The sequence below is a fragment of the Variovorax nitratireducens genome (genome assembly GCF_051216545.1).
Classification (GTDB): Bacteria; Pseudomonadota; Gammaproteobacteria; order Burkholderiales; family Burkholderiaceae_C; genus Variovorax.
Map to the genome: position 1 here is coordinate 168,241 of NZ_JBPJZO010000003.1, position 113,410 is coordinate 281,650.

Sequence of the window (113,410 nt, forward strand, 5' to 3'; positions counted from 1 at the left end):
CCGAACACGGCCGCGAGGAAGGCGCCCGTCACCATGCCGCCTGCAAAGCCGAGCCAGCTGCTGCCGGTTTGCACCGTGACCGCGAAGCCGGCGATCGCGGCGCACAGCATGAGCCCCTCGGCGCCGAGGTTGACGATGCCGGCCTTCTCGTTGATCAGGAGGCCGAGCGAAGCGATCGCCAGCACGGTGCCGGCGCTGAGCATCGAGCCCAGCAGGAGTGCGTACCCGTCCATCAGAGAGCTCCTTCGGTGGCGTGCGCGACAGGCTGCGCGGTGAGAGGGGTACTGGCCTGCAGGGAGGCCGTGCCCGGCGACCCGGACGAGACGGGCGCCGGCTTCGGTGCAGCCTTGAGCCGCACGCGGTAGGCGATCAGCGTGTCGCAGGCCAGCAGCGTGAACAGCAGCAGCCCCTGGAATACGCCGGTCAGCGACTTGGGCAGCCCGAGGCGCGACTGGGCCAGCTCGCCGCCGATGTAGAACATGCTCATGAGGATGGCCGAGAACACCATGCCGACCGGATGCAGCCGCCCGACGAAGGCCACGATGATGGCGGCGAAGCCGTAGCCGGCCGGCACGTAGGGCGTGAGTTGGCCGATCGGGCCGGCGACTTCGAGCGCACCGGCAAGGCCAGCTGCGCCGCCCGAGGTCAGCAGCGCGATCCACACCGCGCGCCGGGCCGAGAAGCCCGCGTAGCGCGCTGCTGCCGGCGCGAGGCCGCCGACCTGCTGCGCAAAGCCGGCCCGCGTGCGGAACAGGAAGATCCAGAGCGCCGCCACGCCGCCGAGCGCGATAACGAGCCCGATGCTGACGCGAGAGCCCTTCACGAGCCGCGGGATCTGCGTCACCGCCTCGAAGTTCTTGCTCTGCGGAAAGTTGAAGCCCATCGGATCCTTCAGCGGGCCCGCGACCACGTAGCCGAGCACCAGCGTCGCCACGTACACCAGCATGAGGCTGACCAGGATTTCGTTGGCGTTGAACCGGTCGCGCAGCAGCGCAACGATCGCGGCCCAGAACATACCGCCCAGCACGCCGGCCGCGATGATGGCCGCCACGATCCAGGGGCCGGTGCTCTTGTCGGCCAGCAGCGCGACATAGCCGGCCGCGATCGCACCGATCACGAACTGCCCCTCCGCGCCGATGTTCCACACGTTGGAGCGGAAGCAGACGGCAAGGCCCAGGGCGATGATCAGCAGCGGCGTCGCCTTGACCATCAATTCGCCCAGCGCATAGCCGCTCCTGATGGGCTCCCAGAAGAAAACGAGCAGGCCCTTGACCGGGTCCTTGCCCAACGCTGCGAACAGCGCCATGCCGATCACCACCGTGATCAGCAGCGCCAGGATCGGCGAGCCGTAGCTCCAGAATCGCGAGAGCTGCGGGCGGGCTTCGAGCTTAAACATGGGTAGCCTCCCGTGCAGCGGTGGCGCCTTGCCACAAGCCGCTCATCCATTCGCCGATCTGCGGCACGGTGGCCGCGGCCCGATCGACCGAGGGCGAGAGCTGCCCCTTGGCGATCACGTACAGCCGGTCGCTGATCTCGAACAGCTCATCAAGCTCTTCGCTCACCACCAGCACCGCGCAGCCGGCGTCGCGCAGCGCCAGGATCTCGCCGCGAATCAGCGCTGCTGCGCCGACGTCGACGCCCCAGGTCGGCTGCGCCACGATGAAGAGCTTGGGGTTGGCATCGATCTCGCGCCCGACGATGAACTTCTGCAGGTTGCCGCCCGAGAGCGAACGCGCCGCCGCGCCCGGCCCGCCCGCCTTGACGTTGAAGCGCGCGATGATTTTTTCGGCATGCGTCTGCAGCGCGCCGATGCGGATCCAGCCGCTCTTGCCGATCGCGTTGTCGCGTGTCAGCAGCATGTTCTGTGCGAGGCTCAGCGTCGGCACCGCGCCGCGGCCGAGCCGCTCCTCGGGCACGAAATGCACGCCGAGCTTGCGCCGCCCGCGCGGCCGCAGGCGCGCGGCGGGATGGCCGAACATCTCGATCATGGCCGGCTCGGCCCGCGTGTCTTCACCCGACAGCGCATAGAGCAGCTCTTTCTGTCCGTTGCCGGAAACGCCGGCGATGCCGACCACCTCGCCGGCCCGCACATCGAGCGAGACGCCGTCGAGGTCGACGCCGAACTGGTCGTCGCGCGCCAGCGTCAGGCCTTTCACGCGCAGCGCGACCGCGCCGGTCTTGAGTTCGCGGTGCTGCAGCGGCGGCGGCTCGGCACCGATCATCAGGCGCGAGAGCGACTCGTTGGTTTCGTTCTGCGGATTGCACACGCCCGTGACCTTGCCGCCGCGCAACACGGTGCACGCGGTGCACAGCTCGCGGATCTCGTGCAGCTTGTGGCTGATGTAGAGGATGCTGCAACCCTCGGACGACAACTGCTTGAGCACGACGAAGAGCTTGTGCACCGCCTGCGGCGTCAGAACCGAAGTCGGCTCGTCGAGGATCAGCAGCTTGGGGTTGGTCAGCAGCGCGCGGATGATCTCGACGCGCTGCATCTCCCCGACCGAGAGCGTGTGCACCGGGCGCGAGGGATCGATGTCGAGCCCGTACTCGCGGGCCTTGGCCGTGATGCGCTGCGTCACCTCCATCAGCGCCAGGCTCTTGTCGAGCCCGAGCCAGACGTTCTCGGCCACCGTGAGCGTGTCGAACAGGCTGAAGTGCTGGAACACCATGCTGATGCCGAGCGCCCTCGCCTCCTGCGGGTTGCGGATGTTCACCGGCTGGCCATTGAAGCTCACCGTGCCCTCGTCGGGCTTCACTGAGCCGTAGATGATCTTCATCAGGGTCGATTTGCCGGCGCCGTTTTCGCCCAGCACCGCATGCGTTTCGCCGGGTTGCACGGTCAGCGAGACATCGCTGTTGGCCACCACGGCCGGATAGCGCTTGGTGATGTTTGCAAGCTGGAGTCTGAAGGGTGTCATGCCCGATCCCGTTGTTTGTCTTCAATAGCCGAAAGTGCCGCGGCACCGGCACCCTGCACCGGACGCAACGACGCCGCCACCGACTTGATGCGGTCGCGCAGCCAGCGCGCCGAACTCGACGAATGGGTTCGCTCGTGCCACAGCTGGTAGTACATGAGGCGCGGAAAGGCGACTGGGCACTCGACAATCTTCACCGGCAGCCGCGCGGTGAAACGCTCGCAGTACTGGCGTCCGGTGGTCAGCACCAGCAGGCTCGACGCCACCATGTCGGGGATCAGGCCGAAATGCGCGCAGCGGGCCGTGATGTTGCGCTGCAGATTCAGCCCGTCGAGCATCTGGTCGATGATGCCGCGCGCGCCCGGATGCGTCGGCGTCGGCGCGATGTGCTCGGCGGCGAGCCAGGTGCCCGTGTCCCAGCCGCGCCGCGCGGCGGGATGGTCGAGACTGATCAGCGAGACGATCTCGTCGCCGAACAGGCGTGCCATGTGCAGGTCTTCCGGCGGCTTGAGCCAGTTGCCGATCACCAGATCGACATGGCCGAGCGACAGGTGGCCGTGATAGTCCGAATCGGGCGAGAGCGGATGGATCTCGATCTTGCACATCGGCGCCTGGCTCTTGATCTGCGCCACCAGCGTCGGCAGGAAGATCGGATCGAGGTAGTCGCTCGCGGCGATGCGGAAGGTGCTTTCGGCCGTTTGCGGGTCGAAGCCGCGCGCATCGCTGAACAGCACCTCGGCCGCCCGCAGGATGCTGGCGCTCGGTTCGATCATGCGCAGCCCGGCGTCGGTCGGCACCATGCCCGAGCCCGAGCGCACCAGCAGCGGGTCGCCCGAGAGCTCGCGCAGGCGCTTCAACGCGGCCGACACGGCCGGCTGGTACATGCCCAGGCGAATGGCCGCGCGCGACACGCTGCGGTCGGTCAAGACGGTGTGCAGAACCCGGATCAAGTGAAGATCGATCTTGTCGAAGAGCGCTTGGTCACGCATCTAGAGCTCCCCCCCAGGCTGCGCGCACTGCGTGTCGCTGCGCCAACCCCCTGCCGGGGGCGACACCAGCGGCCCGGCGAAGCCGGTTCCGCGGTGTCCCGCGAAGGGGGGAGCGATCTCGGGCATGTCGGTAAAGATAAAAGCGGCTCAGGCCTGCACGGCCGTGATGGCCGCCAGGATCGCTTCGCTGGTCGCGGGCGCCCGCAGCGGGGGGTCGACCTTGTGGTCGCCTGCCGACGAAATGGCGTCGCGAATGGCATAGAACACCGAGAACGGCAGCAGCAGCGGCGGCTCGCCAACCGCCTTGCTGCGGTGGATCGAGTCTTCGAAGTTGTCGCCTTCGTACAGCTTGACGTTGAACACCGGCGGGCAGTCGTTGGCCGTCGGGATCTTGTAGGTGCTCGGTGCGTGCGTCGTGAGCTTGCCGCTCTGTGGATGCCACATCAGCTCTTCGGTGGTGAGCCAACCCATGCCCTGGATGAAGGCGCCCTCGACCTGGCCGATGTCGACCGCCGGGTTGAGCGAGCGACCGGCGTCGTGCAGGATGTCGGCGCGCAGCAGCTTCCATTCGCCGGTGAGCGTGTCCACCACCACCTCGCTCACGGCCGCACCATAGGCGAAGTAGTAGAAGGGCCGCCCCTTCATGGTTTCCTTGTTCCAGCTCAGGCCCGGCGTCGCATAGAAGCCGTCGGACCAGAGCTGCACGCGGTCCATGTAGGCCTCGGCCACCAGCGTGCAGAAGTCGAGCGTTCGGCCATTGACGACGACCTTGTCGTTGGCAAATCGCACCGCAGCCGCGTCGCCGCCATGCCGCTCGGCCGCGCACGCGGCCAGCCGTTCGCGGATTTGCCGCGCCGCGTCCTGCGCGGCCTTGCCGTTCAGGTCGGCACCCGTGGAGGCCGCCGTCGCTGAAGTGTTGGCAACCTTGGTGGTGTCGGTGGCGGTGACGCGCACGCTCTCGAAACTCACGCCGAGTTCGTGCGCCACCACCTGCGCGACCTTGGTGTTGACGCCCTGGCCCATCTCGGTGGCGCCGTGGTTCACCAGGATCGAGCCGTCGGTGTACACATGCACCAGCGCGCCGGCCTGGTTGAAGTGCTTGACGTTGAACGAAATGCCGAACTTCAGCGGCGCCAGTGCCAGACCGCGCTTGAGCACCGGGCTCGCGGCGTTGAACGCGGCAGCGGCTGCGCGCCGCGCGCGGTAGTCACTGCTCGTTTCGAGCTGGGTCACCAGCTCGTCGATGATGTTGTCGGTCACGACCTGGTCGTAGGGCGTGACATTGCGCTCGGTCTTGCCGTAGAAGTTGAGGCGCCGCACGTCCAGCGGATCGCGTCCCAGTTCGCGCGCCACCGTATCGAGGATGTTCTCGATCGCGATGGCGCCCTGCGGCCCGCCGAAGCCGCGAAACGCAGTGTTGCTCTGCGTGTTGGTCTTGCCCGAGTAGCCGTGCATCGACACGTCGGGCAGCCAGTAGGCGTTGTCGAAATGGCACATCGCACGCGTCATCACGGGGCCTGACAGGTCGGCCGAATGCCCGGCGCGCGACACCATCGAGATCTCCGCGCCGAGGATGCGGCCCTCGTCGTCGTAGCCGACTTCGTATTCGTACCAGAAGCAGTGGCGCCGCCCGGTGATCAGGAAGTCGTCGTCGCGGTCCAGCCGCAATTTCACCGGGCGCTGCAGCGTGTGCGCCGCGATCGCCGCCACGCAGGCGAACAGGCCCGACTGCGATTCCTTGCCGCCGAAGCCGCCGCCCATGCGGCGGCATTCGACATGAACCTCGTTGGCATGCAGGCGCAGCGCATGCGCCACCAGGTGCTGCATCTCGCTCGGGTGCTGGGTCGAGCAGTGCACATGCATGGCTCCACCCTCTTTGGGGATCGCGTAGCTGATCTGCCCTTCCAGATAGAACTGCTCCTGGCCGCCGACCTCGAAGGTCGACTGGAGGCGGTGCGGCGCTTTTGCGATGGCCGCCTTGGCCCCGCCTTCGTGCGTGGCGCGCTCGAGGTGCATCGGCGGCAGCACGTACTGGCCTTTGGCATGGGCCTGCTGCGGCGTGAGCACCGGCGGCGCAGCCTCGATGGTGAGCACGTCTTTCGCCCTGGCCGCGACGCGGCGCGCGATATCGCGCGTTTCGGCGATCACCGCGAACACCGGCTGGCCCAGGTGGCGGATGTCGCCGCTGCAGAGGATCGGGTCGTCGTGAACGATCGAGCCGCAGTCGTTGGTGCCGGGGATATCGGCCGCGGACAGCACGGCAACCACGCCGGGCAGCGCGCGCAGCGCGTCGAGCGACATGCCGGTGAGCCGGCCGTTGGCCACCGGCGACAGGCCGAGCGCGCAATGCAGCGTCCCTGCCAGTTCGGGGATGTCGTCGATGTAGGTCGCTTCGCCGGCCACATGCAGTTGCGCCGACTCGTGCGGCCGGCTGATGCCGACGCGTGCGCCGTCGTCGTGGGCCCTGGCTTCGGCACCGACGTCGATGCGCGCGGCCGCATTCTTCAGGTAATCGGCAAATGCCTCAGCGGGCTGCATCAGGCGGGCATCGATTGGTTTGTTCATTTCAATTGCTCCTTTGCGCTCGACCCGCCTGGCCGCACATCAACGCCCCTGCCAGAAACACCGTGGAACCGGCTTCGCCGGGCCACTGGTGTTGCCCCCTGCAAGGGGGTTGGCGCAGCGACACGAAGTGCGCGAAGACTGGGGGTGTTCTCATACCACATGGGGCATCACACTCCAGACGCTGGTCGCTTCCAGCGGCAGGGCGTCGGTGGAGCGCGTCTCGAGCCACAGGCGCTGAATCAGATTCTGCGCCACCTGCAGCCGGTAAGCCGCCGAAGCGCGCATGTCCGACAGCGGCTTGAAATCCTGCGCCAATGCGAGCTTGGCAGCGTTCACGCTGGCCTGCGTCCAGGGCTTGCCGAGCAGCGCGGCCTCGGCCTGCGCCGCGCGTTTGACCACGGCCGCCATGCCGCCGAATGCAAGCCGTACCTCCTTGACCGTGTCGCCGTCGAGCGCGATCGAGAAGCCGGCGCACAGCGCCGAGATGTCGCAGTCGAAGCGCTTGCTGATCTTGTAGGCCCGTACGCGGCGCGTTGCCACCGAGAGCGGCACGGCCATGCCCTGCACGAACTCGCCCGGCTCGAGCTGGTTCGTCATGTAGTCGACGTAGAACCCGGTCAGCGGCATGCGGCGCACGCGCTCGCCCTGCCGCAGCTCGATCTGCGCGTCGAGCGCCATCAGCACCGGCGCCGAGTCGCCGATCGGCGAACCGTTGGCGACATTGCCGCCCATGGTGCCGGCATTGCGGATCGGCGGCGACGCAAAGCGCAGCCACACGTCGGTGAGGCCCTCGAAGCGCTGCGCGAGTGCGCGCCAGGCCGTTTCGAGCGAGGCGCCGGCACCGATGTAGAGCTCGCCGCCCTGCTCCCGAACGGTCTTCATTTCCGCGACGTCGCCGACATAGATGATGTCGCCGAGATCGCGGAACTGCTTGTTGACCCAGAGGCCGACGTCGGTCGAGCCGGCCAAGAGCTGCGCATCCGGCTTCTGCAGGCGCAAGGCCGCCAGCTCGGCCAGCGTGGTCGGCGCCTGGAAGCGATCGGTGCGCCCGCCGGAGACGGTGCTGTAGTCGAAGGTGCCTTCGCGCTGCAGGGCGGTGAGCGCCCGCACCACGGGCTGCGTGTCGAGCCGCACGGCGGGCAGGTCGAATATGCGCTGGCCCGCATCGAGGATCGGGCGGTAGCCGGTGCAACGGCACAGGTTGCCCGAGAGTTCGTCGGCCAGCTGCTGGCGCGTGGGCTGGGTGCCGGCTGCGCTGTGGTGTTCGTAGCTCGACCACAGCGACATCACGAAGCCTGGCGTGCAGAAGCCGCACTGCGAGCCGTGGCACTCGACCATGGCTTGCTGCACCGGGTGCAGCTGCCGCACGGCGTGCTTGTCGTGCTGCCGGGTGTCGAGCGACTTGCCGCACTGCCGCTTGAGATCCTCGACCGTGAACAGCGCCTTGCCGTGCAGCGTCGGCAGGAACTGGATGCACGCGTTGACCGTTTGCAGCTGCAACCCGCCAACCGCGCCAGGCGCGCCCGGCTCGGCCAGCTCGCCGATGACGACGGTGCAGGCGCCGCAATCGCCTTCGTTGCAGCCCTCCTTGGTGCCGGTGCAGCGCGCGTCTTCGCGCAGCCAGTCGAGCACGGTGCGGGTGGGATGCACGCCGCTTACGTCGACGATCCGGTCGCGATGGAAGAAGCGAAGGGGCTGGCTGCTTGTGTTGCTGCTCATGGATTGAATGCTGTCGTGGATGCGAAAACCGGCGCTACCGAACTTAGGGCTTCGAGGCCGCGGACGCATACAGCCCTCACCATAGTTCGTATGTCCGGCTCCGTATGCACCTTATTCGGGTTTACACGGGTACCCGCCGCACTCGGACAGCAATTGTCGGGCCCGATCGGGCCGGGCCGCGTGGCGTTTTGGGGCTGGCCGCTGGCGGCGGGTGGCCCCTTCCGCGAATGTCCCCCGGCCTGCGGCCTCCTCCTTTATTTCGCTGCAGGGGCCACCCACCACCAGCGGCCTGGGCACGCTCTTGGTGTTCAGCGCGAACCGGTCACGCCGCGGACAGCATCATGAGGATGGTGGATCCTGCGCGATCAGCCGATCCGCGTAGGCTTGCCAGGGGCTTTGCCCGTCCAGTCCGTCGAACAGGCCGGCCCGCGCCTGCCGCGCCACCCCGTCCTGCTTGTCTGCAATCGCCGTCGCCATGACCGGCTCGAAGCCCGCTTCGCGCACCGTCCGGGCAGCCTCGCGCATTTCTTCCGCACGCCGCTTTCCATGATGCACCACGCGGCTGAAGAAATAGGCGCCCTGCTGCTGCCAGTCGATCTGCGGAAAGGTCTCCTGCAGCGTGGGCAGCACGTGCGCCTCCACGCCGTAGCGCCGTGCCGTGGTGTAGCTCTCGATCACGAGCGCCTCCAGGCCCTTGATCATGATGCTGCGGCTCATCTTGATGGCGGACGCCACGCCGAGCTGCGGGCTCACCGCGCGCGCGTCCATGCCCCATGCGCAAAGCGTCGCGGCCAGCGCCTCGGCCTGGGCGCCGCCCAGCAGCATCGGCACGCGGATGCCGTAGGGCGGGACGGAGGTCATCACACCCGCTTCGACGTAGGACACGCCGACGCCCTCGAGCGCGGCGCCGGCTTGCTGCTTGGTGCCCGGAGAGGCCGAATTGAGATCGAGGAAGCGGGTGCCTGCACGCGCATGCAGCGCGGCCGCCTCGGCTACGGCGAGCGTATTGGAGGCCGTGACCGCGGAGATCGTCAAACCGGCAGCGGCGCACAAGCCCCGCATGCCCGTTGCGACCTGCATGCCGTCGGCCTCCGCCGCAGCCCGCGCGGCGGGGCCGCCCGCCGCGTCGGCGAACTTGAGATCCCAGACCCAGACCGCGTCGATGCCGGCCTGGTGCAGCAGGCCGCGCCCGAAGATCCCGCCCACTTCCCCGTAGCCGACGATGCCCAACGTGATACCCATGGTGTGTGTCTCCTTTTCAATCGGCCTTGAAACCCTGGGTGCCCGCGACGCCGGATGCCCTGTCTCAATCCGGCTTGATGTTGGCTTCGCGTATCAGCCTCCCATAGCGGGCCGCTTCACCCTTGAGCAGCTTCTCGAATTGCGCCGTCGGCCCCGGCAGGGCGACGCCACCCGCCGCTGCGAGCTGGTCGCGCACCTCGGTGGATTCGAGCGCCTTCTGCACCGCCTCGTACAGCTTGGCCTGGATCGGCTTGGGCAGCCCGGCCGGTGCGACGAAGCCATACCAGACGCTCGCTTCGAAGCCGGGATAGCCCGACTCCGCAACTGTCGGCACCCCGGGCAGCACCGCCGCGCGCTCGGGGCTCATCAGCGCCAGCACCCGCAGCTTGCCTGCCTTGGCGAGTGGCGCCGCCTCGAGCGCGTTGACCGCCACAACATCCACGTGGCCACCCATCACGTCGGTGAGCGCCTGCGAGCCACCCTTGTACGGCACGTGGCGCAGCGAAAGCCCGGCGGTGTGCTGAAAAAGCTCCATTGCCAGATGCGGTGTCGAGCCGTTGCCTGGCGTTGCCACGCCGATCACGCCCGGCTTCGCCTTGGCCGCGGCCACCAGCTGCGGCAAGGTCTTGAACTCCGAACCCTCGCGCACCGCAGCCACCACCGGCACGCGTCCGACCAGGGACACCGGTGTCAGGTCGCGTTCCAGGTCGTAGGGCGCCGGCTGGAACAGTGCGGGGTTCACCGCCAGGGCGTTGGCCGCCAGCATCAGGGTGTAGCCGTCGGGCGGGCTGGTGATGAGCGCCTTGACTGCGATGTTGGTGCCCGCGCCGGGCTTGTTCTCGACAATGACGGGCTGGCCGAGGACGGAGGCCATCCGCTGGCCGACCGAGCGCGCAATCAGATCCACCGCGCCGCCGGCGCCGTAGCCGACGATGATCCTGATCGGCTTCGAAGGGTAAGCATCCGCTGCGCCGGCCTTCGATGACACGGCGAGCGCCGACAGCCCGGCCAGGGCGAGCGAGGCGAGCAGGGGGCGGCGAGAAAGCATCTTCATGATTTGTTCCAGGTCTGCGGGGCCGCGTCCTTGCCGGCCACCGAATACAGCGCGCCGGGCGCGTTGCGCGTTTGCTGGAATTCCTCCAGCGACTGCCCGCGCATGGCGGCATAGATATGCAGGTTGGAGACGCCGACCACCGCGCCCAGCTTCTCCAGCATGAAGAAGATGACGCCGTAGTGGATAAGGCCGCGCCAGTCACGCCGGCGCACCAGGTCGCGTTCCGGCGCAGTCAGGCCGGCAGCCTCGAACGCCGCCTCCTGGTCGACGACAAAGCGGGCGCGATGATCCGGGCGCGTCATGCCGTGCAGGAACTTGTTCAGGCGGTAAGCGCGTACGCTGGTCTCGAGCGTGAACGGGTGCGTGCCCGCCAGCGCCTCGACGCCCGCGAGCTGCGCGTCGATGTGACGGCGGTGCCGCTCGACCTCGCCGGCGACCGGCGGGCTGGCCAGGTTTTCGTAGACGGCGGTGGCGATGCCGGTCATCGACGGCAGGTAGTAGCTCTGGTGCGTCTTGCGCACGTTGGAAGAGAGCGCGCCGCGCATCACCAGCCACATGATCACTTCCGCGCCTTCCATGCCACCGAGGGTGGCGAGCTCGGCCTGCGTCATCTCGGTGAGCCGTACCGGGTCGTTCTCGATCAGGTCGAGGAACTGCGCATCCCACGCGGTGTTGTTGAAGCCCGCGCGCTCACCATGCACCTGGTGCGACAGCCCGCCGGTGGCGACGATGGCCACTTTCAGGTCTTCCGGATAGCTCTCGATGGCGCGCCGCAATGCCTGCCCGAGCCGGTAGCAGCGCCGGGCCGACGGCACGGGCGATTGCAGCACGCCGACCTGCAGCGGCACCACGGGGAACGGCCAGGCTGGCGTATTGGATGACCTCCGCCCTGACGGGCTGCGGTGCGAGCCCTCTTCGGAGCGGCCGGGCAAGGGCTCCTGCGGACAGAGCAGCGACAGCGGCGAGAACACGCCGTGGTCCAGCGCCCGATCCTGGAAGAAGGACATGTCGAACTCGTCTGCCACCAGCGAGCGGCCGATGTGCTGCGCGAGCGCCGCGTGCCCGGCCAGCGAAGGCAGGTCGCGCGCGCCACCGCCTTCATCGGCCACCTCGTGCCGCTCGCCGACACCGAGCGAGAAGGCCGAATAGTGGTCGAAGAAGAACGAGCTGACGTGGTCGTTGTAGATGAAGAACAGCACGTCGGGCTGGTTGTCCGCGAGCCAGCGCTGCACGGGCCCGAAGGCCTCGAAGATGGGCGCCCACACTGGATCCTGCTGCTTCTTCTTGTCGAAAGCGAAGCCGATGGTGGGCGTGTGGGAACACGCGACAGCGCCGATGATGCGAGCCATGGGGTGTGGGCTCCGGTCGCCGTCAGTCGATGTAGCGCAGGCCGGCCTTGGCCAGCGACTCGCGCATGGCGTACATGTCCAGGCCCAGCTCTCCGGCGGCGAAGCGCGCACGCTTGCTGGTCTCGCTGGCCTCGCGGGCCTCGGCCGCATCGGCCACCTGCTGCGCACGCGCAGCCGGCACCACCACAACGCCGTCGATGTCGGCCACCACCACGTCGCCCGGCTGCACCAGCGCGCCGGCACACACTACCGGCACGTTGACCGAACCGAGCGTCGACTTGATGCAGCCCTTCGAATGGATGGCGCGGCTGAACACCGGGAAGTTCATCGCGGTGAGGTCGCGCACGTCGCGCACCCCGCCGTCGATCACCAGGCCCTTGCAGCCGCGCGCCTGGAACGAGGTGGCCAGCAGGTCGCCGAAGAAGCCATCGGTGCTGTCAGAGGTGCAGGCGGCGACCACCACGTCGCCGGGCTGGATCTCCTCGGCCGCGACATGCATCATCCAGTTGTCGCCGGGCTGCAGCAGCACGGTAATGGCTGTTCCGCAAATGCGCGCCTCGGTGTAGATCGGGCGAATGCGCGGCTGCATCAGTCCAAGCCGACCGAGCGCCTCATGCACGGTCGAGACACCGAAACGCGAGAGCTTCTCGACCGCGGCCGGGTCGGCACGGGTGATGTTGCGATGGACGACGCCGAGTTGTTGAAGCGCGGAGGAGGTGGACATGATGGTCAAAGGCCTTTGGCAGTGAGGGCGCGGTCGAGGCGCGGGTAAACGCGGCGGGCGTTGGCTTCGAACACCTTGTGCCGCGTGTCGGCGTCGAGCATCGGCGTCGCGTCGATGTAGCGCCGCGTGTCGTCGTAGAAGAATCCGGTTTCCGGATCGATGCCGCGCACGGCGCCGATCATCTCGCTCGCGAACAGGATGTTGTCGACCGGGATCACGCGCGTCAGCAGATCGATGCCGGGCTGGTGGTAGACGCAGGTGTCGAAGAAGATGTTGTTCAGCAGATGATCCTTCAGCAACGGCTTCTTCAGCTCCTGCGCGAGGCCACGAAAGCGCCCCCAGTGGTAGGGCACCGCGCCGCCGCCATGCGGGATCACGAAGCGCAGCGTCGGGAAGTCCTTGAACAGGTCGGAAGTCAGGCACTGCATGAAGGCAGTGGTGTCGGCATTCAGGTAGTGCGCGCCGGTGGTGTGAAAGCAGGCGTTGCAGCTCGTGCTCACATGCACCATCGCCGGAATGTCGTGCTCGACCATCTTCTCGTAGATCGGATACCAGTGGCGATCCGACAGCGGCGGCGAGGTCCAGTGGCCGCCCGATGGATCCGGGTTGAGGTTGATGCCGACGAAGCCGTACTCGCGAACGCAGCGCTCCAGCTCGGGGATGCAGCTGCGCGGATCCACGCCGGGCGACTGCGGCAGCATGGCCGCGCCGATGAAGTGATCCGGGAACAGCTGCGCCACGCGGTGGCAGAGCTCGTTGCAGATCGCGGCCCAGGTGGCGCTGGTCTCGAAGTCGCCGATGTGATGCGCCATGAAGCTGGCACGCGGGCTGAAAACCGTCAGGTCGCTGCCGCGTTCCTTCATCAGGCGCAGCTGGTTGCTCTCGATCGATTCGCGCAGCTCGTCGTCGCTGATCTTCAGATCCGAAACACGGGGCTTCAGCGCGGAATCCTTCAGACCCGCAATCTGTTGGTTGCGCCAGTTTTCCAGCGCCTTGGGCGCCGTGGTGTAGTGGCCGTGGCAGTCGATGATCATCTGCAATCCAATGGGTTGATGGCTTGCGTCGAGTGTGATGGCCGACGCCGGCGCGTGGGCTGAATTCGCGTTACCCTCCCATCAGACTTTTTTATCGAATGGGGTTTACCCGCAGCACCATCGAACCCATTTGCAAGAGGACACAGGCGACCGTGACGCACAGGGAACAACAAGACAAAGTTATCGACAGGACGCAGGGAGGCGCCCTTGCCATCAATCTGCGGCACCTGCGCGCGTTCTCAGCGGTGGCCGCGGCCGGCAGCATTGCCGCAGCCTCCGAGGATCTGTACCGCGTCGCCTCGGGCGTCACGCGTTCCATCTCCGAACTCGAGCAAACGCTGGGCCGCCCGCTGTTCGATCGCCGGTCGCGCGGCATGACGCTCAACTCGTACGGCGAACTGGTGCTGGTGAGGGCGCGCCGCATCGAGCGCGAGTTCGAAGACGCACGCGGCCAGCTCGTCCTGCGCGACGGCAACAGGGCCTCCGCCGGGGTCAGCTCGCTGTTCACCTCGATCCTCAACGGACGACGCCTCGCGGTGATCGCGAGCCTGGTGGAAAACCGCAACATGCCCATGGTCGCGCGCGAATTCGGAATTACGCAGCCGGCCATCAGCAGTGCGCTGAAGGCGCTGGAGCGCGGGCTCGGCATCGCGCTTTTCGATCGCAAGACGCGCGGGCTGGCGCCCACGGCGGCGGGCGAAGTGGTGGCGTTCTACTTCAAGCGGGTGCTTGCGGAACTGCGGCACATCGGGCCGGACATTGCGGCCAGCGAAGGGACGTTGCAGGGGAGCGTCAACGTCGGGGCGCTACCGCTCGGCCGCACGCGGATCCTGCCGCTCGCGATCGCTTCGCTGCTCGCACGCCATCCGCAACTGCATGTCGCGACGGTCGAAAGCCCGTACGACGCGTTGGCAGCATCGCTGCGCAGCGGTGACATCGACTTCATCCTGGGCGCACTGCGCAGCGCCGACGAGGCAAAGGATTTGCAGCAGGAAGCGCTGTTCGAGGATCGCATTTCGGTGATCGCACGCGCCGGCCATCCGCTCACGCGCGCTGCGCGCATCGACTTCGATGCCTTGCGCCAGGCGACGTGGGCGCTCTCGCGCCACGGCGCACCGTCGCGCGAACTCCTCGAGCGCTTTTTCTCGCAAGCGCGGCAGGCGCCGCCGGTGCCCGCGGTCGAGACCGGCGACCTCGCCGTGCTGCGCGGCCTGCTGCTCGAAAGCGACATGTTGACCGCGATCTCGGCCCACCAGCTGCGCTACGAGATCCGGGACGGCAGCCTGGTCGTGCTGGATTTTCCGCTCGACCAGACGCGCCGCGAAATCGGGATCACCCAGCGGCTGGGCGCATTCCCCTCGCCCGGAGCGCGGGCCCTGATGCAGGAGATCGGCACGGTCGTGGCCCGATCGCCCGATTTCCGGGTGGCGGGAGGGCCGCACCCAGAACATCCTCGCACGGCTAAAGCCGGGCTCAGGTCACCGGTGAAATGAATGAGATCAGCCGCCCCATGCGGGCAATAAAGTTCGACGTGATGATGAACTGTGGCTTCTCGCGCTTCACATACGGTGCGATGTCGGGCGGCACATCGGCCGGATAGGGCGAGGTGTCGTAGACATCGCCGACGTGGCGGCTGCGATAGGCTGTGCCGGTGTACGGCGTCGTCGGGCCGTTGCCGCGATACGGGTTCACGATCTCGGGCACGGGCGCGGTCCAGTACTTGCCATCCACCAGCGCGGCCACGATCGTCTGCACCTCCGCTTCCGGCACCACCGGCGTCTTCAGCACGGCGCCTTCGAACAGATCCGGGAAATCCACTTCGCGAACGGCAGTGAAGTATTTCGGCAGGGCACGGGCCGAGGCGGCCCGCAACGGCGACTTGGCGACCATCGCGTCGATCTGCGCCTGCGTCATCGCATTGAGCTCGTCCAGGCGCTTCTGCAGCGCGCCGGTATCCACCGAGCGGCCCGACGAATAGTGGCTGATCGTGTTGGTGATGTCCTTGTCGAAGAAGTACGCACCGTTATGGATGTTGGAGCCGTAGCGGTGGATATAGAGCGGCTCGTTCGTATCGAGTTCGATGAACGTGGCTACATTGCGGCCCGCGAGCAGCGGATTGATGGTCGCGACGTTGGCGGGAAGCTGGATCAAGGGTGACTTCAGCCAATCGATCGCCTTCTGCAACTGCGACAGGTACTTCTTGTCCCCGGTCAGCGTGAAGTAGCCGAACAACTGCTGAATGTTGGTCTGCGTCGTGTGAGTGGCGAGCGAGCGCGGCTCGTAAGAACGCGCACCGGCCGGAGCGCCTGCAGGGCGGCCATTCGTTATGCGCGACAGGTGCTGAAGGCTCCAACCCGACTGCAGAGGTTGCACCGCTGAGGTCCACTGCAGCCGCTGCATGCAATCCATTGCCCGCGTGATGCTGGTCACCAAGTCCGTGCGGCCCAGCGTCATCACGCACATGGTCAGGAACTTGATGTTCTCGCCCATGACGTCGTCGTTGAAAGTCACATGCAGCGTGTAGTCGCTGTCTTCCATGCCCGCACGCGCGCCCACAGGCAACTGCTGCGGGTTGGGCAAGGGCATCGAGCTGATCGCGTTCGGGTTGTGCGGAAAGCGCTGCGGCCAGCCGCCGTCGGCCACGCCGAACTGAGGGCCGAACTGCGCATCGGTGATGAACTTGATGGCCTTGTCGGTCGCGGCCTGGTAGACCGGATCCTTTTTCTCCAGGTACATGCGCAGCATCAACTGCGAAGCCACGGCGGTGGTGGCGTCGTCGAAGGTCGCATTGCCGTAGTAGTGCTGGAACTCCTCCAGGCGCCAGCCGTTCATGCCCACCGTCTCGTACCAGTGCTGCAGCGACGCCTCGCCGGCGAAGTCATAGATGTAGTTCCATCCGCCCGAGCTGTGCTGGGCAGCGGCGACTGCCTTGGCTGTGCGGTCGGCCGCATCGTAGAAGCGCTCATCCCCGGTCGCGTGATAGGCATCCAGATAGAGATGGCCGATGGAAGAGGTGCCCGGCGGCTGCAGCCAAAGCATGGTGCGCTTGGCTTCCATTTCGCCAAAAGTCTGTGTGAGGTCGGGTGAATACGACCAGACATAGCCGCCCCGGTAGGAGACGACTTCGTCCATATAGGTGGCGGCGCGCTTGAGTGCCGCCGCGGCGGTGGCCCGCGATGTCGGGGCGGGCGCGGGGCCCGGCGCGGGGGCCGGCGCGGGAGCTGGAGCCGGCGCGGGGATCGGGAAGTTGGGCCCGTCGCTGCCGCCACCACAGGCGGCCAGCGCCACGGGTGACAGGACCGAAATTGCAAACTGTCTGCGTTTCATGGCATTTCCCTCTATTGATTGATGGGGTAAGCGCGCTCCGGTCGTCAGATGTCGTACAACACCAGTTGTCTACGCCGCAGCGGGCGAATTATTGGAGGCGCCCCTTCGGGGAGTCAATGGGAGAATCCAAGGAATATTTGATTCAAAAGGTAAGCAGTCGGCGGCTAGTTGTAGGACAACGTACGATCTCGCCGCGGAGGGGCGGCTGAGGCTGCGCACTGGGCGTCACGACACGGTCACCCACGACCGCGAAAGTCAGCGCCAGCGCGGACCCCGCGCCCTTCGAAGCCGATGGATCAACCAGGAATCCGCCATGCCGACGAACCGCTTCATGCTCGCCTGTGCATTGACCGCCGCTGCTGCCGGCGTCGGCGCCCTTCCAGCGCACGCCCAGCCTGGCGCCGCCGGGCCGCGGCAGATCGTCGCAGCCAACGACGACCACCGCGAGAGGGACCGCGACGATGCGCGTGGACGGAACCGAGACCGCGATGACGACCGCCGCGGCCGTTGGCGCGAACCGATCAAGATCAAGATCATCGGTTTCAACGACTACCACGGCAACCTGCAATCGCCTGGCACCTTCGGCGTCAACACCCTGGTTCCGGCGGCCCAGCGGCCCGCCGTGGGCGGCGCCGAATACCTCGCGGCCTATGTGGCCCGATTGAAATCGCAGAACGTAATGAATGTGGTGGTTGGCGCAGGCGATTTCATCGGTGCGTCGCCGCTGATCTCTGCCTTGTTCTTCGACGAGCCTGCGATCGAAACACTCAACAAGATCGGCCTCGACTTCAACGCTGTCGGCAACCATGAGTTCGACAAGGGTTCTGCGGAGCTCAAGCGCCTGCAGAACGGTGGCTGCAAGCTCACCGATGGCGTGCCGGATCCCAACAGCTGCAAAGGCTTGGGTTCGAATGCGCCTGGCACCTTCGACGGAGCGAAGTTCAAGTGGTTGTCCGCCAATGTCGTCGAGACGGCCACGGGTCGCACCCTGTTCCCGCCTTACGGCATCAAGACTTTCCATGGTGCGAAGGTCGCCTTCATCGGCATGACCCTGAAGGGCACGCCGAGCATCGTCACGCCGACCGGCGTAGCCGGCCTCGAGTTCCGCGACGAGGCGCAGACAGTCAACGCCCTGGTGCCGCGCCTGCGTGCAGAGGGCGTGCAAGCGATCGTCGTGCTGGTGCACCAGGGCGGGTTTCAGACCAGCCCCAACGTCGGCGACATCAACGGCTGTGATGGTGACCTGAAGAACGCCGACGGCAGCGACTCCGAGATCGCGAAGATCGTCAAGGGCCTCGGGAACGGCGTCGACCTGGTGATCAGCGGGCACACGCATGCCGCGTACAACTGTTCGTCCAACACTGTCGACGTGAAGAGCGTGAACGGCGCGACTGTGAGCACGCCGCGCCCGACCGGATTGCCGAACAGGCACGGTCGGCTGATTCCAGTCACGAGCGCAAGCGCTTTTGGCCGCGTCTTGACCGACATCGATCTGACGCTGCATCCGCGCTCACACGAGGTGATCGCCGTTTCAGCGACGAACCGGCTGGTGGATCGCACGGACGTGGCGATCAACCAGGCGATCGTCACCGACCCCAGCGTGAAGAACGTGGTCGACGGGTACAGCGCACTGGTGTCGCCGCTCGCCAACCAGGTGATCGGCACCATCGCCACGCCGCTGCCCAATGCAGCAAATGGCGCAGGCGAGATGCCGGCCGCCAGCCTGATCGCCGACGCTCAGTTGCAAGCCACTCAGCCGGCGGCGCTCGGCGGGGCCGTGATGGCGTTCATGAACGCCGGCGGCGTGAGAAATCCTGGCTTCGCGGTCGCTGGTGCCAGCTATCCCGCCAACGTCACCTATGGCAACGCCTTCACGGTGCAGCCCTTCGGCAACAGTCTGGTGACCTTGACGCTGACCGCGCAACAGCTCAAGGACGTGCTGGAGCAGCAGTTCACCGGATGCCGGGGCCAGACCGCGCAGCGCGTCATGCAGGTGTCGAACGGCGTCAAATACGCATGGAGCGCGTCGGCCGCGCCTTGCTCGAAGATCGTCAGCATGGTGCTGACACCGACCGACGTCACTGTCACACCGCCCGTGGCGACAGGCGCCCCGGAGACGATCGTGGCCAACGGCGTCGTGCTGAACCCGACCAAAACCTACCGGGTCACCGTCAACAATTTCATGGCCACCGGCGGCGACGGCTTCACGGTGCTATTGGGCGGCACCAACGTGCTCGGCGGCGCACAGGACATCGATGCACTCACCGCCTATCTCAACGCCGGCTACAAGGCGCCGAAGCCCGCCTATGACCCGACGCTGCCGGCGCTGGCGATCCCCCGCATCACGCAGGTACCTTGACGGGCTCGAGAGTTGAAGGCGAGCCTTCGTGATGTGTCCCTGGTCGCGCTCGCGTGGGTCGCATTGGGCGTGCCCGCCGCGCCCGTCAACGCACAGCCCGCGGCGAGCGGTGTCGCGCCACGCTCTGCCGCAGCGATCACGGACATGCGCGTGCTCGACCCAACTGTGGTGGCCGCCCGTCTGGCGCTGCTGAGGCGCGCAGAAGCAGAACTCGCGCGCGGCGATACGGTGGCCGCCACGGATACATTCGATCGCGCCGCGATGATGCTGCACGCCCCCGACACCGAGATGGGGCTGGTGCGGGCCTACATGCAGGCTGGGCAGTACCGGCGCGCACTGGCGTTCTGCGCCCACGTTGCCGGCGCCCACCTGGAATCCGCGCCGGCGGGTGCCCTGTATGCATGGTTGTTGCGCGCGGGCGGGCAAGCGGCGGTCGCCGAGCGCACGCTGCATGCCACCCTCGAGCGCTCGCCGCACGACCCCGTGGCGTTCGAGGTGCGCCGGGCTTTCTCGGCGCCGAGGCGACTGGCGACCGGTCTGCTGCTGCAGGTCCCACACCGGATGGCGCCGCAGGCGTTGATGGAAGGTAGGCAGGCCGCGGTGCCGGAGGCGGCGCGAGTCGTGTCCAGCGGCGTGCTGATCAACGAAGGAACGATGGCCCTGATACCCAGCGCAGTCGCGCGCCTCGCCCCATCCGGCGAACTCTGGGTACGCAACGGGCTCGGGCGAACCACGCGGGCGCGGGTCGATCCAGTGAAGCAAGGCTTCGAAGCCCTGGGCTTGAGCTTGCTGCGCCTGGATGCCGCGCTCGATGGCAATGGAACGCAGCCCGTGCCGGGTCGTGCTCCGTTCGCCGGGAGCGTCGGCTTTGCCGTGGAATACGCGCCATCCGACACCGCGGTGCCCGCGTGGCCGTCGCTGAGCCAAGGCTTCTTCGGCCTCGTCGAGGGCAACGCCAAGCTTCGGCGATTGGGTATCGAGGTCGCCGACGGGCCGCACGGGGGACCGGTTCTCGATGCCAGTGGTCGTCTCGCAGGCATCGTCCTGCGAGGGGCCGGCGGCGAGGCCTTGATGCTGCCCGCTTCGCGATGGCATGACCTGGTGGCAGTCACACCCGACAGTTCGACGCGCGATGCACTCGACGCGAACCAGCCAGGACGGGCCGCTCGTGCGATATCGGTCGATGAGGCGTACGAGCATGGACTGCGACTGGCTTTGCAGGTCATGGTGCTGCCCTGAGTCACACCACGACCGAAAGCGGCGATCCCACCTGGCGCGCGCGGGCCAAGACGGACGCTTGTTGTAGAGACGGTCGAGGACATCGGGAACCTCAGGATTCGAGGCGCAAATTGCATTCCCTACCAGCGTCCACGACCGTCACTGCAAATCCTCGCATTGCAATCTGACGTGCATGTGACTTCAGCCACCCGGCAGCACGAAAGCCTGCCTCCGGATTCCCGTCGTCGCTGACGATGATGAATCGGACCACGCCGTGGATGACGGCCGGGCACACTCCTTCTGCGCGCTCCAAACCCTGAAGACCTGGAACCGCGACACGGCGCGCTCGGTCGAGAGGCTCGCGCCAAACTTTGTTACGCCTTCGCCAGGGCCATTGGAGTATGTTCCCAGCCTTTCCCCTCTGGGCTTCGCATACCTTTTCATCTTGAGGAGCGATAAAGATGTCCCGATATCTCTGCGAATTGAAGAATCTTCTGACGGATCTGAAGGATCGCTACGGGGAAGGCGATGATTCGGTGCAGCAGGTAAAGCACGAGCTCGAGGCCGTTGAGGCCACGGAGTCCGTGCATCAGAACCTGTTCGCTCATGGCCGCGACCGCCTTCTCCGCAGGAGCGGCAGGCACAGTTGGGAAGGCTATTCAAGCCTCTTGCACTCAACCCAGCGCCCGCCCCCTCTTGGCTAGGCCTCCCTGCGCAGGCAGGCATCGCCAATGACCTGAGGTTGCCCCGCGGGCTTCAGTTGGCCTACTTCTTCGGACGCCCAGCCTTCAGCGGCGCCAGCGAATCCAGCGCACCGCGCAGTTGGGTATCGGTGAGTCGTTGAAGCGCGTGCAGCCCGGCGCGCAGAAGCTCGCTCTTCTTGGCGGGGCGTTTGAAACCTAGCGCGCGGTCCTTGAGGACGGCAATCAGACCGAAGTCCTGCTGGGGCATCGTGAAACTGTCGCGCACGAGTTTGGCTTTGGTTTTGGCTGCACCGCGGACGGATTCGGGGACAGTGGCCTGGACAGACGTCGCCAGTACCGTACGGGGAGCAGCAGGCCTTGAGACCTGAGCAGGCGCGACCACAGCCTTCACCGCCTTGGCCTTCAGTGGCCCCTTCTTCGCAGATATCTTCTTGGCAGATGCCTTTTTAGCTGGTGTCAGCTTCTTGGACGCGGCGGTTTTGACGCCGACTTTGGCTGATACCGCTTTCTTGACCACCGTTTTCTTTTTCGCCGAGGACGTCGTGGTCAGAGGTTTTGCCGGCTTGGCCTTCCGAGGCGAGACCTTCTTGGCGGCCGCCTTCTTCGTCGCGGCTACTTTGGGCTTGCGCACCGGCGCCTTCTTGAGCGCCGACGTTTTGCGTGCAACAGGCGCCTCGCTTGGCGGGTTCGATGGCCGCTGCGTTGTGTCGGGAGTTGTCGCCTCTGCCGGTGCCTGGATCGCGGAGTCGATCGCTGCCGGGTCGGTCGCGTCGCTGGGCTCGAAAGCCATTTCGTTGTGGGTCAGATCGAAGTCAGTCATTGAGGATTTTCAAATATGGTGTAAATGATTTACACCATTATTTTGAACGAAATGAAAGTCTTCATCAAGAGCCTCCCCTCGCCGGCAACCCAGTGAGGCCCGTGTCATTCGCATCGAATGGGTGCCGCATGCGGCAGTGCATCAAGGGTTCGGCAAACATCTTGCGCGACACGTCGAAGCGGGCAGCGTCAGCACCCGCATCTTTCCCCTTGCCTTTCTTTACGCGCATCTGCACTCTCCACCAAGCGACAGCGACTTATGAGCAATTTGGATCCTTCGTCCCCCCTCCCGGAACCGGGCCGTATTGCGCGGCGGGCGAAGGCCGCCGATCAGACCGGGTGGAGCCGCTGGCTGCCGGGACTCCGCACACTGCGCGGGTACCAAGTGGCCTGGTTGCGGCACGACATCGTTGCCGGACTGGTGCTGACCACGATGCTGGTGCCCGTCGGCATCGCCTACGCGGAGGCGTCGGGCTTACCCGGCATTTATGGCCTCTACGCGACCATCGTTCCGTTGCTCGCGTACGCCGTGTTCGGACCCAGTCGGATTCTGGTGCTGGGCCCGGATTCTTCATTGGCTGCCGTCATTCTCGCCGTCGTCCTTCCGCTGTCCGGCGGCGACCCGCTTCGCGCGGTCGCCCTTGCGGGCCTGATGGCGATCGTGTCGGGGACGGTGTGCATCCTCGCCGGAGTCGCGCGCCTGGGCTTCGTCACCGAGCTTCTCTCCAAGCCGATTCGCTACGGCTACATGAATGGCATCGCGCTGACGGTATTGATCAGCCAACTGCCCAAGCTTTTCGGCTTTTCGATCGAGGGTGACGGACCGTTGAAAGACCTACGGGCAATCGCTACAGCGGTGATGGATGGAAAGACCAACAGGACCACGTTCATGGTCGGCGCAGGCACCCTGGCGGTCATCCTGCTGCTCAAGGGCAGCAAGCGCTTGCCGGGCATCCTGATCGCCGTGGTCGGAGCGACCCTCGTCGTTGGCGTGCTGGGCCTTGCGGCACGTGCTGGGGTGTCGGTTCTCGGCGCCCTCCCCCAAGGTCTGCCTGCGTTCACCATCCCGTGGCTCACTGCCGCCGACATCGTCCCCGTCCTGATCGGCGGTTGCGCCGTCGCTCTCGTCTCGTTCGCCGACACCAGCGTGCTCTCTCGTGTCTATGCGGCGAGGACCCGCACCTATGCCGACCCGAACCAGGAGATGGTGGCGCTCGGCGCCGCCAACCTGGCGGCCGGACTTTTTCAGGGCTTTCCTGTCAGCAGCAGTTCGTCACGCACTCCCGTGGCCGAGGCCGCAGGCGCCAAGACCCAGCTGACCGGAGTCGTCGGCGCGCTGGCTGTTGCCCTGCTGCTTGTGGTGGCGCCGGATCTGCTGAAAAACTTGCCCACCAGCGCACTGGCCGCTGTCGTGATCGCATCGGCCATCGGCCTGATCGAGGTCACCGATCTGCGGCGAATCTATCGCATCCAGCGCTGGGAGTTCTGGCTATCGATCGCCTGCACCGTCGGCGTGGCCGTGCTGGGCGCGATTGAGGGTATTGGCCTGGCCATCGTGATTGCGGTCATCGAATTCCTGTGGGATGCCTGGCGCCCCCATTTTGCGGTTCTGGGACGCGTCGACGGCGTCAAGGGCTACCACGACATCACACGCTATCCCGGTGCGCGTCTCGTCCCCGGCCTGGTTCTGTTTCGGTGGGATGCTCCGCTGTTTTTCGCCAACGCCGAGTTGTTCCAGGACCGGGCGCTCGACGCTGTGGCTTCATCGCCTACGCCTGTGCGCTGGCTGGTCGTTGCGGCGGAACCAGTCACCAGCGTGGACGTGACCTCCGCCGACATGCTGGCCGAGTTGATCGAAACCTTGCGGGCGGCTGGCATTCAGTTGTGCTTTGCCGAGATGAAGGATCCCGTCAAGGACAAGCTGAAGCGGTTCGGGCTTTTCGATCGGCTTGGGGAAGCGGCGTTCTTTCCGACCATCGGTGCCACCGTCAGCCGATATCTCGAGACCCATCCGGTGGATTGGGTGGACTGGGAGGACGTGGGGCGCTGAGTAGGTCTTCACGGACAGCCACCGCTCAACCTCCTGCGGCGACAATGAAATGCTCCTCAGGTCAACCAGCAGTGCAGGCAAGTTGGTGAGTAACTTCCCGGGCAAACCTTGGAACTCACGCTGCAACTTTCGGTCGGCCGCGAAGCAGACGCCGCAACAGCGGCGCCACCCAGACCAGCACAGACACCACCGCGAGTCCTGCTGCGATAGGCCGGGAGACAAAGCCCATGAGATTGCCGTCGGACTTGATCATGGAGGTGATGAAGTTCTCCTCCAGCATGCCGCCCAGCACCACACCGAGGATCGCGGGTGCGATCGGAAACTTGTTCTCTTCGAGGATGTACGCGATGAAGCCGGCGACCAGCATGACGCCGATGTCGAACAGTGAGTTGTTGATCGCAAAAGCGCCAACGATGCAAAACAGCATGATCAGTGGCATCAGCACGTTGCGCGGAACCAGAAGGATGCGCTTGGACACCTTGATGCACAGGATGCCGAGCGGAATCATGATGATGTTCGCGATGATGAACAGCATGAACACCGCGTAGATGTTCTGCGGGTTCGTGGTGAACAGCGTCGGCCCGGGGTTCAGGTTCTTCATGTAGAGCACGCCGATCACGATGGCCGTGATGGAGTCGCCCGGAATGCCGAATACAAGCGCAGGAATCCACGCACCCGCCAGCGCGCTGTTGTTCGCGGATCCCGACTCCACGATGCCTTCGACGTGGCCGGTGCCGAACTTCTCGGGTTCCTTCGAGAACTTCTTGCTCATGGCATAGGACATCCACGCCGCAATGTCGGCACCCGCGCCCGGCAATGCGCCGACCGCCGTACCCAGGACGCTGCCGCGCAGGATCTGCACCGGGTATTTTTTTGCGAGGGCCCACTGCCCCTTCAGCACGCCACCGACCTTGTCGACGACAAGTTCAGCAGGAGGCAGCGTGTCGACCGCGAAGCGGATCACCTCGGACACCGCGAACATGCCGATCATCAGCGGGATCATGCCGATGCCGCCGGTCATCTCGGTGTTGCCGAAAGTGAAGCGCGGGAAGCCGGCGGGGTTACCGAGCCCCACGCATGCAACCAGCAAGCCGAGCAGCAACGTGACGAGTCCTTTCAGCGGCCGGTCAGAGGAGATGAACACGGCACAGGTCAGCCCGAGCAGTACCAGCCAGAAGTATTCGAAAGAGCTGAAGTTGAGCGCGAAGTCGGCCAGCGCCGGCGCAGCGACGATCAGCACCGCGGTACCGAACAACCCGCCAACGGCCGAGAACACCAGCCCTGCGCCAAGCGCGGTCTCGGCCATGCCCTTGCGAGTCATGGCGAAGGCTTCGTCGGTGTAGGCAGCAGATGCCGGTGTGCCCGGGATGCGCAACAGGCAACCCGGAATATCGCCCGAAAAGATCGCCATGGCGGTGGCGGTCACCATCGCCGCGATGGCCGGAATCGGGGCCATGAAAAAGGTCACCGGCACCAGCAGCGCCACGGCCATCGTGGCCGAGAGGCCCGGCACCGCGCCGACGAACAAGCCGTAGAGCGATGCGATCACCATCACCATCAGCGTGTAGGGATCGAACACCATCGAAAAGGCTTGCGCCAAGGCTGAAGACATGGTCTTACCAGGGTTACCAGGCGTACGGCGTGAGCACGCCCCAGGGCAGCGGCACCCGCAGCAGCTTGTAGAAGGCCGCGTGAATCAGCAGCGTCGCGATCACGGCGATTGCCACCGAGCGTCCGGCCGGCACTCGCAATGACCACATCAGCGCCAGCAGGATCAGGACCGAGGTCAGCACGAAGCCGAGCCGTTCCGACACGAGGATGTAGAACACCACGCTCAGCAGCGTGATGGCGAAAGCGAGCGCGTGGCGGGGCGAACGGATCCACTCGTCGAAGTGAAACCATTGCACGGTCGCGCGCTCGCGCAAGCCCTTCAGCAGCAGCATGGCACCGCAGACGCAGAGGCCGGTGGCGATCAGGCCCGGAAACAGCGCCGGGCCGACCTGCTGGCCCGGAATCTTCGGGTAGCCCTGCACCACCGCGAGCACGGCAGCGCCGAGCACCAGCAGGATCAACCCGAAGACCGCATCGTTGAACTTCACTTGGCGATGCCCACGGCCTTCATCGTGGCACCGAGCTCGGTGTCGGATTTGGCCATGTACTTGCCGAAGTCGTCCGGCCCTGCATAGATGACGCCGAAGCCGCGCGAGGCCATGAAGTCGGTGTACTCCTTGCTGGCGGCAATTTTCCTGATTGCCGCGGCCAGCTTGTCGCGTGCATCGGCCGGGATGCCCTTGGGCGCGACGATGCCGCGCCATGCGGCCATGGTCCAGTCGCTGCCGATTGCGGATTTCAGCGTCGGGACGTTGGGATACAGCGCCGACGGCTTGTCGCTCATGATGGCAAGGCTCTTGACCTTGCCGGCGTCGATCAGCGAGCGCGCTTCGGGCAGCGACACGGGAGCGACATCGACACCGCCTGCCACCATGTCCTGCAGGCCGGGTGCGGCGCCGTTGCTGGGCACCCATGGCACTGCCGCCGGGTCGATCTTCTGGTCGCGCAGCAGGCCGGCGATGGCCAGGTGCCAGATGCCGCCCTGTCCGGTGCCGGATGCCTTCAACTTGCCCGGATTGGCCTTGATGGCGGCGAGCAGGTCATTGACGGTCTTGTACGGAGCGTCAGCGCGCACCTGCACACCTGCCGGATCGGCGTTGACCAGCCCGATCGGCGTGTACGAGGCGCCTGTGAGTTCGGTCAGGCCTTGCCAGTGCATCATGCCGATCTCGACCGTGGCGAGCCCGATGGTGTAGCCGTCGGGCGCTGCCGATGCGATGGCCGCATGACCGACCACGCCACTGCCGCCGGTGCGGTTGACCACCGTCACCGGCTGGTTGATCTCTTTCTCGAGCAGGCTGGCGACGATCCGCGCCGTGGCATCGGTGCCGCCGCCCGCACCCCAGGGAACAATCAGCGTGACCGGGCGTGAAGGATAGTTCTGGGCGGCGGCTGGCAGGCTGCCGGCGAGCAGCGCCATACCGGCGAGCGTGCCGCCCAAAATTGCGACAAAGGTACGGCGAGAGCGGGCAGCGCGCATGGGTGATGTCTCCTGGGGGATGTCGTTGTGCGACGACTGTTTGGGAACGGCATGTTGTCGCACGGTTCGCACTGCCAAGACACTAGGGCGAACCATCGCTTCTGCCCGCCCCTGCGTCTCATCGAACCACTGTCTGCGCGACGAGCGGCTCTGTCGTTGTGAATGCAGGAACCGTCAGGCGGGTCACGCTTGACATGCAGGCATTTACCTGCATATCATTTCCGCACACACAAACACAACGGATGGACGCTGACAAGATTTTCAAGGCGCTGGGCGACCCGACACGCAGAAAGCTGCTCGACCTGCTTTGCGAGCGGAACGGGCAGACGCTGGGCGAGCTCTGCGAGCACCTGGGCATGGCGCGGCAATCGGCCACCCAGCACATCGGGATCCTCGAGGCGGCCAATCTGGTGAGCACGGTCTGGCGGGGCCGGGAGAAGCTGCATTTCATCAACCCGGTGCCGCTGCACGAGGTCTACGAGCGGTGGGTGCGGAAATTCGAACGCCAGCGGCTCAGCCTGCTGCACGACCTGAAGAAGGAACTCGAAGGAGAGTAAGCAATGAACAACGAGAAGACCAGCTTCGTTTATGTGACCTACATCCGCTCGACGCCGGAAAAGGTGTTCGAGGCCATCACGAAACCGGAAATCGCGCGGCGCTACTGGGGCCACGAGAACGTCTCCGACTGGAAACCCGGATCGACCTGGGAGCACGTGCGCGCCAACGAGCAGCGCACTGTCAATGTGGTCGGCAAGGTGATCGAGGCCGTGCCGCCGACGCGCCTGGTCATCACGTGGGCGAGCCCCTCGCAGGCCGCCGATCCCGCCAGCTACAGCCGCGTGAGCTTCGACGTTGCGGCGTACGACGAGATGGTGCGGCTGACCGTCACACACGACGAACTCGAAGCCGGCAGCGGGATGGCCAAGGGCATCCAGCAGGGCTGGCCGATCGTACTTTCCAGCCTGAAGTCCCTGCTTGAAACGGGGCAGGGCATCGACGTCTTCGCCAAGCCCAGGAGTTTTTCATGACCCAGCCCTACACCGGCGGATGCGCGTGCGGCGCGATCCGCTACGCAACCACCCACGCGCCCGTCTTCCAGAACCACTGCCAGTGCCGCGACTGCCAGCGACGCAGCGGCACCGGGCACGGCTCCTGGCTGACCTTTCCCGCGCGCGCCGAGATGACGCTCACCGGCGAGGCGACGCACTGGCAGGTCGCTGGCGACAGCGGCAACATGAAGGATCACGCCTTCTGCCCGGTCTGCGGAACGCCGGTCTACCTGAGCTTCGCCGCGATGCCGGATCTGATCGCGGTTCCTGCGGCCAGCCTGGACGAGCCGGGCCGCTTCGCGCCGCAGGTTCTCACCTACAGCGTCCGCGGGTTGTCGTGGGACGCCATCGATCCTTCGTTGCAGGCATTCGAGCGGATGCCGTCCGTCTAGCCCAATGCCGCTTTCGCCGCACGCACGATGCTCGCCGCATCCACGCCGAAGAAGTCGCGCAGCGCAGCACGCGTGTCGCTGCGGCCGAAGCCGTCGGTGCCCAGCGTGACATAGCGCCGGCCCCCGGGCAGGAACGCACGAACGCTCTCCGGTACGGCGCGCACATAGTCGGTGGCAGCCACGATCGGGCCTGTTCCGCCGGCCAGTTGCTGCGCGATGAAGGGCCTGGCGGCCACCGCTTCGCAGGCCACGCCGTCGCGCGCGAGTTCGCTCCAGCTTGTCACGCTGAACACCTCGGCCCCGATGCCTTCGGCAGCCAGTTGCTGCGCCGCCTTCACCACCTCGGTGAGGATCGCGCCCGAGCCCAGCAGCGTGACCCGGGCCTTCAACGCCGCGGCCGAATCGCCGCCGAGGCGCCAGCAGCCGCGCAGCACGTCGGCATGCGCCTCGGGCGGCAGGCTGGGCTGCGCGTAGTTCTCGTTCATGAGCGTGACGTAGTAGAAAACGTCTTTCTGCTCGACCAGCATCTCGCGGATGCCGGCGTCCACGATCACGGCCATCTCGCCGGCATAGGCCGGGTCGTACGCCTTGCAGTTCGGAATGGTCGCGGCGATCAGGTGGCTGGTGCCGTCCTGGTGTTGCAGTCCCTCGCCGCCGAGCGTGGTGCGCCCCGAGGTGGCGCCAAGCAAGAAGCCGCGTGCACGCTGGTCGGCCGCGGCCCAGATCTGGTCGCCCACGCGCTGGAAGCCGAACATCGAGTAGTAGATGTAGAACGGCAGCATCGCCATGCCGTGAACGCTGTAGCTGGTGGCCGCCGCCGTCCAGCTTGCGATGGCGCCGGCCTCGCTGATGCCTTCTTCCAGGATCTGGCCGTCGGTGGCTTCGCGGTAGCTCAGGATCGAATCGATGTCTTCCGGCGCATAGCGCTGGCCCACGCTGGAATAGATGCCGACCTGCTTGAACAGGTTGGCCATGCCGAAGGTGCGGGCCTCGTCGGCCACGATCGGCACCACGCGCGGGCCCAGTGCAGGGTCTTTCAGAAGCGCGCCGAGCATGCGCACGAAGGCCATCGTGGTGCTCATCTCCTTGCCGTCGGCCGCGACCGCGAACTGCGCATAGGCGGCGAGTTCGGGCTTGGGCACGATGTCGCAAGCCGTTTCGCGCCGCGGCATGGCGCCGCCGAGCGCCGCGCGGTGCGACTGCAGGTACTGCATCTCGGGGCTGTCGTCGGCGGGCCTGTAGAACGCCAGCGAGGTCGCCTGTTCGTCGCTCAGCGGCAGGTGGAAGCGGTTGCGAAAACCGATCAGGTCGGCGCTTTCGAACTTCTTCTGCGAGTGGGTGGTCATGCGGCCCTGCCCTGCACTGCCCATGCCATAGCCCTTCTTGGTGTGGGCGAGGATCACGGTCGGCTGGCCGCGGTGTGCGGCCGCCGCCGCATAGGCCGCATGGATCTTCACCAGGTCGTGGCCGCCGCGCTTCAGGCGGTCGATCTGCTCGTCGGTCATGCCCTGCGCGAGCTGTTTCAACGCGTCGTTCTGGCCGAAGAAGGTGTCGCGGTTGAAGCGGCCGTCTTTCGCGGCAAAGGTCTGCATCTGCCCGTCGACCGTATGGGCGAAGGCGCGGGCCAGCGCACCGGTGGTGTCCCGCGCGAACAGGCCGTCCCAGTCGCTGCCCCAGACCAGCTTGATGACGTTCCAGCCAGCGCCGGCAAACAGCTTTTCGAGCTCGTCGATGATGCGGCCGTTGCCGCGCACCGGGCCATCGAGGCGCTGCAGGTTGCAGTTGACCACCCACACCAGGTTGTCGAGCTTTTCGCGCGCGGCCAGCGTCAGCGCGCTCATCGATTCGGGCTCGTCCATCTCGCCGTCGCCGAACACGCCCCACACCTTGCGACCCTCGCAATCGAGCAGCCCGCGGTGCGTGAGGTAGCGCATGAAGCGCGCGTGGTAGATCGAGCTGATCGGCCCGATGCCCATCGAGCCGGTCGGGAACTGCCAGAAGTCCGGCATCAGGTACGGGTGCGGGTAGCTGCTGAGGCCGCGCGCGCCGCTGCCCTGCGTGAAGGCCGGCGCGGTGAGTTCCTGGCGGTAGTGCAGGAGGTCGCCTTCGCTGAGGCGCCCTTCGAGGTAGGCCCGTGCGTAGACACCCGGCGCGCTGTGCGGCTGGAAGAACACCAGGTCGCCGCCGTGCGCTCCATTGCGTGCGTGGAAGAAGTGGTTGAAGCCTGTTTCGAACAGGTCGGCCGCGCTCGCGTAGCTGGCAATGTGGCCGCCGAGCTCGCCGTACGAATGGTTGGCGCGCACCACCATCGCGAGCGCGTTCCAGCGCATCAGCGAAGCGAGGCGTTCCTCGATGGCGAGGTCGCCCGGAAATGCGGGTTGCGCATCGACCGCGATGGTGTTGATGTACGGGGTCGACAGTTCGGGCTGCCAGCCGATGCGCTGCTGGCGCGCGAGCTGCGCCAGCCCGTCGAGGATCTGGCGCGCGCGCTGCGGGCCATGCGCCGCGAGCAGTGCGGTGAAGGCTTCACGCCACTCGGCGCTCTCCTGCGGATCGGGGTCGACGGCGCCGGCGGGGACATCGGCAGACAATTTTGTAGGGGCATTCATGCGCAGCATTCTGAGGCGCGATGCGCGATTTGTGGTGCGGTAACGGATGGCCCTCGCAGCAGTTCTTTGAACCGCAGCACCCACTACCTGGTACGGGTAACCGTGACGGAATACGCCGCGTTGCAAATGTAAAAGACCGCGATCACGCAAGGTTTGCGAACGTCTCTAAAATCCGCATCGACGGCAATTGCCCCCGACCTCTGCGCTTCGCCTAACCCGGATCCCCATGATTGAGATAGATTTGCCCGCGCAGATTGACACGGTGCGCAGCGTGCTTGCCACCCACGGAATTCGTCCTGCGTTGGCATTGCTCAACGATCGGACACCCTACCGGTATACGGCCATCTACAAGTTGAACGGCGACGTGCTGCGCGCAGAGCATGTGTTCGACCGGCTGTCCGAGTACCGCACCTGGTTGAAGGCGGTTCCGCTCGAAAAGAGCTTCTGCCGGCACGCGATCGAACAGGGCGAATTCACGACCGACCACGTCTCGGAAGACAAGATCCTGATCAACTACCGCCCCTACGTGGGTCTGGTCGAGTCGTACTACGGCCGGCTGCTCACGCGCGCTGGCGGAACGCCCTACGGGACCTTTATTCATTTCGATCTCGAACCCCGAACCATCGACGAGGCCGAAATGGCGTTTCTCCGCGAAGTGACGCCACTGTTCCTCGATCACCTCGAGCAAGTCAACTGACCGCGACGCGGGTCGCGCGGGTTACTTGCGATTCGAAGGCGCGGCGCTGAGCCGGTCGTATCCGCTCAGTTCCAGAAATCCCTCGCCGGTGGTGCTCCCGGTCACCTTCACAGGCCCCTCCCAATAGACGTTTGCCGTCGTTGCACTCGAATCGAATTCGCTGTCGGCAAAAAAAGGTTTGACGTCCAGTACCCCCGAGGGCAGCTTGATGCGCCATCCGACCGCATAGTTGATCCGGGTGCGCGGGCTGGTCCAGTGGGTGACTGGCAGCAGTTCGACCTCGCCGGGGTTGATCGGCGTTGATCCGCTCGCCGTCGATATCGTCCCGGCGGTCGTGACCTTGCGGCCGTCCCTGTCGAAAAGCTCATAGAGCATCAGGTCGGAGCCATCGGCCAGGTGCAATGCAAACCAGTTCCAGCCGAGGCTCAGCACATCGAAATCGCCCCATTGGTGGTCAAACCAGGCCTGACCGCTCACCTCGACGGGTGCTCCGCCGACGGAAACCCGGCCTTGCGCCGCCATGCGCGGGCGCGAGTAGTAGTAGCTGATCCCGCTCTGGCCGAAATCGAGCAGGCCCGGCGTTTTCGACCCTGCCGCGCGGTGGGCGACGACCGGGGCTGAATCGCTCAGGTCGAGCGCGATCGACGCCCCTTCAAAGGAAGCGGTCAACACGTGCGAAGCGCCGGACGCGGCGACCCGCCAGCCCTCCTGCCGGAAGTCATAGCCGTTGGCGACACGTTGCGCCGGAACACCGCCGGTTCGGCTTTGGCTGGAAAAGCGCTTGCCGGTTTGCAGGTCGGTCAGCGCGACATGCATGACCGTGTGCTTGACCAGCGTGTTGGCAACAAAGACCGCGACGTGGAACGCATAGCGCTCGCCGGTCTTGGCGTCGAGGATCCCGTTGTAGTACCACCATTCCATGCCGGAGCCATGCGGTGCGTGGTCGGCCGGCAGGTTCAGCGGCGCCAGCGCGGCGGTTCGCTCCACCGCTTCACCGCGCGCCGCTGCCGGCCGATCAGACGCTGCGGCGGCAGGAATCGGCTCAGACGTCCACAGGTAGAGCAGGCACGCACCGACCACCGCGATCATCGCGATCACCAGCAGCCCCGCATAGGCCCTGAACCCCCGGCGGCGCCGCGTCCGCCGGGTTCGATAGCCGCGCGAACCATCCGGGCTGGCGCGTTGGCGATGCTTGCTGGCCTGGTCGTCGGCGTTCTTCATTGGGGCACCCGGGGTGAACGGCAGAAGCGCAGCCTAGCATTGCGCTAGAGAATCAGCAGCGCCCGGAAGTCGTTGACGTTGGTGTGGGTGGGCCCTGTCACCAGCAGGTCACCGATGGCGTCGAAGTAGCCGTAGGCATCGTTGCGATCCAGAAAGCCCGAAAGCTTGTGGCCCGCCGCCTCGGCGCGCGCCAGCGTGTCGGGCGTGACGAAAGCGCCTGCGTTGTCCTCCACGCCGTCGATGCCGTCGGTGTCGGCCGCCAGCGCCCACACGGCGGGCGCGCCCATCAACGCACCCGCCAGGCCCAGGCAGAACTCTCCGGCGCGCCCGCCGCGCCCCTTGGCCTGGCCGGGCTGGCGCGGCCGGATCGTGACCGTGGTTTCGCCACCCGAAAGAAGGACGCAGGGCCGCGCGAACGGCGCGCCGCGGTGCGCGACCGAGCGGGCCAGCGCCGCATGCACCTTGCCGACCTCGCGCGATTCGCCTTCGATCTCGTCGCTGAGGATGTGCGCGTCGATGCCCGCTGCGCGTGCCGCGGCGGCAGCGGCTTCGAGCGACTGCTGAGGTGTCGCGATCAGATGCACCTCGTTGCCGGCGAACGCAGCGTCTTGCGGATCGGGCGTTTCGAGCGCACCACTTTCGAGGTCGGCCCGCACGGCGGCCGGCAGCTCGATGCGGTAGCGGTCCAGGATGGCGAGCGCGTCGGCACAGGTCGTGAGATCGGGCACGGTCGGGCCGCTCGCGATGATCGCGGCCTCGTCGCCCGGCACATCGCTGATCGTGAGCGTGACCACCTTCGCCGGTGCGCAGGCCGCGGCCAGCCGTCCGCCCTTGATGCGCGACAGATGCTTGCGCACGCAGTTCATCTCGCCGATGTTGGCGCCGCTTTCGAGCAGTTCCTTGTTGATACGCTGCTTGTCGGCCAGCGTCAGGCCTTCGGCCGGCAGCACCAGCAAGGACGAGCCACCGCCCGAGATCAGGCATAGCACCAGGTCGTCGGCCGTGAGCCCTTCGGTGAGCGCCAGGATGCGCTGCGCGGCCTGCTCACCCGCGGTGTCGGGCACCGGGTGCGCCGCCTCGACCAGTTCGATGCGCGGCGCCAACCCCGCGGGCCGTGGCGGGATGTGGCCATAGCGCGTGACGACCAGACCGGAGAGCGGTGCTTCGGCCGGCCACAGCGCCTCGAGCGCCTGCGCCATCGAACCGCCGGCCTTGCCGGCGCCGAGCACAAGCGTACGGCCCTTCGGCGGATTGGGCAGGTGCGCGCCGAGCGTGGACAGCGGCAGTGCGCGATCCACCGCCACGCGATAGAGGTATTCGAGAAAGGCGCGGGGCGCCATCACGGGATCGGGGGTCGCGCCCGCGTCGTTCGATGCGATCATGTCAGTGTCTCCATTCACCTTCTGTTGATTGTCGCGCGCCATGACCACCCTGCTCATCCGCCATGCCGACTGCGTCGCGACCTTCGACGATGCGCGCACCGAACTGAAGAACGCATCGGTCTTCGTGCGCGACAACCTGATCGAAGCCATCGGCCCGGCGGCCGAGCTGCCGCAGGATGCCGACGAGGTGATCGACGCACGCGGCCATCTGGTGATTCCGGGCCTGGTCAACACCCATCACCACATGTACCAGTCGCTGACGCGCGCGATCCCGGGCGTGCAGGACGCCGAGCTGTTTGCGTGGCTGCGCGGGCTCTACCCGATCTGGGCCGGACTGACGCCGGAGATGGTGCAGGTGTCGACTCAGACTGCGATGGCCGAGCTGCTGCTGTCGGGCTGCACCACCAGCAGCGACCATCTCTACATCTACCCCAACGGCGTGCGGCTGGAGGACAGCATCGAGGCGGCGCAGGAAATCGGCATGCGCTTCGTCGCGTCGCGCGGCAGCATGAGCGTGGGCGCATCGGCCGGTGGCCTGCCGCCCGACAGCGTGGTCGAGCGCGAAGACGCGATCCTTGCCGACACGCAGCGCCTGATCGAGCGCTGGCACGATGCCTCGCACGGCGCGATGCTCAACATCGCGGTGTCGCCCTGCTCGCCCTTCAGCGTGAGTCGCGACCTGATGCGCGAGTCGGCCCGGCTGGCGCGTGCCTTTGGCGTGCGCCTGCACACACACCTGGCCGAGAACGACCACGACATCGCCTACACACGCGAGAAGTTCAACGCGACGCCGGCCGAATACGCACAGGATCTGGGCTGGGTTGGCCGCGACGTTTGGCACGCCCACTGCGTGAAACTCGACGCGGAAGGCATCGCGCTGTTCGCGAAAACGAAGACCGGCGTCGCGCATTGCCCGTGCAGCAACATGCGGCTGGCTTCCGGGATCGCGCCAATCCGCCGCATGCTCGACGCCGGCGTGCCGGTCGGATTGGGCGTGGACGGCAGCGCGAGCAACGACGGCGCTCACATCGTGAACGAGGCGCGCCAGGCGCTGCTGCTGGCCCGCGTGGGCCGATCGCTCGAACCTTTCGGCTGCGACCACGGCCCTTCGGAGATGACGGCGCGCGATGCGCTGTCGATCGCCACCCGCGGCGGCGCCGAAGTGCTCGGCCGCACGGACATCGGCCACCTGGCGCCAGGCATGTGCGCCGACCTGGCGCTGTTCAACTTGAAGACGGTCGCCTTCGCAGGCGGGGCGGTGCACGACCCACTGGCGAGTCTGTCCCTGTGCGCAAGTCCGCAGGCGGCCTATACGGTGGTCAACGGGCGTGTCGTTGTGCGAGAGGGGCAGTTGGCGACGCTGGAGGTCGGCCCGCTGATCGAACGCCACAACCGCTTGGCAAGGGTTCTGGCTGCTGGTTGATGGGGTGCTCAAGCGCCGGGCTATTGTGTCTTCGCGCCCGCCTCGAACCAGCGCCCGATCAGCGCACGCTCGGCATCGGTGATGCCGGTGGTGTTGTTCATCGGCATGATCTTGGTGACCACCACCTGCTGGTAGATGCCCTGGGCATGCGCCGTTACCTGATCGGGTGAATCGACCCGCACGTTCTTCATCTGCAATGCCGCGCCGTGGCACTGGTAGCAACGCTGCTCCAGCACCTTTTGCACATCGCCGAAAACCACCTTGGGCGCCACGGCACCGGCCACAGGCGCCGCCGCTGGCTCGGGCTTCATCCAGACGATCGTGAGGCCCAGCACCGCGATGCCGAACAACGCATAGGGCAGCGGGTTGCCCGCGTTGCCGAGCTTGAAGCGATGCCGCACCACGAAGAACTGGCGGATCGCCGCGCCGCCGAGCATGATCAGCAGCAACACGATCCAGTTGTACTTGTGCGTGTAGGTGAAGCTGTAGTGGTTGCTCAGCATCGCGAACAGCACCGGCAACGTGAAGTAGGTGTTGTGCACGCTGCGCTGCTTGCCGCGCTGGCCGTGCACCGGGTCGACCGGCTTGCCTTCGCGCAGTGCCGCCACGTTCTTGCGCTGGCCGGGGATGATCCAGAAGAACACGTTGCCGCTCATGGTGGTGGCCATCATGGCGCCGACCAGCAAAAAGGCAGCGCGACCCGCGAACCACTGGCAGGCCAGCCAGGTCGCGAACACGATGAACAGCGCGATCAGCACGCCGACGATGGTGTCGCCGTTCTTGCGCTTGCCGAAGACCTGGCAGATGCCGTCGTAGACCATCCAGAACACGACGAAGAACGCCAGCGCCACGCCGATGGCGGCGCCGGGCTGCCAGTCCATCCTGCTCTTGTCGATGAGGTAGGTGCTCGCGTTCCAGAGGTAGGACATCGTGAAGAGCGCGAACCCGGTGATCCAGGTGGTGTAGCTCTCCCAGTACGACCAGTGCAGGTGATCCGGCACCTTCTTCGGTGCCAGCAGGTACTTCTGCATGTTGTAGAAGCCGCCACCGTGCACCGCCCACTGCTCGCCGCCCACGCCCTTGTCGAGCGATTCGGGGTCTTGGGGCTTCTCGAGGCTGTTGTCCAGCATCACGAAATAGAAGGAGGCGCCGATCCAGGCGACCGCGGTGATGACGTGCACCCAGCGCAGCAGCAGATTGGCCCAGTCGAGGTAGTAGCTTTCCATGTGCTCTCAACCTTGTCGGCGCATGCAGGCGCCGAGGTAGCTTTGGCGTCTGCTTACCACGGCGGGCACTGCAAGCAGAAAGAAAGCCGCGAACACAGACGCGGGACGCCTGGCTCCGCTGCGGCGGATTGCTGTGAACCGAAGTGTATACACGTTTCTTCCGTCGTGGCCTTATTTCTCGGGGCTAGCTCAATCCAGCAACAACTGTGCCGCTACGGCAACCGCGATCACTTCCGGCTCCTTGCCGCCGATGCCGGGCACCCCGATCGGGCAGGTCACGCGATCCATTTCTGCGGCAGAGAAGCCCCGTGCCTCGAGCCGATGCCGGAAGGTCGCCCACTTGGTCTTGCTGCCGATCAGGCCGACATAGGGCAGGTCATCGCGCTCGCGCATGCGCTTGAGACAGGCGATCACGATGTCGAGGTCTTCGGCATGGCTGAAGCTCATGATCAGCACGCGCGAGCCGGGTGCGAGTTGGACCACCGCACCCTGCACCGGCTCGGAGTGCTCGCATTCGACCTGCACCGGCAGCGCGGCGGGAAACACCCCGTCGCGGCTGTCGATCCAGCGCACCGAAAACGGCAGCGTCGCCAGCAGGCGGGCGAGCGCGGCGCCCACATGGCCGCCACCGAACAGCGCGACCGGCCGCAGCTTCGCCACCAGCTCGCTGCGCAAGGCTGGCGCATCGCCGGCCCTCACCTGCTGGTACGAAAGGAACACGACCCCGCCGCAGCACTGGCCAAGGCTCGGCCCGAGCGGGTAGCGTTGAACCCCGTCGATCGCCGGCGCGCCGGCCAGCATGTCGCGCGCCACCTGGGTGACCTGGAACTCGAGCTGGCCGCCGCCGATGGTGCCCGTCAGCCCCTCGGCCCAGACCGCCATCCAGGTGCCGGCCTCGCGCGGCGCCGAGCCCTGGGTGGACGTGATGCGCACGAGCACCGCGTCCTCATGCGCGAGCCGCTCCAGCATTTCGTCGACGGCGCCGTTCATCATGTAACGCTCCGGCCGCTCCGCGCGCGGCGCGGCACGGTATAAACCTGTCGATGACTTGCCTGCCCACACCCCGCCACATTGGCCGCATGGCCGCCCTGCTCGCCCCGCTGTGGCTTGCCGGCTGCGGAAGCACCAGCCCGACCGCACCGATCACCTCGCCGGTGCCCGGCCAGCTGAGCGATGCAACGCCGCAACCCGGCCCGGCCGGCAAGCCGGTGCCCCGCGCCTCCGCCGCGGGCAATCCGCGCGACTACCGGCGCGATGCGGCGCGTCATGTGTACGAGGCCAACCGCGAACGCATCTACGCCGGCAAGCTGCCGCCGCTCCTCTACGCGGTCGGCACGTTGCAAGTAAACCTGGATACCAACGGGAAAGTGCTGTCGATGCACTGGATGCGTGCACCGAAGCACGCGCCCGAAGTCATCGCCGAGATCGAACGCACGGTACTTGCAGCCTCGCCGTTTCCGCCCGCGACGCAACTCGGCAAGGTCACCTGGACCGACACCTGGTTGTGGGACAAAGGGGGACATTTCCAATTGGACACCCTCACCGAAGGCCAGCTCTAGGTTCATCGCTCGCCCCCAGTCTGCGCGCACTTCGTGTCGCTTCGCCAACCCCCTTCCGGGGCGGGCCGGCCGCTTCAGGCGGCCGTGCGCGGCGGCCCCACGAAAAGTCGGGGTCATGATCCCCTGTACGTCGAATAGCTCCAGGGGCTTACGAGCAGCGGCACGTGATAGTGCTGGTCGGTGTGCGCCACGCCGAAATCCAGCGCCACCCTGTTCAGGAAATTCGGCTCGGGCAGCTTCACGCCGCGCTTCCGGAAATAGCCCGCCACATCGAACACCAGCCGGTAGGTGCCGACCTTGATCGTGTTGTTGTCATAGAGCGGGCCATCGCTGCGGCCATCCGCGTTGAGCGTGAAGCGACGCACCAGCGTCGCCTGTTCGCCTTCGGTGGTGTACAGCGCCACCTCCATGCCGGCCGCGGGGCCGCCGTGCATCGTGTCCAGTACGTGGGTGCTCAGGCCCATGGATCGCTCCTTGAATGTCTGCCGGAAATTCCAGTGGACAAAAGTGTATACAGTTATTGGCTTTGGGGCTATCATGAATTGCATGGAGTCCTCCACCGCCACCCGCTCGATCGTCGATGCGTTGACCCGGGCCATCGTCGATCACCGCCTGCAGCCCGGCACCAAGCTGGCCGAGCAGAAGCTGGCCGACCACTTCGGCGTGTCGCGCACGTTGGTGAGGCAAGCCTTGTTCCAGCTCTCGCAGAACCGCCTGATCCGGCTCGAGCCGGCCCGTGGTGCCTTCGTGGCCGCACCGGCGGTCGACGAGGCGCGCCAGGTGTTCGCGGTGCGCCGCATGCTCGAAGCCGCGATGACGCGGGAGTTCGTGCGCACCGTCACCCCGGCCAAGATCAAGGCACTGAAGGAGCACGTCGCACTCGAAAAGTCGGCCGTGGCTGGCGCCGACGTGTCGGGCCGCACCGAACTGCTCGGCGACTTCCATGTGCGCATGGCCGAGCTCATGGGCAACACCGTCCTGGCGCAGATCCTCGGTGAACTGATTTCGCGCTGCGCACTCATCACGCTGATGTACCAGAGCGCCACGGCCGCCGAACACTCGAACGACGAGCATGCCGACATCGTGAAGGCGCTGGCCGCCCGCGACGAAGAGCGCGCCGTTCGCCTCATGACCGAACACCTCGAGCACGTCGAAGCCAACCTGACCTTCGACCGCAAAGTCCCCACCAACGACATCTCACTTGCATTGTCATGACCGACGACACCCAACACTCCGTCTACCCGCGCGACATGGTCGGCTACGGCCGCGATGTGCCGCATGCCCAGTGGCCGAACCAGGCGAAGATCGCTGTGCAGTTCGTCCTCAACTACGAGGAAGGCGGCGAGAACAACCCGCTGCACGGCGACCCGACCTCCGAGACCTTCCTGTCCGAACTCGTGACGGCGCAGGCCTACGAAAACCGCCACATGACGATGGAGTCGATGTACGAGTACGGCTCGCGCGCCGGCGTCTGGCGCATCCTGCGCGAGTTCGAATCGCGCGGCCTGCAGATGACGATCTTCGCGGTCGGCATGGCGCTGCAGCGCTACCCCGAACTGCTCGACACGTTCATGAAGAACGGCTACGAGATCGCCAACCACGGCCTGCGCTGGATCCACTACCAGAACCTGCCCGAGTCGAACGAACGTCGCCACATGGATCTGGCCACGCATGTGCTGAAGGACATGACCGGTGGTCAGTGGCCGCTCGGCTGGTACACCGGCCGCGACAGCCCCAACACGCGCCGCCTGCTGGTCGACCAGGGCGGCTACGAATACGACAGCGACTACTACGGCGACGACCTGCCGTTCTGGATGCAGGTCGCCAGAACCGACAGCACCGTGGTGCCGCACCTGGTGGTGCCCTACTCGCTCGACTGCAACGACATGCGCTTCGTGCAGGCGCAGGGCTTCAACACCGGCGACCACTTCTTCAACTACCTGAAGGACAGCTTCGACGCGCTCTACGCCGAAGGCGAAACCGCACCGAAGATGATGAGCATCGGCATGCACTGCCGCCTGCTCGGCAAGCCCGGCCGCATCGGTGCGCTCCAGCGTTTTCTCGACCATGTGCAAAAGCACGACCGGGTCTGGGTCTGCCGCCGCATCGACATCGCGCAGCACTGGAAGAAGGTGCACCCGTTCATTGCGCCCGCAGGAGCCTGACATGCCGCTCACCCTCCAACAACTGAATGCCGCCCCGGCGGCCGAAGCGGTGGCCCTGCTCGAGGGCGTGTACGAGCATTCACCCTGGGTGGCCGAGCGCGCGCTGGCTGCACGGCCGTTTCGCTCGCTCGCGCACTTGAAGCTGGCGATGGTGCAGGTGCTGCAGCGTGCGGACAGCGACGAGCAGATCGGCCTGATCCGCGTCCACCCCGAGCTGGCCGGCAAGGCGATGGAAAGCAACACGCTGACGGCCGAATCGACCAACGAACAGGGCAAGGCCGGCCTCACGAACTGCACTCCCGCCGAGCTCGCCCACATCCGCGGGCTCAACCAGGCATATGGCGAGAAATTCGGCTTTCCGTTCATCCTGGCGGTGCGCGGGCCGCGCGGCACCGGGCTTGCGAAGAGCGAGATCATCGCGACCTTCGAGCGCCGGCTGCATCACCATCCGTCGTTCGAACTCGGCGAGGCGCTGCGCAACATCCATCGCATCGCCGAGATCCGACTGGACGACAAGTTCGGCCGCGATCTCACGCTCGGCAACGACGTGTGGGACTGGCAGGAGCAGCTCTCGGTGCACACCGATCCCGGCTATGCCGAGCTGGGCCAGCTCACCGTCACCTACCTGACCGACGCGCACCGCGCGTGCGCCTCGCAGATCTCGGTCTGGATGCGCGAATGCGGCTTCGACACGGTGCACATCGACGCGGTCGGTAACGTGGTCGGGCGCTACGAAGGCAGCACGCCCGATGCGAAGACGCTGCTGACCGGTTCGCACTACGACACGGTGCGCAACGGCGGCAAGTACGACGGGCGGCTCGGCATCTTCGTGCCGATGGCCTGCGTGCGCGAACTCAAGAAGCAGAACCGGCGCCTCCCGTTCGCCTTCGAAGTCGTGGGCTTTGCCGAAGAGGAAGGCCAGCGCTACAAGGCCACCTTTCTCGGTTCGGGCGCGCTGATCGGCCACTTCAACAACGCCTGGCTCGACCAGCAGGATGCCGACGGCATCACGATGCGCGATGCCATGGCACGTGCCGGCCTGAAGCCCGAAGACATTCCGAAGATCCGGCGTGACCCGTCCAAATACCTCGGCTTCGTCGAGGTGCACATCGAGCAGGGCCCGGTGCTCACCGAGCTCGACTACCCGCTCGGCATCGTGACCTCGATCAACGGCAGCGTGCGCTACGTGGGCGAGGTGATCGGCATGGCCAGCCATGCCGGCACCACGCCAATGGATCGGCGGCGCGACGCCGCCGCGGCGATGGCGGAGCTGATCCTGTTCGCCGAGCAGCGCGCTGCGAAGGACGGAGACTCGGTTGCCACCGTCGGCATGCTGCAGGTGCCCAACGGCTCGATCAACGTGGTGCCGGGCGCATGCAGGTTCAGCCTGGACATCCGCGCGCCGAACAACGCGCAGCGCGACCGCCTGGTCGATGACATCCTGGCCGCGCTGAAGGAAATCTGCGAGCGCCGCAGCGTGCGCTACACGCTCGAAGAAACCATGCGCGCCGCCGCGGCGCCCAGCGATGCGGCTTGGCAGCAGCGCTGGGAGAAGGCAGTCGACGCGCTCGGCATTCCGCTGTTCCGCATGCCCAGCGGTGCCGGCCACGACGCGATGAAGCTGCACGAGGTGATGCCGCAGGCGATGCTGTTCGTACGCGGCATCAATTCGGGCATCAGCCACAACCCGCTCGAATCGAGCACCAACGACGACATCCAGTTGGCAGTCGAGGCGTTCCAGCTTCTGCTCGACGGGATAGGCCCACCCCCGTTTCTCGCTCACTTCGTGTAGCGCGATTCCCCCCTCAAGGGGGCGACACCGGCGGACCGGCAAAGCCGGTTCCGCGGTGTCTCCCGAAAGAACAGCCCAACGCCCGCCTTATGAACGACTACAACGCTCTCGACGACTGGATCGACGCCCACTTCGACGATGAAGTGAAGTTCCTGCAGCAACTGATCCAGGTGCCGACCGACACGCCGCCCGGCAACAACGCGCCGCACGCCGAGCGCACGGCCGAACTGCTGAAGGACTTCGGCTTCGAGGCCGAAAAGCATGCCGTGCCAGCGCAGGAGGTCAAGGATTACGGCCTCGAATCGATCACCAATCTGATCGTGCGGCGCAAGTACGGCGCCGCCGGATTGACGGTCGCACTCAACGCCCATGGCGACGTGGTGCCGCCGGGCGAAGGCTGGTCGCACGACCCGTATGGCGGCGAGATCGACAACGGCGCCATCTACGGCCGCGCCACGGCGGTCAGCAAGAGCGACTTCGCGAGCTTCACCTTTGCGCTGCGCGCGCTCGAAGCCGTCGCCAGGCCGGCCAAGGGCAGCGTCGAATTGCACTTCACCTACGACGAAGAGTTCGGCGGCATTCTCGGCCCCGGTTGGCTGCTCAAGAACGGCCTGACCCAACCCGACCTGATGATCGCAGCCGGCTTCAGCTACGAGGTCGTCACCGCGCACAACGGCTGTCTGCAGATGGAAGTGACGGTGCACGGCAAGATGGCGCACGCCGCCATCCCCACCACCGGCGTCGACGCGCTGCAGGGCGCAATAAAGATCCTGAACGCGCTCTACGCGCAGAACGCGCTCTACCAGCAGGTCACGTCGAAGGTCGAGGGCATCACCCACCCCTACCTGAACGTCGGCCGCATTGAAGGCGGCACCAACACAAACGTGGTGCCCGGCAAGGTCGTGTTCAAGCTGGATCGCCGCATGATCCCGGAAGAGAACCCGGTCGAGGTCGAAGCGAACATCCGCCAGGTGATCGCCGACGCGGCCGCGCAGAGCCCCGGCATCACGGTCGACATCAAGCGCCTGCTGCTCGCCAACGCGATGCAGCCGCTGGCCGGCAACAAGCCACTGGTCGACGCCATCCAGAAGCACGGCCAGCAACTGTTCGGTGAGCCGATCAAGGCCATGGGCACGCCGCTCTACACCGACGTGCGGCTGTACAGCGAGGCCGGCATTCCCGGCGTGATCTACGGCGCCGGCCCGCGCACCGTGCTCGAATCGCATGCCAAGCGCAGCGACGAACGCCTGCAACTGGAAGACCTGCGCCGCGCCACCAAGGTGATTGCGCGCACGCTGGCCGACCTGTTGGGCTGATCAACGGGGCGCGTTGCCGGCACCGGCGACTCATCGCGTGGTGCTGGCCGCCACTCTGTACCGGTCGAAGGCGTGGCCGCGCCCGACGCCGGCCCGCCTGCGCGCGACCCTCATGCCGGTGGCACGCCCGGTGCGACGCGCCGAGCCTCGGCTACAGTGCAATCACCTATGAATTCTCCCCAACTCCAGCGCGGCGTCTTCCTTGCCCTACTGGCCGCTGTCACGGCCGCTTTCATCTGGGTGTTGCTGCCGTTTTTCGGCGCGGTTCTCTGGGGCGTGGCGTTCGCGATCCTGTTCACGCCGCTTTACAAACGGCTGCTCAAGAAGATGCCGGGCCGGCGCAACGCCGCCGCGCTCGCCACGCTGACGATCTGCTTGGTGATCGTGATTCTTCCGCTCGCGATGATCGGGGTCTCGCTGGTGCAGGAGGTGGCGCTGGTCACGCAGAACATCCGCTCGGGCCAGATCAATTTCGCGGCGTACTTCCAGCAGATCCTGGATGCCACGCCGCGCTGGCTGCTAAACCTGCTCGAGCGCTTCAACCTCGGCGACATGGCCGCCTGGCAAAAACGCATCTCCGAAGGTGCGGCGCAGGGCAGCCAGGTGGTGGCCAGCCAGGCGCTGACCATAGGGCAAAACACTTTCGACTTCGTCGTCAGCTTCTTCGTGATGCTGTACCTGCTGTATTTCGTGCTGCGCGACGGCGCCGCGCTCTCGAAGACGATCCGCGATGCACTGCCGATGGCCAAGCCGCACACGCATTACCTGCTGAACAAGTTCACCACCGTGATCCGGGCCACCATCAAGGGCAACGTGGCCGTCGCCATCGCGCAGGGCACCATCGGCGGCCTGGCCTTCTGGTTTCTCGGTGTGCAGGGCGCGTTGCTGTGGGCGGTCCTGATGGCCTTCCTCTCGCTGCTGCCGGCGGTGGGTGCGGCGCTGATCTGGGCGCCGGTGGCCATCTACTTCCTGGCCACGAGCCACTTCTGGCAGGGCGGCGTGCTGATCTTCGTCGGCGTGTTCGTGATCGGCCTGGTCGACAACATCCTGCGCCCGGTGCTGGTCGGCAAGGACACGCAGATGCCCGACTACATCGTGCTGATGTCGACCATCGGCGGCATGTCGATCTTCGGCATCAACGGCTTCGTGGTCGGGCCGGTGATTGCCGCGCTTTTCATGGCGGCATGGGACCTGTTTGCGATTTCGAACAACCAGGACGACGACGCGCCCGGGGTCTGAGTGCTCGAACCATCGTTCGTTCGGAGTTGCTGGACGGTGGAGATCAGCCCACAAGGTGGGCAGTCTCCTGAAGTTCAGCGCGGCGCATCGCCGTCGGGCCGCACCCGGCGAACGCCTACAAGACTGATGCAACCCCGATGACTTGGGGCCGCCCCGCGCTGTCCATAGTGGGAACCAGCCTCTTCACCAAGAGGCACGCAGGATCCCTCACCGCACACTTCAGGAGACAGCAACATGGCAACAGACGACGGACAACTCGGCAACGGCGAACCGAACCGCGACCCCATCACCGGCACCCCCGGTGCGCACCCGATCGGCACCGGCATCGGCGCCACCGGCGGCGCACTCGCCGGTGCCGCAGCGGGTTCCCTGGCGGGCCCGGTCGGCACCGTCGTGGGCCTGGTGGCCGGCGCCGTGGCCGGCGGCCTGGGCGGCAAGGCCGCGGCCGAGGGCGTGAACCCAACGGCCGAAGATGCCTACTGGCGCGAGAACCATCGCAGCGCAAGCTACTACGACGCCCGGCGCAGCTACGACGACTACCGGCCTGCCTACGAGCTGGGCTGGTCGGGCCGCGCGCGGCACGGCGCTGATTTCGATCAGGTCGAGCCCGCCTTGGCGAACGAATGGGAAAGCCGACGTGGTTCCTCCGGCCTCGACTGGGCTGCGGCAAAGCCCGCCACCCGGGCAGCCTGGGAACGCGCCGATGACACCTACTACGGCAAGCAGGCCAACGGCAGTGACATCGTGAACCGCGAAGACCTGTCGGACGACGATGTGGTGGACGTCCTCAACGACCTGCTCGAGAACGCCAGAGACGGCGAGTACGGTTTTCGCGCCTGCGCCGAGCAGGTGAAAACCGCAGGTGCGAAGCAGCTGTTCGCGAGCCGCGCCGACGGCTGCCGACAGGCCGCCGGCGAGCTGGAAGCACTCGTCGAGCAGTACGGCGGCGAACCGGCATCAGGTGGCACGACCGCCGGCGCGCTGCATCGCGGCTGGGTTCAGCTCAAGGGCAGCGTCGGCGCCGACAGCGAGCTTTCCATCCTGGAGTCGTGCGAGCGTGGCGAGGATGCCGCCATCGCGCGCTACCGCAAGGCGCTCAAGCAGAGCCTTCCCGCCGACGTTCGGGCGCTGGTGCAAAGGCAGGCCGATGGCGCCCAGCGCAACCATGACCAGATCCGCGATCTGAGGAATGCGGCGCGAGAGCGCCGCTGACGTGCTGATCGAACAAGGGCCCTTCGGGGCCTTTGTTCATGATGGAAACGCGGCGCGCGCAGCGAAGAGCGTCCGCGAAGTGGCACAACCAGAGGTGACAACTTCATCGCTGCGAGCTTTTGTCTTACACCGAGACGTGGCCCGATGCGAGAAAAAGCAGGCATATGGGAATATTTCACATCCCCCCTCAATCCTTCTGAGACCCATCATGCGCCCGGATCATTTCTCCCCTTTCGCCGTGCAGCCCCACCTGCCGGGCTGGTCGTACCCGGGCGGCGACGCTGAGCCGGTCGTTCCTGTTACGCCGTACTGCCTTACGCCTGTCCAGCGTGCGCTCAAACGCGCAATGGACATCGTCGGAGCGTTGGCCTTTTTCGTGCTCTTTGGGCCGCTGTACCTGGCGGTCGCCGTGGCTGTTCGGATCGGATTGGGCGGGCCGGTGTACTACGGGCAGACCCGCCTGGGTCAGGGCGGCCGCGCCTTTCGTTTCTACAAGTTCCGCTCGATGGTCAATGGCTCGGACGAAATCCTGGCGCGACATCTGGAGGGGGACGCCGCGGCGCGGGCGCAGTGGAAAAGGTTCCAGAAACTTGAAAACGACCCGCGCATTACGCCCGTCGGGCGCGTGATCAGAAAACTAAGCCTCGACGAACTACCGCAGTTCTTCAACGTGTTGAAGGGCGACATGAGCCTGGTCGGGCCTCGTCCCTGCATGGTTCGACAACGCAGCCTGTACGGCCGGAGCTGGGAACACTACTGCCACATGCGGCCCGGTATCACCGGCCTCTGGCAGGTGAGCGGCCGAAACCGCCTCTCTTACGCTGACCGCGTCGCGCTTGACGCCCGCTATGCGGCGGAGTGGTCGCTGTGGCTCGATGTGAAGATTCTCGCGCGCACCGTTTGGGTTGTTCTGAGTGGAGACGGATCGTCGTGACAGCCGCGCGCTTGCCTCGCTCCAAGGAGACTGCACCATGTTTGAACGGTACCGAGCGCAAATTGAGGAGTACTGCAGGAACGTCGGGATCGAGGTTCCAATCGGGTTTCATCGGCACGCCGCCGGTCGCTATGTAGCCATTGATCTGGAATCGAGTCCGCCGAAGCTGGTCGCGGCGACTTGGTCCCATCAGAGAGATGCGGTCAGCTATCTGGGCAACCTGGCCGCCGGGCAAAAGACAAGGATGCTGGACTTCAAGGAACGTCGCGAACTTAACTTCAATGGCAAGAGGAGCCTTCTACCGGGTGCATCCTTCTAGGCACCGTCGCGGCTGGCAGCCGGGTCGGGGCGGCCTGACGCCCCGGGGTGTGCCAGCTCGCATTCGGCAGTTCCTCACCGGATGCGTTCAGCGGGCGCCGAAGGCGATCTGGTGAATCGAAGGGTTGGGCGTTATCGCGTTGACTCCGCAAGGGACGGACGGCTTTTGCGATAGGAGTTCTTCAGGAGAATCTTGCCGGCTCGAAAAGTAAACAGATCACAACCGTGAACTTCAACGCGAGTTCCGTCCGCCCGTGTTCCCGTAAACGTCCACTCCGATACTCCCCGGTCTCCGTGGACAAAATGGCGCGCGTTCCCCCAATGGGCATCAGGAAAGACTGCCCAGACCTCCGCGAAAGCAGCTCGTACGGCCTCGCCGCCGACGTATCGGGTGCCGCAGGCATCCGCGCCGGCAGACGATTCGAAGACGCAATCGTCTGTCATGAACGACATGAGAGCATCGACATCGTGGCGATTCCACGCGTCGGCAAATGCGTGCAACACGTCCGTGGTCATTTCGGGAATCACCGTTTGCATGATCAGGCACCTCTGTAGAGCCTTCGAGCTGGTGGCCAGTGTACTGATAGACATGCGCCCTGACACGGTCAGTTGTTGTCCTGGCAAGCTATATTGTTCGCTCCGCAACTGAAGAGAAATCACCATGGCAAAAGCCTATTGGGTCAGCGCGTACCGTGCCGTCAGGGACGCTGACAAACTTGCGGCGTACGCGAAACTGGCCGGCCCTGCGATCACTGCCGGCGGCGGCCGCTTTCTCGCGCGCGGCCTGCCCGCCAAGGTCTACGAGCACGGTTTGCTCCAACGCACCGTGTTGATCGAGTTCGACAGCGTCGAGCAGGCTCTGGCCGTGCATGACAGCCCCGACTACCAGGCCGCGCTTGCCGCGCTGGGCGACGGGGCCGAACGGGATCTACGGATCGTCGAAGGGGCCTGAGCAACCCCTGGGTCAGCCTTTGCAGACCACAAGCCATGACCGATGCGGTTTCTTCAGCCCTGCAGGCTTATGAATCGTCTGCGCACTTTGAAGCGCTGAAGCTGGCGTTTGCCTGCGAATGCGCCGAGCGCGTCCGTCACTTGCTTGAGGATGAGACTGTCGCGCGCTGCCTCGACACGCTGGATGGCTACGTCAAGGGGCAAATAGATCGAGGTACTTTCGATCTGGCAGTGTCCGAGGCCGCCGCCCTGGCCAATCGGCACCAAGGCTCCCGATCGTTGGACGGCGTCGGTCACGCAGCCGTATCGGCAAGCTATGCCATCGCAAACGCCTTGGCCGGCCGGGCAGTACAGGCGGCAGATTACGCCGCCTACGCGGTGGTTTACAGCGGCGGCGGCTATGGCGCAGTCTGCGATCCCGAGTCATTTATCCCCGAGAAGGCTTGGCAACTCTCAACACTGGAGCAACTTGCAGACGCTCTCGCAGCGCGATGAGCTGCCAACGCTGCTCTTTCATGGGCGGCCTCGCAATGGAATGACGTCAATCATGGCGTGACGACGGCGCTCAACAACTGCCCGGGGCTGGCGAGTCACGGCCCACCCCCCACAATGCCGTGCGCGCCGCGCCTCAACTTGTTAAAGTTTGCGCCCCTTTGCGACGTCGTCCATCTCGTGACATTGCGTTGTTGTTGTTCAGCCAGCCGAAAGCCGCCATGACCGCCGGAAACTCCCAAATCATCTACACCCTCACCGACGAGGCGCCGCGCTTGGCCACGGCCTCGCTGCTTCCCATCATCCAAGCCTTCGCCGCGCCGGCGGGCATCGACGTCGCCACCAGCGACATCTCGGTGGCCGCCCGCATCCTGGGGCAGTTTCCTGAGGTGCTGACCGAAACGCAACGGGTGCCGGACAACCTGGCAGAGCTGGGCCAGCTGACGCTGCGGCCCGCAGTCAACATCATCAAGCTTCCCAACATCAGTGCCTCGGTGGCCCAGCTGAAGGCCGCCATCAAGGAGCTGCAGGACAAGGGCTACAAGATTCCCGACTACCCGGAGAGCCCGAAGACGGACGAGGAGAAGGACATCCGCGCGCGCTACAACAAGTGCATCGGCAGCGCGGTGAACCCGGTGCTGCGGGAGGGCAACTCCGATCGCCGTGCGCCCAAGGCAGTGAAGGAGTTCGCGCGCAAGAACCCGCACAGCATGGCCGAGTGGAGTCAGGCGTCGCGCTCGCACGTCTCGCACATGCACCACGGCGATTTCTACTACGGCGAAAAATCGATGACGCTGAACAAGGCGCGCGACGTGAAGATGGAACTGATCACCACGAGCGGCAAGGCCATCGTGCTCAAGCCGAAGGTTTCGCTGCTCGAGCGCGAGGTGATCGACTCGATGTTCATGAGCAAGAAGGCCCTGCTCGATTTCTACGAGCAGCAGATCCAGGACGCGCACAAGACGGGCGTCATGTTCTCGCTGCACGTGAAGGCCACGATGATGAAGGTGTCGCACCCCATCGTGTTCGGCCACTGCGTCAAGATCTTCTATCGCGAGGCCTTCGAAAAGCACGCCAAGCTGTTCGAGGAGCTGGGCGTGAACGTCAACAACGGCATGGTCGACCTGTACAACAAGATCGCCACCCTGCCTCAAAGCACGCAGGACGAGATCAGGCGCGACCTGCACGCCTGCCACGAGCATCGCCCCGAACTGGCGATGGTGGATTCCACCAAGGGCATCACGAACTTCCATTCGCCCAACGACGTGATCGTGGACGCCTCGATGCCCGCCATGATCCGCAACGGCGGCAAGATGTACGGCGCCGACGGCCGGTTGAAGGACGTGAAGGCCGTGATGCCCGAGAGCACCTTTGCCCGCATTTACCAGGAGATCATCAACTTCTGCAAGTGGCACGGCGCCTTCGACCCGAAGACCATGGGCACCGTGCCCAACGTCGGCCTGATGGCGCAGCAGGCCGAGGAATACGGCTCACACGACAAGACCTTCGAGATCCCCGAGGACGGTGTGGCCAACATCACCGATCTCGATACGGGTGAGGTGCTGCTCAGCCAGAACGTGGAAGCGGGCGACATCTGGCGCATGTGCCAGGTCAAGGACGCCGCCATCCGCGACTGGGTCAAGCTCGCCGTCACGCGCGCGCGCAACTCGGGCATGCCGGTGGTGTTCTGGCTCGACGCCTACCGGCCACATGAGGCGCAGCTCATCACCAAGGTCCGGATGTACCTGCACGAGCACGACACCACCGGACTGGACATCCAGATCATGAGCCAGGTGCGCGCCATGCGCTACACGCTGGAGCGCGTGATCCGCGGGCTGGACACTATCAGCGCCACCGGCAACATCCTTCGCGATTACCTGACCGACCTGTTCCCCATCATGGAGCTGGGCACCTCGGCCAAGATGCTGTCCATCGTCCCTCTGATGGCTGGCGGAGGCCTGTACGAAACGGGCGCCGGCGGCTCGGCCCCCAAGCACGTGCAGCAGCTGGTGGAGGAGAACCACCTGCGCTGGGATTCGCTGGGCGAGTTCCTCGCGCTGGCCGTGAGCCTGGAGGAACTGGGCATCAAGACCGGCAATGCCAAGGCCAAGGTGCTGGCCAAGGCGCTCGACACCGCCACCGGCAAGCTGCTGGACAACAACAAGGGCCCTTCGCCCAAGACCGGTCAGCTCGACAATCGCGGCAGCCACTTCTACCTGGCGCTCTACTGGGCCCAGGCCATGACCGAGCAGACCGAAGACAAGGAACTGGCCGCCTATTTCAAGCGGCTCGCCGATGCCCTGGCCGCCAATGAACAGAAGGTCGTGGACGAGCTCGCCGCCGTGCAAGGCAAGCCGGCCGACATCGGCGGCTACTACCTGCCGGACGTGGGCAAGACGGATGCGGTGATGCGGCCGAGCGCAACGTTCAACGCGGCGCTGGCCGCCGTAGCGGGCTGAGGGCAAGGCTCACTTGCCGGAAGGCGCCTGCCACCAGCCTTCGGCAAAGCGCCCCTGCAGGAAAGCGACGAACGCCGACACCTTGCCCGGCACCAGCTTCGGCGACGGAAACACTGCGTGAATCTCCTGCTCGGCCAGCGTGTGGTCGGCCAGCACTTCGAGCACCTTGCCGAGCAGCAGTGAATCGCTGGCAACGTAGCGCGGCATCATCGCAATGCCAAGCCCGTCGCGCGCAGCCGCCAGCACCGCCGACACATTGTTCGAGCGGAAGCGGCCCGACACCGCCACGTTGACCGCCTCGCCCTTGGGCGTGCGCATGCGCCAGACCTCGTCGCCCACCACGCTGCTGTAGATGAGCGCGACGTGCGCGCTCAAGTCCTGCGCGCGTTTGGGCACGCCGTGCTTCTTGAGGTAGGCCGGCGACGCAACCATGACCCACGGGTTCATGCCCAGGAAGCGCGCGCCGAGCGACGAATCGGCCAGCTTGCCCATGCGGATGGCGACATCGATGCCCTGCGCGATCAGGTCGACGTACCGGTCTTCGAAGCTCAGGTCGAGCTGCACCTGCGGATGGCGGCGCATGTACTCCAACGCCAGCGGCACGACCACGCGGCGCCCAAAGGCCACCGAGGTGCCGATGCGCAGCAGCCCCTGCGCCTGGCCCTGCTTCAGCTGCACGATGTTGTCGGCTTCCGCGGCATCGCGCACGATGGTCTTGCACTTCTCGTAGTAGAGCGCGCCCGATTCCGTGAGGCTGACGCCGCGGGTGTTGCGGTTGAGCAGGCGCACCTTGAGTCGCGCCTCGGCGGCCGCGATCTGCTTGGTCACGGTGGGCTGCGTGGTGTTGAACTCGCGCGCCGCTTTCGAGAAGCTGCCGGTCTCGACCACGCGCACGAACATCTCCATTGCCAACAGTCTGTCCATGGCCGGATGGTAGCCAGTTATTCCATTCCGGAATAGGTTTTATGGTTCGGCGCCCCCTTCTGCCGAACCGCACGCCTTCCTACAGTCGGATCAGTCCAGCAGATCAAGGAGATCACCCCATGGCCAAGATGACCGCAGCGCAGGCTGCCGTGCTCGTGATGGAGAAAGAAGGCGTCACGCAGGCCTTCGGCGTGCCCGGCGCCGCCATCAACCCGCTCTACGCGGCACTGCGCAAGCAGGGCAGCATCGCGCACATCCTCGCGCGCCACGTCGAGGGCGCCTCGCACATGGCCGAGGGCTACACACGGGCCGTTGCCGGCAACATTGGCGTGTGCATCGGCACTTCGGGGCCAGCCGGCACCGACATGATCACGGGCCTCTACTCGGCCTGGGCCGACTCGATTCCGATCCTCTGCATCACCGGGCAGGCGCCGCGTGCGAGGCTCTACAAGGAAGACTTCCAGGCGGTCGACATCGAGTCGATCTCCAAGCCGGTCACCAAGTGGTCGGTCACGGTGCGCGAGCCCGGGCAGGTGCCGCAGGTGTTTCAGCAGGCTTTTCATTTGATGCGCTCGGGACGCCCGGGGCCGGTGCTGATCGACCTGCCGTTCGACGTGCAGATGGCGCAGATCGAGTTCGACATCGACACCTACCAGCCGCTGGTGCCGTACAAGCCCGCCGCCACGCGCGCCCAGATCGAGAAGGCCATCGCCATGCTCAACGCGGCCGAGCGGCCGTTGATCGTGGCGGGCGGCGGCATCATCAACGCCGATGCAGCCGACCTGCTCATTCGCTTCGCCGAGGCGACCGGCGTGCCGGTGATCCCGACCCTGATGGCCTGGGGCGCGATCCCCGACGACCATCCGTTGATGGCTGGCATGTGCGGCCTGCAAACCAGCCACCGCTACGGTAACGCCACGATGCTGGCGAGCGACTTCGTGCTCGGCATCGGCAACCGCTGGGCCAATCGCCACACCGGTTCGGTCGAGGTCTACACCAAGGGCCGCACCTTCGTGCACGTCGACATCGAGCCGACCCAGATCGGCCGCGTGTTCACGCCCGACTTCGGCATCGTGTCGGATGCGAAGCTCGCGCTCCTGCAGTTCGTTGCGGTGGCCGAGCAGATGAAGTCCGAGGGCCGCCTGCCCGACCGCGCGAAGTGGGCCGGCGAATGCCGCGACCGCAAGAAGACCCTGCTGCGCAAGACCAACTTTGCCGACGTGCCGATGAAGCCGCAGCGCGTGTACCAGTGCATGAACAACAACTTCAGCCATGACACGTGCTACGTGAGCACCATCGGCTTGTCGCAGATCGCGGCCGCGCAGTTCCTGCACGTCTACAACCCGCGCCACTGGATCAACTGCGGCCAGGCCGGCCCGCTGGGCTGGACAATCCCGGCCGCCCTCGGCGTGCGCGCGGCCGACCCTAGCCGCAAGATCGTCGCGCTCTCGGGCGACTACGACTTCCAGTTCATGATCGAAGAACTCGCCGTGGGCGCGCAGTTCAAGCTGCCCTACATCCACATCGTGGTGAACAACAGCTACCTGGGCCTGATCCGCCAGAGCCAGCGCGGCTTCGAGATGGACTACTGCGTGCAGCTCGCGTTCGACAACATCAACGCGGCGCCTGACGCCGGCATCGAGGCTGGCTACGGTGTCGATCACATGAAGGTGGTCGAAGGGCTCGGCTGCAAGGGCATCCGCGTGCGCAAGCAGGAAGAGATGACACCCGCGATCCAGCGCGCAGAAGCGCTGATGGCCGAGTTTGGCGTGCCGGTGGTGATCGAGGTGATGCTGGAGCGCATGACCAACATCGCGATGGGCACCGAGATCGACGCCATCAACGAGTTCGAACCCCTGGCCGAGCGCAGCGAGGACGCGCCCACTTCCATCGCCGCCATGGCGCTGCTCGACTGAAGACGCACGATGCCGCGATTCGCCGCCAACCTCACGATGCTCTTCACCGAGCTGCCGTTCATGCAACGCTTCGAGGCTGCCGCCCGGGCCGGCTTCGACGCGGTCGAATACCTGTTTCCCTATGCGGTGCCGAAGCAGGAGCTGGTCGCCGCGCTGCGCGACAACGCACTGGAACAGGTGCTGCACAACCTGCCGGCCGGCAACTGGGAAGCCGGCGAGCGCGGCATCGCCTGCCATCCGGACCGCGTTGCCGAGTTCCGCGAAGGCGTGGCGCGCGCCATCGACTACGCCACCGCGCTGGGCTGCCCGCAGCTCAATTGCCTGGCCGGAAAGATGCCGGTGGGCGCGGCCCTGCGCCAGGTGCAGCCCACGCTGGTGGAGAACCTGCGCTTTGCAGCGCGCGAGCTGCAGGCCGCCGGCATCCGCCTGCTGATCGAGCCGATCAACAGCTTCGACATTCCGGGCTTCATGCTCACGCGCACCGACCAGGCGCTGGCTTTGATGGACGAGGTGGGGTCGTCCAATCTGAAGCTGCAGTACGACATCTATCACGCGCAGCGCATGGAAGGCGAGCTCGGCGCCACGCTGGGCAACCACCTCGCGCGCATCGGCCACATCCAGCTCGCCGACAACCCGGGCCGCGGCGAACCCGGCACTGGCGAGATCAACTACCCGTGGCTGTTCAGGCACATCGACGCGATCGGCTACACGGGCTGGATCGGCTGCGAGTACCGGCCGCGCACCGACACCGCCGCAGGCCTCGGCTGGCGCACCGCCCTCGCCCACTAACCAGGTAACCGCAACGACATGTCCAACGCATCGCAGAAGATCGGCTTCATCGGCCTCGGCATCATGGGCGCACCCATGGCGGGGCATCTGCTCGACGCCGGCCATGCGCTCTTCGTCCACACGCGCAGCGCGTCACCCGAGCCCTTCGCCTCGCGCGCCTCGGTGTGCGCCTCTGCGACCGAGGTGGCGCAGCAGGCCGACATCGTCTTCCTCATGGTGCCGGACACGCCCGATGTGGAGAAGGTGCTGTTCGGCGAAGGCGGCGTTGCGGCCGGCCTCGGCAAGGGCAAGCTGGTGGTCGATTGCAGCTCGATCGACCCGATCGCCACGCGGGCGTTTGCGCAACGCATCGCCGGTCTCGGCTGCGGCTATGTCGATGCGCCGGTCTCCGGCGGCGAGGTGGGCGCGAAGGCCGCGAGCCTCACGATCATGTGCGGCGGCGCACAAGCCGACTTCGACCGCGTGAAGCCGCTGCTCGAGAAGATGGGCCAGAACATCACGCTGGTCGGCGATGTCGGCGCCGGGCAGATCACCAAGGTTGCCAACCAGATCATCGTGGCGCTGAACATCGCGGCGGTTTCCGAAGCGCTGGTGTTCGCATCGAAGGCCGGCGCCGACCCGGCGAGGGTGCGGCAGGCGCTGATGGGCGGCTTCGCGTCGTCGCGCATCCTCGAAGTGCATGGCGAGCGCATGATCAAGCGCACCTTTGCGCCGGGCTTTCGCATTGCCCTGCACCAGAAGGACTTGAACCTGGCGATGCAGAGTGCGCGCGCGCTCGGCGTCGCACTGCCGCAGACGGCGGGCGCAGCGCAGCTCATGAACGCCTGCACCGCGCTGGGCCATGGACAGGCCGATCACTCGGCGCTGGTCAGGGCGCTCGAAGCGCTGGCGCAGCATCCGGTGCAGCCGGACTGATGCGGTCCTGCATTCGCAGAGTCCTGCGTTGATCTGAGCGCTGAGGTTCCGGGGCGCTGAGGTTTCGGGGCGGGATCAGGGCGGCGGGGCACGCTGCTCCGCGAATGTCCCCCGGCCTGCGGCCTCCTCCTTTATTTCGCTGCGCAGCGTGCCCCACCGCCCTGATCCTGGAAGCGATGTGACCGTTTCGCTCTGGTCACCACGAGCGTGCCCTGGCCGCTGGTGGTGGGTGGCCCCTGCAGCGAAATAAAGGAGGAGGCCGCAGGCCGGGGGACATTCGCGGAAGGGGCCACCCGCCGCCAGCGGCCCACCCCGGAACGTCAAACACGAGACGCCCGCTCAGCCCTTGACGCTCACACTTTCGCGAACCGGCAATGGCCCGGAGGCCTCCAGCGACGCTTTCAGGTTCTTGCGGCGCCACGCCCAGGTCTTGAAAGCCTGCGGCATGATCGTGACGCACGAGACGTAGTAGACCAGCTTGAACCCCAGGAAGCGCGGCCCCACCGGCGTATCGCGGAACAGGTCGCCCGCCAGTATCGACAGCAGCGCCTCCTGCATGCGCCACACGTTCTGCGGCTGCATGAAGATCCTGCGGATCGCCGGCGACGTGATGCGGTAGATGAACCACGAGAACATCTTCGGCCCGTGCTTCATCACCTTCTCGAAGCGGCGGAAAGCCTTCTCGGCCTCCTTCGCTTCGCCCTTGAGCCAGTGGTTCACTGCGGTCGCGCTTTCGAAGGCACTGTTCATCGCCAGGAACACACCCGACGAGAACATCGGATCGACGAAGGCGTAGGCGTCGCCGATCATCATGAAGCGGTCGCCGCGGCAGAACTTCGAGTCGTAGGCGTAGTTGCCTGTCGAGGTGGCGCCTTCGAGCAGCGTCGCGTCCTTGAGCCGCTCGGCCAGCTTGGGCGCGAGCGCGATGGTTTCCATCAGGAACTCGGTCAGGCTGCCCTTGCGCTGCTTGAAGTAGGCTGGCGACGCCACGGCGCCGACGCTGGTCGTGCCATCGCGCAGCGGGATGAACCAGAACCAGCCGTGGTCGAACCAGAACAGCGTGATGTTGCCCTCGTAGCGCCCCGGATTGCGCTGCGCGCCGGCGAAGTGGCCGTACAACGCCGCGCTGGCATGCTTGCGGCTGCGCTGCTTGGCGTCGAACTGGTTCGACAGCAGCGTGTCGCGACCGCTGGCGTCGATCACGAAACGCGGGCGCCAGCTGGTTTCCGTGCCGTCGTCGGACTTGACCTTGACCAGCGAGCGGTCGTCGCCGCCCTTGCCGGCCTCGGTGTCGACCTCGGTGACCTTGTGGCCTTCGAAGGTGCGCGCACCGCGCTTCGCGGCCAGGCGGAACAGCAACTCGTCGAGCTCGGCACGGCGCACGTGCACGGCATAGGGAAACGACTTGTCCATCGCCTCGCCGAAGAAGAAATGGCTGGTGTGGTCGTGCCAGGGCGAGACGAACTCGGCGCCGTACTTGGCGATGCCGATGGCCTCGACCTCGGTGCGGATCCCCAGCCGGTCGAACAGCGGCATGTTCATCGGCAGCAGCGATTCGCCGATGTGGAAACGCGGATGCTGCGCCTTCTCGATCAGCACCACGTCGTGGCCCTTGTCCGCGAGCAGCGCAGCAACCGTGGAGCCGGCGGGCCCGCCACCGATGACCACGACGTCCGGGCTCGATCCTGTGAATTCTTGAAGTGCCATGGCCCGCAGGCCCTCCGGGGTTGTCTTGTATCCGGCTGAAACTGCCGCGGGCCAGAGTTTAGCGACCCGGCGCGAGGCGCCCGCGCGGCGCCATCGTGGTTGTCACTACCGGGGCGGCTTGCGCTTTTGGAGTAGCCTCTTTGGTCGTTAGAAAAAGGAGATTTCCATGGCCGCCCCCCTGTCACCGGCAGAAGAAGCGCTGCGCGAAGCCGCACGCGAATACCACCGCAGTCCCGTTCGCGGCAAGATTTCCATCACGCCGACCAAACCGCTGATGAACCAGCGCGACCTGTCGCTGGCCTACTCGCCCGGCGTCGCCTACCCCTGCCTCGACATCCAGCGCGACCCGTCGCTCGCGGCCGAGTACACCTCGCGCGGCAACCTGGTCGGCGTGGTTACCAATGGCACGGCGGTGCTGGGCCTGGGCAACATCGGCCCGCTGGCCAGCAAGCCGGTGATGGAGGGCAAGGGCTGCCTGTTCAAGAAGTTCGCCGGCATCGACGTGTTCGACATCGAACTGGCCGAGAACGACCCCGACAAGCTGGTCGACATCATCGCGGCGCTCGAGCCCACGCTGGGCGGCATCAACCTTGAGGACATCAAGGCGCCCGAGTGCTTCTACATCGAGAAGAAGCTGCGCGAGCGCATGAACATCCCGGTGTTCCACGACGACCAGCACGGCACGGCCATCATCTCGGCAGCGGCGCTCCTCAACGGCCTCGAACTGGTCGGCAAGAAGATCGAAGACGTCAAGATCGCCGTGTCCGGCGCCGGCGCCGCGGCACTGGCCTGCCTCGACGTGATGGTGGGCATGGGCGCCCAGCCGAAGAACATCTATGCGGTCGATTCCAAAGGCCTGATCTACGAAGGCCGCGCCGGCGGCTTCGACGAATCGAAGGCGCGCTTCTCGCAAAAGGACACGGGCGCCCGCACGCTGGCCGACGTGGTGAACGGTGCCGACGTGTTCCTCGGCTGCTCGGCGCCGGGCGTACTGACGGCCGATATGGTGAAGACCATGGGCTCGCAGCCGATCATCCTGGCGTTGGCCAACCCCGAGCCCGAGATCCGGCCGGAGCTGGCCAAGGCCGTGCGGCCCGACTGCATCATCGCCACCGGCCGCTCGGACTACCCGAACCAGGTCAACAACGTGCTGTGCTTCCCCTACATCTTCCGAGGCGCGCTCGATTGCGGCGCCAGCAAGATCACGGAGGAAATGAAGCTGGCCTGCGTGCGCGAGATTGCCGACCTCACCAAGGCCGACATCAGCGAAGAAGTGGCCACTGCCTACGAAGGCCAGGAGCTCGCCTTCGGCCCCGACTACATCATTCCGAAGCCGTTCGATTCGCGCCTGATCCTGCGCATCGCGCCGGCCGTGGCCAGGGCCGCCGCAGCCTCGGGCGTGGCGGCCCGGCCGATCGAAGACCTGGAGGCCTATCGCCAGCACCTGACCCGTTTCGTCTACCAGACCGGCATGTTCATGCGCCCGGTGTTCAACGCCGCCAAGCTGGCCACCGCCAAGCGCGTGGCCTATGCCGAGGGCGAGGACGACCGCGTGCTGCGCGCGGCCCAGCTCGCGGTGGACGAAGGCCTGGCCATGCCGATCCTGATCGGCCGCCCGGCCGTGATCGAGGCCCGCGTGAAGAAGGCCGGCCTGCATCTGCGCCTGGGCACCGACGTCGAAATCGTCGACCCCGAGAACGATCCGCGCTTTCGCACCTACTGGGACGCGTACCACAAGCTCATGGGCCGCCGCGGCATCACGCCGGAAGCCTCGAAGGCGATGGTGCGGCGTTCCAACACCACCATCGCTTCGCTGATGGTGCACCTGGGCGATGCCGACGCGATGCTGTGCGGGCTGGTCGGCCGCTTCGACAGCCACCTGAAGATCCTGCGCGAGGTGCTGGGCGTGAAGCGGGGTGCGCCGGGCTTCGCCACGCTGAACGCGCTGACGCTCGAGAAGTACACGCTGTTCGTGGCCGACACCAATGTGCACGAAGACCCGAGCGCCGAAACGCTGGCCAGCATCGCGGTGATGGCGGCGGAGGAAGTGCGCCGCTTCGGCCTGCCGCCCAAGGTGGCGTTTCTTTCGCACTCCAACTTCGGCTCGTCGGAGCGCCCGTCGGCCCGCAAGATGCGGCTCGCGCGCGAGCTGTTCGCGCGCATGGCACCCGACGTCGAATGCGACGGCGAGATGCACGGCGACGCGGCCCTGTCGGAAGAAGTGCGGCGCAAGGCGCTGCCCGACAGCACGCTCACCGGCGAGGCCAACCTGCTGATCTGCCCGAACCTCGATGCCGCGAACATTCTGTTCAATGTGCTGAAGATGACTGGCGGCAACGGCGTCACGGTCGGCCCGATTCTGCTCGGCGCCGCAGGCTCGGCCCACATCCTGACCGCTTCGGCCACGGTGCGGCGCGTGGTCAACATGACGGCGCTGGCCGTCGCCAACGCCAGCATTCACAAATAGGGCATCTGCGGCTTACGGGGCAGCGAAGGGTTCGCACCAATCGCGTGCGGGCACCTTTTTTGCTTGAATCCTGTGCATTGCACTCACACCGGAATCAAGAATGAACAAGCGCCAGTTGCTCCAGTCCTTCCTCGCCGCATCGGCACTCAGCTTCGGACTGGTCGCCCAGGCCCAGACGACGCCGATCAAGTTCCAGCTCGACTGGCGCTTCGAAGGCCCGGCCGCGCTGTTCCTGCACCCTGCCGCCAAGGGCTATTTCAAGAACGCGGGCCTGGACGTGACCATCGACGCCGGCAACGGCTCGGGCGGCACCGTCACCCGCGTGGCTTCGGGTGCCTACGAAATGGGCTTTGCCGACCTGGCCGCGCTGATGGAGTTCCACGCCAACAACCCCGACAGCCCGAACAAGCCGGTGGCGGTGATGATGGTCTACAACAACACGCCGGCCTCGGTGATGGCACTCAAGAAAAGCGGCATCGCCAAGCCCGCCGACCTCGCCGGCAAGAAGCTCGGCGCGCCGGTGTTCGACGCCGGCCGCCGCGCGTTCCCGATCTTCGCCAAGGCCAACAACATCGGCGCCGTCAACTGGACGGCGATGGATCCGACGCTGCGCGAAACCATGCTGCTGCGCGGCGACATCGACGCCATCACCGGCTTCACCTTCACCTCGCTGCTCAATCTGGAAGCACGCGGCGCCAAGGCGGCCGACATCGTTGTGCTGCCCTACCCCGACTATGGCGTGAAGCTGTACGGCAATGTGATCATCGCGTCGCCCAAGCTCATCAAGGAGAACCCGGCGGCCATCAAGGCCTTCCTCTCGGCCTTCGCCAAGGGCGCCAGGGAAGTCATCGCCAACCCGCCGGTGGCAATCGAATCGGTAAAGGCGCGCGACGGCATCATCGACAGCAAGCTCGAAACCCGCCGCCTGCAACTGGCCATCGACACCGTGATCAACAGCCCCGACGCCCGCGCCGAAGGCTTCGGCACCGTGAACGCCGGCCGGCTCGCGCTGATGGCCTCGCAGGTTTCCGACGCCTTCAACACCAAGACCCGCGTGAGCCCCGACGCGGTGTGGAACGGCACGCTGCTGCCGCCGGCGGCCGAACTCGCGATCCTGCGCAAGTGATGACGGGCACCGGCGCGGCGCCCTTCGTCGATTTCCAGGACGTCTGGCTCGCGTACAACGAAGAGCTGCTCGCGCAGAACCACTTCGCCGTCGAGGCGATCGACCTGCAGGTTCAGCGCGGGGAGTTCATCGCCATCGTCGGGCCTTCGGGCTGCGGCAAGTCGACCTTCATGAAGCTCACGACCGGGCTCAAGATGCCGTCGGTGGGCAAGATCCGCATCGACGGGCAGCCCGTGACCGGCCCGCTCAAGATCTCGGGCATGGCCTTCCAGGCGCCCTCGCTGCTGCCCTGGCGCACCACCGTCGACAACGTGCTGCTGCCGCTCGAGATCGTCGAGCCCTACCGCTCCAGCTTCAAGGCCAAGCGCCGCGAGTACGTCGAGCGTGCGCGCAAGCTGCTGCAGAAGGTCGGCCTGGCCGGCTACGAGGACAAGTTCCCCTGGCAGCTCTCGGGCGGCATGCAGCAGCGCGCCAGCATCTGCCGCGCGCTGATCCACGAGCCCAAGATGCTGCTGCTCGACGAGCCGTTCGGCGCGCTCGACGCGTTCACGCGCGAAGAGCTCTGGTGCATCCTGCGCGACCTCTGGACCGAACAGAAATTCAATGTGATCCTGGTCACGCACGACCTGCGCGAGTCGGTGTTCCTGGCCGACACGGTGTATGTGATGAGCAAGAGCCCGGGCCGCTTCGTGGTCAAGCGCGAGATCGCGCTGCCGCGCCCGCGCGACCTCGAACTCACCTACACCAAGGAGTTCACCGACATCGTGCTGGAGCTGCGTGGGCACATCGGAGCCATCCGCAACACCGGCATCAGCGCGGCGGCAACCGCAGCGGCGGTGGCGCCATGACGAAGAATTCGAGGCAGATCGAAACCTGGTCGCCCTGGATCCTGCTGGTCGCGGTGCTGCTGCTGTGGGAGATCGTCTGCCGCGGCTTCGGTGTGTCGGACTTCATCTTCCCCAGCCCCTCGCGCATCTGGACGCAGTTCTGGGAGTTCAAGGAAATCATCGCGGGCCACGCGTGGCGCACCTTCTGGGTCACGATGGCCGGCTTCGGCCTGGCGATTGTCGTGGGGGTGCTGCTCGGCTTCGTGATCGGAAGCTCGCGCCTCGCGTACGCGGCGATGTACCCGCTCATGACGGCCTTCAACGCCCTGCCCAAGGCGGCCTTCGTGCCGATCCTCGTGGTGTGGTTCGGTATCGGCGTGGGGCCGGCGATCCTCACGGCCTTCCTGATCAGCTTCTTCCCCATCATGGTCAACATCGCGACCGGCCTGGCCACGCTGGAGCCCGAGCTGGAAGACGTGCTGCGCGTGCTCGGTGCCAAACGCTGGGACGTGCTGGTGAAGATCGGCCTGCCGCGCTCGATGCCGTATTTCTATGCCTCGCTGAAGGTCGCGATCACGCTGGCTTTCGTCGGCACCACGGTGAGCGAGATGACCGCCGCCAACGAGGGCATCGGCTACCTGCTGATCTCCGCCGGCTCCGCCATGCAGATGGGCCTGGCCTTTGCCGGGCTGATGGTGGTGGGTGCGATGGCGATGGCGATGTACGAACTCTTCAGCGTGATCGAGAAGCACACCACGGGCTGGGCCCACCGCGGCTCCCAGGCATGAGGCTCTCCCCCAGTGTTCGCGCACTTCGTGTCGCTTCGCCAACCCCCTCGCCGGGGGCAACACCAGCGGCCCGGCAAAGCCGGTTCCGCGGTGTTTCCCGAAGGGGCTGCGGAGCATGACGCCGGCGCAAGCTATCAAGGCGCTGCGCCGGGCCGACGCGGTTGCGCGGCGCGCCATGGCGATGGGCCGGCACCCGTTCGGCGCGGTGCTGATCGCGCCCGATGGCGATACGGTGCTGGCCGAGCAGGGCAACATCGACACGGTGAACCACGCCGAGGCCACGCTGGCGCGGCACGCGGCCGGCAACTGGCCGGCCGACTATTTGTGGCAATGCACGCTGGTCACGACCTTTGAGCCCTGCGCGATGTGCGCCGGCACGAGCTACTGGGCGAACATCGGCCGCGTGGTCTATGGTGCCGACGAGTCGGCGCTGCTCGCGCTGACCGGCGACCACCCGGAGAACCCGACACTGAGCCTGCCCTGCCGCGAAGTCTTTGCGCGCGGACAGAAGGCGGTCGAAGTGATCGGGCCGGTGCCGGCGCTGGCCGACGAGATGATCGCGACCCACCGCGGGTTCTGGGAACAACGCGGCGGCTGAACGCGCGCGGCACTCCTAGGGAGTCGTCACCCGGTCGCGCCCTGCATCCTTCGAACGCTGGAGCATGGCTTCGACGCGCTGCATGAAGACCTCTGCCGTTTCTTCCGGCAGCACCTGTAGCGCACCGATGCTCACGGTCAGCTGGGCCGCCGGGTCGTTCGAATTTGCGTGCGCCATGCCGACATCACGCAGCCGCTCGCGCAATTGCTCGGCATGCAGCCGAGCCCGTTCGAGGTTGCAGTCGTACAGCAGCAGGCCGAAGCGCTTGCCGCCTTCGCGGCTCGCCAGGTCGAGGGGGCGGCGCGCAAAGGTCGCGACAACCTGGGTGATTTCGATCAGGGCGCGGTCGCCCGCCTCCCGCCCGTAGCGTTCGTTGTAGGCGCGGAAACGGTCGACATCGATCAGCACGAAGCTCAGCGTCACGCCATCCCGCACCGCCTGCAGGCGTGCGATCTGGGTCAGCTTGTGCGTGCCGCGACGGGTGTAGAGGCCGGTCAGGGGATCGACGAAGGCCTGCCGCGAGAGCAGGCCATGCAGCAGGAACTGCTCGCGGTACAGGCGTTCGACGAGGTAGCCGCCGATGGCTGACAAACCGAGCGCTCCCCAGAGGGCCATCAACGCGAGGTGGCCATCGGTGCGCAGGGCCGGCGGAGACAGGCCGAATACCAGCACGGTGCCGCCGACGGCCATTGCAAGCGCCAGCACGAGGGCGTGGCGGAACACCAGCCCGAGCGGAAAAAATACCACCACCATCAGCCCGAGCGCTGCCAGCAACACTGGCGGCCTCGCGCCCGTTCCGGCGCGAAGCGCCAGCAGGCCGAGGGCCGCGGCCGTCAACACCAGCACGGCCGCCGACACGAAGTCGGTGCGGGCGGCCCCGCCGCGCGCCGTCAGCAGCAACAGGCTTGCGCAGAGCACCAGCACCATGGCCCACTGGACGAACGAAGCGATGCCGTCCGCCGGCGGCGATCCGGTCGAGAGCGCGATCAGGCCCGCCTGGCCGAACACGGCCCAACCGAACAGGGCCACGCCGACGCAGATCGAAGCGGGTCGCCGCTGGACATCCCGCAGGTGCTCCATGTACTCCTGCTCCAGATCGGGCTGGAACCGGAGCGATCCGACACCGGTCGCCAGGTGCCGGGCATAAGGGCCGGCGGCAGCGTCGTCCTGCAGCACGCGCTGGTCAAACCGGAGGCGGGGGTCGGCGCTCGGCTGGCGAACCTCCCGCTCTTCGACCCAGTGCGAACGTGGCCCGTAGAGCTCGTTGGCGGTCTTGGCGATGATGGCCAGGTCGTGGCGCACCTCGGGAGAGGCGGTTGTCCAGTCGCGGTGGGCATGGATCTCATGATCGGCATGCTGGACATGCTCGTTCCAGCACAAACGGATTTGGCGCATCGTTTCTTGAACCTTCAGCGGGGCGTGCCGTAATGCCGCGCCTTGTCGTCGTACATCGATCGATCCGCGTGCAGCAGGGCTTCGTCCAGCGATCCGCCCACGCCACAGGTTGCCAACCCGATCGAGAGGCTGAGATTGTGTCCGCTCGGGCCGGCATAGAACTGGTTGTTGAGTTCGAGCAGCGAGAGGATCCGGTCGCGCATCGCTTCGGCGCCGCGCTCGTCCGTGGTCGGCAGCAGAACCGCGAACTCGTCGCCTCCCACGCGCGCGGGCCACCCGGGCGAGTCGACCGCCTTGGACAGCACTTCGCCCGCCCGACGCAGCAAGGCGTCGCCGGCGGCATGGCCATCGTCGTCGTTGACACGCTTGAGCCCGTTAAGGTCGATCGAGAGGACGGAGACCGGCCATGGCCCCTTGCGCGCAAGTCGGTTGAGCTCCTCGGTGTAGAAGGTGCGGTTGCACAGCTGGGTGAGCACGTCGTGCTTGCCGAGGTACTCCAGGTAGGCCTCGGCCTTCTTGCGCGCCGTGATGTCGACCAGCGAAACCAGCACCAGATCCCAGGTGGCCAGGTGCTCTTCGAGCACCGTGAACTGCATGTGGATGTTGACCAGCTCGCCGTTCAGCGTGTAGTTGATCACCTCCCGCTGCTGGGACGTCTTCTGGTTCCACAGATCCTGCAGCTGCTCGGCAAACGAGTCGTGCATCTCGTCGCGAAACACTTTCTGGATGTTGCGCAGCAGTTCGGGCTTGCTGGCCGCACCGAACATCCTGAGCGTTTCCTGGTTGACATCGATCACGCGGATTTCCTGCATGCACCGCGTGACGAATTCCGAATGCACCTTGATGAACGTCGCGAAATCGGTGATGCCGCGACGCCGGACCTCGTCCAGCAGACGCTTGACGGCGCTGAAGTCCTCGACCCACAACGAGACGGGCGAGTTGTCGAACAGGCCGCGTGCATAGCGCTCGCTCTCTGCCCGCTCGCGGTCCGCAGCCTTCCGTTCGCTGACGTCTTCCAGCGACACCAGCACGCGATCCCACGTCGACTCGTGCCCCGGCAGGACGCGCACCCGCACCTGCACGTCGAGCCGTCGCCCGTCGAGGGTGTAGTTGACCGTCTCGTTGGAAAAGCTGAGCTGCCCCTGCCACAACTGCGACAGCTCGTACTTGACCGACACCCCCATGTCGTCGCGAAAGACGGTGCCCAGCCCGGCCAGCAGGACGTCCTGACTTTCGGCGGCAAAAAGCGCGAGCGTGTGCTGGTTGACCTGCAGAACCTTGAGGCGGGCCATGCACTGGCGAACCCGCTCCAGGTCGTCATCGAGGTACGCTGCCAGATCGGTGACCCCCTCTTCGCGCCACTGGTCGAACAGTTGCTTCAGCGCGCTGTAGTCCTCCAGCCAGAGCGATACCGGCGCCAGGTCGAACATGGACTCAAGGTCTGCAGAAAGCGGAGTGGCTGCGGCGTTCATCATTTCATTGTCTACCGGTTGGCGCGTTTGGCGGGGCCAACCGAACGCGGCCGCCACGACCAGGGCATCAGCGCGCGCTCGCCTTGCGCCGGAATTCGCTCGGGCTACCGCCCGTGTGATCCCGGAAGACGCGGCTGAAATGCGAAAGATTTCCAAAACCCGCCGCGAGCGCGATGTCGGTGATCGGTCGGACCGCATTCGCGGGGTCGACCAGGTCGCGGATGGCGCATGCCAGGCGCTGGTGGAGGATGTAGCTGGTAAGGGACTCGTCGTCACCGGCGAACGCATTGTGCAAGTGGCGCTTGCTGCACCGCAGCGCCTGCGCAATGCCGTCTATCGACAGCGCGCTGTCGCGCAGATGCTGGGCCACGTGCTGGCAGATCCGATCCTTCAGCGCCTCGCGCTGGGTACGCGGGGTCTCCTGTCCGGCCATTTCCATGAGCGACAGCCGCACCAGCTGGATGATGAGGTCGCCGGCGCCGCGCGCCGCGGCCTCGCTCATGTAGGGCAACTCCTGGTAGGTGTTGCGCATGGTCTCGAGCGCCACGCGCGAGATGCCGCTGCTGCCGCCCACGCGGCGCGCCACCAGATCGCCCAGGGGAAGGCCCGGCGCGGCCAGCTGCGCCTTGGGCAGCATCACGATCAGATGGTCGCTGCGCTCCGGATTGGCCACCGTGTAGTCGGCCGTCGTGTCGTAGAGCGTCCAGCCTCCAGCGCGCACCGACGCTTCGCGCCCGCGCTGGGCGACCTCGGCCGAGCCCTGCCATGGCGCCACGATCTTCAGGTAGGGGGTTTCGCTGCTGCGCGCCATCTGCGGGGTGCGCAGCACGCGGTGGCGATTGGCTTCGAGCCGGGTCAGGATCACCTCGCCGGCATGCGACACGGCGAGATGGCCGTCGAATTCGGTGTCGCCGTACAGGTCGGATTCCAGCCCCCCGAAGTGGCGCCACACCCACTCGCGCCAGATCGGCGCGCGCTCGCGCGAGGGAACTTGGTCGGTCGACAGAACCATGGACGCTGTCATAGATCAGGCGCGTTGGGAGGGCTCCATTGTCCGGCGCGTTTTCCCGCCGCAAGCTTGGGGGTTAACCATTAGCGGCGTGCGCGCAGCGTCAAGCCGTTTGTGCGCAGCCGGCACAGCGCCAGACGCATCCAGTGCCTAGCATGACGACATCGGGCACAGCCACACGCCCGCAAGGAGACCTCATGTTTCAAGCCAACCGCCGCCGCTGGATCCAGCAAGCCGGCACCGTCGTGGGCGCAGCGGCCGTCGCGCCGCGCCTGTTCGCACAAGGCGCACCCGTGAAGATCGGCTACGCCATCGCCCGCACCGGCCCATGGGCGGCCGGCGCCCAGGTGAGCCAGGAGCCCAACTACCTCTTGTGGGCCGAGCAGGTCAACGCCGGGGGCGGGCTCTCGGTGAAGGGCGTCAAGCGCCCGATCGAGCTGATCGGCTACGACGATCGCAGCGAAACCGAGACCTGCGTGCGCACGTTCGAGAAGCTGATGGGCAGCGACAAGGTCGACCTGGTGCTACCGCCCTGGGGCTCGGGCGCCAACTTCGCGGTGGCGCCGCTTGCCAACCGCTTCGGCTACCCGCTGCTCGCGCCAACGGCACTGTCGCGCAAGCTGATCGACATGCAACTGCCCTACTTCTTCTCGCTGCTGCAGCAGCCCGACAAGATGATGGGCGCGCTGGTGGACATGCTGGTGGCCAACAACGTCAGGAGCATCGCCATCGTCTACATGGACGACCTGTTCGGCCTCGAGAACTTCGCCGCGCTCAACACCGCGCTCAAGAAGACCAGCATCCAGGTGCTCGAGCGCAAGAGCTATCCGCTCGGCGTAAAAGACCTCGCGCCGGTGCTGCGCGCCATGAAGGACCAGAACCCGGATGCCTTCATCGGCATCACCTACCCGCCGGACACCATCCTCGCGAGCCGGCAGGCGCGTGAGGTGGGCTTCAACCCGAAATTTTTCTACGCCTCGGTCGGCACCGCGTTCCAGCTGTACAAGAACGTGATGGCCGCCAACACCGAAGGCGTGATCGGCATGGGCTCCTGGAACGTCAAGACCAGCGCCGAAGCCCGGGCCTACTTCGAGGCGCACACCAAGAAGTTCGGCAAGGAGCCCGATCGCTGGGCCAGCGGCCACGCCTGGGCCGGCCTGGAGATCCTCCAGCAGGCAGTGGCCCGGGTCGGCCTCGACCGCAAGGCGCTGCGCGAGCAGATCGCGAAGAACGAGTTCAAGACCATCCTCGGGCCGATCCGTTTCGAGGGCAGCGAAAACGCCTCGATCCCCGGCACGGTGGCCCAGTGGCAAGGCGGCGAATTCGAGGTGGTCTGGCCGCGCGGCCGCGCCACCGCCGCGTTGATACCGAAACCGGCCTGGAAGTAGCGGCATGTCGCCAAGCGGATGGGCCGAGCTGTTGGCCGGCGGCCTGATCACGGGCAGCATCTACGCGCTGGTGGCGATCGGGCTGAACCTGCAGTACGGCCTGATGCGCATCATGAACATCTCGCACGGCGAGTTCCTGATGCTCGGTGCCTTCCTGACCTGGTGGGCGCACACGGCCTGGGGCATCTCGCCGCTGCTGTTCCTGCCGGCCGCCTTCGCGCTGCTGATGCTGGTCGGCATGGCGGTGCACTGGCTCTGTTTCCGCCAGGTCGCGGCCCGCGCACCCAATGTCGAGGTGTTCGAGGCGCGCAGCCTCATGGTCGGTTTCGGCCTCATGTTCTTCGTGCAGAACACCGCGCTGCTGGCCTGGGGTGGCGACCTGCGCGGCTACGACTACCTGGCCGAGCCGGTGCAGTTCGCGGACATGCGCTTCACGGTCAACAAGCTGGTGCTGTTCGGCGTCACGCTGGCGCTGAGCCTGGCGCTGATCGCGCTGCTCAAGCTCACGCTGCTGGGCAAGGCGGTGCGTGCGCTGATGCAATCGCCGGTCGGCGCGCAACTGGTGGGCATCAACACCCGGCGTCTGCATCCCCTGATGTTCGGCATCGGCCTCGGGCTGTCGGGCGTGGCGGGGGCGCTGCTGTCGATGACCTACGAGATCTCGCCCTCGATGGGCGAGCCCTATACCGTGACGGCGCTGATCGTCATCACGCTCGGCGGCTTCGGCAGCCTCGCGGGCAGCCTGGTCGGCGGCCTGCTGCTGGGCGTGGTCGAGGCGCTTGGCACGCACTTCACGAGCCCCTCGCTCAAGATGCTGCTGTCCTATTCGGTCTTCATCGGCGTGCTGATCTGGCGCCCCAACGGATTGTTCTCGCGATGAGTTCCTCCCTCATGCGCCGCCCCTGGCTCTGGCTGGGCCTCGGCCTGCTGCTCGCGGCCGCCGTGCCGTGGGTGGCGTCGGAATTCGCGAGCTCGGTGGCGTTGAGCTGCCTCATGTACGTGGCGCTCGCCACCAGCTGGTCGCTGTTCTGCGGTGCCACGCGCTACCTGTCGCTCGCGACCTCGGCCTTTTTCGGCCTCGGTGCCTACACCTGCGCCACCCTGCTCGGCGTGCTGCCCTGGCCGCTCGTGATCCTGTGCGGCGCCGCGCTGGCCAGCGTTGTCGCGGTGGTCATGGGCGCCGCAGTGCTGCATCTGCGCGGCACCTATTTCGCGGTGCTCACCTTCGGCATGACGGAACTGATCCGCCACGCGGTGACGTTCGTCGAGAAGCAGGTGTCGGGCACGGTGGGCCGCGTGCTCACGGTCGTGCCGTCGAACGAAACGGTGTATCTCACGGTGCTGGCGATCGCCGGCACTTCGATCGCCGCCGCCATCGCCGTCCGCCGCAGCCGCTTCGGACTGGCCCTGTCGGGCATCGGCGCGGACGAGCAGCGTGCGCAAACGCTGGGCGTCGACACGCGCCGCGTCAAGATCGCCGGCTTCGCGATCACGGCCGCCTTTGCCGGCGCGGTCGGCGCGGCGATGGCAGTGCGCTGGACCTACATCGACCCACCGGCGGTATTCAGCCCCTTCATCGGTTTCCAGACGGTGTTGATCGCGCTGATCGGCGGCGCGGCGAGCATCGGCGGGCCGATCGCGGCGGCGATCGTCTTCAGCCTGCTGGCCGAGACGCTGCGGCTGCAACTGCCCTACGGCTACATGATGGTGCTCGGGCTGCTGCTGATCCTGTGCGTGATGTACCTGCCCGACGGGCTGGCATCGCTGTGGCAGCGCCGGTCGGCCACCGCGCGGGAGCACGGCCATGAATGAGACCTCCATGCCGCTGCTGGAAGCGCGCGAACTCACGGTGCGCTTCGGCGGGCTCACCGCGGTCGATGCGGTCAGCGCGCGCCTGCATGCGGGCGAGCTGGTTGGCATCATCGGCCCCAACGGCGCGGGCAAGACCACGTTCTTCAACGCGATCTCGGGCGTGGTCGCGCCGACCGCCGGCCGGCTGCTGGTGGAGGGCACGATCGACCTGACCGGGCGCGGCCCGCACCACTACGCGCTGCACGGCATCGCGCGCACCTTCCAGACGCCGCGAGTCATGGCCGGGATGACGCTCGCCGACAACGTGCGCTTCGGCACGCAGTTCGCGGGGCGCCGCCGCACGCCGATCGCCGGGCTCGAAACGGAAGGCGCGATCCTCGACATGCTGGGGCTCGGCGCACTGGCCGGCCAGCTCGCCGCCGACGTCACGCCGTCGCAACAGCGCCTGCTGGAGATCGGCATGGCGCTCGGCACCCGCCCGCGGCTGCTGCTGCTCGACGAGGTGGCCGCCGGGTTGACCGAGATCGAGGTCGATGCGATGGCGCGGCGCATCCGCCGCCTGCGCGACGAGCACGGCCTCACGGTGGTCTGGATCGAGCATGCCGTGACCACGCTGCTCAGGTATGTGGAGCGCGTGCTCGTTCTGCACCAGGGCCGCAAGATCGCCGACGGGCCGCCGGCCGAAGTCGTGCGCAATCCGGAAGTGGTCGAGGCCTATCTCGGCGACGAAATGGAGGCGGCGGCATGAGCGGCAGCCAGATGCGCGTGCGGGGCCTGGCAGCCGGCTACCACGGCTTCGAGGTGATCAAGGGCCTGGACCTCGACGTGCTGCCGGGCATCACGGTCGTGCTGGGGCCCAACGGCGCCGGCAAGACCACGCTGCTCAAGTCGCTCGCCGGGCTGCTGCCGCGTGCGGGAGAGGCATCGCTCGACGGCGTGGCGCTGCCGTCCGGGCAAGCCACCGCTTGCGTGCGCAGCGGGCTCGCGCTCGTGGCCGAAGGGCGCCAGCTGTTCCCGCAGATGAGCGTGACCGAGAACCTCGAGCTCGGCGCCTGGCTGGCGCCGGCGCGGCTGCGCGGTGAACGGCTGGCGCGGGCCTTCGACGACTTTCCGCGCCTGAAGGAGCGCGCCGGGCAACTGGCCGGCACCATGAGCGGCGGCGAGCAGCAGATGGTCGCGGTGGCCCGTGCCATGATGAGCGGGCCGCGCTTTCTCATGCTCGACGAACCCTCGCTGGGCCTGGCGCCGCGGATGGTCGACGAACTGCTGGCCATCGTGCGCCGCATCGCGGGCCAGGGCGTCACGGTGCTGATGGTCGAGCAGAACGTGCGCAAGGCGCTGCAGACGGCAGACCGCGGCTACGTGCTCGAACGCGGGCGCATCGTCGCGGCGGGAGATGCGCGCACGCTGCTTCACTCCGACGTGATTCGCCAGGCCTATCTCGGCGTGGCCTGAGCTGCGGCATGGTTGCGCAGGCAACCGAACAAGATGCCGACGCGGCACCGACAACGAAATCCTGTGCCGTGGCCCGGCACCAGTTCGGTTTCCGCGCAGGGTGGGCAGGACATAAGCTTTCGCTGCGATTGCATTTTGTCCACCCCGGAGCGCTCACATGTCTTTGCAGGATTTCAAGGTTCTCACGTTCGACGTCGTCGGCACACTGATCGATTTCGAAGGCGGCATGCTTGCCTACCTGCGTGCCGCCGTGCCCGGCGCCCCGGTGACCGACGACGCGTTTCTCGCGGCTTACCGGAAGGCGCGCGCCGACGGCAACACCGGTTGGTACCCGGACGACCTCGCGCGCTGCTGGCATGTCATCGCGCCGGGCCTGGGCCTGCCTGACACCGATGCGCTCGCGCAGGGCCTGCGTGATTCGGTCGCGGACTGGCCGGCATTCCCGGACTCGGTGGAAGCGCTCAAGCGGCTGCGCAAGCGCTTCAAGCTGGTCACCATGACCAATGCCCAGACCTGGGCGCTGGCCCATTTCGCAAAGACGCTGGAGCAGCCTTTCGACCTGCTGCTGAGCTGCGACGACGCGATGTGCGAGAAGCCCGATCCGCGCTACTTCGCCTATGCCCGCGGCCGCTTCGAGGGCGCCTGGGGCTACAGGCAGGCCGACAACCTGCACGTTGCGCAGAGCCAGTACCACGACATCGGCGTGTCCCGCCGCCTGGGCATCACCACCTGCTGGATCGAGCGCCGCCATGGCCTGAAGGATTCGGGCGGCACGATCGAGTCGGAGCGCACCGAACCCGACTACCACTTCCACACGCTGGCCGAACTGGCCGACGCGGTCGAGGCCGGGCGTTGACCCCCGGTGCGATCGCCGCGCCGGTCGCCGACCTGCTGCCCGGGCTGATCGCGCTGCGCCGCGATCTGCACGCACATCCCGAACTCGCGTTCGAGGAACGCCGCACGGCCGGCGTCGTTGCACAGGCGCTGCGCCTGCTCGGCCTGGACGTGCATGAAGGACTGGGCGGCACCGGCGTGGTCGGCACGCTGCGCTGCGGCGACGGCGAGCGCAGCGTCGGCCTGCGCGCCGATATGGACGCATTGCCGATGGTCGAACTCGGACGTGCAGCGCACGCGAGCCGCACACCCGGGGTGCACCACGGCTGCGGCCACGACGGCCATACCAGCATGCTGATCGGCGCGGCGCGCCAGCTGGTGCGCACGCGCCGCTTCAACGGCACGGTGCACTTCATCTTCCAGCCGGCCGAGGAAGGCAAAGGCGGCGCACGCGCGATGATCGAGGACGGCCTGTTCGAGCGCTTTCCCTGCGACAGCGTCTATGCGTTGCACAACTGGCCGGATCTGCCGCTGGGCCGGGCGCAGACACGCGCGGGGCCCATCATGGCAGCGGCCGACCGCTTCGACATCGTGCTGCGCGGGCGCGGCGGCCATGCCGCGCAACCGCACCACACGCCCGACGCCATCCTTGCGGCGAGCCAGCTGGTCGCGCAGTTGCACACCATCGTCTCGCGCCGCATCGACCCGGGCGAATCGGCGGTGCTGTCGGTGACGCGCATCGAGGGCGGCCACAGCCACAACGTGTTGCCGGCGGAGGTGTCGATCACCGGCACCGTGCGCAGCTTCGATGCCGCGTCGCAGGATCGCATCGAGGCCGCGCTGCGTGCCACCGTCGACGGCGTGGCACTGGCCAGCGGCACCCAGGCCGAAGTGCGCTACGTGCGCTACTACCCTGCCACCGTCAACACGCCGGCCGAGGCCGCGCTCGCACTCGATGCAGCCCGAGCCATCGGCCTGCAGGCCGACATGGCGCCGCGTGCGGCCTTCACCTCGGAAGACTTCGCCTTCATGCTGCAGCGCCGCCCCGGCGCCTACCTGTGGCTGGGCCAGGGGCGTGCCGATCCGGGGCCGGACGGCGAGCACGCGTTGCACCACCCCTGCTACGACTTCAACGACGACGCGTTGCCGCTGGGCGTGCGCTGGTTCTGCGAAGTGGCCGAAAGCGCATTGCGGTGACTCACTCCCTTGATTCCACCTTTCAGTCACTTCACAACGTGAGCATCACCGTTCTGCACCAATCGGCCACGCTTGGCGGCCTGCAAGACCAGGGCACGCCCGCGCGTCCACTGAGCCAGCCGCCCAGCCGCCTGCGCGGCATCGACGTCGAGCTGGCGGGCGACGCGGCCTAGAAATCAGCGACCTTGCCCCATGCTGAGCCGCTGAACCGCTCTGGCCGGTAGGGGACGGGATCGACGATCGGTTCGCCGCCGCTGGCCAGGTCCGCGATCAGGTGGCCCGCGCCGGGCCCGATGCCGAAGCCGTGTCCGGAAAAGCCTGCGGCCAGAATGAAGCCAGGCAGTCCCGGCACCTCGCCGATGCCGGGAACCCCGTCCGGCGTGCTGTCGATATAGCCAGCCCAGGCGTGCGTGATCTTTGCGTCGCGAAGCTGGGGCAGCAGTTCGACCGCGCGGCGGTAGGTCTCCTTGATGCTCACGGGATCGGGCTTCGGATCGAGGATGCGCATGCGTTCCATGGGCGTTGGCGCATCGAGCCGCCACCGCGCCAGCGTTTCATGGCCACTCCGAATGGCTTCCAGGCCACCCGGGCGAAGGTTGCGCCAGCGCTTGGCGAACATGGGCACGAACTGCGGCGCGAAGCGCAGGAACTGCCCTGTCGGATCCACGCGCGCGCGGCCGCTGATAGCCAGTGCGTAGCGTCCGTCGTTGCGGCGCGTGGCGGACACGCCCGCGCTCACCACGGCAGGCGGCAAGCGCTGTTCCACAGGGGACACACTGAGGATGGATTGGCGTATCGAGGCCTGCGGAAAACGGATGCCCAGCTGGCGGCAGAACGAGGAGGCCCAGGCGCCACCCGCCATTACAACCGTCCGGGTCTTGATGACGCCGGCTTCGGTCACGACTGCGCTGACCCGACCGCCTTCGGTCTCGATGCCGCGGGCGGCGCAATTCTGATGGACGCTGCCCCCGAGCTTGATGAGCGCAGCGGCCACCGCCGGCGCGGCCTTGCCAGGATCGGCGGTGCCGTCGCTGGGCGAGAAGACGCCGCCTTTCCAGGCGCGGCCGGTCGCCTGCCCGCGCTCGGTGGCCTCGCGGCTGCTCAGCATGTGAGTCGTCACGCCAGCGGTCTTGGCAAAGTCGCGCCAGCTGGCCCAGCCGGAAATCTCGGCCTCGTCGTTGCTGAGATACAAAAGCCCGCAGCGATGAAAACCGGTGTCTTCACCGCTTTCGGCGGCAAATTGTTCCCACAGATCGAGGCTCTTGGTCACCAACGGCAGTTCGCGGGCGTCGCGGTTCTGCTGCCGGCACCAGCCCCAGTTGCGGCTCGATTGCTCGGCGCCAATCCTGCCCTTTTCCACCAACGCGACCGACACGCCGCGCTTGGCCAGGTAGTAGGCGGTAAAGACGCCGATGATGCCGCCGCCGATCACGACGACGTCGGCCGAAGCCGGCAGCGTGGCCGAAGTTTGGATGTGGTTCAGCGGAGGGGACATGATGAATCTCGCTCGCCTGTTCAAGCCGGGACGCTTTGGCACACGTAGAACTTCGCCACGCGATCGCTGCTTTCCCATCCGATCGGCGCGCCCTGGGGCACGAACAACGCGTCACCCGTGCCCACCGACAGCACGCTGCCGTCCGGGGCTGCAAACCGCACACTGCCGGCCAGCAAATGCATGAACTCGTTCATGCGATGGGGGCGAACGATCCGGTGGTAGGGGGTCGAGTCCCAGGTGCCGGCGCTGAACTGCGCGCCGTCGTCGGCGAAGACGTTCTCGCTGCGGCATTCCGGCGAGGGGCCCAGCAGCACTTCTGCGGGTAGCGTGGCAGATGGCTTGAAGTTTGCGTCGGCGTGCAGGGCAATGAGCCCACTCTTGGTGGGCTTGTCGCAAGCGGCCGCGCAGAACGAAAATCGCACGTGGGATCCGGCCTGGATGCGAAGCGCCGTACCGCAGCCGATGACAGCACCCGCTTGTGGACCGACCACCAGCGGGGCTTGCCCGGCCGCCGTCAGCGTCAGCTCTCCCTCGACCACGACGATGGTTTCGATGTGGGGATAGCTTGCGACTTCGAGCTCGCCGATGAAGCTGGTTCGGCCCGCGATCATCGAGCCCGGTCCTTCCCACGCGATCTCGCGTTGCTGCGCAAAGGGGTCGTCCTTGCCGAACGCCGCCATGCGGAAGGAGGTTGAAACGGGTGCGCCGTCGGCGCGATGCAGCACTAGGGCCACGGTCATGATTGCTCCTGCGCGTTGCGCGATGGTTTCAATGAAAGCGTGTCAGTCGGTACCGGGTGCCGAGGCATCCTGGAAGCCAAGAATGGCTTTGGTTTCCAGGTACTCCTCGAGACCTTCTATTCCGTATTCGCGGCCATTCCCCGAGCGCTTGTAGCCACCGAAGGGGGCGTTGGGGTTCCAGGCCGGATAGTTGAGGTGCACCTGCCCGGAGCGGATGCGCGCCGCGACCGCGCGCGCCGCGCCGAGGTCCTGGCCTTGCACATGGGCGCCCAGGCCGTAGACGGTGTCGTTGGCGATCTCAACAGCTTCGTCCACGCTGTCATAGGGAATGATCGCGAGCACGGGCCCGAAGATCTCCTCCTGCGCGATCTGCATTTGAGGCTGCACCGCGGTGAAGATGGTCGGACGGCAGTAGAAGCCGCGGTCCAAGCCCTCCGGCCGGCCCGGGCCGCCGCACAGCAGCCGCGCGCCTTCGGCGATTCCGATGCCGATCATTTCCTGCACCCGATTGAACTGCGCGCGATTGGCCACCGGGCCGTGCGTGGTCTGCTGCGAGCGCGGATCGCCCACGACGATGCTGGCTGACGCTTCGAGCGCGAGCCGCTCAACCTCCTGGAGGCGCTCGCGGGGCACGATCATGCGAGTCGGGGCGCTGCAGGACTGGCCGACGTTGCGGAAGGCGGCCGCTACGCCTGCTGGAACGGCACGCGCGAGATCCGCGTCCGGCAGGATGAGGTTGGGCGATTTCCCGCCGAGTTCCTGGGCGACGCGCTTCACCGTCGGGGCGGCCGCTTGGGCAACCAGCACGCCGGCCCTTGTCGAACCGGTGATCGAGATCATGTCCACGTCGGGATGCGCAGCCAAGGCGGCGCCGACCTCCGGCCCATTGCCGTTCAGAAGGTTGAACACACCCGGCGGGATGCCCGCGTCGTGCATCACCTCGGCGAAAAGCAAGGCGCTCAGGGGCGACAGCTCGCTGGGCTTCAGGACGACCGTACATCCCGCTGCCAGGGCGGATCCGACCTTGGCTGTGATCTGGTAGAGCGGCCAGTTCCATGGAGTGATCAGGCCGCATACGCCGATGGCCTCGCGCATGATGGCCATGTCCCCCCGATGGGTGACAAACGCATAACTGCGCGCATTGTCGCGGGCCACGCGGATGTGCTCGGTCGCAGACGGCACCTGCGTGCTGCGCGCAAAGCCGATGGCAGCGCCCATCTCCAACGAGATCGCTTGCGCGAACAGTTCTGCGCGCTCGAGGATCAGGGTGTGGACGCGATCGAGAAGCAAGGCCCTGTCCTGTGCGGAAGTCACGGACCAAGTCGCGAAGGCGCACCGCGCCGCAGCCACAGCTGCAGCGACATCTCTCGCACTGCCCAGCGCGATCTCTGCGACAGGCTCCTCCGTCGACGGATCGATGACAGAGGCTTTATCTTGCCCCCCAGGCACGACCCACTCACCGCCAATGAACATGCGATCCAGGCGGCCAGCGCTCCTGAGGTGCTCGATGACGGAGTCGGCCCTCTGGAAAAGACGTGAGGGTTGCTCATTGCCATCCACAAGGGCGTGGCCACGGAGGTTTGGTAATGCGGTGGTGTGCGTCATGATGGGGCTGAGGTCGGGCCTTCGGATGTCCAAAAGTTTAGGCTGCGCACCCTTCGCGGCGGTGCTTCAATGAGGGTCTTGCATAAAGCAGGCTGCGGTTGTGCGACTCGCTACAGCAGATCCTGCCGTCGTGCATATGGCAGAGGCCTTCACTCGGACGCACCCGACCGTTGCGCCCGCGCCGGCCGGTCAGCGCGGGTGGGGAAACAGCCGCTCGATCGGGCAGTGCGTCTTGATGAACGGCGACTTGATGACGATGTAGCTGAAGTATTTCGCGATGCCGATGTTGCGTTCGAGCAGTTCCTCGATCACTTCCTGGTAGTGGTTCACGCCGCGCGTGAGGAAGCGAAGCAGGTAGTCGTAGCCGCCGCTGACCAGATGGCATTCGAGCACCTCGTCGACCTCGCGGATGGCGGTTTCGAAACGGACGAAATCCTCGCGGTGGTGGTCGGACAGCGTGACCTCGGTGAAGACGGTCAGCGTGTCGCCGAGCTTCTCGAGCCGCAGGTGTGCGCCGTAGCCGGCGATGTAGCCGGCCTGCTCCAGGCGCTTGACGCGGATCAGGCAGGGGCTGGGCGAGAGGCCCACCGCGTCCGCCAGATCCACATTGGTCATGCGCCCGTTGCGCTGCAGCTGAGCCAGGATGCGCAGGTCGAGCCGGTCGATCTTGAAAACTTCTGACATGACGTTGCCCCAAACGAAGAGAGGTCGATTCTGCGTCGCCGGAGAAGGCGGCTCGGCGCTTTCGTTCAGGCTGCAAGCGCAGCCCGCACATCGGGCGCGTCAAGCACTTCGTCCAGCGTCTTCTTCAGGCGCGAGAACATCTGGGCGAACTCGTCTTCCGTGAACGTGAGCGCGGGCGCAAAACCGAGGATGTGATCGCCGAAAGAGCGGAACACCAGGCCGTTCTTGTAGCCGGTCGCGAAGATCCTGTCCGACAGGCCGAGCGCTGCGTCGAAGCCGCGCTTGCTGGCCTTGTCGCTGACCAGCTCCAGCGCGCCCAGCAAGCCGCGATGCCGCGCATCGCCCACCAGCGGATGCGAGCGCAGCGCATCGAGGCCGGCCGCGAAATGGGCCGCACCGTGCTGGCCGTTGGCGAGTACCCCGCCCTCCTGGTAGAGCCGCAGCACCTCGAGCGCAACGGCAGCGCCGACCGGGTGCGCCGAGTAGGTGGCGCCATGGCCGATCGGCGCGCCGGGCGGGGCGCCGTCGGCGATGCCGGCATAGACCTTGTCGCTCATCATCGTCGCGCCCATCGGCACGTAGCCGGAGGTCAGGCCCTTGGCCAGGGTCATCAGGTCGGGTTCCACGCCTTCGGCCTCGCACGCGAACATCGGGCCGGTGCGGCCGAAGCCGGTGATGACCTCGTCCACGACGAACAGGATGTCGAGCTCGCGCGTGGCGTCGCGCATGGCCTTCAGCCAGCCCTTGGGCGGCACGATGACGCCGCCCGAGCCCTGGATCGGCTCGCAGAAGAATGCGGCCACGTTGTCGGCGCCCAACTCGGCCACCTTGGCACGCAGCGACGCGACCGACGCGGCGATCAGCGCCTGCGGATCGGCGCCGTCCGCATGGCGGTAGGGATTGGGCGAGGGAATGTAGTGCTGCGTCGGCAGCGGCAGATCGAAGCCGCGATGGAAAACCGGCAGCGCGGTCAGCCCGGCGCCGGTGGACGACGAGCCGTGGTAGCCGCGCTCCAGTGCGATGAAGTGCTTCTTCGACGGTTTGCCGATCGCGTTGTAGTACTGCACGATGAAGCGCACGGCGGCGTCAACGGCGTCAGAGCCGCCGAGCGTCAGGTAGACGCGGGTGAGAGAGGCCGGCGCGATCTGCACCAGCTTTTCGGCGAGGCGGATGGCCGGCTCGCTGCTGAAGTGAAAGTAGCCGGTGGCGTAGGGCAGGCGCCGCATCTGCTCGGTGGCCGCCTGCACTACGCTCTCCTGGCCGTAGCCCACGTTCACACACCAGAGGCCGGCGAAGGCATCCAGCAGCTCGTGGCCGTTGGCATCGGTCAGCCAGGCGCCGCGCGCGGAGGCCAGCACGGTCGGGCCGCGCTGCTCGTGCACACGCCATGGCGAGACGGGATGGATCAGGTGGGCGCGGTCGATCGCGTCGAGTGCGGCTTGGTCGGGCAATGCGGAGGGATGCGTCATGGCGGTGTCGGGTGGGGTGAGAGCGAAGGAAGCTTTCAATGCCCTTAGCGTAGGTCGCGCGGCACGCGGCGTGGTGCTGCTTTGGGGCCATCGCACAAACCAGCCTGCGGTTATGCGCCCTGCCACAGCACATCCTGCTGGCGCTCAGTAACCCCGGCTGCGGTCGACCAGGCCGACCATCGGCTCGCCGGCTTCGAAGCGGCGCAGGTTGTCGAGCACCGCCTCGGCTGCGCTCAGCGGCTGCGTCATGCTCGCGATATGCGGTGTGAGCTGGATGCGCGGATGGCGCCAGAACGGGTGGGCCGCAGGCAGTGGCTCCGGGTCGGTCACATCGAGCACGGCCTCGCTGATCTGCCCGCTGTCCAATGCGGACAACAGGTCGGTATCGACCAGCTGCGGCCCGCGGCCGACCTGCACCAGCCCGGCGCCAGCCGGCAGCATCGAGAACAGCCTTGCGTCGAGAAAAGCGCGGGTCGAATCAGTCAGGGGCAACAGGCACACCAGGATGTCGGTGCGCTCAAGAAAGCCGGGCAGGCCATCCGCGCCGGCATGGCATGCCACGCCGTCGACGGCGTGCCGCGAACGGCTCCATCCCGCGCAGTCGAAACCCAGCCCGACCAGTTGTGCCAGCACCGCCTGGCCAAGCGACCCGAGGCCGAGCACGCCAACGCGCCGTTGCCCGGCGGGCCGCACCGGCAGCGGCTGCCACAAGCCCTCGGCCTGCTGGCGGCGGTAGCGCGGCATGTCGCGGTGCAGGCCGAGCACCGCGTGTGTCACGTACTCGACCATGCCGCCGACGATGCCGGGCTCGACCATGCGTACCACCGGCAGCGCAGGCGGTAGCGCGGCGAAGTCGAACTGGTCGACCCCCGCGCCGGAAGAGAACAGTACCTCGAGCCGCGGAAACCGGCTGGACAGGTCCGCCGGCGGCTCCCAAGCCGCGAGAAAGCGCACCTGCGCCGGGTCGCCGATGTCGGGCCAGATGCGGAAGTCGATCGCGGGTGCGCGGCGCCGGAACACTTCGGCCCACTGGCGGCCGCGCTCCGGATCGGATTTATAGAGAAAAGTGGTGTGCATGGTGTGAGGGACTCAGTCCGGGAACACCGCGGAACCGGCTTTGCCGGGCCGCCGGTGTTGCCCCCGGCAGGGGGTTGGCGAAGCGACACGAAGTGCGCGAAGACTGGGGGAGAGCTTCACCTCATCCCATCGCCTGGGTCACGATCGCGAACAGGAAGGGGCCGTCCGGCGCCACGGCGAGCGGGGTGCCGCGCACCATCGTCGTCGGCGCATCCACGCGCCGCAGGCCGACGTCCTCGAGCCATTCCGCCAGTCCGCTGGCGAAATCGATGTCGATGCGCGTGAAGTTGCCCGAACTCAAACCGACCAGATGCGCGATCAACGCCTTGGCGCCCGTGGCGTCGGGCGCCGCCACCGGGCCGATCACATGCCCGCGCCCGAAGCGGCGCAGCATCGCGAAGCCCCGCGCTGCGTTGTCGTGGTCGAGCACGACACAGGCCTCGGCGGTGGCCAACAGGTCGGCCATGAGCGCATCGCGCGGCATGCCACGCGCCGCGGCGTCCAGTGCGCACAGCGCCGGGGTCTCGTTCAGGCCGGCCGGCCGCAGGCGCCATCCCTGCGGGAGTTCGACCAGTGGCGCCGACAGCGCAATGCCCTGGTGCTGCCGCACTTCGCCGACGCGCACGAAGCCCAGTCGCTCATAGAGGCCCTGCCCCGCGGCGGTGGCATGCAGCAGCACGGTGTGCGCATCAAGGCCCTCGAGCAGCGCGCTCATCAACCGGTGCCCGACGCGCCGGCCCTGGCAGGCCGGCGTAACGATCACGAGGCCGATGGTCGCGTGGCTCTCACCCCAGCGCCAGCGCTGGGCGGTGGCGACGATCTCGCCGTCGCGCTCGGCGACGAAGCCTTCGGCATGCGCGAATGCCTGCTCCCAATCGGCCGGGCGATGCGGCCAGCGCAGTTCGGCCGACAGTGCGTGCGCTTGTGGCAGGTCGGCGGGGGTCATCGGTCTTAGCAACACACCGTCGGCGACGGCGACATCCTGGGTTTGATCGGGCATCGGCAAGCTCTCCTAACGAACGGAAATGCGGCCCATCTTGGACGACATCGGGCCTCGGCACCAGACCGAAATCGCCTTGCGCCGCAACTCGCAAGCTTCGTCTGCCGCACGCCGGGGTTTTGCAATTCGCTGCCGTGCCGCACCCGCATACGCACACAAATGCCGCAGCAACCTGCCTAGCATCGACCGCACCGCGCCGGCCACTCCTGCATCCCTTCACCAGCCCCTACTTCATGCACGCCTTCGATCCTCTCGACATCCCGTCAGACCGTCGCGGCCGACCTGCGCTTCAAAAGCGTGCTGGTCGACGTTGCCGCGACGCATTGAGGTGCATGCGAGCACGCGCGGATGCATACCGCACGCCATGCCGCCAGGCCACCTCGAAACCGCAGCTTCGATGCGCCAGCCGCCCGATTTCCCAACGACGCCGGCACGGCTGCATGCTGCAATCACTTCGTAATGAGTTTGTCGCAAATGCCGTATATGGCAGCGGCCCGCACCGGTCGGAAACCGATTTGATAAAGGCTTGGAAACCATGACAATTCGCCCGAAGTACGTGACCTTCGACTGTTACGGCACCCTGACGCGCTTTCGCATGAGCGAGATGACGCGCGAGATCTTTGCCGACCGCATCCCCGCCGAACGCATGGAGCAGTTCGCCGCTGACTTCACGTCCTACCGCTTCGACGAGGTGCTCGGCGCCTGGCAGCCCTACGAAGTGGTGCTGAAGAACGCTGTGCGGCGCCTGTGCAAAAAGTGGAAGATCCAGTACATCGACGCCGACGCGCAGAAATACTATGACGCGGTGCCGACCTGGGGCCCGCACGACGACGTGGCGGCCGGTCTTGCCATCGTGGCCAAGGAGATTCCGCTGGTGATCTTGTCAAACGCCTCGGACGACCAGATCCAGAAGAACGTGGCAATGCTCGGTGCGCCCTTCCATCGCGTCTACACGGCCCAGCAGGCCCAGGCGTACAAGCCGCGGCTGCAGGCTTTCGAATACATGATCGACTCGCTCGGCTGCAACCCCGAGGACGTGCTGCACGTGTCCTCCAGCCTGCGCTACGACCTGATGTCGGCGGACGACATGGGCATCGTCAACAAGGTCTTCGTGAACCGCGGCCACGGCCCGGGCAATCCGGCCTACCGTTATGTAGAGATCAAGGACATCGGCGGCCTGCCGGGCGTCGTCGGCCTCTGATCCCCCACGACTTGCCAAGTCTCACCACGCCATGAAGCTCGACTCCTACTGGACCGATTCGGCGCCGGCCTTCGTACCGGCGGCGGCCGAGCTGCCGGCGCAGGTCGATGTCGCCATCGTCGGCGGCGGCTTCACCGGGCTCTCGGCGGCACTGGCGTTCGCCAAGCGCGGTGCGCGCGTCGCGGTGCTCGAAGCCGGCAGCCGCGTCGCGGCCGAGGCGTCGGGGCGCAACGGAGGGCATGTCAACAACGGCCTGGCGGTCGACTACGCCGAGGTCGCGGCCAGGGTGGGGGTGGCGCGCGCCCGGGCCTGGTACCACGCCTACGACGACGCGGTCGACACGGTGGAACGGCTGGTGCGCGCAGAAGCCATCGACTGCGACTTCATGCGGCACGGCAAGCTCAAGCTCGCGACGCGCGCTCACCAGATGGAAACCCTGCAGCGCAGCGCGCAGCGCCTCATCGACGATGGCGTCGATACCGACGTCGAGATCCTCGACGCGGCGCGCGTTCATGCCGAAGTACAGAGCGAGCGTTTCGAGGGCGGCCTGCTCTACAAGCGCAGCGGCCAGATGCACATGGGCCGCTTCGCGCAGGGGCTGGCGGCCGCCGCGCAGCGCAGCGGGGCGCAGATCCACCTCGGCACCGCCGTAGGGCGCATCGAGCGCGTGGGCCGGTCTTTTGCGCACCGGCTCTACACCGCGCGAGGCACGGTCAGCGCGCAGCAGGTGCTGCTGGCCACCGGCGCTTCGCGCCATGGCGGCTACGGCAGCTTCGGCTGGCTGCGCCGGCGCATCGTGCCGATAGGCAGCTTCATCGTGGTCACCGAGCCGTTGGGCGCCGAGCGCGCGCAGGCCCTGCTGGCCGCGCGGCGTACCTACACAACGGTGGCCAACATCCACCACTACTTCCGGCTTACCACGGACCACCGGCTGGTGTTCGGCGGGCGTGCGCGCTTCGCGATCTCCAGCCCGCAATCGGATGCCGCCAGCGGCGAGATCCTGCGCGCCGGGCTGGCCCAGATCTTCCCGCAGCTCGGCGCCGTGCGGCTGGACTACTGCTGGGGCGGCCTGGTCGACATGACGCAGGATCGCCTGCCCCACGCCGGCGAACGCGACGGCCTCTACTACGCGATGGGCTACAGCGGCCATGGCACGCAGATGTCGGTGCATATGGGCGAGCGCATGGCCGCCGTGATGGCCGGCGATGCGAACGCCAACCCCTGGGAGGGCCGCAAGTGGCCGGCAATCCCGGGGCACTTCGGCCCGCCCTGGTTCCTGCCGGCAGTCGGCCTCTACTACACGCTCAAGGATCGGCTGGCCTGAGCGCCATCCGCATCACCCTGCTTTCTGTCCCCGAGTTCTTCAACTACAGGCTTCATCAGGAGTACCCCACCATGAACGACAGCAACGGCAACAAGCGCTTCGAAACCCTCGTCGGCCCCGACGAGAGCCTTCGCATGATGGAGTCGCTCCGGCGCGGCGCCACGCGGCGCGACATCCTCGCAATGCTGATGGCCGGCGGCATGCAGGCAACGCTGGCCGGCGGCATCGCGGGCGCTGCGATGTCGGCCCATGCGCAGACGCCGAGGAAGGGCGGGCGCATCCGCGTCGCCGGCGCCACTGCCGCCGCGACCGACACGCTCGATCCGGCCAAGCAGTCGAACCAGACCGACTACTCGCGCTGCAACATGATCTTCAACGGCCTGACCTCGCTGGACTCCAGCCTCACGCCGCAGCCCGCGCTGGCAGAATCGTTTACCACCAAGGACGCCAAGACTTGGGTCTTTACGCTGCGCAAGGGCGTGACCTTCCACGACGGCAAGGCGCTCGCGCCGGCCGACGTCGTGTTCTCGGTGATGCGCCACAAGGACCCGGCCACCGCTTCCAAGGCCAAGGTGCTCGCCGACCAGATCGAAAGCGCCAAGGCCACCGGCGCCAACGAAGTGACCTTTGTGCTCAGCGCGCCGAACGCCGACCTGCCGGTGATCCTGGGCACCTTCCACTTCCAGATCGTCAAGGAAGGCACCACCGACTTCAACGCCGGCATCGGCACAGGGCCCTACAAGCTCAAGGAATTCAAGCCCGGCGTGCGCTCGCTGATGGTGCGCAACGACGCCTATTGGAAGCCCGGCAAGCCCTACCTCGACGAGATCGAGTTCGTGGGCATCGGCGACGAGAGTGCGCGCGTCAACGCGCTGCTGTCGGGCGGCATGGACCTGGTGGGCTCGGTCAATCCGCGCTCGGTGGAGCGCGTGAAGGGTACGCCCGGCTTCGGCATTCTGGTCACCCAGTCCGGCCAGTACTCCGACCTCATCATGCGCAAGGACGTGGGCCCCGGTGCCAACCCTGACTTCGTGCTCGGCATGAAGCACCTGTTCGACCGCGAGCAGATGAAGAAGACCATCGCGCTCGACTACGCGGTGGTCGCCAACGACCAGCCGATCGATCCGACCAACCGCTTCTACTTCGCCGGCCTGCCGCAGCGCCCCTTCGACCTCGACAAGGCGAAGTTCCACCTGCAAAAATCCGGTGTTACGGGCAAGGTGCCGATGGTGGCTTCGCCCGCGGCGCTGTACTCGGTGGAGATGGCGCTGCTGCTGCAGCAGACGGCGCAGCGCGCGGGGCTGGAGATCGACATCAAGCGCATGCCGGCCGACGGCTACTGGTCGAACCACTGGCTCAACAGCCATGTGGGCTTCGGCAACGTGAACCCGCGCCCGAGCGCCGACGTGCTGCTGACGCAGTTCTTCCAGTCGGGCGCGGCCTGGAACGAGTCGCGCTGGAAGAGCGACAAGTTCGACCAGTTGCTGCTGGCCTCGCGCGCCGAGACCGACCTGGCCAAGCGCAAGCAGATGTATGCCGACATGCAGACCATGATCCACCAGGATGCCGGCATCGGCATTCCGCTGTTCCTCTCGAGCCTCGACGGCCATACCTCCAAGCTCAAGGGCCTGTCGCCCATCCCGCTGGGCGGCTTGATGGGCTACAACTTCGCGGAGAACGTGTGGCTGGAGGCTTGACGCCTGCCCGGCCACTCGTCTCGCCCCACGGAGCACAGAGATGAACCAATTAATCCTCAAGCTTCTCGCCCAGCGCATCGCGCTGGCGTTGCTGTCGCTGCTGGCGGTGTCGGTGATCGTGTTTTCGATCACCGCGGTGCTGCCCGGCGATGCCGCGCAGGAGCAGCTCGGCCAGGACGCCACGCCCGCGGCGGTGGCCGCGCTGCGCGCCCAGATGGGCCTGGACGTGCCGGCGCCCGAGCGCTACGCCAAGTGGCTGCTCGGCATGTTGAAGGGCGACTCCGGCCGCTCCGCAACCACGCAGATGCCGGTGGCCGAGCTGGTCGCCAGCCGCCTGCCCAACTCGCTGCTGCTGGCCGCCGTCACGGCGCTGTTCTCGGTGCCGATCGCGCTGGCGCTCGGCATCGCCTCGGCGGTATGGCGCGGCTCGTGGTTCGACCGCGCCGCCTCGACGACGGCGGTGGGCGTGGTGTCGGTTCCGGAGTTCCTGGTCGCGACGCTGGCGGTGCTGGTGTTCGCAGTCAAGCTGCGCTGGCTGCCGGCGCTCTCCTTCGTCAACGACATCGAGTCGCTGGGCCAGCTGCTGCGCGCCTTCGCGATGCCGGTGCTGGTGCTGTGCTGCGTGATCGTGGCGCAGATGATGCGCATGACGCGCGCCGCGGTGATCGACCAGCTCGAGGCACCCTACATCGAGATGGTGCGGCTCAAGGGCGCTTCGCCGATGCGCATGGTGCTGGCACACGCGCTGCCCAATGCGGTGGGACCGATCGCCAATGCGGTGGCGCTGAGCCTGTCGTACCTGCTCGGCGGCGTGATCATCGTCGAGACCATCTTCAACTACCCCGGCATCGCCAAGCTGATGGTCGACGGCGTGTCGCAGCGCGACATGCCGCTGGTGCAGACCTGCGCCATGATCTTCTGCTGCGCCTACCTGATCCTGGTGACGACGGCCGACATCTTCGGCATCCTTGCCAACCCGCGGCTGCGGCACCGTTGAGGAAAGCACCATGGAAACGTCCACCTCTTCAACGGTCGTGAGCGCCGCCGCCTCCCTGGCACCAACGCCGCAAGAGCGCCGAGGCGGCCCGCTGCGCTGGCTCACCGGCTTCGGCCCATCCGGCCTGCTCGGCCTCGCAGTGCTGCTGTTCTGGCTGCTCGCGGCGTTGCTCGGGCCCTGGCTGCTCTCGCACAGTGCGGCGACCGTGGGCACCTCGAACGTCTTCGAGCCGATCAGCGCGAAGCACTGGCTGGGCACCGACTACCTCGGGCGCGACATGCTGGCGCTCATCATCGAGGGGGCGCGCTACACCATCGGCGTCGCGCTGTTTGCCACGCTGCTGGCAAGCGGTACCGGCATCACGCTCGCGCTGCTGGCCGCGGCCAGCGGCCGCTGGATTGACGCGGTGCTCAGCCGCGGCCTTGACACGCTGACGGCGATCCCGAGCAAGATGTTCGCGCTCATCATGGTGGCGGGCTTCGGCTCCGCGGTGCCGATGCTGGTGGTCACGGCGGGCATCATCTACGTGCCGGGCGCCTACCGCATGGCGCGCTCGCTGGCCGTCAACATCAACGCACTCGACTACGTGACCGTGGCGCGCACGCGCGGCGAGGGCACGCTCTACATCATGCTGCGCGAGATCCTGCCCAACATCCTGGGCCCGATGCTGGCCGACCTGGGTCTGCGCTTCGTTTACGTCGTGCTGCTGCTGGCGAGTCTGAGCTTCCTGGGCCTGGGCATCCAGCCGCCCGCGGCCGACTGGGGCTCGCTGGTGCGCGAGAACATCGGCGCGCTGGCCATGGGCGGCGCCTCGGTGATCGTGCCGGCGCTGGCCATCGCGAGCCTGACCATCGCCGTCAATCTCGTCATCGACAACCTGCCGGGCCGCACGGCCCGCGAAAGAGGAGCACGCTGATGGGCGCCCCACTCACCGTCGAGGGACTGAGCATCGTGGCTGGCAACAGCACGCTGGTCGACAACCTGAGCTTTTCCGTGCAGCCCGGCGAGGTGTTGGCGCTGATCGGCGAATCGGGTTCCGGCAAGACCACCACCGCGCTGGCGCTGATGGGCTATGCACGCAGCGGCTGCCGCATCTCGGCCGGCCGGGTGCAGATCGGCGACACCGACGTGCTGGCACTCGATGCCGCGCGGCAGCGCTCGCTGCGGGGCCGCACGGTCTCCTACATCGCGCAGAGCGCGGCCGCCTCCTTCAATCCCTCGCGCACGATCATGGACCAGGTGGTCGAGCCGACCGTCATCCACGGCCTGTGCAAGCGGGCCGAGGCCGAGGCGAAGGCGGTGCAGCTGTTCCGCGAGCTTGCGCTGCCCGATCCGGAAAACATCGGCGCGCGCTATCCGCACCAGGTCTCCGGCGGCCAGCTGCAGCGGCTGATGGCGGCGATGGCGCTGATCGGCGACCCCGACCTGGTGATTCTCGATGAGCCGACCACCGCGCTCGACGTGACGACGCAGATCGAAGTGCTGCGCGCTTTCCGCCGCGTGGTGCGCGAGCGCCGCGCCACCGCCGTGTACGTGAGCCACGACCTGGCCGTGGTGGCGCAAATGGCCGACCACATCCTGGTGCTGCGCAACGGCAAGATGAGCGAGCTGAACGCCACCGAGCAGATTCTCTCGGCCCCGGTCGACGACTACACGAAGTGCCTGCTGGCAGCCGCGCGGCCCGCGGTGCGCGCGTCGGGCCAGACCTCGGGCGATTCCGCGCTGCTGCTCCACGTGCACGAGCTTTCATGCGGCTACGGCGCAGTGGACGCGAAAGGCCAACCGGCCAAGCTCATCCTCGAGGACATCAACCTCAAGCTCTACCGCGGGCAGGCCATCGGCGTGATCGGCGAGTCGGGCTCCGGCAAGACCACGCTGGCACGCGCGGTCGCAGGCTTGTTGAAGCCCTGCCACGGCAGCGTCACTTTCGACGGGCACGCACTCAAGCCCACGCTGCAGCAGCGCAGCCCCGAGGAGCTGCGCCGCATCCAGATCGTCTTCCAGATGGCCGACACGGCGTTGAACCCGTCGCAGACCATCTGGCGCATCCTGGCGCGACCGCTGCAGTTCTACAAGGGCTTGCGCGGCGAACCGCTCAAGCGGCGCATCCATGAACTGCTCGATCTGGTGAAGTTGCCGCATTCGGTGGCCGACCGCCTGCCGGGCGGGCTTTCGGGCGGGCAGAAGCAGCGCGTCAACCTGGCGCGCGCGCTGGCGGCCGAGCCCGACCTGATCCTCTGCGACGAGGTGACCTCGGCGCTGGACACCGTGGTTGCCGCGGCGGTGCTCGACCTCATGGCCGAGCTGCGGCGCGAGCTCGGCGTGTCCTACCTGTTCATCAGCCACGACCTGCACACCGTGCGTTCGGTGTGCGACGAAATCGTGGTGATGCAACACGGGCGCAAGCTCTCGCAAGTGGCGCGGGTCGACTACGAGCGCGGGCCGCACCACCCCTACTACGAACTGCTCGCGCGCTCCGTGCCCGAGCTGCGCCGCGGCTGGCTGGACGACATGGATCGCGTGGCGGCCACATCGGCAAAAGCAGCCGCCCCATCAAGCAGAGAGGCACAGACATGACCCCCACATTCCGAATCGCACTGATCGCCGGCGACGGCATTGGCAAGGAAGTGATGCCCGAGGGCCTGCGCGTGGTGATGGCTGCGGCCGAGCGCTTCGGCTTCGAGCTCGATTGCCGCACCATCGAATGGGCCAGCTGCGACTACTACGCCGAGCACGGCCAGATGATGCCCGACGACTGGAAGGAGCAGCTCAAGGGCGTGGATGCGCTCTATTTCGGCGCTGTAGGCTGGCCCGCGACGGTGCCCGACCACGTATCGCTGTGGGGGTCACTGCTCAAGTTCCGCCGCGAGTTCGACCAGTACATCAACCTGCGCCCGGTGCGCCTGTTCGAGGGCGTGCCCTGCCCGCTGGCAGGCCGCAAGCCCGGCGATATCGACTACCTCGTGGTGCGCGAGAACACCGAGGGCGAGTACACCTCGCTCGGCGGCGTGATGTACGAGGGCACCGAGCGCGAGATCGTGATCCAGGAATCGGTGTTCTCGCGCCACGGCACCGACCGGGTGCTCAGGTACGCCTACGAGCTCGCCCAGGCGCGCGAGAAAAAGCACCTGACCGTGGCCACCAAGAGCAACGGCATCGCGATCAGCATGCCCTGGTGGGACGGCCGCGCCGATGCGATCGGCCGCGACTACCCCGAGGTGAAGGTCGACAAGCAGCACATCGACATCCTGTCGGCGCGCTTCGTGCTGCAGCCCACGCGCTTCGACGTGGTGGTTGCGAGCAACCTGTTCGGCGACATCCTTTCCGACCTCGGGCCCGCAACCACCGGCACCATCGGCCTGGCGCCGTCGGCCAACCTCAACCCCGATCGCAAATTCCCGTCGCTGTTCGAGCCGGTGCACGGATCGGCGCCCGACATCTACGGCCAGAACATCGCCAACCCGATCGCCATGATCTGGTCAGGCGCGCTGATGCTGGACTTCCTCACGCAAGGCCAGGGCATCGGGCGTGCCGCACACGACGCGATCGTCGCCGCGATCGAGGCGGTGCTGCGCGAAGGGCCGCGCACGCGCGACCTCGGCGGCACGGCCTCCACGACGGAGCTGGGCATAGCCATCGCCGAGCGCGTCGCTGGTTGATTCACCCCCAGGCTTCGCGCACTTCGTGTCGCTACGCCAACCCCCTCTCCGGGGGCAACACCAGCGGCCCGGCAAAGCCGGTTCCGCGGTGTTTCTGGAAGGGCCTCCTTTCCAACATTCAACGAACCTTGAACCGACCATGCCACTGACTCTCCAGCGCCAGGACTTGATGCCCGGCACCCACCTCATCGGCGCCGAATGGCGCGAGGCGAGCGATGGGCGCCGCCTCGACGTGACCGACCCCGCCACCGACACTGTCTTCGCGAGCGTGCCCGACGGCACGGCCGCCGATGCGCGCGCCGCGGTGGATGCGGCGCATGCCGCCTACCCGGCCTGGCGCGCCGTGCCCGCCAAGCAACGCGCACAGATCCTCAAGCGCTGGAACGACCTGATGCTCGCCCACCAGGACGACCTGGGTCGCCTGATCTCGCACGAGCAGGGCAAGCCGCTGGCCGAAGGCAAGGGGGAGGTGCTGTATGCCGCCAGCTACGTCGAATGGTTTGGCGAAGAGGCCACGCGCGCCAACGGCGAGGTGATCCCCGCGCCGGTGACGGGCCGTCGCATGATGGCCTTGAAAGAGCCGGTCGGCGTGGTGGCGGCGATCACGCCGTGGAATTTTCCGGCCGCCATGATCGCGCGCAAGATCGCGCCGGCACTCGCGGCCGGCTGCACCGTGGTGTGCAAGCCGGCCGAAGACACCCCGCTCACCTCGCTTGCGCTGGTCAAGCTGGCGCAGGAGGCGGGCGTGCCGGCCGGCGTGCTGAACATCGTGACTGCCTCGCGCGAGCGCACGCCGGGCGTGGTCGATGCGTGGCTCGACGACGCTCGCGTGCGCAAGATCACGTTCACGGGCTCCACGCCAGTGGGCAAGCACCTGGCGCGGCGCTCGGCCGACACGCTCAAGAAGCTGTCGCTCGAACTCGGCGGGAATGCGCCCTTCATCGTGTTCGACGATGCCGATGTCGATGCCGCGGTCGAGGGCCTGATGGCCGCCAAGTTCCGCAACGGCGGCCAGACCTGCGTGAGCCCGAACCGCGTCTTCGTGCAGGCCGCGGTACACGATGCGTTCGTCGAGAAACTTGGCGCGCGGGTTGGCGCACTGAAGGTCGGGCCCGCGACCGAGGCCGACTCGCAGATCGGCCCGATGATCAACGCACGCGCGGTCGACAAGATCGATCGCCATGTGCGCGACGCCGTCGCACGCGGCGCGCGCGTGGTCGTCGGTGGGGAGCGGCTGCGCTCCTCGCGCTGCGACGGCCCGAACTACTACGCCCCTACCGTGCTGGTGAACGCCGACGCGACCATGGAATGCAGTTGCGAGGAAACCTTCGGGCCGGTGGTGCCGGTCACCCGCTTCGACACCGAGGCCGAGGTGATCGCCGCCGCCAACGACACGCCCTTTGGCCTGGCCGCCTACTTCTATTCGACCGACGTGCGCCGCATCGCGCGCGTGGCGGACGCATTGGAGTCCGGCATCGTCGGCATCAACGAAGGCGCGCTGGCGGCCGAGGCGGCGCCCTTCGGCGGCGTGAAGGAATCGGGCTACGGACGCGAGGGCTCAGTGCATGGCCTGGACGACTACATGCACGTCAAGTACGTCTGCCAAGGCCAGCTTTAAAAAATAGAACGCGGCCTGCGCGTTCAGGCCGGCGCGGCCTCGGGGGACGCCGACAGGCCACGCACCGCCCTGCGCGCATAGCGGTCGATGGACAGGCCTTCGGTGCTGATGTCCGGGCGCTGCCCTGTCACCATGTCCGCAATCAGCTTGCCGGAGCCGCAGGCCATGGTCCAGCCGAGCGTGCCGTGGCCGGTGTTGAGAAACAGGTTCGGATAACGGGTGGCGCCGACGATCGGCGTGCTGTCCGGCGTCATCGGGCGCAGGCCGGTCCAGAAGGTGGCACGCGATACGTCGCCCCCCGGAAACAGGTCGTTCGCGACCAGTTCCAGCGTGGCGCGGCGACGCGGATCGAGCCGCAGGTCGTAGCCGCCGAGCTCGGCCATGCCGCCAACGCGGATGCGGTCATCGAAGCGCGTGACGGCGATCTTGTAGGTCTCGTCGAGCACGGTGGACTGCGGCGCGAGCGCCGGATTGACCAGCGGCACGGTCAGCGAATAGCCCTTGACCGGGTACACCGGCAGGTCGATGCCGAGTGGCTCCAGCGCCTGGCGCGAGTAGCTGCCGAAGGCGAGCACGTAGCGATCCGCCTTCAGCAATTGGCCACCCGCGCGCACGCCTGCGATGCGGCCGCCTTCCATGACGAGGCCATCGACCGGCCGATCCAGTTCAAAGTTCACGCCGAGGCCGCGCGCGACTTCGGCCAAGGCGTTGGTGAAGCGATGGCAGTCGCCGGTCTCGTCGTTCGGCAGACGCAGGCCGCCGGCCAGGCGATCGCGCGCCTGCGCCAGGCCGGGCTCGACCTGCGCGAGCTGGTCGCGCGTGAGCAGCTGGTACGGCACGTTGCATTCCTGCAGCACGGCAATGTCGCGCTGCACCGCGTCGAGCTGGGCCTGCGTGCGGAACAGCTGCAAGGTGCCGCCGGTGCGCTGCTCGTACTGGATGCCGGTGTCGACGCGCAACTGCTGCAGGCACGCGCGGCTGTACTCGGCCACGCGCATCATGCGTTCCTTGTTGATCGCGTAGCGCTCCGGCGAGCAGTTGCGGAGCATCTGTGCCATCCACCGCAACTGGAACAGGCTGCCGTCGAGCCGGATGGCCAGCGGCGCGTGCTTCTGGAACATCCACTTCAGCGCCTTGAGCGGAATGCCCGGCGCGGCCCACGGCGTGGAGTAGCCGGGCGACACCTGCCCGGCGTTCGCGAAGCTGGTTTCGAGGGCCAGGCCCTCGCGTCGATCGAACAACGTGACCTCTGCCCCCGAGCGCGCGAGGTAGTACGCCGTGCTGGTGCCGATGACACCGCCGCCCAAAACCATGACTTTCATTAGTACAACCGTCAGATAGAGTAGATCTGGTCAACTCTATTACTGGCTATCCAGTAGATTCACCTGAACTTCTGGTGATTCTCAGTGATTTTTCTTGTCTTTTTGGTGCATCCGCACTGGAGAAAGTGACATGGCAGAGTTAGACCGTACCGACCGCAAGATCCTCGACATCCTGCAGCGCCAGGGACGCATCACCATGACCGAGCTGGCCGACCAGATCGGTCTGTCGACCTCACCCTGCACCGAGCGGGTGAAGCGGATGGAGCGCGACGGCGTGATCTCCGGCTACTACGCCCGGCTGTCGCCCGAGGCGCTGGGCAAGACGCTGCTGGTGTTCGTCGAAATCAAGCTCGCCTCGAAGTCAGGCGACGTTTTCGACAAGGTGAAAAAGGAACTGCTGCACGTGCCGGACGTGCAGGAATGCCATCTGGTTTCCGGCAGCTTCGACTACCTCGTCAAGGCGCGGCTCGGCGGCATGAGCGAGTACCGTCGGCTGCTCGGCGACATCCTCAAGAAGTTGCCCGTCGCAGCCGAGTCGCACAGCTATGTCGTGATGGAGGAAGTGAAGGAAACCCTGGCGCTGCGAATCGACCGGTGAATTCACGCGGCGCTTACTGCGCCGCGCTCCCACCCGGCGGCAGCTGGTAGCTCCAGGTCTCGCTGAGTGTCTTGTTGCCGCTCGCCAGCGCAGCGCGCAGCTCGACCGCCTGGGCTGGGTCTTTCACCCGCATCCGCAGCGTGACGCGCCAGCCATTGATGGCCGGGTTGCGCTCGACCGCGCTGCTGACCAGATCGGCATTGGCACTGACGCTGACCTGCGCGTTCACCACCGCGTCGGGCGGCAGGCCGGCCAGCACCGGGCCTTCGAAATCGACGTGGAATGCGGTGGTGCCGTCGGGCTGGCGGATCAGGTTGGACTGCAGCAGCTCGCCGGTGGTGTGAAAGGTCTGCCGCACCCAGGCCAGGTTCTTGTCCATCAGCGCGGGCTCGTCCATCGTCCAGTGCATGCGGTAGTCGTACTGCAGCGCTTCGCCGGCCTGCGGCTGCACCTCGGGCGTCCAGAACGCCACGATGTTGTCGTTGGTCTCGTCCGCGGTCGGAATCTCCACCAGCTGAACCTTGCCGCGGCCCCAGTCGCCCTGCGGTTCGATCCAAGCACTGGGACGCAGGTCGTAGCGATCCTTGATGTCCTCGAAGCGCGAGAACTCGCGGCCGCGCTGCAGCAGGCCGAAGCCCTTGGGGTTGTTCACCATGAAGCTGCTCACCGTGAGATTGCGCGGATCGTTCAGCGGGCGCCACAGTCGCTCACCGCTGCCGGTATGAATGGCCAGGCCGTTCGAGTCGTGAATGGCCGGCCGGTAGTTGCGCTTGTCGGACTGCTGGTTGGGGCCGAACAGGAACATGCTGGTCAACGGGGCCACGCCCAGCGTGCCGACCGTGCCGCGCATGAAGAGCCGCGCCTTGACATCGAGCACCGCGTCGGCGCCGGGGCGCAGGGTGAACTGGTAGGCGCCGGTGACGCGGGGGGAATCCATCAACGCATAGATCACCAGCTGCTGATCCTGCGCCGACGGCCGCTGGATCCAGAACTCGCGAAAGTTCGGAAACTCCTCCGCGGTGGGTTGGCTCTTGTCGACGCTCGGCAGCGCCGTGTCGATCGCCACGCCGCGGCCCGAGAGGCCATAGGTCTGGCCCTTGCCGATCACCCTGAAATAGCTGGCGCCGAGGAAGCTCATGATCTCGTCTTCCTTGCCCTCGCGGTTGATCGGGTAGAGCACGCGAAAGCCCGCATAGCCGAGCTTGCTGGTCTGGTTCTTGTCGAACGCGAGGTTGCCGAAATCGAAGCGCTGCGGGTCGTAGCCGATCTCGCGCACATTGCCGTCGACGATCTGGTGGATCGCCACCGGTGCATTGAACTGCATGCCCTGATGGTAGAAGTTCAGCTTGAACGGCGTGGGCTGGTCGCGCCACTCGAAACGCTGCGGCAGCGGCTGGATCTTCTGGTAGTCGGCAAACTGCATCTGGCTGAAGACGGGGGGCAGGTTGCTGACCGGCGCAACGTAGGGAGCGGACATCAGCACCCGGGCGCGGCCCACCACATCTTCGAGCGAGAACGCATGGGCCTGAGCGGCACAGAGCAGCAGGGAGGCGGCCGCGAAGCACCGGAATGCGGGCAGCATTCCGGTGCGCGCGACGCGCTTGGCGGCAGTAGGAACCACGAAACTTCTCCTATAGAACAAACCCCAATGTATCAACCGGGCGAGCGATTCGGGAGCCACGGGGCCAGAGCGCGGCGATGGCTGACAGTAGACTGCGCTTTTCTGCGACACCATCAGCATCTTTGCGCCGCGAAAGACCGTCGGACACTCGCAAGGCCTGAACCAATCATCGAATGAAATCACTGTACCTGCTGGGTCTGGTCGCCGCGCTGGTTTGCCAGCCCGCGGCGGCCCAGACCACCCCCCCGCCGCTGAGCGACAAGCCGGCCTTCATCTCCGACCTGATCTCGCGCATGACGCTCGACGAGAAGATCGGGCAACTGCGGTTGATCAGCATCGGGCCGGAGATGCCGATCGCACAACTGGCCGATGAAATCGCGGCTGGCCGCGTGGGCGGTACCTTCAATTCGGTGAACCGCCCGCACAACCGACAGTTGCAGGACGCGGCGACCAAGCGCAGCCGGATGAAGATCCCGATGTTCTTCGCTTTCGATGTGATCCACGGCCATCGCACCACCTTCCCGATCGGCCTGGGGCTGGCGTCGAGCTGGGACATGGAAACCGTGACGACGATGGCGCGCACGGCGGCCAAGGAGACGAGCGCCGATGGGGCCGACATGACCTTCGCGCCGATGGTCGACATCTCGCGCGATCCGCGCTGGGGCCGCACCTCCGAGGGTTTCGGCGAAGACCCGCACCTTGTGTCGGAGATCGCCCGGGCGGCCGTCAAGGGCTTCCAGGGCAGCCTGCCGATCGGGCCCAACAACATCATGGCCGCCGTGAAGCACTTTGCGCTGTATGGCGCCGTCGAGGGCGGCCGCGACTACAACACGGTCGACATGAGCCCGATGCGCATGTACCAGGACTACCTGCCGCCCTACCGCGCCGCCATCGACGCGGGCGCGGGTGGCGTGATGGTCGCGCTGAACTCGATCAACGGCGTGCCGGCCACCTCCAACACCTGGCTGATGCAGGACTTGCTGCGCAAGGACTGGGGCTTCAAGGGCGTCACGGTCAGCGACCACGGCGCCATCGTCGAGTTGATCCGCCACGGCGTGGCCAAGGATGAGCGCGAGGCTGCCAAGCTCGCCATCAAGACCGGCATCGACATGAGCATGGCCGACTCGGTCTACCAGAAGGAATTGCCGGGCCTGGTTAAGTCGGGCGAGGTCAGCGAAAAGGAGATCGACAACGCGGTGCGCGAAGTGCTCGGCGCCAAGTACGACATGGGACTGTTCCAGAACCCCTATGTGCGCATCGGCGTCGCCGCGGACGATCCGCCCGACCTCAAGGCCGACAGCCGCCTGAGCCGCCCCGCCGCGCGCGACGTGGCGCGCAAGTCGATGGTGCTGCTGGAGAACCGCAAGAAGACGTTGCCGATTTCGAAGTCCGCCACGGTCGCGCTGGTGGGGCCGCTGGCCGACGCGCCGATCGACATGCTGGGCAGCTGGTCGGCCGCCGGTGATTCGAAGGCCCAGGTCACGTTGCGCGCCGGGCTGAACGCGGTCGTGGGCAAACAGGGGCGCCTGCTCTATGCACGCGGCGCCAATGTCACGGGCGACGAAGAGATCGTCAAGTACCTCAACTTCCTGAACTGGGACTCGCCGGAGGTGACGCAGGACAAACGCAAGCCGGCCGCGATGATCGCGGAGGCCGTCAAGGCAGCGCGCCGGGCCGATGTGGTGGTGGCCGCTGTGGGCGAGACGCGCGGCATGTCGCACGAATCGTCGAGCCGCACCAGCCTCGACCTGCCCGCAAGCCAGCGCGCCCTGATCACGGCGCTCAAGGCCACCGGCAAGCCGCTGGTGCTGGTGCTGATGAACGGCCGGCCCCTCGCGCTGCAGCGCGAGCAGAAGGAAGCCGACGCGATCCTCGAGACCTGGTACACCGGCATCGAGGGCGGCAACGCGATCGCCGACGTGCTGTTCGGCGACTACAACCCGTCGGGCAAGCTGCCCATCAGCTTCCCGCGCTCGGTGGGGCAGATCCCCACCTACTACAACCACGCCCGGCTCGGCCGTCCCTACACACCAGGCAAGCCGGGCAACTACACCTCGCAGTATTTCGAGGAGCCCAACGGCGCGCTCTACCCGTTCGGCTATGGCCTGAGCTACACCGACTTCAGCCTGTCGGACGTGACGCTCTCGAGCGCGACGCTGCCCCGCAACGGCAAGCTCGAGGCCAGCGTGACGGTGCGTAACACCGGCGCGCGCGATGGCGAGACGGTGGTGCAGCTCTACATCCGCGATGTCGCTGCATCGGTGGTGCGCCCGGTCAAGGAGCTCAAGGACTTCCGCAAGATGATGCTCAAGGCCGGCGAGGAAAAAGTCGTGCGCTTCACCATCGACGAGGAGAAGCTGAAGTTCTTCAATGCCCAGTTGCGCCATGTGGCCGAGGCCGGCCAGTTCGAGGTGCAGATCGGGCTGGACTCCGAGAAAGTGAAGCAGAAGAGCTTCGAGCTGCAATAGCCATGGCACTCCCGGCCGGGCTGTTCGAAGGCGGCGACGGCCGCCCGCGTTGCAGCTGGTGTGCCGCCACGCCGGCCTACCAGCACTACCACGACCATGAATGGGGTTTTCCGGTGACGGACGACCGGCGCCTGTTCGAAAAGCTGTGCCTCGAAGGCTTCCAGGCCGGACTGAGCTGGCTCACCATCCTTAACAAGCGCGAGGCATTCCGCAGCGCTTTTGCACAGTTCGATGCCGAGAAGATGGCCGGCTTCGGCGAGGCCGATGTGGCGCGCCTGCTGGCCGACGCCGGCATCGTGCGGCATCGCGGCAAGATCGAATCGGCACTCAACAACGCGCGGCGCGTGCTCGAACTGCGCGAGGCTCATGGTTCGCTGGCCGCCTATGCCTGGCGCTTCGAGCCCGACCCGGCGTCGCGCCCGAGGCACCTGACCCTGCCGCAGCTCAAGGCCATGACCACCTCGCCGGAATCGGTGGCGCTGTCAAAGGATCTGAAGAAGCGCGGCTGGGGATTCGTGGGGCCGACCACGATGTATGCGTTCATGCAGGCGATGGGCCTGGTCAACGATCACCTCGAGGGTTGCCATGCGCGCGGGCCGGCGCTGGCGGCGCGCGCAACGCTGGTGGTGCCGCGCTAGTCAACCTGAACCGCGGTACTTACCACACACGCCACCACGGGCGGGGGCGCCGTGCCAGCGGCAGCTTAAGCGTCACCAGCGGCGCAGCCAGCGTGCTGCTGCCTCCGAAACGGCGCCGCATCTCGGCCTCGTGCTCCCGCGCGTGGTCGCTGGCGTTGCGCGCGCCGTACAGGGACTGCCTGCGCCATTGCTGGGCACGCCTTACCAATTCGCGGTCGGACAGTTTTGCTGGCTCGGTCATGCAGCCATTCTGGTGCCGCATGCCCGAGGCACATGTGAACTGGTGCCCACTTTGTCGATTGAATCCACCCGACACCAATCGCCGCGCCGAGTCGTGAATTAATTGCTAGGCCGCCTGGGCCAGCGGAATCACCTGCATGCCCCGGTAGACCTCGGCCTCGCCATGCTTCGCGAGCAACTGCATCAGGTGCTTGCGGATCAGCATGCCGGGCTTGTCGGACTCCATCGAGTATTCGACGCCACGGCGGCGCGTGTCGACCAATGCGTCCGGGTCGGTCGATTCGAGGATGTCCTTGTCCTCGCGCGTGATCTCTTCATCGAAGTCGATCAGCATCTGCGCCGCGCATTGTTCTTCGGTGTCGTTGCGGAACAGCCATTGGCACAGCTGCATGCGCGTGTCGTCGATCGGCGTGAAACAGTTGATGATGATGTGGCGAATGCCGCTCGGGTACTCGATGTCGAGCCGGCGCGAGAACGGCAGGAAGTAGGCGTTGCGCATGTGGCGCGTGGTGATCGGGTCTGCCACGCCGCTGATGGCGTGGAATTTGACGGGGTTGACCGCTTCGATCACGGTCTCGGCGCAGAAGCCCGATTCGTTTTCGACCAGGTTGTACTTGCTCGGCTTCGGGCTCGCGGCCACGCCGAAGGTCGCGCGGTGCACGAAGCTGAAGTGCGAGTTGTCGAACGAGTTCTCGAGCGCACGCATCGGGCTGGTCTGCCACTCTTCGTAGAACTGGTGGATGGTGCGCCAACCGGGGGCGTCGAACTCGGGCACCGCCGGAATATCGGCAACCGGGTCTTCCAGCGCCACCCACGCATAGCCGTAGCGCGCGGTGCAGTGGTAGGCCGTGGTCTTGTAGTCGGGCGGAATCTTGCGGTCGGCCTCGTATTGCGGGATGCGGATCACCTGGCCGCTGCGGTCGTAGGTCCAGCCGTGGTAGCCGCACTGGATGACACCCTGCCCGCAGGCCTTGCCTTCGCTGTCGAGACACCAGCCTTTAGAGAGCTTCGCGGTGCGATGGCAGCAGCGGTCGCGCAAGGCGGCGGGTTGGCCGTCGGCATCGAGGAAGAGAACGATGTCTTCGCCGAGCAGCCGGAACGGCCTGGGGCCGTTCGCCAGCGCGGTGAGTGGCATCACGGCGTGCCAGAATTTGCGGAAGACGGGTTGTCTGGTGACGAGCATGCGGGGACTCCTTTGGGTGCGTGGGGTACGAACTTCAAAGAGCAATTTCCGACCGCGAGGGCTGAACGCTTCTACTCTGCGCAACATGCCATGCAAATTGCGCGCCCGATTGTGGCGCAATCCGCGTCGACGTTCGCCTCCACCGGCGGCGAGGTGCGGCTGGATCGCCTGGCCGGCGTCTACTGGTCGCGCCAGACCGTCTCGGCTCGCCGGCCCTGAAGCGGCGCTGGCACGCCTCGTGCATCACGGGCGGCAAGAGTAGAAGCGTTCAGCAGCGCACGCACCATCGATGTGCGCCGCCCGGAAATTGCTCTTGAAGCGCCCCTCTTTCTGCTCCGTGCGGGGGGATTCAAGACCAGAGATTTCCAAGATGCCTCCTATGCAACGCCGTTCCTTTCTTGTTGTCGCCAGCAGCGCCGCAGCCGCGGCCGCCGCCCCCTCCGTGTTCGCCCAGAGCGGCAAGCTCATGCCGCTGAAGTTCACGCTCGACTTCCGCATCAACGGCCAGACCGCGCCCTTCTTCCTGGCCCACAGCAAGGGCTACTACAAGGACGAAGGGCTCGACGTCACGATCGACACCGGCGCCGGCTCCGTCGCCTCCATCACCCGCATCGCCAGTGGCGTCTACCAGTTGGGGCTGGGCGACATCAGTTCGCTGGTGGAGTTCAACGCACAGAACCCGGGCACGCCCGTGGTGCAGGCGGTGTACCAGTACTACAACCGCGCGCCCTTCGTGATCATCGGCCGCAAGGATCGCGGCGTGACCGGGGACTTCAGGAGCCTGCAGGGCAAGAAGGTCGCGGCCGCCGCGGTGGAGTCGACGCGCCGCGCCTGGCCCATGGTGGCGCGCAAGCTGGGCATGAAGCCCGACGCCTTCACCTGGCAGACCACGGACTTCAGCGCGCGCGATAACGTCATGGTGCGCGGCGACGTCGATGCCGCCACCTACTTTCACGACTCGGCCATCTCGCTGTTCGCACGCATGAAGGCCGAAGATCTGTCATTGCTCAAGTACGCCGATGCGGGCGTCAACCTCTACGGCAACGCGATCCTCGCCAGCAGCAACCTGGTCGCGCAGAACCCGAAGGCCGTGGCTGCCTTCCTGCGCGCCACCAACCGCGCGATCGTCGAGACCTTTGCCAACCCCGGTCCGTCGATCGCGGCCATGCGCCAGCGCGAGCCGATCCTCGACGAGAAGATCGAGCTGGATCGCTGGAACGTCACGGCCCAGTACGTCGGCGCGGCCGACACGCGCGACCATGGGCTCGGCGACATCCGCAAGCTCACGCTCGAACAGCAGGTCGATGAGGTGGTCGACGTGTTCGGGCTCAAGGTCAAGCCCTCGGCCGACGCCATCTTCAACACCTCGATGCTGCCGCCGCGCAGCGAACGCATGATCATCAAAGCATGAATCCACGGAACACCACCGCCCTCACCGAAGAAGCCACACTCGACGAGCGCGACGGCCGCTACCTGCGCAAGGCCATCGGCTGGTCGCATGCGGCCGCACGCCGCGGCAATCGCCCGTTCGGCGCCGTGATCGTCTCGGCCGCCAACGAGATCATCTGCGAGGCCTACAACAGCACCGCCGAAAGCGGCGACTGCACCGCCCATGCCGAAATCAACGCGGTGCGCGCGCTGGCCGGCAAGGGCCTCTCGCGCGACGCGCTGGCCGGCGCCACGATTTACGCATCGGGCGAGCCCTGCGTGATGTGCGCCGGCGCGATCTTCTGGTCGAACATCGGCCGCGTGGTGTTCGGCATCGATGCCGAGCGGTTGCGCGTGTTCCGCGGCGAGCGGCAGGATCAGCGCGACGCCGAACTGTCGTGCCGCGACGTGTTTCGCGCCTCGCCCCACGCCATCGAATGCATCGGGCCGGCCTTGATCGACGAGGCCAGCGCGGCGCACGTGGGCGCCTGGAAGGCCTGAGCATCGCGTGAGGTCGTGCTGCGTTGCAGCACGAAAAACCAACCTTTAGGTGGGCGGCCAGCCGCGCCTCCCGCTGGTTGAATGCCTCCACCGCCGAACACAGGCGGAGGAGACACAGATGATCGAACTGCAGGGCCGCAAGGCCCTTGTCACCGGTGCGGCGCAGGGCCTCGGCCTCGCGATCGCCCGGTTGTTTGTCGAGCGCGGCGCGCAGGTGATGCTGGCCGACATCGACGAGGCCGGCGCCGCCAAGGCCGCCGCCGAACTGGGCCCGCAGGCGCGCTCCGTGCGCTGCGACGTGACCAAGGCCGCCGACTGGGCGCGCACGGTCGAGGCCACCACTGCCGCCTTCGGCGGCTACGACACGCTGATCAACAACGCCGGCATTGAGATCGTCAAGCCGCTGTTCGACCAGACCGAAGAAGAGGTCAGCCGGCTCATGAACATCAACGTGATGGGCGTGTTCCTCGGCATGAAGCACTCGCTCGGTGCGCTCGTCGCGTCGGGCAAGGGCTCAGTGGTCAACATCTCGTCGCTGGCGGGCACCAATGGCGTACCGCTGTTCGGCTCCTACGCGGCGTCGAAGTCGGCGGTGATCCAGCTCACGCGCACCGCCGCGGCCGAGTTGCGCCCCGCGGGCATCCGCGTGAACGCAGTGTGCCCGGGCTTCGTGGGCACCGCGATGGTGGATCGGTTGATTCCCACGGTCGAAGCCATCGTCGGCGTGCCGTTCAGTGCGCTGGTCGCGGTCAAGCAGCTGCGCCTGGGCACCCCGCAAGAGGTGGCCGAGATGACCGCCTTCCTCGCCTCCGACGCCGCCAGCTGGACGACCGGCTCCCACTACATCCTGGACGGCGGCCTGTCTGCCGGATTGCTATGAGCAAGCAGCTTCTTCAAGACAAGATCGCCATCGTCACCGGCGCCGGCCGCGGCCTCGGCGAAGCGGTAGCGCGGGCCTACGCGGCCGAGGGCGCGAAGGTCATCGTGTCGGACATCGATGCCGCTGCGGCGCAGAAGGTGGCGGCATCGCTGCCCGGCGCGACCGCCGTGGCCTGCGACGTGCGCGTGCCGGCGCAGGTCGAGGCGCTGGTGGCGGCAGCAGTCAAGCAGCACGGCCGGCTCGACATCATGGTGCCCAACGCGGGCGTGGCGCGCGTCGCCCCGCTGGCGAGCACCAGCTACGAAGAATGGCGCGAGGTCACCTCGGTCAACCTCGACGGCGTGTTCCTCTGCATCCGCTACGCCGCACCGGTGATGGTGGCGGCCGGCAGCGGCAACATCATCACGATGGCCTCGGTCACGGCCAAGGCGGCCTGCGCGCTGATCGGCAGCTACGCTGCGGCCAAGGCCGGCGTGGTGTCGCTCACGCAGACGGCCGCCATCGAACTGCGCGCGCACAACATTCGCGTCAACGCGATCCTGCCGGGCTTCATCGGCACCGAACTGGTCAACGCGCACAAGCACGAGTTCGAGCAACAACTGGGCATCCCCGACTTCGACGCTGTCGTTGCACAGCGCCAGGGCCGTTACGGCACGCCCGAAGAGGTGGCGCACCTGGCCGTGTTCCTGGCCTCGGAGCGCTCCAGCTTCTCCAACGGCAGCGGCTTCGTCCTCGATGGCGGCGTCAGCTCGTCCCTTCTTTGAATCTGTCACACATCAGGAGCAATCGATGAGCAAGAATGACAAAAAACCCGTGATCGTCTACGGCGCCAGCGGCTACACCGGCCGGCTGGTGTGCGAGTACCTGCGCGAGTACGGCATCCCCTTCATCGCGGCGGGTCGCAGCAAGGACAAACTCGAGGCGGCGATGAAGTCCAACGTCGCCGGCATCGAGACCGCCGTCCACGAAGTCGTCGAGGTGGCGCACACCACCGAGGCGCTGACAGCGCTGTTCCGCGGCGCCTCGGTGGTGCTGAACACCGTCGGCCCATTCGCGAAGTTCGGCCCCGAGGTGGTCGAGGCCTGTCTGGCCGCGAAGTGCCACTACACAGATACCACTGGCGAGCAGGACTGGCTCATCACGCTCGAAGAGCAGTACGGCACGAAGTTCGCGGCCGCGGGCCTGCTGCTGTCGCCGGGCCTCGCGCACATGTACACCACCGGCGAGATCGCCGCGCAACTGTGCCTCGAGACGCCGGGCCTCGACACGCTGGACATCGCCGTGTTCTGGGGCGGCAGCCCGACCATCGCCTCGACCCAGACGATCCTGGTCAACGCCGCGACCTCCAAGGCCTTTCACCTGCAGCAGAACCGGCTGGTCGAGTGGCAGCCCGACGCGGGCCTCTACAGCCTCGCGATCCCCGGACAGCACGAGATGGCACTGGCGCTGCCGTGGGGCGGCACCTCGCACCCCGTGTGGTTCCGCAAAGACCCACGCGTGGCAAACGTCAAGGTGCTGGGTGGCGTGTTCAACAAGCCGCTGATGCAGGGCGTGCCGCTGATCGTGGCGGCCGCGCTCAAGGCCACCGAGGGCATGAACGACGAAGACCGCTACGCCGCGCTGGCGCAAACCGCGGCCGGCGTGATGAACAGCATGCCGCCGCGCGAGAACCCGCGCCTCAACAAGTCGGTCGATTCGGTGCACGCATCCGGCCCGCTCGGGCGGGCGCACTGCACCATCTTCGGCAACTGCAACTACAAGCAGACCGGCCTGCTGCAAGCTTACGCCGCGCATGCGTTGCTGCAGCAACCACCGAAGCGCGTGGGCTTCGCCTCCGGCTGCCAGGCCTTCGGCCACCACGAGCTGCTGGGCCAGTTGCGCAGCTTCGGCCTGGTAGCAAAGCCCGAGCTGATCGTTCACGATTGAGGCGGGCCAGCACGCATGACACAGCTTCCCCCGCCGCTGCGCGACCTGGTCGATATCGAGGCGATCGAGACACTGCCCATCGCCAGCCGCCTCGCACAGCCGGCATCGAGCTACGCCGCGCTGCTGCGGCAGGCCGCGGCCACGCCGGGCGCGCCCGCGCTGACCTTCGTGCCCACAGGCGACCCGGCCGATGGCGAAACACGCTTCGACTACTCCGCGCTGGCCACCCGCGTGACCCAGGCCGCGAACGCCTTCGAGAGCCTGGGCGTGGGCCGGCGCGACGTGGTGTCGTACCTGCTGCCCAATCTGCCCGAGACGCACTTCACGCTCTGGGGCGCCGAAGCCGCGGGTATCGTGAACCCGGTCAACCCGTTTCTCGAAGTCGATCACATGGTCGGCATCCTCAATGCGGCCCGCACCGCGGTGATCGTGGCGCATGGCCGGCAGGAACAACCCGGCATCTGGGAGAAGGTCGAGGTGCTGCGCGGCCGCGTGCCCAGCCTGCGCGCCGTGGTGCGGGTGGGCGGCAGCGGGCCCTGCCCGCCCTGGGCGCTGGACTTCGAAGCACTGCTCGCGGGCCAGCCCGGCGATGCACTGGTCGGCGCCCCGCCACCGCAACCCGAGGATGTGGCCTCGTACTTCCACACCGGCGGCACCACGGGCACGCCCAAGTTGGCGCGCCGCACGCATTTCAACGAGGCCGCCAACGCCTGGGCCGTCTCCACCGCCGTCGCGATGGGCCCGGCCGACACGCTGCTCTGCGGCCTGCCGTTGTTCCATTCGAACGCGATGATGGTCACCGGCCTCGCACCCTTCAGCGTGGGTGCCCACGTGGTGTTGCTGTCGACCGCCGGCTACCGCGACCCGCGCACCTTTGCCGCGTTTTGGCGCTCGGTGCAGCGCTACCGCGCCACCTTGTTCAGTTCGGTGCCGACCGTGCTGTCGGCACTGCTCAACGTGCCGCGCGAAGGCGTCGACCTGCACTCGCTACGCTTCGCCATCTGCGGCGCGGCGCCGCTTTCTCCCGAGCTATTCCAGCGCTTCGAAACCGCCACCGGCCTCAAGCTGCTCGAGGGCTACGGCATGACCGAGGCCACCTGCGTGAGCTCACTAAATCCGCGCGACGGCCAGCGTGCCATTGGCTCGATCGGCCTGCGCCTGCCCTACCAGGAGATGAAGGTGGCGCACCTTGGTTCCGATGGCGAGGTACAGCGCGAGGCCGCGGCCGACGAGATCGGCACGATTCTTCTGCGCGGGCCCTATGTTTTCTCGGGCTACGTCAAGGACAGCGACAACCGCGGCGTCTGCCTGGCCGACGGCTGGCTCAACACCGGCGACCTCGGTCGGCAGGACGCAGAGGGCTACTTCTGGCTCACCGGCCGGGCCAAGGATCTGATCATCCGCGGCGGCCACAACATCGATCCCGCCATGATCGAGGAGAGCCTGATGCGGCACCCGGCGGTCGAGCTCGCGGCTGCAGTCGGCAAGCCCGACGGCCACGCTGGCGAACTGCCGATGGCCTACGTCACCTTGAGACGCGATATCGACTGCAGCGCCGCCGAGCTGTTGGCCCATGCCCGCGCCACCATCACCGAGCGCGCGGCCGTACCGGTCGACGTCGTGGTGCTCGACACGATGCCGCTCACGGCGGTCAACAAGATCTACAAGCCGAAGCTGCGCGAGCTGGCGATCGCGAAGGCGCTGGCAGAGACACTGACGAAGGCGTGCGGCCCGGTCGACGTGACGGTCGACGTGGTGCCCCATGCCAGACATGGCCTCGAAGCGCACATCGTCGCAACAGAACCCGCCGCCACCGAACGCGAGGCGCTGATGAAAAATGCCGAATCCGAACTCGGCCGATTGCCGGTACGCTGGATCATCGAATGGAGACGAACAGCATGAGCCGGAAGGTGTGTGTCGCCGGCGTCGGCATGGTGCCTTTCGCCAAGCCCAGCGCCAGCCTGCCGTACAACCAGCTCGGCAGCACCGCCACCCGCGCGGCGCTGGCCGATGCCGGTGTGGACTACGGCCTCGTCGAACAGGCCTATGTGGGCTATGTGTACGGCGACTCGACCTGCGGCCAGGCGGCGCTCTACGGCGTGGGCCTGAGCGGCATCCCGGTGGTCAACGTCAACAACAACTGTGCCACGGGTTCGACCGCCCTCTTCCTCGCGCGCCAGACGATCGCGAGCGGCGCGGCCGAGTGCGTGCTCGCGCTGGGCTTCGAGCAGATGCAGCGCGGCGCGCTCGGCGCCCAGTTCACCGACCGCCCGAACCCGCTCGAGCGCTTCCAGGCCACGATGGAAGGCCTGCAAGGCGAGGCGCCCGAAGCGCCGGTCGCCGCCCAATACTTCGGCGGGGCGGCGCGCTGGCACATCCGGCAGTACGGTACCCGGCCCGACACCTTCGGTCGCATCGCCGTCAAGGCGCGCAGCCATGCGGGCCGCAACCCGCTTGCCGTGTTCCGCGAACCCCTCACGCTCGACGAAGTGATGGCCTCACCAACCGTGTTCGACCCGATGACGCGGCTGCAGTGCTGCCCGCCCACTTGCGGCGCCGCAGCCGCCATCCTGTGCAGCGAAGCCTTCGCAAAGAAGCGCGGGCTCGACGGCCACATCACCATCGCGGCGCAGAGCATGACCACCGACCGTGCCGACAGCTTCGATTCTGGCGACATGCGCCGCCTGATCGGCTTCGAGATGACCCGCAACGCGGCGCAGCGCGTCTACGCGCAGGCCGGCGTCGGTCCGGAAGATATCGACGTGATCGAACTGCACGACTGCTTCACCGCCAACGAGTTGCTGAGCTACGAGGCGCTCGGCCTCGTGCCCGAAGGTGGCGGCGAGCAGATGGTGCTGGACGGCGACAACACCTATGGTGGGCGCTGGGTGGTCAACCCCTCGGGTGGCCTGCTGTCCAAGGGCCATCCGCTCGGCGCAACCGGCCTCGCGCAATGCGCCGAACTGGTGTGGCAGTTGCGTGGCACCGCCGAGGCCCGCCAGGTCGACGGCGCGCGGCTCGCGCTGCAACACAACCTGGGGTTGGGCGGCGCGTGCGTGGTCACGCTCTATCAGGCAAACTGAGGCGCAGAAGACCACGGAGACACGCATGGCGCAGCAGCAGCAACAACGGCAGCAGGCACGCGGCACCGGCTCGGCCGAGGCGTCGGCCGCGGTGCTGGTCGAGGCCAAGCTCGCGCCGCCACAGCTTTCGCTGAGCCTGCTGGCGCGCTCGCAATTGTCGGCGCTGCTGCACGCGGGCCTCACCAAGCGCCTGCTCAGCGTGATGGCACCGGCCGGCTATGGCAAAACCACGGCGCTGGCACAGCTCGTCGCACAGGTGGAGCCGCACGGCATCACCACCGCATGGCTCAGCCTCGACACCGAGGACAACGACCCGCTGCGATTCATGCGCTACCTGGCCGCAGCGCTGCACCATGCCGACGCACGGCTCGGCCGCAATGCGCTGGCGCAGGCCGATGGCGGCAACATGGCCTCGCTCGATGCACTGGTAGCTTCGCTGCTGCACGACCTGATAGGTCACGACCGGCGGCTGCTGCTGGTGCTGGACGATTTCCATCTCGTGCAGCACGAAGGCGTGCACCGCAAGCTCGAATGGCTGGTAGCACACCTGCCGCCGACGATCGGCCTCGTGATCGCGAGCCGCACGCGACTGCCGCTGTCGGTGAGCCAGCTGCGTTTGCGCGGGGAACTGCTCGAGCTCGATGCCGCGCACTTCGGGCTCGACCTCGACGAGGCCGCCGACTTCGTCGGGCGCGTGAGCGGTGCGCCGCTGGATCGCGCTCAGGTCGAGACGCTGCACGACCTGACCGAAGGCTGGATCGCCGGCCTGCAGCTCGCGTCCCTCGCACTGCGCGAGAGCGGCGACCGCAGCGCCTTCCTGGCGGACTTCTCGGGCACCGACCGCGACATCACCGACTACCTTGGCGAACAGGTGCTCGACAGCCTGCGACCCGACCTGCGCGCGTTCCTGCTCGGCACGGCCGGGCTCGAGCGCTTTTGCGCCGAACTCTGTGACGAGGTTCTGGATCGCAGCGATAGCCGCGCGATGCTGGCGGAAGTGCAGAGCCGCAACCTGTTCCTCTCGGGCCTCGACCGCTCGCGCACCTGGTTTCGCTACCACCACCTGTTCGCAGACTACCTGCGCGGCCGTGCGCGCGAGCTGCCGGGCGATGCGGTGCGCGCGATCCATCTGCGCGCGAGCGACTGGTTCCACCGGCACCGACTGCCGCATGAGGCCGTGCGTCATGCATTCGAGGCCCACGACCTCGAACGCGCGGCCGATCTCGTAGCCTCGTTCTCGGGCGAACTGGTGCAGCACCGCGGCGAGCATGCGACCCTGCTCGGATGGCTCACGCGGCTGCCGCAGGCCCTGGTGCATGCACGACCCAAGATCCGCACCGGGCACGCCTGGTCGCTGGTGCTCACGCGGCGCTACTCCGAAGCCGAGCAGGAATTGCGCGCGCTCGAAACCGCCTGCGCCGAGAGCGGCGACGACACGCTGCGCTGCGTGGTGGAGATGATTCGCTGCGTGTATTGGGCCCACACCGGCGAGCCCCTGCTGGCCAAGGCGCGTAGCGAACTCTGGCTCAAGAGCTGGCCGCAGGCCGACGCGTTTTTGACCGGCGTGGTAGCAAACGTGCTCGCCAGCGGTTGCTGTGCGTCCGAGGCGTTCGAGCAGGGCCTCCAGGCGCTGGCCATCGCACGGCGCGCGTTCGAAGAATGCCAGGCCGACTACGGGCTGGCCTGGGCCAGCGCGCTGGCGATGATGATCGCGATGCGCCGCGGCGACCAACACGAGGCGATGGCCCAGGCGAAGCTCGGCATTGCGACCGTCGAGCGCAGCCTGGGAGTGGCCTCGTACGCCGGCTCGATGCTCACGCTGCTGGCCGCCGAGGTCTGCTACGAGCGCAACGACCTCGCGCAAGCCCAGCGCTTCGTCGACCAGGGCCTGCCCTTCATCGACGAACACGGCCTGGTCGAGATGACCACGGCCGGCTACCTTACGCGGGGCCGCCTGCTGCGCCTGCGCGGCGAAGCAGCGGCAGCCGATGCCTGCCTGCTCGAAGGCGAATCGCTGGGTCACCGGCTCAAGCTGCCGCGCCTGGCGAGGATCCTGGCGGCCGAGCGCTGCACGCTGCGGCTGCAGTCCGGCGCGCCGGACGACGCGCTGAAGCTGGCGCAGTCCTACGGCTTTGTGGGCCACGGGGCGGGCAGCCCGGCCGCCGCCGAACTGGTCGAAGAAGACAGCGTGTGCCTGCTGAGCCTGCGGCTGCGGCTGTCGGCGCACAACGCCGGTGCAGGCGTGCTTGGCGCCCTCAACGACGCGCTGCGGCGCGCCCAGCGCGACGGCCACCAGGCCCACCTGGCGCGGCTGCTGGTGCTCAAGGCGCTGCACCAGCACCGCGCGCTCGATCGCGCGCAGGCGCTGCGCACCCTGGACGAAGCCCTGGCGCTGGCCGCGCGCTGCGGCCTGCTGCGCAGCCTGCTCGACGGCGACGCCTTGCTGCTCGACATGGCCGAGGCGATCCATGCAAGCCGCGGCGAGTTGCAGCCGGAGGGCCATCTGCAACAGCTTTTGCAGGCGGCCGGCCGCAGTGCGCAGCCGGCACTGCGCGTGACGGCGGGGCGCGGCGGCGCAGAAGACCTGACCGAGCGCGAACTGAAGATCCTCCGCCTTCTGAAAGCCGGTCTCGGCAACCGCGAGCTTGCGCAGAGCCTGTTCCTGTCGGAAGCGACGGTGAAATGGCACCTTCACAACATCTTCGCCAAGCTCGGCGTGAAGAACCGCACCAGCGCGCTGGCGCGTGCACAGGACATTTCCATTCTTTAGGGCCCGTAGACTCGGCGCATGCCCTGGCACGCCCGTCTCCAACTCGACTATCAACACGAATCCAGCCGCAGCGTCGCACGCTTTCGCCACGACGGGCCGCTGCGCATCCTGCAGAGCCTCTACCCCGAGGGCGACGCGGTCTGCCACAACGTGCTGGTGCATCCGCCGGGCGGGCTGGTCGGCGGCGACACGCTCGAGATCGACATCACGGGCGCGCCCGGCAGCCACGGCCTGATCACCACGCCGGGCGCCACGCGCTTCTACCGCTCCGACGGCGAACTCGCGTTGCAGCAGACCCGTATCCGGCTCGATGCCGGGGCGCGGCTCGAATGGTTGCCGCTCGAGGCCATTTGCTACAGCGGCTGCAGGGCCGAGAACCGCCTGCGCATCGAGGCCGCGCCCGGCGCCGAGCTGATCGGCTGGGACGTCATGGCCCTGGGGCTGCCGGGCGCCAAGCTGCCGTTCGACCGCGGCACGCTGCTTCAGCACATCGAGGTGCCGGGCGTCTGGTTGGAGCGCGGCCGCATCGACGCGAGCGACCACCGGCTGCTGGCCAGCCCGATCGGGCTGGCGGGCCACCACTGCATGGCGTCGCTGTTCTTCGTGGCGGGCACGCCGCTCGCCAAGGCGCGACGCGATGCCCTGCTCGACGTCGCCCGCACGCTGATCGACGCGAGCCCCCTGACGGAAAGCGCCGGCGCCACCAGCCCGCATGGCGGGATCATCGTGCTGCGCGTGCTGGCGCCGGTGGTGGAGCCTGCGATGCATTTGCTGCGCCGCGTCTGGCAGGCCTGGCGCACCGAACTGTGGCAGTTGCCGGCGTCCACGCCACGCATCTGGGCGATGTAGTTACCGCAAGAAATATGGGAGGCGCGGATCGCGCGCTTGTGCCAAGCTGCGGGGCCAACCACCGACGAGGAGTGCACTCTCATGCCCAGTATCACCACCGCCGACGGCACCGAGATCTACTACAAGGACTGGGGCACCGGCCAGCCCATCGTCTTCTCCCACGGCTGGCCGCTCACGGCCGACGACTGGGACAACCAGATGCTTTTCTTCCTGGCCCAGGGCTTTCGCGTCATCGCGCACGATCGCCGCGGCCACGGGCGTTCGACCCAGACGTGGACGGGCAACGAGATGGACACCTACGCCGACGACCTCGCCGCGCTCACGGCCGCGCTGGATCTCAAGGATGCGGTGCACATCGGCCACTCCACCGGCGGCGGCGAGGTTGCGCGCTACCTGGGCCGGCACGGCAGCCAGCGCGTGGCCAAGGCGGTGCTGATCGGCGCCGTGCCTCCCATCATGCTGAAGACCGCCGGCAATCCGGGCGGCCTGCCGATCGACGTGTTCGACGGCATCCGTGCGGGCGTGGCCGGCAACCGCGCCGAGTTCTACCGCGATATCACGCTGCCCTTCTACGGCTACAACCGGCCTGGCGCGAAGATCTCCGAGGGCATCCGGCAGCACTGGTGGCTGCAGGGAATGATGGGCGGCATCAAGGCGCACTACGACTGCGTGAAAGCGTTCTCCGAAACCGACTTCACCGACGACCTGAAGAAGATCGACGTGCCCACTTTCGTGATGCACGGCGACGACGACCAGATCGTGCCGATCGGCGCATCGGGCCTGCTGTCGGCCAAGCTGGTCAAGGGCGCCGAACTCAAGGTGTACCCCGGACTGCCGCACGGCATGTGTGCGACGCACCCCGACATCATCAACGCCGACCTGCTGGCGTTCATCAGGAAGTGACCGCCATGTTCGGCCTCACCACCCTCGGCGCCATCCACACCGCCATCAGCCTGGTCGCAGTGGCAGCCGGTCTCATCGCGTTCTTCCGCTTCAAGGAAATCCCGCCGGGCCACACGCTCGGCAAGGTCTACATCTGGACGACGGTGCTGACCTGCCTCACCGGGTTCGGCATCTTCCAGCACGGCGGCTTCGGCAAGCCGCACGTGCTGGGCATCGTGAC

100 protein-coding genes (2 of these 100 running past the window's edge) are annotated in these 113,410 nt (G+C 66.8%); 60 read left to right on the forward strand and 40 right to left on the reverse strand.

Annotation, left to right across the window (positions count from 1 at the left end; all coding sequences use genetic code 11):
* The 11 genes from ACSFA8_RS10045 to ACSFA8_RS10095 all read right to left on the reverse strand — a co-directional run.
* On the reverse strand, positions 1 to 233 hold the 5' end (the start) of the coding sequence (locus ACSFA8_RS10045; protein ID WP_435479369.1) for an ABC transporter permease. The gene continues 688 nt to the left of window position 1, outside the view; 233 of the gene's 921 nt are visible here — the first part of the coding sequence; the start codon lies at positions 231 to 233; its stop codon lies off the left edge, out of view.
* Positions 233 to 1,396: an ABC transporter permease gene (locus tag ACSFA8_RS10050; protein WP_435479370.1), complete on the reverse strand. Its 1,164-nt coding sequence runs from the start codon at positions 1,394 to 1,396 to the stop codon at positions 233 to 235. Before ACSFA8_RS10050 ends, ACSFA8_RS10045 begins: the two co-directional genes overlap by 1 nt.
* Entirely contained in the window at positions 1,389 to 2,918 is a 1,530-nt protein-coding gene (locus ACSFA8_RS10055; protein ID WP_435479371.1) for an ABC transporter ATP-binding protein, read from the reverse strand. The genes ACSFA8_RS10050 and ACSFA8_RS10055 overlap by 8 nt, the downstream gene beginning before the upstream one ends.
* On the reverse strand, positions 2,915 to 3,904 hold the full coding sequence (locus tag ACSFA8_RS10060; protein WP_435479372.1) for a LysR family transcriptional regulator: 990 nt from the start codon (positions 3,902 to 3,904) through the stop codon (positions 2,915 to 2,917). Before ACSFA8_RS10060 ends, ACSFA8_RS10055 begins: the two co-directional genes overlap by 4 nt.
* Positions 3,905 to 4,051: 147 nt before the next feature.
* On the reverse strand, positions 4,052 to 6,469 hold the full coding sequence (xdhB, locus tag ACSFA8_RS10065) for a xanthine dehydrogenase molybdopterin binding subunit (RefSeq protein ID WP_435479373.1): 2,418 nt from the start codon (positions 6,467 to 6,469) through the stop codon (positions 4,052 to 4,054).
* A 150-nt stretch (positions 6,470 to 6,619) separates the two neighbouring features.
* On the reverse strand, positions 6,620 to 8,188 hold the full coding sequence (xdhA, locus tag ACSFA8_RS10070) for a xanthine dehydrogenase small subunit (RefSeq protein ID WP_435479374.1): 1,569 nt from the start codon (positions 8,186 to 8,188) through the stop codon (positions 6,620 to 6,622).
* Between the two features lie 339 nt (positions 8,189 to 8,527).
* The gene (locus ACSFA8_RS10075; RefSeq protein ID WP_435479375.1) at positions 8,528 to 9,430 is read right to left on the reverse strand and encodes a DUF1932 domain-containing protein; all 903 of its coding nucleotides are present in this window, start codon (positions 9,428 to 9,430) and stop codon (positions 8,528 to 8,530) included.
* Between the two features lie 64 nt (positions 9,431 to 9,494).
* On the reverse strand, positions 9,495 to 10,484 hold the full coding sequence (locus ACSFA8_RS10080; protein WP_435479376.1) for a Bug family tripartite tricarboxylate transporter substrate binding protein: 990 nt from the start codon (positions 10,482 to 10,484) through the stop codon (positions 9,495 to 9,497).
* Positions 10,481 to 11,833 (reverse strand): gallate dioxygenase, encoded by a 1,353-nt coding sequence (locus tag ACSFA8_RS10085; RefSeq protein ID WP_435479377.1) that lies wholly within the window; start codon positions 11,831 to 11,833, stop codon positions 10,481 to 10,483. The genes ACSFA8_RS10080 and ACSFA8_RS10085 overlap by 4 nt, the downstream gene beginning before the upstream one ends.
* A 22-nt stretch (positions 11,834 to 11,855) precedes the next feature.
* Complete coding sequence (gene ligK, locus ACSFA8_RS10090; protein WP_435479378.1) at positions 11,856 to 12,557, reverse strand: 4-carboxy-4-hydroxy-2-oxoadipate aldolase/oxaloacetate decarboxylase; 702 nt, start codon at positions 12,555 to 12,557, stop codon at positions 11,856 to 11,858.
* A gap of 5 nt (positions 12,558 to 12,562) precedes the next feature.
* Positions 12,563 to 13,591, reverse strand: coding sequence for an amidohydrolase family protein (locus tag ACSFA8_RS10095; RefSeq protein ID WP_435479379.1), 1,029 nt, complete (start codon positions 13,589 to 13,591; stop codon positions 12,563 to 12,565).
* Positions 13,592 to 13,743: 152 nt separating this feature from the next.
* Between ACSFA8_RS10095 and ACSFA8_RS10100 the strand changes: the two genes are divergently transcribed.
* A complete protein-coding gene (locus ACSFA8_RS10100) occupies positions 13,744 to 15,084 on the forward strand; it encodes a LysR family transcriptional regulator (RefSeq protein WP_435479380.1) in 1,341 nt (446 codons plus the stop codon).
* On the opposite strand, the gene ACSFA8_RS10105 is transcribed toward ACSFA8_RS10100, so the two are convergent.
* Complete coding sequence (locus tag ACSFA8_RS10105) at positions 15,065 to 16,918, reverse strand: pectate lyase (protein ID WP_435479381.1); 1,854 nt, start codon at positions 16,916 to 16,918, stop codon at positions 15,065 to 15,067. The two genes, ACSFA8_RS10100 and ACSFA8_RS10105, sit on opposite strands and share 20 nt — an antisense overlap.
* A 91-nt stretch (positions 16,919 to 17,009) precedes the next feature.
* On the opposite strand from ACSFA8_RS10105, the gene ACSFA8_RS10110 reads away from it, so the two are divergent.
* Both ACSFA8_RS10110 and ACSFA8_RS10115 read left to right on the forward strand, forming a co-directional pair.
* Positions 17,010 to 19,277: a bifunctional metallophosphatase/5'-nucleotidase gene (locus ACSFA8_RS10110; protein WP_435479382.1), complete on the forward strand. Its 2,268-nt coding sequence runs from the start codon at positions 17,010 to 17,012 to the stop codon at positions 19,275 to 19,277.
* A gap of 33 nt (positions 19,278 to 19,310) precedes the next feature.
* Complete coding sequence (locus ACSFA8_RS10115) at positions 19,311 to 20,516, forward strand: tetratricopeptide repeat protein (protein ID WP_435479383.1); 1,206 nt, start codon at positions 19,311 to 19,313, stop codon at positions 20,514 to 20,516.
* Positions 20,517 to 20,935: 419 nt separating this feature from the next.
* On the opposite strand, the gene ACSFA8_RS10120 is transcribed toward ACSFA8_RS10115, so the two are convergent.
* Both ACSFA8_RS10120 and ACSFA8_RS10125 read right to left on the reverse strand, forming a co-directional pair.
* The gene (locus ACSFA8_RS10120) at positions 20,936 to 21,103 is read right to left on the reverse strand and encodes a hypothetical protein (protein ID WP_435479384.1); all 168 of its coding nucleotides are present in this window, start codon (positions 21,101 to 21,103) and stop codon (positions 20,936 to 20,938) included.
* Positions 21,104 to 21,260: 157 nt separating this feature from the next.
* The gene (locus ACSFA8_RS10125) at positions 21,261 to 22,019 is read right to left on the reverse strand and encodes a hypothetical protein (RefSeq protein WP_435479385.1); all 759 of its coding nucleotides are present in this window, start codon (positions 22,017 to 22,019) and stop codon (positions 21,261 to 21,263) included.
* A 258-nt stretch (positions 22,020 to 22,277) separates the two neighbouring features.
* Between ACSFA8_RS10125 and ACSFA8_RS10130 the strand changes: the two genes are divergently transcribed.
* Positions 22,278 to 24,068, forward strand: coding sequence for a SulP family inorganic anion transporter (locus ACSFA8_RS10130; RefSeq protein WP_435479386.1), 1,791 nt, complete (start codon positions 22,278 to 22,280; stop codon positions 24,066 to 24,068).
* 115 nt (positions 24,069 to 24,183) lie between these two features.
* Here the strand turns inward: ACSFA8_RS10130 and ACSFA8_RS10135 are convergent, their stop codons facing one another.
* From ACSFA8_RS10135 to ACSFA8_RS10145, 3 genes are read right to left on the reverse strand one after another with little or no spacing between them, the layout of a single operon-like run.
* A complete protein-coding gene (locus ACSFA8_RS10135) occupies positions 24,184 to 25,680 on the reverse strand; it encodes a tripartite tricarboxylate transporter permease (RefSeq protein ID WP_435479387.1) in 1,497 nt (498 codons plus the stop codon).
* A 13-nt stretch (positions 25,681 to 25,693) separates the two neighbouring features.
* Positions 25,694 to 26,167 (reverse strand): tripartite tricarboxylate transporter TctB family protein, encoded by a 474-nt coding sequence (locus tag ACSFA8_RS10140; RefSeq protein ID WP_435479388.1) that lies wholly within the window; start codon positions 26,165 to 26,167, stop codon positions 25,694 to 25,696.
* Complete coding sequence (locus ACSFA8_RS10145; RefSeq protein WP_435479389.1) at positions 26,164 to 27,159, reverse strand: tripartite tricarboxylate transporter substrate binding protein; 996 nt, start codon at positions 27,157 to 27,159, stop codon at positions 26,164 to 26,166. Before ACSFA8_RS10145 ends, ACSFA8_RS10140 begins: the two co-directional genes overlap by 4 nt.
* Before the next feature lie 242 nt (positions 27,160 to 27,401).
* On the opposite strand from ACSFA8_RS10145, the gene ACSFA8_RS10150 reads away from it, so the two are divergent.
* From ACSFA8_RS10150 to ACSFA8_RS10160, 3 genes are read left to right on the forward strand one after another with little or no spacing between them, the layout of a single operon-like run.
* The gene (locus ACSFA8_RS10150; RefSeq protein WP_435479390.1) at positions 27,402 to 27,716 is read left to right on the forward strand and encodes an ArsR/SmtB family transcription factor; all 315 of its coding nucleotides are present in this window, start codon (positions 27,402 to 27,404) and stop codon (positions 27,714 to 27,716) included.
* Positions 27,717 to 27,719: 3 nt separating this feature from the next.
* Positions 27,720 to 28,187: an SRPBCC family protein gene (locus ACSFA8_RS10155; RefSeq protein WP_435479391.1), complete on the forward strand. Its 468-nt coding sequence runs from the start codon at positions 27,720 to 27,722 to the stop codon at positions 28,185 to 28,187.
* Entirely contained in the window at positions 28,184 to 28,600 is a 417-nt protein-coding gene (locus tag ACSFA8_RS10160) for a GFA family protein (RefSeq protein ID WP_435479392.1), read from the forward strand. Before ACSFA8_RS10155 ends, ACSFA8_RS10160 begins: the two co-directional genes overlap by 4 nt.
* Here the strand turns inward: ACSFA8_RS10160 and mdeB are convergent.
* Positions 28,597 to 31,209 carry an alpha-ketoglutarate dehydrogenase gene (gene mdeB / locus ACSFA8_RS10165; protein WP_435479393.1) on the reverse strand — a complete coding sequence of 871 codons (2,613 nt, stop codon included), beginning with the start codon at positions 31,207 to 31,209 and terminating at the stop codon, positions 28,597 to 28,599. The two genes, ACSFA8_RS10160 and mdeB, sit on opposite strands and share 4 nt — an antisense overlap.
* Before the next feature lie 226 nt (positions 31,210 to 31,435).
* Between mdeB and ACSFA8_RS10170 the strand changes: the two genes are divergently transcribed.
* Positions 31,436 to 31,906, forward strand: a complete 471-nt coding sequence (locus ACSFA8_RS10170; protein ID WP_435479394.1) for a hypothetical protein — start codon at positions 31,436 to 31,438, stop codon at positions 31,904 to 31,906.
* Positions 31,907 to 31,927: 21 nt separating this feature from the next.
* On the opposite strand, the gene ACSFA8_RS10175 is transcribed toward ACSFA8_RS10170, so the two are convergent.
* Both ACSFA8_RS10175 and ACSFA8_RS10180 read right to left on the reverse strand, forming a co-directional pair.
* Positions 31,928 to 33,127, reverse strand: coding sequence for a lipocalin family protein (locus tag ACSFA8_RS10175; RefSeq protein ID WP_435479395.1), 1,200 nt, complete (start codon positions 33,125 to 33,127; stop codon positions 31,928 to 31,930).
* A gap of 44 nt (positions 33,128 to 33,171) precedes the next feature.
* Positions 33,172 to 34,509 (reverse strand): glycerate kinase type-2 family protein, encoded by a 1,338-nt coding sequence (locus ACSFA8_RS10180; RefSeq protein WP_435479396.1) that lies wholly within the window; start codon positions 34,507 to 34,509, stop codon positions 33,172 to 33,174.
* A 40-nt stretch (positions 34,510 to 34,549) separates the two neighbouring features.
* Here ACSFA8_RS10180 and ACSFA8_RS10185 point away from each other — a divergent pair, with 40 nt between their 5' ends.
* Positions 34,550 to 35,932: an 8-oxoguanine deaminase gene (locus tag ACSFA8_RS10185; RefSeq protein WP_435479397.1), complete on the forward strand. Its 1,383-nt coding sequence runs from the start codon at positions 34,550 to 34,552 to the stop codon at positions 35,930 to 35,932.
* Positions 35,933 to 35,952: 20 nt separating this feature from the next.
* On the opposite strand, the gene ACSFA8_RS10190 is transcribed toward ACSFA8_RS10185, so the two are convergent.
* Both ACSFA8_RS10190 and xdhC read right to left on the reverse strand, forming a co-directional pair.
* The gene (locus tag ACSFA8_RS10190; protein ID WP_435479398.1) at positions 35,953 to 37,158 is read right to left on the reverse strand and encodes a urate hydroxylase PuuD; all 1,206 of its coding nucleotides are present in this window, start codon (positions 37,156 to 37,158) and stop codon (positions 35,953 to 35,955) included.
* A gap of 189 nt (positions 37,159 to 37,347) precedes the next feature.
* Complete coding sequence (gene xdhC, locus ACSFA8_RS10195; RefSeq protein WP_435479748.1) at positions 37,348 to 38,148, reverse strand: xanthine dehydrogenase accessory protein XdhC; 801 nt, start codon at positions 38,146 to 38,148, stop codon at positions 37,348 to 37,350.
* An 89-nt stretch (positions 38,149 to 38,237) separates the two neighbouring features.
* Between xdhC and ACSFA8_RS10200 the strand changes: the two genes are divergently transcribed.
* A complete protein-coding gene (locus ACSFA8_RS10200) occupies positions 38,238 to 38,717 on the forward strand; it encodes a hypothetical protein (RefSeq protein ID WP_435479399.1) in 480 nt (159 codons plus the stop codon).
* Between the two features lie 113 nt (positions 38,718 to 38,830).
* Here the strand turns inward: ACSFA8_RS10200 and uraH are convergent, their stop codons facing one another.
* Entirely contained in the window at positions 38,831 to 39,181 is a 351-nt protein-coding gene (uraH, locus tag ACSFA8_RS10205; RefSeq protein ID WP_435479400.1) for a hydroxyisourate hydrolase, read from the reverse strand.
* Positions 39,182 to 39,254: 73 nt separating this feature from the next.
* Between uraH and ACSFA8_RS10210 the strand changes: the two genes are divergently transcribed.
* The 8 genes from ACSFA8_RS10210 to ACSFA8_RS10245 all read left to right on the forward strand — a co-directional run bounded on the left by ACSFA8_RS10210 (position 39,255) and on the right by ACSFA8_RS10245 (position 47,694).
* Complete coding sequence (locus ACSFA8_RS10210) at positions 39,255 to 39,932, forward strand: GntR family transcriptional regulator (RefSeq protein ID WP_435479401.1); 678 nt, start codon at positions 39,255 to 39,257, stop codon at positions 39,930 to 39,932.
* The gene (puuE, locus tag ACSFA8_RS10215) at positions 39,929 to 40,882 is read left to right on the forward strand and encodes an allantoinase PuuE (protein ID WP_435479402.1); all 954 of its coding nucleotides are present in this window, start codon (positions 39,929 to 39,931) and stop codon (positions 40,880 to 40,882) included. The genes ACSFA8_RS10210 and puuE overlap by 4 nt, the downstream gene beginning before the upstream one ends.
* Position 40,883: 1 nt before the next feature.
* Positions 40,884 to 42,674: a 2-oxo-4-hydroxy-4-carboxy-5-ureidoimidazoline decarboxylase gene (uraD, locus tag ACSFA8_RS10220; protein ID WP_435479403.1), complete on the forward strand. Its 1,791-nt coding sequence runs from the start codon at positions 40,884 to 40,886 to the stop codon at positions 42,672 to 42,674.
* Between the two features lie 89 nt (positions 42,675 to 42,763).
* A complete protein-coding gene (locus ACSFA8_RS10225; protein ID WP_435479404.1) occupies positions 42,764 to 43,990 on the forward strand; it encodes a M20 family metallopeptidase in 1,227 nt (408 codons plus the stop codon).
* Between the two features lie 168 nt (positions 43,991 to 44,158).
* Positions 44,159 to 45,229 carry an AI-2E family transporter gene (locus ACSFA8_RS10230; RefSeq protein WP_435479405.1) on the forward strand — a complete coding sequence of 357 codons (1,071 nt, stop codon included), beginning with the start codon at positions 44,159 to 44,161 and terminating at the stop codon, positions 45,227 to 45,229.
* Positions 45,230 to 45,463: 234 nt separating this feature from the next.
* Entirely contained in the window at positions 45,464 to 46,441 is a 978-nt protein-coding gene (locus ACSFA8_RS10235) for a ferritin-like domain-containing protein (protein WP_435479406.1), read from the forward strand.
* A 346-nt stretch (positions 46,442 to 46,787) separates the two neighbouring features.
* Positions 46,788 to 47,375 carry a sugar transferase gene (locus ACSFA8_RS10240; RefSeq protein WP_435479407.1) on the forward strand — a complete coding sequence of 196 codons (588 nt, stop codon included), beginning with the start codon at positions 46,788 to 46,790 and terminating at the stop codon, positions 47,373 to 47,375.
* Positions 47,376 to 47,412: 37 nt separating this feature from the next.
* Complete coding sequence (locus ACSFA8_RS10245) at positions 47,413 to 47,694, forward strand: hypothetical protein (RefSeq protein ID WP_435479408.1); 282 nt, start codon at positions 47,413 to 47,415, stop codon at positions 47,692 to 47,694.
* A gap of 131 nt (positions 47,695 to 47,825) precedes the next feature.
* On the opposite strand, the gene ACSFA8_RS10250 is transcribed toward ACSFA8_RS10245, so the two are convergent.
* Positions 47,826 to 48,230, reverse strand: a complete 405-nt coding sequence (locus tag ACSFA8_RS10250; protein ID WP_435479749.1) for a nuclear transport factor 2 family protein — start codon at positions 48,228 to 48,230, stop codon at positions 47,826 to 47,828.
* Positions 48,231 to 48,354: 124 nt separating this feature from the next.
* On the opposite strand from ACSFA8_RS10250, the gene ACSFA8_RS10255 reads away from it, so the two are divergent.
* The 3 genes from ACSFA8_RS10255 (at position 48,355) to ACSFA8_RS10265 (ending at position 51,595) form a co-directional block, all read left to right on the forward strand.
* Complete coding sequence (locus ACSFA8_RS10255; protein WP_435479409.1) at positions 48,355 to 48,645, forward strand: DUF1330 domain-containing protein; 291 nt, start codon at positions 48,355 to 48,357, stop codon at positions 48,643 to 48,645.
* 35 nt (positions 48,646 to 48,680) lie between these two features.
* Positions 48,681 to 49,139 carry a putative immunity protein gene (locus tag ACSFA8_RS10260; RefSeq protein ID WP_435479410.1) on the forward strand — a complete coding sequence of 153 codons (459 nt, stop codon included), beginning with the start codon at positions 48,681 to 48,683 and terminating at the stop codon, positions 49,137 to 49,139.
* Between the two features lie 218 nt (positions 49,140 to 49,357).
* Entirely contained in the window at positions 49,358 to 51,595 is a 2,238-nt protein-coding gene (locus ACSFA8_RS10265) for an NADP-dependent isocitrate dehydrogenase (protein WP_435479411.1), read from the forward strand.
* Positions 51,596 to 51,604: 9 nt separating this feature from the next.
* Here the strand turns inward: ACSFA8_RS10265 and ACSFA8_RS10270 are convergent, their stop codons facing one another.
* Positions 51,605 to 52,519 carry a LysR family transcriptional regulator gene (locus ACSFA8_RS10270; RefSeq protein ID WP_435479412.1) on the reverse strand — a complete coding sequence of 305 codons (915 nt, stop codon included), beginning with the start codon at positions 52,517 to 52,519 and terminating at the stop codon, positions 51,605 to 51,607.
* Between the two features lie 119 nt (positions 52,520 to 52,638).
* Between ACSFA8_RS10270 and gcl the strand changes: the two genes are divergently transcribed.
* The 3 genes from gcl to ACSFA8_RS10285 are packed head-to-tail and all read left to right on the forward strand — an operon-like array spanning position 52,639 to position 56,139.
* Positions 52,639 to 54,435, forward strand: coding sequence for a glyoxylate carboligase (gene gcl / locus ACSFA8_RS10275; protein WP_435479413.1), 1,797 nt, complete (start codon positions 52,639 to 52,641; stop codon positions 54,433 to 54,435).
* A 9-nt stretch (positions 54,436 to 54,444) separates the two neighbouring features.
* Positions 54,445 to 55,224 (forward strand): hydroxypyruvate isomerase, encoded by a 780-nt coding sequence (gene hyi, locus ACSFA8_RS10280; protein ID WP_435479414.1) that lies wholly within the window; start codon positions 54,445 to 54,447, stop codon positions 55,222 to 55,224.
* 18 nt (positions 55,225 to 55,242) lie between these two features.
* Positions 55,243 to 56,139 carry a 2-hydroxy-3-oxopropionate reductase gene (locus tag ACSFA8_RS10285; RefSeq protein ID WP_435479415.1) on the forward strand — a complete coding sequence of 299 codons (897 nt, stop codon included), beginning with the start codon at positions 55,243 to 55,245 and terminating at the stop codon, positions 56,137 to 56,139.
* Between the two features lie 339 nt (positions 56,140 to 56,478).
* Here ACSFA8_RS10285 and ACSFA8_RS10290 read toward each other — a convergent pair whose 3' ends face one another.
* Positions 56,479 to 57,846 (reverse strand): NAD(P)/FAD-dependent oxidoreductase, encoded by a 1,368-nt coding sequence (locus tag ACSFA8_RS10290; protein WP_435479416.1) that lies wholly within the window; start codon positions 57,844 to 57,846, stop codon positions 56,479 to 56,481.
* A gap of 166 nt (positions 57,847 to 58,012) precedes the next feature.
* Between ACSFA8_RS10290 and ACSFA8_RS10295 the strand changes: the two genes are divergently transcribed.
* The 5 genes from ACSFA8_RS10295 to ACSFA8_RS10315 all read left to right on the forward strand — a co-directional run bounded on the left by ACSFA8_RS10295 (position 58,013) and on the right by ACSFA8_RS10315 (position 63,652).
* Positions 58,013 to 60,313 carry an NADP-dependent malic enzyme gene (locus tag ACSFA8_RS10295; RefSeq protein ID WP_435479417.1) on the forward strand — a complete coding sequence of 767 codons (2,301 nt, stop codon included), beginning with the start codon at positions 58,013 to 58,015 and terminating at the stop codon, positions 60,311 to 60,313.
* A 100-nt stretch (positions 60,314 to 60,413) separates the two neighbouring features.
* Positions 60,414 to 61,439 (forward strand): ABC transporter substrate-binding protein, encoded by a 1,026-nt coding sequence (locus ACSFA8_RS10300; protein WP_435479418.1) that lies wholly within the window; start codon positions 60,414 to 60,416, stop codon positions 61,437 to 61,439.
* Positions 61,439 to 62,287 carry an ABC transporter ATP-binding protein gene (locus tag ACSFA8_RS10305; protein WP_435479750.1) on the forward strand — a complete coding sequence of 283 codons (849 nt, stop codon included), beginning with the start codon at positions 61,439 to 61,441 and terminating at the stop codon, positions 62,285 to 62,287. The genes ACSFA8_RS10300 and ACSFA8_RS10305 overlap by 1 nt, the downstream gene beginning before the upstream one ends.
* On the forward strand, positions 62,284 to 63,054 hold the full coding sequence (locus ACSFA8_RS10310) for an ABC transporter permease (RefSeq protein ID WP_435479419.1): 771 nt from the start codon (positions 62,284 to 62,286) through the stop codon (positions 63,052 to 63,054). Before ACSFA8_RS10305 ends, ACSFA8_RS10310 begins: the two co-directional genes overlap by 4 nt.
* 115 nt (positions 63,055 to 63,169) lie before the next feature.
* Entirely contained in the window at positions 63,170 to 63,652 is a 483-nt protein-coding gene (locus tag ACSFA8_RS10315; protein ID WP_435479420.1) for a nucleoside deaminase, read from the forward strand.
* Between the two features lie 15 nt (positions 63,653 to 63,667).
* Here ACSFA8_RS10315 and ACSFA8_RS10320 read toward each other — a convergent pair whose 3' ends face one another.
* From ACSFA8_RS10320 to ACSFA8_RS10330, 3 genes are all read right to left on the reverse strand, one after another.
* A complete protein-coding gene (locus ACSFA8_RS10320) occupies positions 63,668 to 65,047 on the reverse strand; it encodes a GGDEF domain-containing protein (protein ID WP_435479421.1) in 1,380 nt (459 codons plus the stop codon).
* 14 nt (positions 65,048 to 65,061) lie between these two features.
* On the reverse strand, positions 65,062 to 66,522 hold the full coding sequence (locus ACSFA8_RS10325; RefSeq protein WP_435479422.1) for a sensor domain-containing diguanylate cyclase: 1,461 nt from the start codon (positions 66,520 to 66,522) through the stop codon (positions 65,062 to 65,064).
* A 64-nt stretch (positions 66,523 to 66,586) separates the two neighbouring features.
* Positions 66,587 to 67,543: an AraC-like ligand-binding domain-containing protein gene (locus ACSFA8_RS10330; RefSeq protein ID WP_435479423.1), complete on the reverse strand. Its 957-nt coding sequence runs from the start codon at positions 67,541 to 67,543 to the stop codon at positions 66,587 to 66,589.
* A gap of 182 nt (positions 67,544 to 67,725) precedes the next feature.
* Here ACSFA8_RS10330 and ACSFA8_RS10335 point away from each other — a divergent pair, with 182 nt between their 5' ends.
* The 8 genes from ACSFA8_RS10335 (at position 67,726) to ACSFA8_RS10370 (ending at position 74,387) form a co-directional block, all read left to right on the forward strand.
* The gene (locus ACSFA8_RS10335; RefSeq protein ID WP_435479424.1) at positions 67,726 to 68,916 is read left to right on the forward strand and encodes an amino acid ABC transporter substrate-binding protein; all 1,191 of its coding nucleotides are present in this window, start codon (positions 67,726 to 67,728) and stop codon (positions 68,914 to 68,916) included.
* A gap of 4 nt (positions 68,917 to 68,920) precedes the next feature.
* The gene (locus ACSFA8_RS10340; RefSeq protein ID WP_435479425.1) at positions 68,921 to 69,796 is read left to right on the forward strand and encodes a branched-chain amino acid ABC transporter permease; all 876 of its coding nucleotides are present in this window, start codon (positions 68,921 to 68,923) and stop codon (positions 69,794 to 69,796) included.
* A complete protein-coding gene (locus ACSFA8_RS10345) occupies positions 69,793 to 70,728 on the forward strand; it encodes a branched-chain amino acid ABC transporter permease (protein WP_435479426.1) in 936 nt (311 codons plus the stop codon). The genes ACSFA8_RS10340 and ACSFA8_RS10345 overlap by 4 nt, the downstream gene beginning before the upstream one ends.
* Positions 70,721 to 71,476: an ABC transporter ATP-binding protein gene (locus ACSFA8_RS10350; RefSeq protein WP_435479427.1), complete on the forward strand. Its 756-nt coding sequence runs from the start codon at positions 70,721 to 70,723 to the stop codon at positions 71,474 to 71,476. Before ACSFA8_RS10345 ends, ACSFA8_RS10350 begins: the two co-directional genes overlap by 8 nt.
* Positions 71,473 to 72,183 carry an ABC transporter ATP-binding protein gene (locus tag ACSFA8_RS10355; RefSeq protein WP_435479428.1) on the forward strand — a complete coding sequence of 237 codons (711 nt, stop codon included), beginning with the start codon at positions 71,473 to 71,475 and terminating at the stop codon, positions 72,181 to 72,183. Before ACSFA8_RS10350 ends, ACSFA8_RS10355 begins: the two co-directional genes overlap by 4 nt.
* A 157-nt stretch (positions 72,184 to 72,340) precedes the next feature.
* Positions 72,341 to 73,039: an HAD-IA family hydrolase gene (locus tag ACSFA8_RS10360; RefSeq protein ID WP_435479429.1), complete on the forward strand. Its 699-nt coding sequence runs from the start codon at positions 72,341 to 72,343 to the stop codon at positions 73,037 to 73,039.
* Positions 73,036 to 74,214: an amidohydrolase gene (locus ACSFA8_RS10365; protein ID WP_435479430.1), complete on the forward strand. Its 1,179-nt coding sequence runs from the start codon at positions 73,036 to 73,038 to the stop codon at positions 74,212 to 74,214. Before ACSFA8_RS10360 ends, ACSFA8_RS10365 begins: the two co-directional genes overlap by 4 nt.
* 38 nt (positions 74,215 to 74,252) lie before the next feature.
* Complete coding sequence (locus ACSFA8_RS10370) at positions 74,253 to 74,387, forward strand: hypothetical protein (protein WP_435479431.1); 135 nt, start codon at positions 74,253 to 74,255, stop codon at positions 74,385 to 74,387.
* Here the strand turns inward: ACSFA8_RS10370 and ACSFA8_RS10375 are convergent.
* The 7 genes from ACSFA8_RS10375 to ACSFA8_RS10405 all read right to left on the reverse strand — a co-directional run bounded on the left by ACSFA8_RS10375 (position 74,384) and on the right by ACSFA8_RS10405 (position 82,284).
* Positions 74,384 to 75,709, reverse strand: a complete 1,326-nt coding sequence (locus ACSFA8_RS10375) for an NAD(P)/FAD-dependent oxidoreductase (protein WP_435479751.1) — start codon at positions 75,707 to 75,709, stop codon at positions 74,384 to 74,386. The genes ACSFA8_RS10370 and ACSFA8_RS10375 overlap by 4 nt on opposite strands.
* Positions 75,710 to 75,729: 20 nt before the next feature.
* Positions 75,730 to 76,449, reverse strand: a complete 720-nt coding sequence (locus ACSFA8_RS10380) for a cupin domain-containing protein (protein WP_435479432.1) — start codon at positions 76,447 to 76,449, stop codon at positions 75,730 to 75,732.
* Positions 76,450 to 76,491: 42 nt separating this feature from the next.
* Positions 76,492 to 77,922, reverse strand: a complete 1,431-nt coding sequence (locus ACSFA8_RS10385) for an aldehyde dehydrogenase family protein (RefSeq protein ID WP_435479752.1) — start codon at positions 77,920 to 77,922, stop codon at positions 76,492 to 76,494.
* 321 nt (positions 77,923 to 78,243) lie between these two features.
* The gene (locus tag ACSFA8_RS10390; RefSeq protein ID WP_435479433.1) at positions 78,244 to 78,738 is read right to left on the reverse strand and encodes an Lrp/AsnC family transcriptional regulator; all 495 of its coding nucleotides are present in this window, start codon (positions 78,736 to 78,738) and stop codon (positions 78,244 to 78,246) included.
* Between the two features lie 65 nt (positions 78,739 to 78,803).
* The gene (locus ACSFA8_RS10395; protein ID WP_435479434.1) at positions 78,804 to 80,207 is read right to left on the reverse strand and encodes an aspartate aminotransferase family protein; all 1,404 of its coding nucleotides are present in this window, start codon (positions 80,205 to 80,207) and stop codon (positions 78,804 to 78,806) included.
* A 144-nt stretch (positions 80,208 to 80,351) separates the two neighbouring features.
* Positions 80,352 to 81,284, reverse strand: coding sequence for a 2-hydroxyacid dehydrogenase (locus ACSFA8_RS10400; protein ID WP_435479435.1), 933 nt, complete (start codon positions 81,282 to 81,284; stop codon positions 80,352 to 80,354).
* Positions 81,285 to 81,405: 121 nt separating this feature from the next.
* Positions 81,406 to 82,284: a GNAT family N-acetyltransferase gene (locus ACSFA8_RS10405; RefSeq protein WP_435479436.1), complete on the reverse strand. Its 879-nt coding sequence runs from the start codon at positions 82,282 to 82,284 to the stop codon at positions 81,406 to 81,408.
* Positions 82,285 to 82,819: 535 nt separating this feature from the next.
* On the opposite strand from ACSFA8_RS10405, the gene ACSFA8_RS10410 reads away from it, so the two are divergent.
* From ACSFA8_RS10410 to ACSFA8_RS10445, 8 genes are all read left to right on the forward strand, one after another.
* Positions 82,820 to 83,485, forward strand: a complete 666-nt coding sequence (locus tag ACSFA8_RS10410) for a haloacid dehalogenase type II (RefSeq protein ID WP_435479437.1) — start codon at positions 82,820 to 82,822, stop codon at positions 83,483 to 83,485.
* Between the two features lie 31 nt (positions 83,486 to 83,516).
* Positions 83,517 to 84,809, forward strand: coding sequence for an NAD(P)/FAD-dependent oxidoreductase (locus tag ACSFA8_RS10415; RefSeq protein ID WP_435479438.1), 1,293 nt, complete (start codon positions 83,517 to 83,519; stop codon positions 84,807 to 84,809).
* A 71-nt stretch (positions 84,810 to 84,880) separates the two neighbouring features.
* Positions 84,881 to 86,506 carry an ABC transporter substrate-binding protein gene (locus tag ACSFA8_RS10420; protein WP_435479439.1) on the forward strand — a complete coding sequence of 542 codons (1,626 nt, stop codon included), beginning with the start codon at positions 84,881 to 84,883 and terminating at the stop codon, positions 86,504 to 86,506.
* A gap of 40 nt (positions 86,507 to 86,546) precedes the next feature.
* Entirely contained in the window at positions 86,547 to 87,503 is a 957-nt protein-coding gene (locus ACSFA8_RS10425) for an ABC transporter permease (protein WP_435479440.1), read from the forward strand.
* A 10-nt stretch (positions 87,504 to 87,513) separates the two neighbouring features.
* Positions 87,514 to 88,419 carry an ABC transporter permease gene (locus ACSFA8_RS10430; protein ID WP_435479441.1) on the forward strand — a complete coding sequence of 302 codons (906 nt, stop codon included), beginning with the start codon at positions 87,514 to 87,516 and terminating at the stop codon, positions 88,417 to 88,419.
* The gene (locus ACSFA8_RS10435) at positions 88,419 to 90,080 is read left to right on the forward strand and encodes an ABC transporter ATP-binding protein (protein WP_435479442.1); all 1,662 of its coding nucleotides are present in this window, start codon (positions 88,419 to 88,421) and stop codon (positions 90,078 to 90,080) included. The genes ACSFA8_RS10430 and ACSFA8_RS10435 overlap by 1 nt, the downstream gene beginning before the upstream one ends.
* Entirely contained in the window at positions 90,077 to 91,162 is a 1,086-nt protein-coding gene (locus ACSFA8_RS10440; protein WP_435479443.1) for a tartrate dehydrogenase, read from the forward strand. Before ACSFA8_RS10435 ends, ACSFA8_RS10440 begins: the two co-directional genes overlap by 4 nt.
* Positions 91,163 to 91,301: 139 nt before the next feature.
* A complete protein-coding gene (locus tag ACSFA8_RS10445) occupies positions 91,302 to 92,780 on the forward strand; it encodes an NAD-dependent succinate-semialdehyde dehydrogenase (protein ID WP_435479444.1) in 1,479 nt (492 codons plus the stop codon).
* 23 nt (positions 92,781 to 92,803) lie between these two features.
* On the opposite strand, the gene ACSFA8_RS10450 is transcribed toward ACSFA8_RS10445, so the two are convergent.
* Positions 92,804 to 94,102: a D-amino acid dehydrogenase gene (locus ACSFA8_RS10450; RefSeq protein WP_435479445.1), complete on the reverse strand. Its 1,299-nt coding sequence runs from the start codon at positions 94,100 to 94,102 to the stop codon at positions 92,804 to 92,806.
* A 130-nt stretch (positions 94,103 to 94,232) separates the two neighbouring features.
* On the opposite strand from ACSFA8_RS10450, the gene ACSFA8_RS10455 reads away from it, so the two are divergent.
* Positions 94,233 to 94,700: a winged helix-turn-helix transcriptional regulator gene (locus tag ACSFA8_RS10455; protein WP_435479446.1), complete on the forward strand. Its 468-nt coding sequence runs from the start codon at positions 94,233 to 94,235 to the stop codon at positions 94,698 to 94,700.
* Positions 94,701 to 94,713: 13 nt separating this feature from the next.
* Here the strand turns inward: ACSFA8_RS10455 and ACSFA8_RS10460 are convergent, their stop codons facing one another.
* Positions 94,714 to 96,282, reverse strand: coding sequence for a glucan biosynthesis protein G (locus tag ACSFA8_RS10460; RefSeq protein WP_435479753.1), 1,569 nt, complete (start codon positions 96,280 to 96,282; stop codon positions 94,714 to 94,716).
* Positions 96,283 to 96,494: 212 nt separating this feature from the next.
* Here ACSFA8_RS10460 and bglX point away from each other — a divergent pair, with 212 nt between their 5' ends.
* Positions 96,495 to 98,789 carry a beta-glucosidase BglX gene (bglX, locus tag ACSFA8_RS10465; protein ID WP_435479447.1) on the forward strand — a complete coding sequence of 765 codons (2,295 nt, stop codon included), beginning with the start codon at positions 96,495 to 96,497 and terminating at the stop codon, positions 98,787 to 98,789.
* A gap of 2 nt (positions 98,790 to 98,791) precedes the next feature.
* A complete protein-coding gene (locus ACSFA8_RS10470; protein WP_435479448.1) occupies positions 98,792 to 99,427 on the forward strand; it encodes a DNA-3-methyladenine glycosylase I in 636 nt (211 codons plus the stop codon).
* A 19-nt stretch (positions 99,428 to 99,446) separates the two neighbouring features.
* Here the strand turns inward: ACSFA8_RS10470 and ACSFA8_RS10475 are convergent, their stop codons facing one another.
* Both ACSFA8_RS10475 and ACSFA8_RS10480 read right to left on the reverse strand, forming a co-directional pair.
* A complete protein-coding gene (locus ACSFA8_RS10475; RefSeq protein WP_435479449.1) occupies positions 99,447 to 99,668 on the reverse strand; it encodes a hypothetical protein in 222 nt (73 codons plus the stop codon).
* 105 nt (positions 99,669 to 99,773) lie between these two features.
* The gene (locus ACSFA8_RS10480; protein WP_435479450.1) at positions 99,774 to 100,850 is read right to left on the reverse strand and encodes an aromatic ring-hydroxylating dioxygenase subunit alpha; all 1,077 of its coding nucleotides are present in this window, start codon (positions 100,848 to 100,850) and stop codon (positions 99,774 to 99,776) included.
* Between the two features lie 90 nt (positions 100,851 to 100,940).
* Between ACSFA8_RS10480 and ACSFA8_RS10485 the strand changes: the two genes are divergently transcribed.
* From ACSFA8_RS10485 to ACSFA8_RS10540, 12 genes are all read left to right on the forward strand, one after another.
* Positions 100,941 to 101,069, forward strand: a complete 129-nt coding sequence (locus ACSFA8_RS10485; protein WP_435479451.1) for a hypothetical protein — start codon at positions 100,941 to 100,943, stop codon at positions 101,067 to 101,069.
* A gap of 160 nt (positions 101,070 to 101,229) precedes the next feature.
* Positions 101,230 to 102,261 carry an ABC transporter substrate-binding protein gene (locus tag ACSFA8_RS10490; RefSeq protein WP_435479452.1) on the forward strand — a complete coding sequence of 344 codons (1,032 nt, stop codon included), beginning with the start codon at positions 101,230 to 101,232 and terminating at the stop codon, positions 102,259 to 102,261.
* Positions 102,258 to 102,779 carry a nucleoside deaminase gene (locus tag ACSFA8_RS10495; RefSeq protein WP_435479453.1) on the forward strand — a complete coding sequence of 174 codons (522 nt, stop codon included), beginning with the start codon at positions 102,258 to 102,260 and terminating at the stop codon, positions 102,777 to 102,779. The genes ACSFA8_RS10490 and ACSFA8_RS10495 overlap by 4 nt, the downstream gene beginning before the upstream one ends.
* Positions 102,780 to 102,897: 118 nt before the next feature.
* Positions 102,898 to 103,659: an SDR family NAD(P)-dependent oxidoreductase gene (locus tag ACSFA8_RS10500; RefSeq protein WP_435479454.1), complete on the forward strand. Its 762-nt coding sequence runs from the start codon at positions 102,898 to 102,900 to the stop codon at positions 103,657 to 103,659.
* A complete protein-coding gene (locus ACSFA8_RS10505; protein ID WP_435479455.1) occupies positions 103,656 to 104,423 on the forward strand; it encodes an SDR family NAD(P)-dependent oxidoreductase in 768 nt (255 codons plus the stop codon). Before ACSFA8_RS10500 ends, ACSFA8_RS10505 begins: the two co-directional genes overlap by 4 nt.
* Positions 104,424 to 104,448: 25 nt before the next feature.
* Entirely contained in the window at positions 104,449 to 105,585 is a 1,137-nt protein-coding gene (locus ACSFA8_RS10510) for a DUF5938 domain-containing protein (RefSeq protein WP_435479456.1), read from the forward strand.
* Positions 105,586 to 105,600: 15 nt separating this feature from the next.
* Complete coding sequence (locus ACSFA8_RS10515) at positions 105,601 to 107,487, forward strand: acyl-CoA synthetase (protein ID WP_435479457.1); 1,887 nt, start codon at positions 105,601 to 105,603, stop codon at positions 107,485 to 107,487.
* Positions 107,484 to 108,668, forward strand: a complete 1,185-nt coding sequence (locus ACSFA8_RS10520) for a lipid-transfer protein (RefSeq protein WP_435479458.1) — start codon at positions 107,484 to 107,486, stop codon at positions 108,666 to 108,668. Before ACSFA8_RS10515 ends, ACSFA8_RS10520 begins: the two co-directional genes overlap by 4 nt.
* A gap of 25 nt (positions 108,669 to 108,693) precedes the next feature.
* Positions 108,694 to 111,438: a winged helix-turn-helix domain-containing protein gene (locus ACSFA8_RS10525; protein WP_435479459.1), complete on the forward strand. Its 2,745-nt coding sequence runs from the start codon at positions 108,694 to 108,696 to the stop codon at positions 111,436 to 111,438.
* 18 nt (positions 111,439 to 111,456) lie between these two features.
* Positions 111,457 to 112,287: an urease accessory protein UreD gene (locus ACSFA8_RS10530; protein WP_435479460.1), complete on the forward strand. Its 831-nt coding sequence runs from the start codon at positions 111,457 to 111,459 to the stop codon at positions 112,285 to 112,287.
* Positions 112,288 to 112,368: 81 nt separating this feature from the next.
* Positions 112,369 to 113,190 carry an alpha/beta fold hydrolase gene (locus ACSFA8_RS10535; protein ID WP_435479461.1) on the forward strand — a complete coding sequence of 274 codons (822 nt, stop codon included), beginning with the start codon at positions 112,369 to 112,371 and terminating at the stop codon, positions 113,188 to 113,190.
* Between the two features lie 5 nt (positions 113,191 to 113,195).
* Positions 113,196 to 113,410 carry the 5' portion of a hypothetical protein gene (locus ACSFA8_RS10540; RefSeq protein WP_435479462.1) on the forward strand. Its footprint extends 298 nt past the window's final position, so the window shows 215 of its 513 coding nt (coding positions 1-215); its start codon is at positions 113,196 to 113,198; its stop codon lies beyond the right edge, outside the window.

Coding starts and splice junctions, on each gene's coding strand:
- ACSFA8_RS10050 (WP_435479370.1), bottom strand. CDS start 1,396: ATGTTTAAGCTCGAAGCCCGCCCGCAGCTCTCGCGATTCTGGAGCTAC.
- ACSFA8_RS10055 (WP_435479371.1), bottom strand. CDS start 2,918: ATGACACCCTTCAGACTCCAGCTTGCAAACATCACCAAGCGCTATCCG.
- ACSFA8_RS10060 (WP_435479372.1), bottom strand. CDS start 3,904: ATGCGTGACCAAGCGCTCTTCGACAAGATCGATCTTCACTTGATCCGG.
- xdhB (WP_435479373.1), bottom strand. CDS start 6,469: ATGAACAAACCAATCGATGCCCGCCTGATGCAGCCCGCTGAGGCATTT.
- xdhA (WP_435479374.1), bottom strand. CDS start 8,188: ATGAGCAGCAACACAAGCAGCCAGCCCCTTCGCTTCTTCCATCGCGAC.
- ACSFA8_RS10075 (WP_435479375.1), bottom strand. CDS start 9,430: ATGGGTATCACGTTGGGCATCGTCGGCTACGGGGAAGTGGGCGGGATC.
- ACSFA8_RS10080 (WP_435479376.1), bottom strand. CDS start 10,484: ATGAAGATGCTTTCTCGCCGCCCCCTGCTCGCCTCGCTCGCCCTGGCC.
- ACSFA8_RS10085 (WP_435479377.1), bottom strand. CDS start 11,833: ATGGCTCGCATCATCGGCGCTGTCGCGTGTTCCCACACGCCCACCATC.
- ligK (WP_435479378.1), bottom strand. CDS start 12,557: ATGTCCACCTCCTCCGCGCTTCAACAACTCGGCGTCGTCCATCGCAAC.
- ACSFA8_RS10095 (WP_435479379.1), bottom strand. CDS start 13,591: ATGATCATCGACTGCCACGGCCACTACACCACGGCGCCCAAGGCGCTG.
- ACSFA8_RS10105 (WP_435479381.1), bottom strand. CDS start 16,918: ATGAAACGCAGACAGTTTGCAATTTCGGTCCTGTCACCCGTGGCGCTG.
- ACSFA8_RS10120 (WP_435479384.1), bottom strand. CDS start 21,103: ATGAGCGAACAGGTTCTGATGCACGGACTCCGTGGCCTCAACGGCCTC.
- ACSFA8_RS10125 (WP_435479385.1), bottom strand. CDS start 22,019: ATGACTGACTTCGATCTGACCCACAACGAAATGGCTTTCGAGCCCAGC.
- ACSFA8_RS10130 (WP_435479386.1), top strand. CDS start 22,278: ATGAGCAATTTGGATCCTTCGTCCCCCCTCCCGGAACCGGGCCGTATT.
- ACSFA8_RS10135 (WP_435479387.1), bottom strand. CDS start 25,680: ATGTCTTCAGCCTTGGCGCAAGCCTTTTCGATGGTGTTCGATCCCTAC.
- ACSFA8_RS10145 (WP_435479389.1), bottom strand. CDS start 27,159: ATGCGCGCTGCCCGCTCTCGCCGTACCTTTGTCGCAATTTTGGGCGGC.
- ACSFA8_RS10150 (WP_435479390.1), top strand. CDS start 27,402: ATGGACGCTGACAAGATTTTCAAGGCGCTGGGCGACCCGACACGCAGA.
- ACSFA8_RS10155 (WP_435479391.1), top strand. CDS start 27,720: ATGAACAACGAGAAGACCAGCTTCGTTTATGTGACCTACATCCGCTCG.
- ACSFA8_RS10160 (WP_435479392.1), top strand. CDS start 28,184: ATGACCCAGCCCTACACCGGCGGATGCGCGTGCGGCGCGATCCGCTAC.
- mdeB (WP_435479393.1), bottom strand. CDS start 31,209: ATGAATGCCCCTACAAAATTGTCTGCCGATGTCCCCGCCGGCGCCGTC.
- ACSFA8_RS10170 (WP_435479394.1), top strand. CDS start 31,436: ATGATTGAGATAGATTTGCCCGCGCAGATTGACACGGTGCGCAGCGTG.
- ACSFA8_RS10175 (WP_435479395.1), bottom strand. CDS start 33,127: ATGAAGAACGCCGACGACCAGGCCAGCAAGCATCGCCAACGCGCCAGC.
- ACSFA8_RS10180 (WP_435479396.1), bottom strand. CDS start 34,509: ATGATCGCATCGAACGACGCGGGCGCGACCCCCGATCCCGTGATGGCG.
- ACSFA8_RS10185 (WP_435479397.1), top strand. CDS start 34,550: ATGACCACCCTGCTCATCCGCCATGCCGACTGCGTCGCGACCTTCGAC.
- ACSFA8_RS10190 (WP_435479398.1), bottom strand. CDS start 37,158: ATGGAAAGCTACTACCTCGACTGGGCCAATCTGCTGCTGCGCTGGGTG.
- xdhC (WP_435479748.1), bottom strand. CDS start 38,148: ATGAACGGCGCCGTCGACGAAATGCTGGAGCGGCTCGCGCATGAGGAC.
- ACSFA8_RS10200 (WP_435479399.1), top strand. CDS start 38,238: ATGGCCGCCCTGCTCGCCCCGCTGTGGCTTGCCGGCTGCGGAAGCACC.
- uraH (WP_435479400.1), bottom strand. CDS start 39,181: ATGGGCCTGAGCACCCACGTACTGGACACGATGCACGGCGGCCCCGCG.
- ACSFA8_RS10210 (WP_435479401.1), top strand. CDS start 39,255: ATGAATTGCATGGAGTCCTCCACCGCCACCCGCTCGATCGTCGATGCG.
- puuE (WP_435479402.1), top strand. CDS start 39,929: ATGACCGACGACACCCAACACTCCGTCTACCCGCGCGACATGGTCGGC.
- uraD (WP_435479403.1), top strand. CDS start 40,884: ATGCCGCTCACCCTCCAACAACTGAATGCCGCCCCGGCGGCCGAAGCG.
- ACSFA8_RS10225 (WP_435479404.1), top strand. CDS start 42,764: ATGAACGACTACAACGCTCTCGACGACTGGATCGACGCCCACTTCGAC.
- ACSFA8_RS10230 (WP_435479405.1), top strand. CDS start 44,159: ATGAATTCTCCCCAACTCCAGCGCGGCGTCTTCCTTGCCCTACTGGCC.
- ACSFA8_RS10235 (WP_435479406.1), top strand. CDS start 45,464: ATGGCAACAGACGACGGACAACTCGGCAACGGCGAACCGAACCGCGAC.
- ACSFA8_RS10240 (WP_435479407.1), top strand. CDS start 46,788: ATGGACATCGTCGGAGCGTTGGCCTTTTTCGTGCTCTTTGGGCCGCTG.
- ACSFA8_RS10245 (WP_435479408.1), top strand. CDS start 47,413: ATGTTTGAACGGTACCGAGCGCAAATTGAGGAGTACTGCAGGAACGTC.
- ACSFA8_RS10250 (WP_435479749.1), bottom strand. CDS start 48,230: ATGCAAACGGTGATTCCCGAAATGACCACGGACGTGTTGCACGCATTT.
- ACSFA8_RS10255 (WP_435479409.1), top strand. CDS start 48,355: ATGGCAAAAGCCTATTGGGTCAGCGCGTACCGTGCCGTCAGGGACGCT.
- ACSFA8_RS10260 (WP_435479410.1), top strand. CDS start 48,681: ATGACCGATGCGGTTTCTTCAGCCCTGCAGGCTTATGAATCGTCTGCG.
- ACSFA8_RS10265 (WP_435479411.1), top strand. CDS start 49,358: ATGACCGCCGGAAACTCCCAAATCATCTACACCCTCACCGACGAGGCG.
- ACSFA8_RS10270 (WP_435479412.1), bottom strand. CDS start 52,519: ATGGACAGACTGTTGGCAATGGAGATGTTCGTGCGCGTGGTCGAGACC.
- gcl (WP_435479413.1), top strand. CDS start 52,639: ATGGCCAAGATGACCGCAGCGCAGGCTGCCGTGCTCGTGATGGAGAAA.
- hyi (WP_435479414.1), top strand. CDS start 54,445: ATGCCGCGATTCGCCGCCAACCTCACGATGCTCTTCACCGAGCTGCCG.
- ACSFA8_RS10285 (WP_435479415.1), top strand. CDS start 55,243: ATGTCCAACGCATCGCAGAAGATCGGCTTCATCGGCCTCGGCATCATG.
- ACSFA8_RS10290 (WP_435479416.1), bottom strand. CDS start 57,846: ATGGCACTTCAAGAATTCACAGGATCGAGCCCGGACGTCGTGGTCATC.
- ACSFA8_RS10295 (WP_435479417.1), top strand. CDS start 58,013: ATGGCCGCCCCCCTGTCACCGGCAGAAGAAGCGCTGCGCGAAGCCGCA.
- ACSFA8_RS10300 (WP_435479418.1), top strand. CDS start 60,414: ATGAACAAGCGCCAGTTGCTCCAGTCCTTCCTCGCCGCATCGGCACTC.
- ACSFA8_RS10305 (WP_435479750.1), top strand. CDS start 61,439: ATGACGGGCACCGGCGCGGCGCCCTTCGTCGATTTCCAGGACGTCTGG.
- ACSFA8_RS10310 (WP_435479419.1), top strand. CDS start 62,284: ATGACGAAGAATTCGAGGCAGATCGAAACCTGGTCGCCCTGGATCCTG.
- ACSFA8_RS10315 (WP_435479420.1), top strand. CDS start 63,170: ATGACGCCGGCGCAAGCTATCAAGGCGCTGCGCCGGGCCGACGCGGTT.
- ACSFA8_RS10320 (WP_435479421.1), bottom strand. CDS start 65,047: ATGCGCCAAATCCGTTTGTGCTGGAACGAGCATGTCCAGCATGCCGAT.
- ACSFA8_RS10325 (WP_435479422.1), bottom strand. CDS start 66,522: ATGATGAACGCCGCAGCCACTCCGCTTTCTGCAGACCTTGAGTCCATG.
- ACSFA8_RS10330 (WP_435479423.1), bottom strand. CDS start 67,543: ATGACAGCGTCCATGGTTCTGTCGACCGACCAAGTTCCCTCGCGCGAG.
- ACSFA8_RS10335 (WP_435479424.1), top strand. CDS start 67,726: ATGTTTCAAGCCAACCGCCGCCGCTGGATCCAGCAAGCCGGCACCGTC.
- ACSFA8_RS10340 (WP_435479425.1), top strand. CDS start 68,921: ATGTCGCCAAGCGGATGGGCCGAGCTGTTGGCCGGCGGCCTGATCACG.
- ACSFA8_RS10345 (WP_435479426.1), top strand. CDS start 69,793: ATGAGTTCCTCCCTCATGCGCCGCCCCTGGCTCTGGCTGGGCCTCGGC.
- ACSFA8_RS10350 (WP_435479427.1), top strand. CDS start 70,721: ATGAATGAGACCTCCATGCCGCTGCTGGAAGCGCGCGAACTCACGGTG.
- ACSFA8_RS10355 (WP_435479428.1), top strand. CDS start 71,473: ATGAGCGGCAGCCAGATGCGCGTGCGGGGCCTGGCAGCCGGCTACCAC.
- ACSFA8_RS10360 (WP_435479429.1), top strand. CDS start 72,341: ATGTCTTTGCAGGATTTCAAGGTTCTCACGTTCGACGTCGTCGGCACA.
- ACSFA8_RS10375 (WP_435479751.1), bottom strand. CDS start 75,709: ATGTCCCCTCCGCTGAACCACATCCAAACTTCGGCCACGCTGCCGGCT.
- ACSFA8_RS10380 (WP_435479432.1), bottom strand. CDS start 76,449: ATGACCGTGGCCCTAGTGCTGCATCGCGCCGACGGCGCACCCGTTTCA.
- ACSFA8_RS10385 (WP_435479752.1), bottom strand. CDS start 77,922: ATGTTCATTGGCGGTGAGTGGGTCGTGCCTGGGGGGCAAGATAAAGCC.
- ACSFA8_RS10390 (WP_435479433.1), bottom strand. CDS start 78,738: ATGTCAGAAGTTTTCAAGATCGACCGGCTCGACCTGCGCATCCTGGCT.
- ACSFA8_RS10395 (WP_435479434.1), bottom strand. CDS start 80,207: ATGACGCATCCCTCCGCATTGCCCGACCAAGCCGCACTCGACGCGATC.
- ACSFA8_RS10400 (WP_435479435.1), bottom strand. CDS start 81,284: ATGCACACCACTTTTCTCTATAAATCCGATCCGGAGCGCGGCCGCCAG.
- ACSFA8_RS10405 (WP_435479436.1), bottom strand. CDS start 82,284: ATGCCCGATCAAACCCAGGATGTCGCCGTCGCCGACGGTGTGTTGCTA.
- ACSFA8_RS10410 (WP_435479437.1), top strand. CDS start 82,820: ATGACAATTCGCCCGAAGTACGTGACCTTCGACTGTTACGGCACCCTG.
- ACSFA8_RS10415 (WP_435479438.1), top strand. CDS start 83,517: ATGAAGCTCGACTCCTACTGGACCGATTCGGCGCCGGCCTTCGTACCG.
- ACSFA8_RS10420 (WP_435479439.1), top strand. CDS start 84,881: ATGAACGACAGCAACGGCAACAAGCGCTTCGAAACCCTCGTCGGCCCC.
- ACSFA8_RS10425 (WP_435479440.1), top strand. CDS start 86,547: ATGAACCAATTAATCCTCAAGCTTCTCGCCCAGCGCATCGCGCTGGCG.
- ACSFA8_RS10430 (WP_435479441.1), top strand. CDS start 87,514: ATGGAAACGTCCACCTCTTCAACGGTCGTGAGCGCCGCCGCCTCCCTG.
- ACSFA8_RS10435 (WP_435479442.1), top strand. CDS start 88,419: ATGGGCGCCCCACTCACCGTCGAGGGACTGAGCATCGTGGCTGGCAAC.
- ACSFA8_RS10440 (WP_435479443.1), top strand. CDS start 90,077: ATGACCCCCACATTCCGAATCGCACTGATCGCCGGCGACGGCATTGGC.
- ACSFA8_RS10445 (WP_435479444.1), top strand. CDS start 91,302: ATGCCACTGACTCTCCAGCGCCAGGACTTGATGCCCGGCACCCACCTC.
- ACSFA8_RS10450 (WP_435479445.1), bottom strand. CDS start 94,102: ATGAAAGTCATGGTTTTGGGCGGCGGTGTCATCGGCACCAGCACGGCG.
- ACSFA8_RS10455 (WP_435479446.1), top strand. CDS start 94,233: ATGGCAGAGTTAGACCGTACCGACCGCAAGATCCTCGACATCCTGCAG.
- ACSFA8_RS10460 (WP_435479753.1), bottom strand. CDS start 96,282: ATGCTGCCCGCATTCCGGTGCTTCGCGGCCGCCTCCCTGCTGCTCTGT.
- bglX (WP_435479447.1), top strand. CDS start 96,495: ATGAAATCACTGTACCTGCTGGGTCTGGTCGCCGCGCTGGTTTGCCAG.
- ACSFA8_RS10470 (WP_435479448.1), top strand. CDS start 98,792: ATGGCACTCCCGGCCGGGCTGTTCGAAGGCGGCGACGGCCGCCCGCGT.
- ACSFA8_RS10475 (WP_435479449.1), bottom strand. CDS start 99,668: ATGACCGAGCCAGCAAAACTGTCCGACCGCGAATTGGTAAGGCGTGCC.
- ACSFA8_RS10480 (WP_435479450.1), bottom strand. CDS start 100,850: ATGCTCGTCACCAGACAACCCGTCTTCCGCAAATTCTGGCACGCCGTG.
- ACSFA8_RS10485 (WP_435479451.1), top strand. CDS start 100,941: ATGCAAATTGCGCGCCCGATTGTGGCGCAATCCGCGTCGACGTTCGCC.
- ACSFA8_RS10490 (WP_435479452.1), top strand. CDS start 101,230: ATGCAACGCCGTTCCTTTCTTGTTGTCGCCAGCAGCGCCGCAGCCGCG.
- ACSFA8_RS10495 (WP_435479453.1), top strand. CDS start 102,258: ATGAATCCACGGAACACCACCGCCCTCACCGAAGAAGCCACACTCGAC.
- ACSFA8_RS10500 (WP_435479454.1), top strand. CDS start 102,898: ATGATCGAACTGCAGGGCCGCAAGGCCCTTGTCACCGGTGCGGCGCAG.
- ACSFA8_RS10505 (WP_435479455.1), top strand. CDS start 103,656: ATGAGCAAGCAGCTTCTTCAAGACAAGATCGCCATCGTCACCGGCGCC.
- ACSFA8_RS10510 (WP_435479456.1), top strand. CDS start 104,449: ATGAGCAAGAATGACAAAAAACCCGTGATCGTCTACGGCGCCAGCGGC.
- ACSFA8_RS10515 (WP_435479457.1), top strand. CDS start 105,601: ATGACACAGCTTCCCCCGCCGCTGCGCGACCTGGTCGATATCGAGGCG.
- ACSFA8_RS10520 (WP_435479458.1), top strand. CDS start 107,484: ATGAGCCGGAAGGTGTGTGTCGCCGGCGTCGGCATGGTGCCTTTCGCC.
- ACSFA8_RS10525 (WP_435479459.1), top strand. CDS start 108,694: ATGGCGCAGCAGCAGCAACAACGGCAGCAGGCACGCGGCACCGGCTCG.
- ACSFA8_RS10530 (WP_435479460.1), top strand. CDS start 111,457: ATGCCCTGGCACGCCCGTCTCCAACTCGACTATCAACACGAATCCAGC.
- ACSFA8_RS10535 (WP_435479461.1), top strand. CDS start 112,369: ATGCCCAGTATCACCACCGCCGACGGCACCGAGATCTACTACAAGGAC.